Consider the following 112,480-nt stretch of genomic DNA (forward strand, 5'->3'; position numbering starts at 1 on the left):
AACGGCGCTGTCGCCGCCACCGTGGCCAGCATCCCCGTCCCGCGCCGCAACCGGGCCGTCGCCTGCCCGCCCACCCGTTCCAGCCGGGCGCGGACGCGTTCCTTCACGCCCGCCGGTCCGGCCTGCGCCAGCAGGGGCAGCGCCAGGCTGTGCTCTTCCTGCGCCGCGCGCGCCATCGCGGCGCCAGGACAGCGCCGCCCTTCAAGCATCCGCGCCGCCTCTTCCAGCGTGGTAGCCCGGCCCAGTGACGCAAGGCTCTGGCGCAACCGATGCCCGGCCAGCCACAGCTCCCCCGCCTTGTAGAAAAGCACCGTCACCACCGCAAACAGACCCAGCGCCAGCACAAGGCTGACCGCCTGCACCACCCAATGCGCCGCCCCGATCATCTCGACCACCGGCACGGGCGCATGGATCGGCGCAAGCGTGGCAGGATCAGGCGCCGGGGGGGTCAGGGGGGCGGGTTCGCCCCCCTGCTGCGCCATGCCCAGACCCGGCACCCCGGCCAAGATCACCGCAAGGATCGGCAGCCCGCGCATCAGAAGGTGATCCGCTTGGCCACCGACAGCTTCGCCGTCCGTCCCACCGCATTGTCGAGGCTCAGGTTGTTGCGATAGGCCCGGTCAAAGACATTCTCGACCGACAGGTTCACATCCAGCCCCGCCAGCGGCCCTTCCTCCGGCGACCATGTCAGGAAGATGTCATGGGTGTCATAGGATGCCCCGCTCGTCGTCGCGCTCGAGGTGCGGATCTTGTCGAAATAGCTCGCCCGCCAGCCGATGGTCAGGCCCTGTTCCGGCAGCTTCGCCCCCACTGTCAGCACCACATTCTCGGCCGGCGTGTCCGGCAGCGTCAGCCCGGTCGCCCGGTTCTTCGATTTCACATGGGCATATGCCAGCTGGGCGAACCACCGATCCGCGTCATAGGCGGCCTCCACCTCGGCCCCCCACAACTCCGCCGCCGCGATGTTGGAGAAGTACGGCACCGCAGGCCCCCCGGCCACACGCGGGGTGGTGGCGATCATGTTGGTCAGGTCATTGTGGAAGGCCGTCACCTTCATCTGGAAGCTGTCGCCCTCGGCCAGCCACCCCTCGCGCTGGAAGGTGAAGCCCAACTCCACCGTATCCGCCTCTTCCTTCTTGAGGTTCAGGCTTGGCGTCCGTGCGGGCAGCACACCCGCCGCCTCGCTGGAATAAAGCTCATCCAGCGTCGGCATCCGCTCGGTCCGCGCCAGCGATCCGAAGACGGCAAAGCTGTCATTCAACTCGTACATCGCCGCGATCTTGGGCGAGATGGCGGTGTCGTCCTGCACCAAGGCGCCCGCTGCGGCGGCCGATGCGCCCGGGGTCTGCTTGCCGAAATCCACCCGCACGCCCGGGATGATCGTCAGCCGCTCACCATAGGTGAATTCGCCTTGGGCATAGAGCCCCATCCGCCGATCCGTCCCCTCGGGATGAAAGCCCAGCGCCCCCAGCGACGATGTCGCACTGCGCTTTTGCTCCGATACCTGCACGCCTACGGTCAGGTAATTCTCCCACGCGCCCGCGCTCAGATCGGCGGTGTTCTCAAGCTTCAGCGTCGTCGTGGCATACCCGTAAGAGCTGTCGCACAGCACCTGGAACGTCCCCGGAGCGCAGGATGCGCCCAGCGTGTAGTTGTCCTTCTCCACGCTCGTATCGGTGTAGGAAAGCTGTGCCGTGACATCCAGAAGCGGGTTGTCGCGGAACTCGTTCCGCCAGGCGAGCGTCAGCGTATCATCCACCGCATGCAGGTCGTGCAGGCCAAAGGCGCCCACCGTGGCGCCCCCCGTCTGGGCCACCGGCGTGCGGTCCAGATCGCTGTCGGTGCGCGACAGCGTCAGCGTCAGGCTCTGCTCCTCGTCCTCGCCGAAATACCACCGGCCCTTCAGCAATCCCGACATGCCTTCATAGGCCGTGCCCGCGATCCGGTTGCCGGCCCCGTCAACCTTGTCGTTGCCGGTGCTGACGTTGAAACCGGCAAGGTATTCGGCATTGCCCGCCCGTGTGGCCGAGATGATGCCCAGCTTCACGCCGTCACCATTGCTGTCATAGGTCGAGGAAAACCGCAGCGCGCGGGTTTCGCCCTCTTCCAGAAAATCACTCGCGTCGCGCGTGGTGAAATTCACCGCGCCGCCGATGGCCCCCGATCCGTACAACGTAGATGAGGCAGGCCCCTTCAGCACCTCCACCCGCTTGTAGAGGTCCAGATCGCCAAAGAACGATCCCATCCGATAGCTTTCATAGAACTTCGGCGCCCCATCGACATTGACGATGATCCGCGCCTCGGATGCCGTCTGTTCGCTGTTGCCGATGCCCCGGATGTTGAACGCCTGACCCAGCGGCCGCGCTGATGCCCCCGCCCCCTGCACGCCCGGCACCGATTTGAACAGATCGCCGATATTGGATGGCTGGTCCCGTTCCAGTTCCTCTGCCTCGATCGTGCTGACGGCCTGTGGCGTGTCGATGGCCACCTTGGCCGTCCCGGTGCCAAGGATGATGCGCCCCAGCACCTGGAAGAACCCTTCGTTGTCCTGCGCGGCCGCAGGCGCGGCGCAAAGCAGAATCACAGGAACAGTGCACAGCAGTCGCGCCCGTTGGGCGCCGGTTCGGATCGGCATGGTTACCCCTTTTTGTCTTGTTCTTGAAAGGGCTGGCCGGGCGGATCGCTTGGCTGGCGGCAAGTCGGCCCCGCCTTGCGGATATTCCGACTTGATCTGTCAGGAAATGGCTTCTAGAAAGCCCGACTGTAACTGTCAAGTATCAACGATACCTGACCGCAGCGCACCAGCCCCGGCCCAGGCCGCCCGCCAGACGCGCCCCATTCCCTTGACTGGAGCACATCATGGCTGATGGCCAAACCGCCCCGCTGACCCCCGCCGCAATCCGCGCCCTGCGGCTTGAAAACCCCAAGGCCCGCGCCCGCGACTTCGCCCATATGCACGGGCTGACCGAGGCCGCGCTGGTCGCCGCCCATGTCGGTCATGGCACCACCGCCATCGACGCCACGCCCGATCGGCTGTTTCCCCTGATCCGCGACCTTGGTGATGTGATGGCGCTGACTCGCAACGAATCCTGCGTGCATGAACGGCGCGGCGTCTATTCCGACTACCGCTCCGGCCCCCATGCCGCCATGGTGCTTGACCCCGAGATTGACCTGCGCATCTTCCCCTCGCATTGGAAACACGCCTTTGCCGTGATGGAACCGGGCGAGGATGGCCCGCGCCGCAGCCTGCAGATCTTCGACGCCGCGGGGGATGCCGTCCACAAGGTGCATCTGAAGCCGCAGTCGCACGCGGATGCCTTCGACGCGCTGACCGCCGCCCTCGGCCTTTCCGACCAGTCGCAAACCCTTGCCCTGTCGCCCCGCGCGGCAACCGAAGGCCCGAAGCCCAACCCCGCCCGCACCGATGATCTGCGGCGGGAATGGGACGCGATGACCGACACGCATCAGTTCAACACCCTGACGCGGCGGCTGAAGATGAACCGCTTGGGCGCCTACCAACTCGCCGGCAGCCCGCGCGCCGAACGCATCGACACGGGCAGCGTGACACAGGCCCTGCACGCCGCCGCCGATGGCAAGATCCCCCTGATGATCTTCGTGGGCAATGCAGGCTGCATCCAGATCCATGGCGGCCCGATCGAAAAGGTCGTCCCCATGGGACCCTGGATCAACGTCATGGATCCCCGCTTCAACCTGCATCTGCGCACCGACCACATCGCCGAGGTCTGGCGCGTCTGGAAACCCACCCGCACCGGCGACGCCAACAGCATCGAAGCCTTCGACAAGGACGGCGGCCTGATCCTGCAGATCTTCGGCTATCGCAAGGAAAAACCCCCCACCGCATGGAACGCCTTCGTCAAATCCCTCGCCACGCTGGAAGGAGTCTCGGCATGATCCGCCTTCTCGCCCCGCGGACCCTTGCGCTGTCCCTTGCGCTGGCTCAGTCGCTGACCCTGTCGCTGGCAACCTCCGCCCCGGCCATGGCCGACCCGGCCCAGCGTGTGCTCACTCTGGGCGGGTCCGTCACCGAAATCGCTGTCGCCCTTGGCGCGCAGGATCGGCTGATCGGGCGCGACACCACCTCGACCTTCCCGCCCGAAGTCACCGGCCTGCCCGATGTCGGCTATTTCCGCGCCCTCTCGCCCGAAGGCGTGCTGGCCCTGAACCCCGATCTCATCCTGTCCGAGACGGGCGCAGGCCCGCAGGAGGCGCTCGATGTGCTGAACGCCGCGGGCATCCCCTTCATCGTGGCCGGCGCCGACACCACCCCCGAAGGCCTGACCGCGAAGATCGAAACGGTTGCCCAAGCGCTTGACCTGCCCGCCGAAGGCAAGGCCCTCGCCGACAAGGTGGCGCAGGGCCTGCAACAGGCCCGCGACCGCGCCGCTACGGTGCAAGAGCCCAAGCGCGTCCTCTTCATCCTGTCCCTGCAGGGCGGCCGCGTCATGGCGGGCGGCGAAGGATCATCGGCCGAAAGCATCATCACTCTCGCGGGCGGCATCAACGCAGGCAGCGGTTTCGAAGGCTACAAGCAGATCACGGATGAGGCCGTCCTGACCGCCGCCCCCGACGTGATCCTGATGATGGACCGCGAAGGCGACCTTGCCATCAACAACGATATGGTCATGGCCCATCCCGCCCTGTCCCAGACCCCTGCCGCCAAGGCGGGCCGCATCCTGCGCATGGATGGCCTTCTGCTTCTGGGTTTCGGCCCGCGCACCCCGCAGGCAGCGGTCGATCTGCACGCCCTGCTCTATCCCGGTCAGGGCTGATCCATGGTCGCCCTGCCGCTGACCCGGCGCAGCGAAAGCCGTCCCCATCCGCAACTGGTGACGGCGGCGCTGCTCACCCTTCTCTGTGTCGTGTCGCTCCTGTCCCTCGGGACCGGCGCGGCGGGCCTGTCGCCCGCCCGCCTGATTGCCGCCTTCACCTCTGCCTTCACGGGGGCCGAGGCGCTGACACCGGCCGAGGCGCTGGTCCTTTACGACATCCGCCTTCCCCGCCTTGCCATGGGCCTGCTGGTGGGCGCCGCGCTGGCCGTGGCGGGCGCGCTGATGCAGGGCCTGTTCCGCAACCCCCTTGCCGATCCCGGCATCGTCGGCGTGGGCGCAGGCGCCGGACTGGGCGCCGTGGCTGCCATCGTGCTGGGGGGGATGCTTCCCCCCGCCCTCGCCGCGCTGACCGGGGCGCATCTCATCCCGGTCGCCGCCTTCGTCGGTGGCTGGATCGCCACGCTGATCCTGACCCACGTCGCCGCATCCGGCGGGCAGACCGCCATCGCCACACTGCTTCTGGCCGGGATCGCCCTTGGCGCCATCGCGGGCGCGGCCACCGGCATCCTCACCTACATCGCCGATGACCAGCAGTTGCGCGACCTTACCTTCTGGTCCATGGGATCGCTCGCCGGGGCAAGCTGGGCCAAGATCGCAACCGCCCTGCCCCTGATCCTGCCCGCGCTCCTTCTGTCGCCCCTCCTCGCCCGCGCCCTGAACGCGCTCGCCTTGGGCGAGCCGCAGGCCGCCCATCTGGGCATCCATGTCGAACGCACCAAACGGCTGGCCATCCTCGCCACCGCCGCCGCCGCAGGCGCGGCCACCGCGATCGCGGGTGGCATCGGCTTTGTCGGCATCGTCGTGCCGCATCTCCTGCGGCTGTCCACCGGGCCGGATCACCGCACCCTTCTGCCCAATGCGGCCCTTCTGGGCGGCACGCTGCTGATCGGGGCCGACATGATCGCCCGCACCCTCACCGCCCCGGCCGAGCTTCCCATCGGCATCGTCACCGCCACACTCGGCGCGCCGGTGTTCCTGTGGATCCTTTTGCGCCGCCGTGGCCTTGCCGGGATCTGATCCATGCTCAACGCGACCGACCTCACCCTTGTCCGCGATGGCCGCACCATCCTGCAGGGGATTACCCTCAGCGCCCGCCCCGGCGAAGTCACCGCCATCATCGGCCCCAACGGATCGGGCAAGACCACACTGATGGCCGCGCTCACCGGCGACCTTGCCCCTGTCACGGGCCGTGTCACGCTGAACGGCGATGACATCGCGCACCTCTCCCCTCGCCACCTCGCCGCCCGCCGCGCCGTGCTGGCACAGGAGACACAGGTGGCCTTTCCCTTCACCGTGGCCGAAATCCTGCAACTCGGGGTCGAGGCCGGCACCGGCCCCGCCGACCCGGCCCTCATCCCGCGCCTTCTGGCCGAGGTTGACCTGCCCGACACCGCCAATCGCCCCATCCACGCCCTGTCGGGTGGCGAACGCCAGCGCATCCACCTTGCCCGAACCCTTGCGCAGGCACGCCGCCCTCACAACGATCACGGGCCGATGTGGTTGTTTCTGGATGAACCTGTCTCCAGCCTCGACATCGCGCATCAGCTTATGGTCATGCGCCGCGCCCGCCGCTTTGCGGCCGAAGGCGGCGGCGTGGTCGCGGTCATGCATGACCTCAACCTCACCGCCATGACGGCCGATCATGTGGTCCTGCTCGCGGAAGGCGGCCTTCTGGCGGCAGGCCCGCCAGAGCAGGTGATGACCGACCGTCTCCTGTCCCGGGCCTATCGCTGCGACATCCGCACCAACCGCACCCCCGCCTCGGGTCCCTACCTCCTGCCCCAGATGGCCGGGGCAGCGGAATGAACCGGGGCGCGCGCAAGGATCACCCCCCCGCGCGCACCCCGGCCCATCTTCGCCTGCAGCGTCAGATGAAATCGAACTCCGGCACGTGGTCAAAGGCGATGTGATTGCCCAGATCAAAGGGCTCCGTCACCCCCGCCAGCACCATCGACTGCGCGCCGAACCGCACCACGGCCCCCGTGGCGTCATAACGCACCGCGATATCCGACAGGTCCAGCCCCAGCGCCGCGTCAAACACGATCCGGTCGCCCTCGCCCGCCGAGAAGTCCGTCACCCTGTCCCCGTTCCCGAAGACAAAGCTGTCGCCGCCCCGGCCACCGATCAGCAGATCGACCCCGGCCCCGCCGTTCAGCAGGTCGTTGCCTTCGCCACCCTCCAGCCGGTCCCGCCCAGCCCCGCCCAGGATCAGGTCATTGCCTTCGCCACCCAGAACCGTGTCATTCCCTGCCCCGGCATCCACCCGGTCATTGCCGCGCCCGGCATCCACCCGATCCCTTCCGCCCAGCGACAGGATGGTATCATTTCCATCGCGCCCCTCGATCCGGTTCGCCGCCGCCGTGCCCGTCAGCGTGTCATTCTGGTTCGTGCCGGTCAGGTTGGGCGAGGGTGGCGCAGGCGGCACCACGACCCCTGCCGCCGGCACCCAGTTGCCGATGGCCGAAAAGACCGGCTCCGTCCCCGCCTGCAGCGCAATGTCGGACACAAGGATCTTTTCCAGTTGCAGCCCGGCATAGGCCCCGCCGATCCCCGCTGCCGGACTTTCCGAGATATACAGGAAATCCCCGCCATTCTTGGCCTGATCGGGATCGACATCCAGCGCGTTGGCAGCAGAGACGCCAAAGGTCGTCACCTGCCCCGTGGCGGTCGTCACCGTCAGCCCGATGATCGACCCCGCCCCACCGACATAGGCCCCCGTCACCGGGTCAATCGCCCCCGGTGCCGCCACCAGCGTCACCGTATCCGTGGCCGAAAACCAGACCCGGCCGATCTCGACCGAAACGGTCGTCCCGTTCTCCCTGAATTGCAGCGCCTCGCCGATCTGGTTTCCGCGCAAAGTGATCGTTGTCATCATACACCTCGTTACAAACTGGCCCGGAGTTACGCTCCTGAAGCACAAACGCCGCGACGGCCGCCTCTATTCCAACAAGGGTACGAAAATCCTGTCAGACGGCCCGTTTGGCGGTGAAGATGCCGGTGCTTTCCCGGCCACCGCAAAGGGCGGCGGGCCCCATGGCAAAGCCAGAAGGCCCGTTGCGTTCAGTGGCGCGTGGGCGCCCAACAGCGCCCCGCGACCCCATCCTAATGCAGCCCGAACTCCGCCATCAGCCGCCGCCGCAGGGCCACGAAGGCCGGGGTGCTGCGGTCGCGGGGGCGGGGCAGGTCCAGCTCGATCAGCCGCGTCGGGCTCGCGCTGTCCTTCGACATGACCAACACGCGGTCGGCAAGGAAGATCGCCTCTTCCAGATCATGGGTGACAAGGATCATCGTCACCCCTTCCTCCCGCCAGATGCGCGCCAACTCCTCCTGCATGGTCAGCTTCGTCATCGCATCCAGCGCGCCCAGGGGTTCATCCAGCAGCAGGATTTCGGGTTGCACGGTCAGCGCCCGCGCAATGCCCACCCGCTGCGCCATGCCGCCCGACAACTGGCGCGGATAGGCCTCCTCGAACCCGGCCAGCCCCACCAGCCGGATGTAATGCCGCGCGCGATCGGCGGCCCTGGCGGCGGGTGTCCCACGCACCTCCAGCCCGAAGGCCACGTTCTGCGCCACCGTCAGCCAGGGAAGCAGGCGCGGCTCCTGAAAGATCACCGCCCGCTGGTTGCCGATCCCATGGACCGGCGCGCCGTCGATCAGCACATCGCCGCGGTCCGGTTCCTCCAGCCCGGCCAGCACGCGCAGAAGCGTGGTCTTGCCACAGCCAGAGGGGCCCACGATGGCGATGGCCTCGCCGCCCCGGATGTCCAGATCAATCCCGCGCAGCACATCCAGCCTGCGCCCGTTCAGGGTGAAGGATTTGGAGAGGTCACGGATCGTGACCTCTCCACGGCGGGCGGTGTCCACCACGCGCATCGCGGCCTCAATTGCTGACCGGCGTATCGCCGGTGATGTAGAGGATGTCCTTGGCCACCAGCTTGCCCTTCTCGACGCTGCCTTCGCGTTCCAGCACGTCGATCCAAAACTGCACGTCCCGCTCCACCGCCAGCCCGCCTTCGCGCACGCCATAGCCGGCGAAGAACTGCGCCACATCCGGGTTCTCGCCCCGCTCGGCCAGAACCTTGGCGAAGATAGCCTTCGTCTCCTCCGGGTGCTCGCGCGCATAGTCCAGCGCCTTGGCCGAGGCTTCGACAAAGACCTTCGCCTCTTCCGGATGGGCCTCTATCCAGTCGCGGCGCAGAACGACGAAGCCACCCGCGATCTCGCCGATGATATCCGTGTCGTCGAACACCGCCCGCAACCCGCCCGCCTGACGCGCTGCGCCTTCAAAGGTGGTCTGCCAATAGCCAAAGGCCGACACATCCACCTGTTCGGACCGCAGCACCTGCTCCAGCTGCGGCCCCGGCACCACGACAAGGCTCGCCGCATCCTTGGGCAGGCCCTTCTGATGCAGCGCCTCGCGCACCACATAATCCAGATGGGCGCCCAGCGTGTTCACGGCGATGGTCTTGCCGGCCAGATCCTCGATCGTCTTGATCGGGCTGTCCTCCAGCACATAGAAGATCGACTGCGCCTGATCATTGATCCCGTTCGACGGATAGTCCGCCACGAAATCATTCCCCGCCGCGATGGAGTTCAGCACCGCCGCCGTGGCCGCCGACCCAAGCTCCACGCTGCCCCCGGCCAGCGCCACCAGCGACGCGGGGCCGCCTTGGGCGTATCCCACATTCTCCAGCGTGATGCCGGTGCCTTCGAAATAGCCCAGCTCAGCCGCCAGTTCATGGGCGTTCAGCCCCCCTTGGCTGGCAAGGTATCGGATCGTCACATCGGCGCTGGCCGCGGTGGCAAAGGAAAGGCCCAGCGCGGTGGTCAGGGCAAGGCTGCGGAAAGAGAAGGTCATGATGATTTCCTTTTAGATTTAGGAGGTTGGCAGGGATCAGCTCGCGTCCGCCCAGCGGCACAGACGGCGCTGCAGCGTGACGAGGGTGAAGTTCGCGGCCAGACCCAGCAGGGCCAGCAGGAAGATCGCCGCGAACATCAGGGGGATCTGAAAGTTGTACTGCGCGTTCATCACCTGGAACCCCAGGCCCCGGTTCGCCCCGATCATCTCGGCCGCGATCAGCAGCAGCAGCGCGGTGGTGGCCGACAGGCGCAAACCCACGAAGATCGACGGAACAGAGGCAGGCAACACGACCCGCAGGAACACCGTGCGGCGGGCGGCTCCATAGGTACGCGCCATCTCGATCAGCTTGCGGTCCACCTCCTTCACCCCGCCGATGGTGGCCAGCAGGATGGGAAACAGCGTCGCCCAGAAGATGACGAAGACCTTGGATGCCTCGCCCAGCCCCAAAAGCAGGATGAAGACGGGATAGAGCGCGAGCGCCGAGGTCTGGCGAAAGAACTGCAGGATCGGGTCCAGCGCCCGCTCCACCGCCCGGATCTGCCCCATGAACAGACCAAGCGGGATGCCAAGCCCCACGGCGGCGGCAAAGGCCAGCCCCGACCGTTGCAGGCTGATCGCGATGTCGTCGATCAGCGCGCCAGAGACGAGACCATCCCACAGCGCCGCAAGGATCAGGTCCAGCGGCGGAAACACGGTGGGATTGAGCCAACCCACGGTGCTGCCCACCTGCCACAGGATCAGAAAGCTTGCCAGCACCCCATACCGGGCGGCGACGCTGCGCGCGCCCTGCCCTGCCCGTGCCACAAGGGCGCGGGCGGGCGGGGAACCGACGGCGGGGGTATCGAGCGATTGCAGCGTCATGTCCTCACTCCGCCGCATGGGCCGCGCCACGGGCAAGCGCGTGGCGGTTGGCCGGGAAAGGCAGGCCGAGGTTTTCGCGCAGGGTGCGCCCTTCATATTCCGTGCGGAACAGCCCGCGCCGCTGCAGTTCCGGGATCACCAGATCCACGAAATCCGTCAGCCCCGTGGGCAGCCACGGCGGCAGGATGTTGAAGCCGTCCGCCGCCTCGTTCTCGAACCACTCCTGCAGCGTATCCACGATCGTCTCGGGCGTGCCAACGATGGTGAAATGCCCCCGCGCCGAGGCAACCCACTGGTAAAGCTGCCGGATGGTGAACCCGTTCTCATCCGCAATCGCCCGGATCAGCGCCTGCCGCGACTTCATGCCTTCCGTCGGCGGCGCGGGCGGGAGCGGACCGTCCAGATCATATCCCCGCAGGTCCAGCGTCCCCCCGGTCAGCCCGTTCAAAAGCGAGATGCCGTCTTCGGGCAGGATCAGGCTGGTCAGCCGGTCATATTTCTCCTGCGCCTCCTCCAGCGTGCGGCCCACGAAGGGCGACACGCCCGGCATCACAAGGATATGCGCCGGATCACGCCCCAGCCCCCGCGCGCGCGCCTTGATGTCGCGATAGAACTCCTGCGCCGTGTCCAGCCGCTGATGCGCGGTGAAGATCACCTCTGCCGTCGCCGCCGCCAGCCCGCGCCCATCCTCGGACTGCCCGGCCTGCACGATCACCGGATGCCCCTGCGGCGACCGGGATACGTTCAGCGGCCCCTTCACCTTGAAATGCGCGCCCCGGTGGTTGGTGGCGTGCAGCTTCCCCTCGTGGAAGAACCGCCCCGTCTCCTTGTCGCGGATGAAGGCGTCATCCTCGAAACTGTCCCACAGCTTCCGAACCACCTCCACATGCTCCGCCGCGCGGGCATAGCGCACCGCATGCGGGTGCTGCTGGTCGAGGTTGAAGTTATGCGCCGCCGCCTCTGTCGCGGTGGTCACCACGTTCCAGCCCGCACGCCCATCGCTGATCAGGTCCAGCGAGGCGAACTTGCGCGCCACGGAATAGGGTTCCTCATAGGTCGTGGACGCGGTCGCGATAAAGCCGATGTTCCGCGTCAGCGGCGCCAGGGCCGAGAACAGCGTGACAGGTTCGAACCCCGCCACCTTGGCATTGCCGCCCTCCATCCCGCCGCCAAAGGACACGGCAAGCCCGTCGGCAAGGAAGTACGCGTCAAACAACCCCCGCTCTGCCTCCTGTGCCAGTTGCACATGGAAGGCAAAGCTGGTCGCCCCATCGGCGGGGCTGTCCGGGTGCCGCCAGGCGGCGACATGCTGGCCACCACCGGGAAGGAAGGCGCCAAGGCGGATCTTGCGGGTCATGGATCGGGTCCTTTCGTCAGGCAAGGGAAGGGCGTTCGCGGTCCCAGCGGGCCGCGTCAGGAAGGTGGGATGGCAGGAAGATCAGGCGCTCAGGACGAACACCTCAGGCTGGGCGCGGCGTTCAAAGAAGGGCGAGAACTGATCCACCGCCCGCGCCAGACGGTCGTGCAGCGCAGCCGAGGCAGGCTGTCCCTCCGCGAAATCGCGATCTGCGGCATAAACCCCCGTCGGCAGCGTCTGCGCTTCGAAAAAGCCGAACAGCGGGCGCAACTGATGTTCGATCACCAGCGCATGCCTGTCCCCGCCCCCGGTCGCGGCCAGCAGGACGGGCTTGCCCAGCAGCGCCTGCGGATCAAGCAGGTCGATCAAATGCTTGAACAGCCCCGTATAGCTCCCCTTGTAAACCGGGCTCGCCACCACAAGGGCATCCGCAGCAAGCACCGCGTCCAGGGCCGCACGGGCCGGGGGTTCCAGATCCCCCACCCGCCGCGCCGTCCCCAGCGAAGGGCCAAAATCCGCCAGATCGAACACCGCCCCCACCGCCTCGAACCGGCTGGCGACGGTGGCCACGGCGGTCTGAACCAGCGTGCGCGTCTTGGAGGGGCGATCCAGATTTCCGGAAAGTCCGATGATGGTGCGGGTCATGGGAGCGGGCCTTATGTCGATTTCTTTTATCGTGATTACACCCTGCCAGCGAAACCGCCCCGCGGCCATTCCAAAGGTCAGCCAGAAACAGGAAGAATCCCCTCGCGCACGGGCCGGTGGAAAGACGAAATTTTCGCCCGACACCCCGCGCAAATGGGCAAGCGGACTGTTTTCCGCCGCTTCGCACGGCGCGAGGGAACCTGAGCATTCCGCAAGGATCGGTGGGCAGACCCGATCATCCCCCGGTCTGCCCGCTTGAACCCCACGCCCCATGCGCCGCGTCAGTCCCCCATGCGTTGGAACAAGGCCTGTGGGTCCAAAAGCAGGATCGCCCCCCGCGGCCGCAGTTCGACAATGCCGTCCATCTCCAGCCTGCGCAGGTGACGCGATACCGTTTCCAGTGCCAGCCCCAGAATCTGCCCCATTTCGTCACGGCTCAGTCCCAGCGGGATTTCCGCCGCGCAGCCCAGACGAAGCCAAGCATCTGCAAGGAAAGTCGCCACACGTTCCGAGGCGATCTTGCGCCCCAGAATCATCTGCCCTCTGACGGCCTGCTCGATCTGGTCCTGATGGGCCCTGATCATGTTCAGGCGAAGTTGGGGGATGTCACGGACAAGCCCCTGAAAGACCTCTGCATCGCACCGGATCAGGCGGGAATGATCGACAGCCCGCAGGGTCACCCCCCGTGTATTCCGGCTTGCCGGCGGCACAAGTTCGCCGGGAAAGATCAGCGCGAACACGCGCGACCCGCAGCCTTCAGCGATTTCTTCGCGCAGCCCCCCGCTGTCAACAAACAGAAACCCCGGTCCCGCCAAGGGGCACATGGTTTCGCCGGGCAAGAGATCGACCGTCGTGCAATGCCATCGCACCATCGCCCTCTGGCTCGCCGTCAGATTTCGGAAGAGGGTTGGTCGCCTTCTGGGACGTGGACGGTCACCCGGCTGTCGCGGGTTCAGTTTGAACGCAATCATTCCTGCGCTCCTCCGGTCGGAAATGGGGGAAACACCGGCCCGAAGATGCGCGCCCGTCCCATGGGAACCGGGCGACCCCGAAAGGCTGGGCCGGCAAATGACTGAGAGTCGCGGCGCGAAATGCCGAACAAAAGCGGGTACAGGATTTGATCCGCAAAGGGACCGATCAACGCAAGATCAGGGCAAGATCAGGATCGCCGCTCTAGCCGACAGACGCACCGATGATGCCAAGGGGCGGCGCCCTGGATGGATTGGCGCGCGCCAGACGGGCCTGCGGAAGGGGCCCAAGGTCCCGGATGGCCCAAGCCGTGCGCGACACCGCCGTGATCGGCACGACGGCCGATGCAACGGGCGGCGGGGCCAGAAACGGCCCAACAAGACAGGCTTCGCAATTCGACCGGCCATGATCTTGCTGCCCCGTTTCCGCGCAGATGTCTTCGACCGCCACGCCAAGGGCAGCGGCATAGGCGATCCGCGCCTGTTCGTCCGGGGTCGTGATGTGATGGGCAAAACCTGAGGTCGCAAAGGCGAACCCCAGTATCAGAACGATGGCCCGCAACGGCCAAAGAAGGTTCCGATGCCCTGTCATGGCACCACTCGTATCGGCAGCCACCGTTTTTGCAAGGACCCGGGCCACCCGACACCACGACCTGCGACATTGTGCACGCCCCATTCACCCGGGGTGCTCAAATCCATGGCAGGTCATGCCGAGATGACAGCGATGCCGAACCGTCCGCTGGCATATGTCCAAACCACGCCTTGATCGCGGCGCCGATCGCCACGCGGGTGGCAAACCTGCGACACGGACAGGTGATCACCCCCAACTTCTGGCAAACCACCGCCCGATGACATGTCTGTTCTCTTTCGTGGCCCAAGTTTGGAAACTTAATCACGATCAAACTTGTAGATTATTTCCGAACCCAAGCAGCCGACTCATCTCCCAGACGCGCCTGCTGCCCCGGACCGGGGGATCACCCCCTTCGCCACTTGGACAGTTGCTGTCTCCTCCGAAACCTTCCGCGCCGACCGCGCCTTGCTCGACCAAACCGCCACCGACCAGACTGTGAAAGGAACGCCCTTATGTTCACCTGCATCCACGACCCGGGCCTCGCCCTTTTCCTTGCCGAAACGCCGATGGCAGAGAACAGCCATCCCGGCCCGGCCGAATGGACGGCCTTCGCCGCCACCCTGGTGCTTGCCGTGGTCGCGCTCTGCGTTTCCGCATGAAGGATCACCCCGGTCCCGGCCAATCGTCCCCGGTCACGGGGCCGGATCGTCCCGGCCCCCACGCCCTGATCGTGGGGGGTGGTGCCAGCGGTGTGCTTGCCGCCGCACATCTTCTCCGCCGTGATCCGCAGGCGCGCGTCACGCTGGTCGAACCGCGCGACAGGATCGGGCTCGGCCTCGCCTATTCCACGTCCGACGAAAACCATCTCCTGAACGTCCGGGCCGGCAATATGAGCGCGCTGGCCGACGATCCGCAGCATTTTCTCGACTGGCTCGCCAAGGCGGGCCACGACGCCACCCCCGATTGCTTCGTCCGCCGCAGGATCTATGGCGAATATCTTGCCGATCTCCTCTCGGTCTGGCGTGGCGGACATCCGGCACGCTTCCGTCGCGCGCACGGTATCTGCACGGGCCTGACCGAGGGGCCGTTCGGCGCTGTCGCCACTTTCGCGGATGGCACCGCGCAACTTGCGGACCATGTCATCCTCGCCACCGGCCATACCCAACCGCGCCCCGCCGAGGATACGGCACTGCAACCGGCCTGGGATCCGCTTCCGCGCCTTCCAGCAGAGGCGTCAGTCCTGATCCTCGGAACCGGCCTGACCATGGTGGATCAGGTTCTCTCTCTTCTGGATGCCGGCTTCGAAGGGTGCATCATGGCCATCTCCCGCCGGGGTCTCCTGCCCCGCGCCCACCGCCCGACGACGCCCCTGCGTCTTGGCCCGCAGGACATCCCCTTCGGCGCCCCGACCCGCGCCCTGTGCCGCTGGCTCCGCACCCTCGCCCAGACGGCAGAAGGCAAGGGCGGCACGTGGCGCGATGCCATGGATGGTGTCCGGCCCTATGTCAGGCGCATCTGGCGCAGCCTGCCGCCGGTCGAACGCGCCCGCTTCCTGCGCCATGGACAGCGTTGGTGGGACATCCACCGCCATCGCATGCCCCCGTGCTCGGAAGCGCGGCTTCGCGCCGCCATGACAGACGGTCAACTCATCCTGCTGCGGGGCGATGTGCTGCGGGTTGATCGCAGCGGGACAGGGATCCGCGCCATCTACCGCCCTTACGGCGCGGGCAGCACCGCCGCACTCTCGGCCGCGGTCGCCATCGACGCACGGGGCCTGCGCGGGCGACCGGCGGACTCCCCCCTGCTGGCCGGCCTGCTGCACGACGGCACCGCCCGGATGGACCCCCTCGGTATCGGCCTCGACATCGCCGATGACGGGTCGCTGATCCGTGCCGACGGCACCCCGTCGCCCCACCTTTCCGCAATCGGCCCCGTCAGCCGCGCCGCCTTCTGGGAGGTCACGGCCATCCCGGACATCCGCATTCAGGCCGCTGCACTGGCGGAACGGATCGCCACGGTCCATCGCGGTTAAGGCAATCCGGGACGCGGCAGAAGCTTTGACCAGACGGCCGACGATCATCTCGTCGTGGCCATTCGTGCAGCGGCGGGCTTGTACCACAAGACGGGCCTTCCGGGACGGCCGACTGTCTTTCGGTCTGTCGGGGCGCGCAAGCGGACATCGCGCAGTCTACCGATCTAATCAGGACGGGCGCTACTCCAGCAAAGTTTTGGCCGTCTGTTCGTCGGTGATAAGCGTGGTGGGCAGGACCGTCTGCATTGCCGCCTTGATGGCGATGCCCCTGATGCCGAACCAGCGCTGGTCGCTCGACTTTGTCTCCGACCAGCTGACCGATGGCCGCCGCTTCCGGGTCCTGACCGTGGTGGATGACTGCACGCGAGAATGCCTCGCGCTGATCGCCGACACGTCCCTGTCCGGCGCACGGGTGGCGCGGGAGATGGCGACCCTGTTTGAAGCGCGTGGAAAGCCCCAAACCGTAGTCAGCGACAACGGGACCGAGTTCACCTCGAACGCGATCCTGACCTTTGCCGACGACCGCAAAGTCGACTGGCACTACATCGCACCCGGCAAGCTGACCCAGAACGCCTTCATCGAGAGCTTCAATGGTCGGTTGCGCGACGAGCTCTTGAACGAGACGCTGTTCCCCTCTCTAAGCCATGCCCGCGCCACGCTCGAAGCCTGGCGCATGGACTATAACACCGAACGCCTGCACTCCCGCCTCGGCTGGCAGACGCCTGCCCAGTTCGCCCAAACCTTCACCCCGCAACAGGGCCTGACGCTGCGCAACCCGCAAAGCTCCGCACCAGCCCCCGTCGCCCAACCCGCCAAACAGGCAAAACCCAAACCCGGAGTCTCGCTCACGCTGGAAAAAAGGCGGGGGCAACGTCAGTGGGATCAACGCAAACTACGAAACCGCTGAGATGTGGATCGACAGGCCTCTGTCGAAGTCATTGACCCTACGTGGGGCTCAACAGAGCCCCGCCAGGACTCGATGGTGATCTTTGCGAGGGATGGATCGGCCAGTGCCGCGCGGATCCACCAAAGAGGTCAAACTGAAGCGCCGCAATGGGGACCGCAGGCCGAGCCAAACTCAATCAATCTGCGCCCAGGACAGAGGCTTTGCGCCATCTGAGCACCCACCCCCAACACACCGCCAGAAGCTCCACTTCTCGGAATCGAATGTGATACGAAATGTGATACAAAAACAGGACCGCAAAGCCGAAGAATTTCAAATTCTTCTTTGTCTTCAAGTGCTAAGATATTCTTGAGAAAATAATGGTGCCCAGAGCCGGAATCGAACCAGCGACACGCGGATTTTCAATCCGCTGCTCTACCAACTGAGCTATCTGGGCACCGTCACCAAGGGATCCCCTCGGAGTGGCGGCGTGATACGTCAGGCGGCGGGGGCTGTCCAGTGGGTTTCGGCAGAAAAATCCAACACACGCCTCCTAAGGCGCCGTTGCGCGCCTTGGATCAATGCGGGCGCGCGCCGGAGGCGGGGTCGGCGTCGTCCTGCGGCCCGGCCGGCGGGTCGCCCTCATCAAGCGGTTCGGCGGGGATGGCGTAACTGCCCCTGAGCCAGCGGCCAAGGTCCACATCCGCGCAGCGCCGCGAACAGAAGGGGCGGTATTTCGCATCCGCCTCCTTGTTGCAGATCGGACAGCTCACACCACCCCCCCCAGAAGATCGGCCAGCGCCAGACGGTCGCGCTTGCGCGTCATCTCGTACAGGCCCAGCCCCGTCCAGCCCGCCAGATGGGTTTCCGCCCCTTCCGCCCGGAAGGCAGCCTTCATCACCTGGTCCAGCGTGCCGCGGTCCTTCTTGGGGACCGGCGCGAAATCCACCACCACCTGCCCGCCCAGACCCCGCAGCCGCAGCTGGCGCGGCAACTCCCGCGCCGCCGCCACATTGGCCTTCAACGCCGCCGCGGGCGAGGTGTCGGCGCCCGTGTTCACATCCACCGCCACCAGCGCGCGGGTCGGTTCCACCGTGATATGCCCGCCACCCGGCAAATCCACCCGGGCCGCGCGCAGCGCGTCGATCATCTCCCAGACGCCAAGATCGGTGAACCCGCCTTCCACCACCTCATCCGGGGGGGGATCGGCCCAGTCGCGCCATGCCGCCTCATGCGCGCCTGGCCCATCGACCAAAAGCTCCGGCCCCCCCGCCAGATCGGCCGTCACCGCCGCCGCCAGATCCTTCATCGCAAGGATATCCTCGGCCACCGCCGCCTCATCCTCACCCTCGGCGGCCGACCGCAGGATCAACCCGTGATCGGCGGGCGCCCCCGCCATCGCCTCTTCGGCCAGCGCCTGCAACTCGGCCCGTACGTCCTCATCCCGGATGCGGCGCGAGATGTTGATCCCCGGCGCCCCCGGCGTCACGATCGCCCAGCGCGACCGGAACAGAAGCCGCGTGGTCACCGGCACGGCCTTGCCGGGTTCCGTAGGCCCCGTGACCTGCACGATGATCCGCTGCCCCGGCGCCAGCCCCGACACCTGCCGCAGGAACCCGCTGCCCCCCGGCAGCTTCACGAACATGCCGCCCTGCCCCTTCACGGGCCGATCCGCCACCGCGCGATAGATCGCGCCGGGCAGCACTACATCCCCGGGCGGGTCGATCAGCAGATCCTCCAGCCGCCCGTCTACGATCAGCGCCGCCGCCTCGCGCCCGTCGATCCGGTCCAGACAGACCACACGCCCCTTCATCCCTGCCTCCAGATCGGATAGCCCGCCGCCTGCAACAGCGCCGCCGTCTCGGCCAAGGGCAGGCCCACGATGCCGGTGAAACTGCCCGAAATCCAGGGGATGAAGGCCCCCGCCGCACCCTGGATGGCATAGGCCCCGGCCTTGCCCTGCCAGTCGCCGCCCGCCAGGTAGGCATTCAACTCCACATCCGACAGCCGCTTCATCTTCACCGCGCTCACCGACTCGCGCGTCCAGACCCGGTCACCCCGGCGCACGGCCACGGCGGTGATCACCTCATGCCGCCGCCCGCCCAGCGCCATCAGAAAGGCCGCCGCCTCGCCCGCGTCGCGCGGCTTGCCAAGGATCCGGCGGCCCAGCGCCACGGTCGTATCCGCGCACAACACGATGTCATCAGGCCCCGCCGCCACCGCAGCCGCCTTCTCGCGCGCCAGCCGCGCCGCATAGGGCCGCGGCAACTCGCCCTTGCGGGGATCCTCGTCGATATCGGGGGGAAGGATGGCATCGGGCACGATGCCCAGTTGCGCCAGAAGTTCCTTCCGGCGCGGGCTGCCCGATCCGAGGATCAGCTTCACTTGAAGCGATAGTTGATGCGACCCTTCGACAGGTCGTAGGGCGTCATTTCCACCTGCACCTTGTCGCCCGCCAGAACGCGGATGCGGTTCTTGCGCATCTTGCCTGCCATCACGGCGATCAGTTCATGGCCGTTATCCAGCTCGACCCTGAATGTCGCGTTCGGCAGGAGTTCCTTCACGACACCGGGGAATTCGAGGATATCTTCCTTGGCCATGTTCACTCCGAATAGGGTTGTGGCCCGCAAGCAGTGCTCGCAGGCTCCGGGCAAGGGTAATGCGCCTCTACGCCTGATTTTTCAAGGGGCAAATGCGGCCCGCGTCACGGCATCACACCAGCAGGATGTCGCCCTGCAACGCGGCCACCCGGTTCACGCCGATCACCACCAGCACATCCGCACCGCCAAAGTCGAACACGATGCGATCCGCCTCCGCCCGTGCCAGCGCGCGCAGATCGGCCCAGTCCGCCCCGGGACCGATCAGATCGGCCTCGATCGTGATGCGGTCCACCCCATCGGCAAAATCCGTGATGACGTCCCGCCCCGCGGTGTAGACGAACACATCCGCCCCGGCCCCGCCGCCCAGACGGTCGCTCCCCGCCCCGCCGTCCAGCCGGTCCGCGCCGCCCGCGCCCGACAGGATGTCATTGCCCAGACCGCCTCGCAGATCATCCGCACCGGCAAGGCCGGACAGACGGTCCCGCCCCGCATCGCCCGTCAGGCGGTCCTGCCCGTCGCCGCCATACAGCCGGTCATTCCCCCCACCGCCCGACAGCGTGTCGTCCCCGGTATTGCCCCACAGGGCATTCCCCGCGCCGTTCCCCGTCACGCTGTCATCGCCGCGCCCGGCCTCGAAGTTCTCGATCACCGTTCCACGGGCGATGAACAGGTTGCCCGCCCCGCCCATCACGCTCGATCGGCCCTCCGACAGAAGCGTGACCACTTGATCGCTTGCATCTCCCGTCAGGCGGATCGTATCGCGCCCGCCCTCGTCAAAAAGGGTCAGGGCCAGATCCGCCATCTCCCTGCCGCCCGCAAAGATATCGGCAAAGAACTGGCCCAGAAAATTCGTCAGCGTCGTGCCCTCGCCCCAGACGGTATTGCCCGCCGTCGCCCCGCCCGCCGCCGCGCCGTAAAGGTTCTGGATCGCCACGATATCGGCGGCCATCGTCGTCAGCAGGCTGGCATATCCGCTGGGATCATTGGTGTTCACGTCCTGATTGAAATACGACATGACCGACGCAGACCAGCTGTCGTTCACGAAATCCGCATCCACCTCATAGCTGGCCGAGACGTTATAGCCGCCCTGATGCCCCAAGCCCAGCGCATGGCCGATCTCATGCACATAGGTCTGGAAGCTGTAGCCGTCATAGCCCGTGCCATAGGCGGCCAGCCAGTCCAACCCGACATTGACCCGCGCAGACAGGATGTTCCCCCGCGACAGGGTCGAATTCGCAAAGGCCCCGGGCTCCGTATCGTCAAAGACGATATCGGCGCTCAGGCGCGGGCCGACCCGAAAGTCGATGTCGGCCACCATCTCCCACGCCTCCATCGCCCACAGCGCAAGCTGCCGACCCGCCGCCGTAAGCCCGGAGAGGTCATAGGTGATGATGTTGCTGGCAGCCGTGTCGAAGGCCCGGCCGCTTGATCCGAAGCTTTGCCAATAGCCGTCCGTCAGGAATGCCGCCAGTTCATCAAGGCTCGCCGCGGCGGGCGTGGGGATCACCGCCTCGCGAATGGTCAGGCGGTAATCCCCCGTCTGACTTGCGTCAAAGCCGCTTGCAGACAGGTAATAGGTGTCCGTGGTCGGCGCGACAAAGATCAGTTGGGAATACAAACCCACCGCATCGTCGTTGAACTGAAGCAGGTTGCCCCCTTCATCCAGCACGGTAAGGAAAGTGTCGGCAAGGGGGGTCGTGCCATATCCGCTCAGGTCGATCTGATAGGCCTGCCCCGCCTCCAGCGTCACGGCAACCAGATCGAAATCATCAATGCTCAGCCGCCCCAGAAACTCGTCACCCACCTCGATCACCACGCCCGGGGCGGGCGGCACGATGTCCGGCGCATCGCCGATCTCCCGAACGGTCGCCGCCACGGGCGGCCCATCCGTCCCGCCGATCGTGACGCGCGGGTCCGAAAACCCGCAGCGCTTCTCGATCACCGCGGCAAAACACATCGTACACATCGTTCACTCACCCAAGCACTGAAACGCCAAACCGTTCTGCAAATCGAACCCGGCCCCCTCACGGCGGGGGCGTCGCCCGCACCAGATCAGAGGCAAGCCGCTCTGGCCAATCGGGCAAAAGGGGGCCGTCCATCGCCATGATCTCCACCTCCGGCCCCGGTGCAGCCGCCGCACCCCAGCGCAACCGCGCAACCACCCGCTCCGGCCGCATCAGCAGAACCTCCACGACCGCCGCCGTCTCGTCGGCCGCGCGCCCATCCCCGGCAAGGATCGCGCCGACCGCCTGACACAGAGCGTCGGCCCCGGGCATGTCCACCCCCGCCGCCGCGGCGCAGGTCACGCCTGCCATGGCCTTCCCCGCACCCGCCCATGCGACAGACGCCACCATCAACCCCACCGCACAGCGCCGCGCCACACTGCCAGAGGACCGACCCTCGCCACATCCACCCATGCCACCCGCACCCGGCCTCAGCCCTGCCCTCGCGCCGAGCCTAGCATGAACGGCATCCCGATCAATTCCCGGTTGCTACCCGCGCAGGACCGCAACCCTGCGGTCAGGCCCGCGCCACGCGGTCGGCCTGTTCGTCCCAGTGCAGGTGATTGAGAACCCCACCCTCCCGCCGCACCCTGTGCACGGCGGCAAGGTCCACCTCCGCCACCGCCCAGCCCGGCGCGTTCAGCGCCGTCTCGGTGAATATCCCCGTCGCCGGAAAGCCCCGGTCCGGCGGGCCATAGATCGCCGCCGCCCCCACATTCTCATCCACCGCCGGGCACCACGGCGCCAGCCCCACCGTGGGCGAATGAACCGTGATGCATTGGTTTTCCAGCGCGCGCGCCATGGCCCCCACCCGCACCCGCGTGAAACCGGCCAGCGAATCCGTGCAGGACGGCACCAGAAGGATCTCTGCCCCGGCCTCGGCCAGCCGCCGCGCCAACAAGGGAAACTCGCTGTCATAGCAGATCAGCACCCCGATCCGGCCGATGGCTGTGTCAAACACCGGCAGCCCCGCGCCGGGTTCCACGAACCACGTCTCGCGCTCGAACCGGGTCATGATCTGCTTGTCCTGATGCCCGACGATGCCCTGCGGCCCGTACAGCGTGGCCCGGTTCACGGGCCGCTCCCCCCCGCCGCCAAAGACCGGCCCCGACGCACCAAGGATATGCACCCCATGCGCCGCCGCCAGCCGCAGATGCAGGCCATCCACCGCCTCGCGCCAGCGCGCCACCTCAACCAGCGCCCGCTCCAGATCAGCCGCCACCGCCGCCCCACCCAACGAGGCCAGCTCCATCGCGCCGTATTCCGGAAACACCAGCAGGTCCGCCCCCTGCGCCACCGCCTGCCCGACCCACTCTGTCAGCTTCGCCTCATAGACGGCGAAATCGGGCAGGAAATCCAGCGGATAGGCAGCAGCGGCAATCTTCATCGGGCAAGGCCCCCTTCGACGAAAGGATCAGGCCCCCTCTCTGCCAGCCTTCGCCGCGCAGGGCAAATCCTTCACGCCCCCGCACGCGTCCCAGCATCCCCCGGAAACGCCCGCATCGCACATTCCGCCATCGCCAGCAGCGCCTCACGCGGCATCCCGTCGCGCGCCAGCACGGATACACCCTGCATCACACCCATCATCAGCGCCGCCAGCGCCGCCGCATCGGTCCCCGCAGGCAAGGCCCCCTCCGCCACATCCCGCGCGATCCGCGCCTCCAGCCGCCGCAGAATCTCACCTCGTACCGCCGATACCGCCGCCTGCACCTCAACCGCCGATGCCGACACGCTGGCCGTAGCGCTTGTCATCAGACAGCCGGGCGGCGTCGCCTCGCCCGTCATCTTCTGCACCGCCCCGAACAGCAGATCCCACGCTGCCGCCCGCGCTGTCGGGGCCGCATCCAGCCGCGCCTGCACCGCCTCCATCGGGCCGACATACAGCTCCATCGCCTCCAAAAAAAGGCGCCGCTTGTCGCCAAAGGCGGTGTAAAGGCTGGGGGCCGTCACCCCCATCGCCGCCGTCAGATCGCTGATCGACGTGCTTTCATAGCCATGCCGCCAGAAGGCCAGCATGGCCTTCTCCAAGGCCGCTTGCCGGTCAAAGGACAGGGGCCTTCCGCCCCGGCGCATGGGTGCAGCAGCAGATTTCATAACGATCACTATTAAACCGATTGACCCCGGCAGACAAGGAGCCTAGCCGTTTCATAACGTTCGCTATGAAACAGGATGCCCCATGCCCCTCACCGCTTATCGCACCCTCGGCCGCTCGGGCCTTGTGGTCAGCCCCCTCGCCCTTGGCACCATGACCTTCGGCCCCGGCGGCTGGAACGCCGATGACACCGCCGCCCGCGCCATCTTCGACGCCTACCGCGATGCGGGCGGCAACTTCATCGACACGGCCGACATCTATTCCGGTGGCGAAAGCGAGGCGCTGGTGGGCCGTTTCCTGCGTGACACCCGGTCACGCGATGACATGGTCCTCGCCACCAAGTTCGGCTTCAACGCCAGTGCAAGCCCGCTTGAAACCCAATCCGGGCGCGGCCATCCCCATGCGGGCGGCGCAGGGGCCAAGAACATCCACCGCGCGCTCGACGCCTCGCTCCGCCGCCTGCAAACCGATCACATCGACCTCTACTGGATGCACATCTGGGACGGCGTCACCCCGGTGGAGGAAATCGTCCAGACCCTTGGCGATCTCGTCCGCGCCGGCAAGATCCGCTACTACGCCCTGTCCGACATGCCTGCCTGGCTGGCGATGAAGGCCGCCACCATCGCCACCGAACGCCGCATCCCCGGCCCCATCGCAATTCAGGTGGAATACTCGCTCGTCGCCCGCGATGTTGAGGCCGAACATATCCCTGCCGCGCGCGAGGCAGGGATGGGCGTCATGCCATGGAGCCCGCTCGCCGGTGGCTTTCTCACCGGCAAATACCGCCGCGGCGACACGGCAAACACAGGCCGCCTCTCCGGCCCCAACCCCTTTGGCGACAGTAAGTTCACCCCCCGCAACTGGGATATCCTCGACACCCTGCGCGACGTGGCGCAGGAACAGGATCGCCCCCCGGCCCAGATCGCGCTGGCCCAGATCGCGCTGGCCTGGGTCATGGCCCGCCCCGGCGTTACCTCCACCCTGATCGGCGCCAGCAGCCCGGCGCAACTGGCCGCCAATATCGCGGCCAGCGATGTGATCCTTACCGCCGATCAGATGGCCCGCCTCGATGCAGCCAGCGCCCCGGCCCCCGGCTTTTCCGCCTCACTCACGCATCCCGCCCTGCGCCAGATGATCTTTGGCGGCAACGATGTCACGGGCTGGCAAGACAGCCCGGCCTGACAGGAAACCTGGCCGCGTGCCCCGCACCGCGCCCTCGATCCCAACAAAAAACCGGGCCGCGGTGCCTTGCACCGCGGCCCGGCCTTGCCTCATCCGGCATCTCAACCGGGCATGCAACCTTACTGGCAGCGCGCCACGTAGCGGCGGCCGTAGGCATCCTGATAGATACAGTCATTGGGCGTATTGGCCCGGCCGATCAGGTTCCCGGCCACGCCGCCCACGGCGGCGCCAATGATCGCGCCTTCCACGCGGTCATCGGAATCCGACACCGCCGCCCCAAGCACCGCGCCCGTCGCGGCCCCGCCCAGCGTGGCCTGATCCGCGGGAACACATGCCGCGGCGCCAAGGCCGAGAAGTGCAAGAAGGATCGTCTTTTTCATCGCAATGCCTCGATTGGAGTACGTCATCTTATGTAACCTCCGAATGTTTCACCTTTCGTCCCTCGCACCCTTCCGCAACAGGCGGCGGGGCGCAGGCGGCGTCCGGCATGGGTCGAATATAGCCCTCGAAATCCGCCCCGCAACAATCCGCCCCGCCGCCATCCGAAAACTGCCCATTTCTCGCCGATCGCTGCAGAAAGGCCAAGAAAACAAGGCGCTGGCGCATCTCTCTGGCGCGCAGCAGGCGGGCGGAAACCCGCTGCCCCCTGTCAGCGCGCGGTGGCGGTGGCAGATTCGTCCCCCACCTCAGCCCCCGCCAGATGCGCCAGAAGATGCCGGATGCAGGCCCGGCCATAGGCCGCGTTCATGTGGCTGTGATCGCCCCGCGCGCCCGGCGCATCGGGGTTTACCCCGCCGCCCCCCGCAGCCAGATACCCCGCCCGCGTCAACGCGCCCGCCCCGGCCACATCCGGCGGCGGGGCGATGAACGCGACCCCCGCCTCCCGCGCCCGCACCGCCAGCCGGTCGGCATAGCGCATCAGGAACGCGCGGGCGGCCTCCGGACATGCGGCCGCGTCCCGCCATGGCGCATAAAGGGGATGGGTGCTGCGCAGGCAGGTCTCGGCATAGATCGGGCGGCCGAAGACGACGGTCCGCCCCGCCATCCGGGGCGGCAGGGGCCACGCGGCACAGGTCTCGGCGCAGGCTTCCGCAAAGGCCGCCTCCACGAAGCCCGCGCTGAACAGCGCGCGCGCTCCGTCACGCACCGCAGGCCCCATGCCGGGGGCATCCCCCAGCGCGGCAAAGCCCATCGCCCGCTCCGGCGCCCAGGACAGCCCGACACAGACGGCGACATCGGCATCGGCAGGGTGGCACTCCACCTGTCCCGCATTGATCGCGCGGACCCGGTCCAACTCCTCTGCCGTGACCGACCGCCGCGCCGCAAACCGGCCCGAGGCGCGGAAACGATACCGCTGAAAGATCCGCTCCGGTAGGCTGAAGAACGCCATCTCAAGCGCCGGTCGCCCCTCCGTCCAGCCCTCCCACGCCGCCTGCCACGCGGCGACATGGGAATTGCCGTAGACAAGAACCCGCCTCATGCCGTGGCCGTGCCGGCAAAGCGGCCAAGCAGCACCTCCTCGCAGCGCAGATCCTCAGCCGCCGCATCTGCCCCGCCCGCGCCCGGCACCTGCCGCTCTTCCGCGCCCGATGCTTCCACACCCTGCCCGCCCAGCCCATAGCTGGCGCGCAGCGTGGCCATGACCGTGGCCACCCCCTCCTCCGTCACGTCACGCAGATTGGGCGCGAAGAACCGCCCGCCCGACGAAGGCGAGGTGATGATCTCGTAGGACGGAAAGTAGTCCACCCCCTCCTCGGCGCGCAGGATCTCGTCACAGGCCGCGCGCAGGATGGATTTCGACCGCACCGTCGCCACCTCTACATGATCCCCGCTCGCCGTCGCGGCGAGGGGGACAGGCGATACGGTGATCAGAAACCGCATCGCCGGATTTGCCGCCCGCGCCAGCGCCATGAAGGCCCGAAAGGCCGCCACCGTCTCGGCCACGGTAAAGTTCACAAATCCATGCACCGCAGGGTCATAGCTGCCCCCGATCACGCCCGGGGCCATGGGAAAGACCGTGCCGCTGTCGCGGTGGCAAAAGGCCTCGGTCAACCCGAAGGTAAAGACGAACACATCCGCCGCCCCCCAGGCGGCCCGCAGCTGCGCCAGATGCCGCGCGCGGTGCAGCGCCACCTCCTCTGCCGAGGCAAGGCCCGCAGGCTCCACCGACGGGCGCTGGGAATCGACGAACCGCTCCCCCAGCGTCCAGACCGGTTCCGCCGGGCGAAACCCCTTCCACGCCTCGCGGGCCAGCTGCGCCAGATGGGCCGCAGTGTAGATGTTGCCATGCCGGGCCGAGAACAGGCGATAGCCGTGATCCCGCGCCACCCGGTCAGAGACAAAGGCAGGCGCAGGCTCGCTGTCGATCACCTCGACCCCTGCCGCCCGCAGCGCGCGGCCCACATGCTGGGCAAAGCAGGATCCGGCCGTCGCCACCCGCGTGTCGGGGCCAATGGCAAAGCTGGGCCGGAACATCCCGGCTTCCGCGATGGCCCCGCGCGCCTCGACGCCGAACCGCCAGAACGCCCGCCGCTCCAGTTTCTGATAAGGCGATCGCGACAAGGGGTCACTCCGGCTACCGAGTATGGGGGCGAGTCTGCCCGCCCCCACGCCCGCCGTCAAATGCCATGCAGCATCCGCCGTCAGATCGCCCGCATCCAGAACTGCAACGGCTTCACCGTCTCGCCCGCCTCGCCGATATCCTTCCACGCGAACTCCGCCACCACGCCCGGCAGCGGCGCATAGCCCCGCCCCCGCCAGAAGGCATCATTGCTGCGATAGGCCGCAGGCCGCAGCGGATGGTCCTCCGGGCGCATCACGGAACAAAAGGCGACATGCGTCCGCCCAAGGGCCCGGGCATGATCCTCGCGCAGGTCCAGAAAGCGATGCCCGATCCCCTTGCCGCGATACTCCGGCAAAAGCACCGATTCCGCGCCATACAGGATCCGCTCCAACGCCACCCCGCGCCCGGCAAAGGGGGCCGCGAATTCGCCCGCGTGATCCTCCATCGGGGTCGAGGTGGACGCCCCCACCAGTACATCCCCGAAGAACGCCCCCACCAGCAGCGCGCCAGGACTGTCGCGATAGGTGGCCAGATACTGCCGCTCATAGTCGAGCGACCCGTCATAAAGATAGGGCCAGTCCCGGAACACCGCGATGCGCAGCCGCGCCACATCGTCCAGAGCCGCCTCCAGCGCCGCGCCCTGCAGGGCACGCACCGAAATCCCCGCAGGCAGCGCGGCCCGCGTCATGCGGAAACCTGTGCGATCCAGTCGTTCAGGTTGTAAAACGTCGTCACCCGCGCGATCTTGCCATCGCGGATGTCAAAGAACCCCCCCGCAGGCAGGATGTAGCGTTGGCCCCGCGCCTCGGGCAGGCCCGGATCGGTCTGCAGATATGCGCCATGCACCACGAACTCCGCCGCCCCCCGCGCCCCGTCATCGCTCGCGAAGATCACCATGTCCTTCAACTCTTCCCGATAGCTCACACCCATATGCGAACAGAACTCGGCGAATTTCGCCCGGCCCCGCCGGATGCCCCCCTCGTTCACCCGATGCTCCACATCCTCGGCCACGCACTCCAGCATGCCCGCCGCATCGCCCGCATTGAACGCCGCATAATAGCGCCCGATCAGGGCGATGGCTTCCGTCCGGCTCATTCCGTCTGTCCCTCTTCCTTTGGCGGCCCGAACCGCGCGATCATCCGATCCCGGATCTGGTCCCGCGCCTGCCGATAGGCCGCAAGCTTCGCCTCGCGGCTCTCGCCAAGGCCCGTGGGATCAAGGATCGGCCAGTATTCTACGTCCAGATGGTAGAACCGGGTCAACTCCAGCGCCGTTCTCTGGCTCGCGGGCGACAGGGCGACGATCAGATCGAACTGGCTCAGATCATCCCCCCATTCCTGCATCTCCTCGAAACTGCGCGACCGGTGGCGCGACAACTCGATCCCCAATTCCTTGCACACGGCGATGGAGAAGCCATCCACCTCCATGTCATTCTTCACACCCGCCGACTGCACATAGGCCTTCTGGCCATACATCTGCTTCATCAACCCTTCGGCCATGGGCGAGCGCACGGCATTGTGGTCGCAGCAGAACAGAACCGATGTCGGAAACGCTCCTGCCAAGATCAGCCCCAGTGCAGGACGCAGATCAGCGTGAACAGGCGCCGCGCCGTATCCGTATCCACCTCGGCCTTGCCCTCCAGCCGCTCCTGCAGCACGCGCGCGCCTTCGTTGTGGATGCCCCGCCGCGCCATGTCGATCGCCTCGATCTGGCTGGGCGGCAGGCGCTTCACCGCCTCGAAATAGCTCTCGCAGATCTGGAAGTAATCCTTCACCACCTGCCGGAACGGCCCGAGGCTCAGGTGGAACTCCCCCACCTTCTCGCCCGCCTCCGACCCGATGTCGAAGACAAGCCGCCCCTCGCGGATCGCAAGGCCAAGCCGATAGGGCCCGGTCACCGCCTCGCGCCCCTCGCGCACCGGCAGCGCGAAGGAGTTCTCCTCCAGAAGATCAAAGATCGCCACACGGCGTTCCTGCTCGATCTCCGGCGTCGGCCGCGCCAGCCCCCGCTCGTCGATCTCGATATGGCAGATGCGGTTCATCCGGCAGACCCCTCTTACACCCAAAGGGTGATGCCCGACCGCAACCCGCAGCGCAAGGGCGATGGGGGCTCATGCCGGTGCAAGGCACGGCCAAGGGCAAAGCAAGGGGCCACCATCACCCGCGCCACGCCGATACCCCGCAGACCCCGCGCTTGATCCGCGACAGGGTCCCACCCGCTGGATGCCGCGCCGCCAGACCCTAGCCGTTCAACCGATCCAGCCGCGCCCGCACGCTCAATCCATGCGCCTGCAAGCTCTCGCTGATCGCCAGCCGCTCTGCCGCAGGCCCGATGGCGCGCAGCGCCTCGGGCGTCATCCGCGCCATCGTCGTCCGCTTCATGAAATCGAGCACATTCAAACCGCTGGAAAACCGCGCCGACCGCGCCGTGGGCAGCACATGGTTCGGCCCGCCCACATAGTCGCCGATCGCCTCGGGCGTCCACGCCCCAAGGAAGATCGCCCCCGCATGGGGGATCTTCGCGGCCAGCGCCTCGGGGTCCGCCACCATGATCTCCAGATGCTCCGCCGCGATCCGGTTCGCCAGATCCGCGGCCTCGTCCAGATCGCGCACCACGATCACCGCCCCGTTGTCGCGCCAGCTTGCCCCCGCGATGGCCCGCCGCTCCAAAGTCTCCAGCCGCGCCTCCACCGCGCCCGCCACCGCCATGCCAAAGGCCGCATCCGTGGTGATCAGGATGGCCTGCGCGCTCTCGTCATGCTCGGCCTGTGACAGCAGGTCCAGCGCGATCCAATCGGGGTCATTGTCCGCATCCGCGATGACCAGAACCTCCGACGGCCCCGCGATCATGTCGATCCCCACCCGGCCAAACACCCGCCGCTTCGCCGCCGCCACATAGGCATTGCCCGGCCCGGTGATCTTGTCCACCGCCGCAATCGTCGCCGTGCCATAGGCCAGCGCCGCCACCGCCTGCGCGCCCCCCACGCGGTAGATCGCATCGACGCCCGCGATCCGCGCCGCCAGCAGGACGAGCGGATTGACCACCCCCCCCGGTGTCGGGCAGGTCACGACCAGCCGCCCCACCCCCGCCACCTTGGCCGGGATCGCATTCATCAGAACGGAGGACGGATAGGACGCCAGCCCCCCCGGCACATATAGCCCCGCCGCCGAAACCGGCGTCCAGCGCCAGCCCAGTGTCGCCCCCGCCGCATCGGTCCAGCTTGCATCCTCTGGGCGCTGCCTTTCGTGATAGGCCCGGATGCGCGCGGCCGCCAACTCCAGCGCCGCCCGATCCTCGGCGGAAACCCGGGCAATCTCGGCCTCGATCTCGGCCTCCGAAAAGGCAAGGCCGTCCGCCGTCAGCTCCAGCCGGTCAAACCGCGCGGTCAACTCGATCAGCGCCGCATCCCCCCGCGCCCGCACATCCGCAATGATGGCCGCCACCGCCTGATCCACGTCCTCGGCCTCTTCCCGCTTCATCGACAGAAGCCGCGCAAACTCCGCCTCGAAACCGGCATCGCGGGTGGACAGGAAAAAGGTCATGGGCCAAGCCTCCAACAGGTGCGCCCCATCTAGCGCGCGCCCGGCAGGCACTCAACCCGCAGGGCGCGCCTTTGTGGGCAGCCCCACGCCCCCGGGCGCCGCCGCTTATGCGCTGGCCGCCCCCCGGCCAAAGGCTTAGGGTGCAGCCGAACAGGCCGCCGATCCGCGCGCCAATCCGCGCGGGGATCGGCGGCCAGAACCGACAAAGTCAGAAAGACGGGACGAACCGTGCAAGGATGGGATTTCTGGCTGATCGCCGTCGCGGTCGCCTTTCTGGTGGGCCTCGCCAAGGGAGGCTGGTCCGCCGTCGGCAACCTCAGCGTCCCGCTCCTCAGCCTCGTCGTCGATCCCCTTACCGCGGCGGGCCTGCTCCTGCCGGTCTATATCGTGAGCGATGCCTTCGGGCTATGGGCCTACAGGCACAGCTATGCGCGCCGGGTGCTCACCATCCTCATCCCGGCGGGGATCGCAGGCGTGCTGATCGGCTGGGCCGTGATCCCGTGGACATCGGCCCATCTGCCCGGCGGCAACGACATCATCACCGGGCTCGTGGGCGCCATCGGCATCCTGTTCGCCCTCTACATGCTGACGGGCCCCAAGGCCGCAACGGTCCCGCGCGCGCCACGGGTCAGACCGGGCCTGTTCTGGGGAACCATCACCGGCTTCACCAGCTATATCAGCCATGCCGGCGCGCCCCCCTATCAGGTCTATGTCCAACCCCTGGGCCTCGACCGCCTGGCCTATGCGGGGACCACGACGATCCTGTTCGCGGTCCTGAACGCGGTGAAACTCGGCCCCTACGCCCTGACAGGTCAGGTCACGCTGCAAAGCCTCGAAACGCTGGCCTATCTGTCCCCGGCCGCGATCCTCGGCGTCTATATCGGCAAGCGGACCGTCGGCATGGTCAGCGAACGGACCTTCTACCGCGTCATCACATGGGCTCTGCTGATCGTCGGGGTAAACCTCCTCGGCCGCGCGCTGATCGGCACCGACCCCTTCCTCGCCCTCGCACGCGCGCTGTCCTGAAAGACGCGCACCGTCCCGCACACATCCCGCGGCGGAAGGTCGTTCCTCAAGTTTTCAAGGGAGAAGGATGGTGCTGCAAGAGAGGATTGAACTCTCGACCTCTCCCTTACCAAGGGAGTGCTCTACCACTGAGCTACTGCAGCGCCGTGGCCGGATGCGGGGCGTCCCGCGCGGCGTGGCGGGTGAATAGCCGCCTTCGGATGGCGGTGCAAGTGCAAACTCGCCCGGTCGCGCGGCGCAATCTGGACCCCTGTCCCGCCATCGTATAGGAGGGGGCGATGAACCCGAAATCCAGCGATCCAAGGGCCGAAACGACAGGAGCCGAAAAGGCGGGGCCTGGCAAAACGGGGCGCCCCACGTCAGAGACGACGCGGGAGGCGCGCCTCAAGGCGGCGCTGAAGGCGAACATGGCGCGCCGCAAGGCGCAGGCGCGGGCACGGGCGGGCAATGAGGCAAAAGCGGCGGGAACGGACACGCCCCCCGCAGAAGATATGTGAGGCAGGCGGATGGATTCTATTCTGGTCAAGGGCAACGGGCCGCTCAACGGCGCCATCCCGATCGCGGGGGCCAAGAACGCCTGCCTGACGCTGATGCCCGCCACCCTTCTGACCGACGAGCCGCTCACGCTGACCAACGCGCCGCGCCTGTCCGATATCCGCACCATGACGCAGCTTCTGCAATCGCTGGGGGCGGAAGTGGCCAGCCTGCAAGACGGGCTGGTGCTCGCCATGTCGTCGCATGACATCGACAACCACCGCGCCGATTACGACATCGTGCGCAAGATGCGGGCGAGCATCCTCGTCCTCGGGCCGATGCTGGCGCGCGACGGCCATGCCGTCGTCTCGCTGCCCGGCGGCTGTGCCATCGGGGCGCGCCCGGTGGACCTGCATCTCAAGGCGCTGGAGGCGATGGGGGCAGAGCTTGACCTGCGCGATGGCTATGTCCACGCCCGCGCCCCGGGCGGGCGGCTCAAGGGCGCGGTGATCGAATTTCCCTTCGTCTCCGTCGGCGCGACCGAAAATGCGCTCATGGCCGCCACACTGGCCCGTGGCACGACCGTGCTGAAGAACGCCGCACGCGAACCCGAGATCGTCGATCTCGCGCAATGCCTGCGCAAGATGGGCGCCCAGATCGAAGGGGAAGGCACCGCCACCCTTACCGTGCAGGGCGTCGATCGCCTGCACGGCGCCACCCATCCCGTGGTGACCGACCGCATCGAACTTGGCACCTACATGCTCGTCCCTGCGATCTGCGGCGGCGAGGTGGAATGTCTGGGCGGGCGCATCGAACTGGTCGGCGCCTTTGCCGAAAAACTCGATGCCGCCGGGATCAGCGTGACCGAAACCGAACGCGGCGTGAAGGTCGCGCGCAAGAACGGCCGGGTGCGCGCCGTCAACGTGACAACCGAACCCTTCCCCGGCTTCCCCACCGATCTGCAGGCCCAGATGATGGCGCTGCTCTGCACCGCCGAAGGCGTCTCGGTGCTGGAAGAAAAGATCTTTGAAAACCGCTTCATGCACGCCCCCGAACTGATGCGCATGGGCGCGCGGATCGACGTGCATGGCGGCACGGCCACGGTCACCGGCGTGGAAAAGCTGCGCGGCGCGCCGGTGATGGCCACCGACCTGCGGGCCTCCGTCAGCCTGATCCTCGCCGGGCTCGCGGCCGAAGGGGAAACCGTGGTCAACCGCGTCTACCACCTCGACCGCGGTTATGAACGGGTGGAAGAAAAGCTGCGCGCCTGCGGGGCTCAGATCGAACGGATCAAGGGGAACTGACACCCATGGCGGATGCGCGTTTCGAAGATGGCGAGGCGGGCCCGCTCAATCTGGTGGCGCGGGATGGCGATGACCTGCAGGTGATCTCGGCGCTGGTGCAGGATGCCGTCCTCACCGGGGCCGATCTCAAATGGGAACGCGCCAAGCGCCGCTTTGCCTGCCTGATCAACCGCTTCCGCTGGGAAGACCGCGACGCCGCCGAAGCCGCGCGCCGCCCCTATGAACGGGTGCGCGCGCTTCTGGTGATCGAGGATGCGCTGGCCGTGCGGTCACAAGGCATCGACCGGGGCGATCCCGAAACGGTGCTGTCGATCCTGTCGCTCGACTGGGCGCCGGGCGCCGATGGCACGGGCGCGGTCACGCTGGTCCTCGCTGGCGACGGCGCCGTGCGGGTGGAGGTCGAGGCGCTGGAGGTGACGCTGCACGATGTCACCAAACCCTACCTCGCCCCCAGCCGCCGCAAGCCCGAACATCGGGATTAGGTCGCCCCGCCCCCAAAGGGCGCTAGCCCCCGCCGCCTCAGCCCCGGAACGTCCCGGGGGCAAAGCGCAATTCGAACATCTCCGTCTGGTTGGGCGCGGGGCCGATGAACCGGCAGGTCGCGACCGAATTCTCCAGCTTCGTCCGCCCTTTCACCTGGGTGAAATAGTTGAAATCCACCTTGTAGACTTTCCCCGCGACTCGGACTTCGCCGTCCCGCGCGATCTTGGGGATGAACTGGCGGAAGCGGTGGTTGAGCAACTTGCCCGAACCGCAGACGGCAAACTGTCCCTGATCGGCGAAGACATTCCACACGAAAGTGTAGACCTCACCGAAGGTTCCCCGGAACTCCACACTCGCTTCCGAGAAATTCTCATCAACCGGCACGGTGAAATCGGCCGCCGGTGCTGCCGTCGCCATGAATAAAGACACAAGACCGGCACAGATATGGGACAAGGGGCGCATGGTGATCTCTTTGCAAAGGGTTTGGACCAAAGTCTGATCGGGCGCTGGACAAAACTCTGGAATCAATACGTTTTCTAGGCCCTCTCCCGATCAAGGCTCTGCCTTGTCCGCGCCTGCGTCAACAGTTATGAATGTCCCGCCCCGCGCGCCATGCGAAAAGGGCCGCCCCCGCACGGGGGGCGGCCCTGTTCTCCCATCCCCGTCCCGGGATCAGCTTGCCTTGGCCTGCGGCAGGCCCGTCGGGGCCGCCCCATGGCGCGACACCATGGTCATGATCTGCGACATCAGCTCCGGCGGCAGGCCGCGCGCGTTCAGCCCGGCCAGATCCAGCCCGGCAGGCAGCCTGCGCCGCAGATGGAACCGGCCCAGCGCGCCCCGCACGCTTTCGGTCGCGCTCTGCATCTCGGCGGACGCCGCGGCCAGCTGATCGGCCTGCGAGCTTGTCTCCACCGACGCCTTCGCCACCTCGTTGATGGCAAGGTTGATCTGCGCCACGCCACGCGCCTGTTCGTCGCTGGCATCTGCGATGGAGTTGATGCGCTGCGCGGCCTGTTCGATCCCGCCCGCGATCTGGTCAAACGACGATTGGGTGTCCGACACCACCTTCACGCCGATGGCGACCCGGTCGGTGGACGCCTCGATCAGTTCCGACGTCTCCTTCGCCGCACGCGCGGACCGGGCGGCAAGGTTGCGCACTTCCTGCGCCACCACCGCAAAGCCACGCCCGTGCTGGCCGGCGCGCGCGGCCTCCACCGCCGCGTTCAGCGCCAGCAGGTTGGTCTGGAAGGCGATCTCGTCGATCACCTTGATGATCTTGCCGATATCCTGCGAAGAGGTGCGGATCATGTCCATGGTCTGGACCATCTCATCCACCTTCACGCGGCCCTGCTGCGCCACCTCCGACGACGACTTGATCAGGCTGCGCGCCTCGATGGCCGAAGCGGCATTGCTGCGCACCGCCGCATCCGTCTGCTGCGCCGAGGACGACACCTCATCCGCCGAGGACGAGGTGACCTGCGCGCTGTTGGCCAGCGCCTGCGCCGACTGCGCGATCTGATCCACCGTCGTCGCGATCTGCGACACCTGCGCGGTGACAGTGCCGAAGGTATCGTTCAGCGAACTGTAGGCCTGTTCGAACGCGGCCACGATCACGCGGAATTCGCCCTCGAAGCGGGCGGTATCCACCTCGCGGTCAAGCCGCCCGTCCACGATGGCGGTGGACAGCGACTTGATCTCCTCCACCACGGCGATGAAGTTGTCGCGCACGGCATCCATCGCCTTGTTGATGAACACGCGCTCGCCGCCCAGCGGCTCCAGCCGATAGGCGAAATCGCCCGCCGCATAGCGTTCTGCGCAGGCGATGACCTTCTTCTTGGTGATGATGTGATCCTCGACCATCTGGTTCACGCGGCGCGCCAGATCGGCCAGCTCGGCATCGAATTTCTCGGGGTTCAGATAAGACGAAATCCGCCCCTCCGCATGATCGACCGCCATGGTGCGGATGTCGTTGATGATCATCTCGATCTGACGGCGCCCCTCCATCGCGATGGTCATGTCCTGCCATTCGACAAAGACGCAGTTCAGCGATCCGTCCGGGCTGAAGCGCGGCGTCGCCTTGAAGCCGAGGTTGCGCCCCCCGATGGTGAACTTGCCATCATGCGGCTTGGTCATCTTGTCCATGATGCCGCGCTGGTAATGGGGGTTCTTGTGGAACACGTCGATGGACTTGCCCACCACCTCGCGCGCATGGAAATGCGGCAGGTCGCGCTGGATATCGGCCTCGATCGCTTCGAACATGCGATACCCGGCTTCGTTCACATAGACGATCCGCATCTGGCGATCTGCGACCATGATGGGATTGGAGAGAATTTCGATCGTCTCGAAAGCCGTCATCGACTCCCAAGCATTGGGCTGTTCCGCACTTGTCATTCGCCACCTCCAGCAAAGAACTTCGCTATCGGAACGACGATCGGCCCATGGGCTTTAGCCCACTATCATGTGGCCATGCCCGCTACAGCCATTCGGATGGATGGGCACGGCGGGCGCCCGGCGGGCCTCATCCGGCAATCCGCACCGCCGTTTCCGCCCCGCGCAGCGCAGCGGCAAGGTCGGGCGGCGGCGGCTGATCGGTGACCAGCGCATCCACCATGGCAAAGCCGCACACCCGGATCACCCCGCGCCGCCCGAACTTCGTGGCATCCGTGGCCACCACCCGTTGCGCCCCGCAGGTCAGCACGGCGCGGGCGAACTCGGCCTCCTGCAGGTCGTAATCCATCACCCCCCCGGCATCCACCGCCCCGGCCGAGATGATGGCATGTTCCACCGAAAACCGCCCGATGAACTCCAGCGCCGATGCCCCCAGCGCCGCGCCGGAATCGCCGCGCAACTCGCCCCCCGCCATGAAGACGCGGTTGCCGTTCACCGTGGCAAGGATGCGCGCGATGTCGGATGAATTGGTCACCACCACAAGCCGCCGGTGCCGCAGCAGCGCGCGCGCGATGAAACTCGTGGTCGTGCCGGTGTCCAGCATCACCGATGCGCCATCCGCGATCCCCGCCGCCACCGCCCGCGCGATCGCACGCTTGCCCGCCGCATTCTCGCGCATCCGCCGGTCAAAGGGCGCCTCGCCCGTCTGCCCCGCCAGCCCCACCGCGCCATGGCTGCGCACCGCCGATCCGGCCTCCACCAGCGCGCGGATGTCGCGCCGCGCGGTTTCCGCCGATATCCCCAAGGCCGCCGCCACTTCGGCAATGGGCAACATCCCCCGCCCGTCCAGCAGTTTCAAAAGCTCGCCCTGACGCCGCGAAACCATGCCGCTTCCTTTCACCCACTGACCGAAGTTGACCGTATTCCGTGGATAACATGACCGAATACACAATCCTACCCCATCAAACGGTCAGCAAAATCGCAAGTCCGCCCAGAATCCATTTGACACCCTGCCGTTGCCTTCGCGTAACCTTCCCTCCAGCGATATCCCGGCGCGGCAAAAGCTGCCCCGAAAACTGCCCCAAAAACAAATCGCAGGGAGTTCACGATGCGCCGTTCCTCACCGTTCCGTTCCGGTCTTCGCCCGTTTGCCCTCGCCACCGCCTTGACCGCCAGCACGGCCCTCGCCGCCGCGGCGCAAGAATCCACCGATCCCATCAAGCTCACCCTGCATGACTGGACCGGCCAGCTCATCACCACCCAACTGATGGGCGAGGTGCTGAAAAAGGCGGGCTACAGCGTCGAATACGTGCAGGCGGACTACCTCGCCCAATTCCCCGGCCTCGAATCCGGCGATCTGCATGTCGCGATGGAACTGTGGGACACCACCGCCCGCGACGCGCTCGATGCCTCCGTCGCCACAGGAAATGTCGAGGTGTTCGGCCCCACCGGCATGAAGGCCAAGGAAGAATGGTGGTATCCCACCTACATGAAGGAACTCTGCCCCGGCCTGCCCAACTGGGAAGCGCTGAAAGACCCCGCCTGCGCCGAGGCCTTCTCCACCGCCGAGACCGCGCCCAAGGGCCGCTATCTGGGCGGCCCCGTCACCTGGGGCGGCTATGACGAGGAACGCATCGCCTCCCTCGACCTGCCGTTCGAGGTGATCCATGCCGGCACCGACGGCGCGCTCTTCGCCGAACTCGAAAGCGCCTATCAGCGCAAGGCTCCCATCATCCTGTGGATCTACGATCCGCACTGGGCCCCCGCGAAATATGAGGGCGAATTCGTCGAATTCCCCACCTATTCCGTCGAATGTTACACCGATCCCGCCGTCAGCCTGAACCCCGACGCCACGCATGACTGCGGCAAACCCTTTGGTGAGATCTGGAAGGCAGGCTGGGTGGGGCTCAAGGACAAATGGCCCGGCGCGCACAAGGCCATTCAGGCCTTCACCTTGGACAACAAGGAAATGGGCAACATGATCGCCGAGGTGGACCTCAACGGCAAAACGGTCGAAGCCGTGGTCGCCGACTGGATGGCCGCGAACGAAGCACGGTGGAGCGGCTGGATCGCCCAGTAAGGCCCGCGCCTTCGCCCCCGGGGGCGCGGTACACCAGCGCCGCCCCCCACCCCGCTTCCGCTGTCTCGCCCGAAGGACCAGCCGCCGTGCTGACGCCCGCCCCCGCCACATCCCCCGCCGCAAGCCCTGCCGAAAAACTCGTCTGCCGCAACGTATGGAAGGTCTTCGGCGCCCGCGCGGATGAGGCCTTCGCCCATCTCGGCCGCGATCCCGCGCCCGATGCGCTGCTGCAAGCGGGCCTTGTCCCCGCCGTCCGCGCGGTAGACCTGTCGGTGCAGACGGGCGAGATCTTCGTCATCATGGGCCTGTCGGGTTCCGGCAAATCCACCCTCGTGCGCTGCCTGTCGCGCCTGATCGAACCCACGGCAGGCGAAATCCTCTTCAACGGCCAGAACCTCCTTGCCGCCTCGGAAGCCGAGATGATCGACCTGCGCCGCCACAAGATGGGCATGGTGTTCCAGCACTTCGCCCTGCTGCCCCATCTGACCGTGCTCGAAAACGTGGCCTTCCCGCTCGAGGTGCAGGGAATCGACCGCAGCCGCCGCGAAGCCCGGGCGCGCGAGATCATCACCCTCGTCGGCCTTGCGGGCCGCGAAGCCAGCTACCCGCGCCAGTTGTCGGGCGGCCAGCAACAGCGCGTGGGCATCGCCCGCTCGCTGGCGGTGGAACCCGAACTCTGGTTCCTCGATGAACCCTTCTCCGCCCTCGATCCACTGATCCGGCGCGAATTGCAGGATGAATTCCTCCGCCTGCAATCGGCCCTTCGCAAGACCATCGTCTTCATCACCCATGATTTTGACGAGGCGATCCGTCTGGCCGACCGCATCGCCATCATGAAGGACGGGCGCGTGGAACAGATCGGCACGCCCGAAGACCTCGTCCTCACCCCCGCCACCGATTACGTCCGCGACTTCACCCGCGCCGTCCCAAAGGCCAAGGCCGTGCGCGTGGCCTCCCTCGCCCGCCCCGATACCCCGCCCGACGGCGCCCCCCGCATCCCCGCCCGCGCCACGGTGGCCGAGGCCGGCACCGCCCTTCTCGGCGGCGCCGACACCCTCGCCGTGGTGGATCAGGCAGGCCGGATCATCGGATCCCTGCGGCGCGAAGATGTGGTGACCCTCATCCTCGGCGGGGCCGGATGACCGCCCTGCCCGCCCCCGCCCCCACCATCGCCAGCCCGCGCCTGATCTGGGGCATCGCCCTGTCCTTGGCCGCGATCCTCTGGCTATGGGGCCAGACGCTGGCCCCCTTCGCCTTTGAATACCCAAAGGCCCTGCAAATCCCCGCCGCGCGCTGGATCGGCGGGGCGATCACCTGGCTGGTGAAAGAGGCAAGCCTCGGCCCCCTCGCCTTTTCCGACATCACCCGCGCCATCGCCGCGCTGATCGACCTGCCCTATCGCGCCGTCCTGTCGCTCCTCGCCACCGGCCTTCTGTCGGGCGAAGGCTCCAGCGCCGTGCAGCTTTGGCCGCCCCTGCCTTGGGTCGCGGTGGTGGGCCTCATGGCGCTGATCGGGCTTTATGCCGGGGGTCTGCCGCTGGCCCTGACCGCCGCCGCCTGCATGACCTTCATCGCCGTCTTCGGCCAATGGCAAAGCGCCATGGTCACGCTTGCCTCCATCGTCGTGGCCGTCCCCCTAGGCGTGGTAGGTGGCCTGCTCATCGGCATCGCCGCATGGCGCACCCCGTGGCTCGACCGCGCGCTGAAACCCTTTCTCGACCTGATGCAGACCATGCCGGTCTTTGCCTATCTGGTGCCGATCCTGATCCTTTTCGGCTTCGGCCCCACGGCGGCCATCGTCGCCACGCTGATCTATGCCATGCCGCCGATGATCCGCATCACCACGCTGGCCCTGCAGCGCGTGCCGGCGGAAATCCACGACCTCGGCCGCATGGTGGGCTGCACCCCCCGCCAGATGACGTGGCGGGTGCTGGTGCCATCCGCGCGCGAACCCCTGCTGGTGGGCGTCAATCAGGTGATCATGCAATCGCTCAACATGGTCATCATCGCCTCGATGATCGGCGCGGGCGGGCTTGGCTTCGATGTCCTGAACGCACTGCGCCGCCTCGATTTCGGCGCGGGGCTCGAGGCGGGGCTGGCCATCGTGGCGCTGGCCGTCACGCTCGACCGGCTGTCACAGGCGCTTGCCCGCCGCAGCCGCGGCCCGCGTCCCGCGGGCAACGCCCTGCACCGCCACCCCTATCTCGCCGCCGCGCTGGCCCTGATCGTGGCGACCACCCTGATGGGCCAGCTGATCCCCGCCATCCAGACCTATCCCGAAGCCGCCCGCCTGACGACCAGCCCCTTCTGGGCGGCGGCGGTGGAATGGATCAACGTCAACTTCTTCGACACGCTCGAGGCGATCAAGAACGCCATCCTCCTCGGCCTCCTGATCCCGGTGAAGCGCTTCCTCCTGTCGCTGCCATGGCTGGCCGTCGTGGCCCTGCTTGCGCTTGCCGGCTGGCGTTTGGGCGGCTGGCGGCTCGCCCTGCTGACGGGGGGCCTCTCCTTTCTCATCGCCGCCACCGGGCAATGGGAAAAGGCGATGATCACCGTCTATCTCTGCGGCATCGCCAGCCTGATCGCCATGGCGCTGGGCCTGCCCATCGCCATCGCTGTGGCCGACCGCGACCGCGCATGGACGATCACCCGCGCCCTCATCGACACGCTGCAAACCCTGCCCTCCTTCGTCTACCTCATGCCCGTGGTCATGCTGTTTCGCGTGGGCGATTTCACCGCCCTCATCGCGGTGGTGGCCTATGCCATCGTCGCCTCCATCCGCTACACCGTGCTGGGCCTGCAAGGTGTGGACCCAAGGCTGATCGAGGCAGGCCGCGCCATGGGCTGCACCGACTGGCAGATCCTCACCCGTATCCGCCTGCGCCTTGCGCTGCCCGAAATCCTTCTGGGCCTAAATCAAACGATCATGTTTGCGCTGGCCATGCTGGTGATCACCGCCCTCGTCGGCACCCGCGATCTTGGGCAAGACGTGTACATCGCGCTGACCAAGGCCAATCCCGGCAACGGCCTTGTCGCGGGCCTCGCCATCGCCTTCATCGCCATCATCGCCGACCGCCTGATCCACGCCGCCGCCGAGGCGCAGCGCCGCAAGCTCGGCCTCGGGGGGCCCGCATGACAGCCGACATGATCCCCGCCAAACTCCGCGCCCTTCCCTTCACCGGCCCCATCACCGCCGAACCCCTGCTGGGGGGCCTGTCGAACGAAAGCTGGAAGGTCACCGATGCGCGCGGCCCCCATGTCGTCCGCTTTGGCCACGACTTCCCCTTCCACCACGTCGATCGCACGCGCGAGGTGATGGTGGCCCGCGCCGCCCATGCCGCAGGCTTCGGCCCTGCCGTCGAACACGCCGCCCCCGGCGTGTCGGTCGTGGAATACCTGCCCGCCCGCACCTGGGGCCCCGAAGACCTCCGCGCCAACCCCGAACGCGTGGGCGACCTTCTGCGCCGCTTCCACCACCAGATGCCCGCCCATATCGCGGGCGCGGCCTTCCTGTTCTGGCCCTTCCACGTCATCCGCGACTATGCCCGCACGCTCCACGCGGGCGACAGCCCCTTCACCCCCGACCTGCCCGCCCTTCTGAACCTCGCCACCGAACTGGAAGCCGCCCAAATCCCCCTGCCCCTCATCTTCGGCCATCACGACCTGCTGCCTGCCAACTTCCTCGACGATGGCACCCGCCTCTGGCTGATCGACTACGAATATGCAGGCTTCGGCACCGCGCTGTTCGACCTTGCCGGTGCGGCCTCCAACGCGGACATGACCCCGTTCGAGACCGACCGCCTGCTCCTCGCCTATTTCGGCGAAAGACCCGCCCCCCCCCTCCGCCGCGCCTTTGATGCCATGCAATGCGCGAGCCTCTTGCGCGAGGCGATGTGGGCCATGGTCTCCGACCTCCACCTCGCCGCACCGGGGGCCGATTACGCGACTTACGCGCGCGAAAACCTCACCAAGCTCGACGCCGCCCTCACCCAATACCACTCCGCATACGGAAGCGCCAAATGACCCTCCCCTCCCATGCCCAGATCGTCGTCATCGGCGGCGGCATCATCGGCTGTTCCACCGCCTACCACCTCGCCCGCGACCACAAGGCCGATGTGGTGCTTCTGGAACAGGGGCAGATCACCTCGGGCAGCACATGGCACGCCGCGGGCCTTGTGGGCCAACTGCGCGCCTCGGCCTCTATCACCAAGGTGCTCAAATACTCGGTGGAACTCTACAAGGGCCTCGCCGCCGAGACGGGCCTTGATACCGGCTGGAAGATGACGGGCTGCCTGCGCCTTGCCACCAATCCCGACCGCTGGACCGAATACCGCCGCCTCGCCACCACCGCCCGCTCCTTCGGGATGGAGATGCACCTGATCTCACCCGATGAGGTGAAACGCATGTGGCCGCTCATGGACACCTCCGATCTGGTGGGGGCAAGCTGGCTGCCCACCGACGGGCAGGCCAGCCCGTCGGACATCACCCAGTCGCTCGCCAAGGGCGCGCGGATGCATGGCGCACGCCTGCATGAAGGCGTCACCGTCACGGGCTTTGCCATGGATGGCCGCCGCATCACCGCCGTCCACACGACCCAAGGCACGATCACCTGCGAAAAGGTCGTCAACTGCGGCGGCATGTGGGCGCGCGAGATCGGCGCCATGGCCGGCATCACCGTCCCCCTGCAACCCGTCAAACACCAATACATCATCACCGAGAAAATCGACGGCCTCTCCCCCGACGCCCCCACCCTGCGCGACCCCGACCGCAGGACATACTTCAAGGAGGAAGTCGGCGGCCTCGTCATGGGCGGCTATGAACCCAACCCCCAAGGCTGGGTCACGGGCGATATCCCGAAAAACTGGGAATTCCGCCTGTTCGACGATGATTATGACCATTTCGCCCAGCACCTCGAACAGGCCATCGCCCGCGTCCCCGCCTTGGAACAGACGGGCGTCAAGCAGATGATCAACGGCGCGGAAAGCTTCACCCCCGACGGCAACTTCATCCTCGGCCCCGCACCGGAATGTGCCAACATGTTCGTGGGCGCGGGCTTCAACGCCTTCGGCATCGCAAGCGGGGGCGGCGCTGGCTGGGTCCTTGCCGAATGGGTCATGCGGGATGAGGCGCCGCTCGACCTCTGGGTCGTGGACATCCGCCGCTTCTCCGGCCTGCACAAAGACCGCCAATGGGTCTTTGACCGCACGATGGAGGCGTATGGCAAACACTACACCATCGGCTTCCCGCATGAGGAATACACCAGCGGCCGCCCCCGCATCACCTCGCCCCTCTACCAGCGCCTCAAGGATCACCGCGCGGTGTTCGGCTCCAAACTCGGCTGGGAACGCCCCAACTGGTTCGCGCCGCAAGGGATGGACGCCCACGACATCTACAGTATGGGCCGCCAGAACTGGTTCACCCCCGTAGGGCAGGAACACGCCCATGTCCGCGAAAAGGTGGGCATCTTCGACCAATCCTCCTTCGCCAAATACGAACTCTCCGGCCCCCGGGCGGCCGAGGCGCTGGAATGGATCTGCGCGGGTCGCGTCGCCCGCGATGTGGGCCGCCTGACCTATACCCAGCTTCTCAACACCCGCGGCGGGATCGAGGCCGATCTGACCGTCGCCCGCCTGTCGGAAGACCGCTTCTACATCGTCACCGGCACGGGCTTCCGCACCCATGACATGGCCTGGATCGCCGATCACCTGCCCGCTTCGGGCTGCACCCTGACGGATGTGACCGAAGACTGGGGCACCCTGTCCCTCATGGGTCCCATGGCCCGCGACGTGCTGGCGAAAGTCACCGATGCAGACGTCTCCAACACCGCCTTCCCCTTCGGCCATGCCCGCGACATCACCATCGCCGGGGCCTCCGTCCGCGCCCTGCGCGTCACCTATGTGGGCGAACTGGGGTGCGAGTTGCACACCCCCCTCGCCCAGACCGGCGCCGTATTCGACGCGCTGATGCAGGCAGGCGGCGCGCATATCCGCCCCGTGGGCTATCGCGCGCTCGAATCCCTGCGTCTGGAAAAGGGCTACCGCGCCTGGTCCTCCGACATCACCCCCAATGACACGCCGTTCGAGGCGGGCTTGGGCTGGGCCGTCAAACTGCGCTCCAACACCCCCTTCATGGGCCGCGCGGCGCTGGAGGCAGCACAGACCAAACCGCTCACCAAACGCTTCGCAGGCTTCACCACCGACCGCGATGCCGTGCTGGTGGGGCGCGAAACGATCCTGCGCGATGGCGAACCCGTGGGCTATCTCACCTCGGGCGGCTATGGCTACACGGTCGGTCAGGGCATCGGCTACGGCTATGTGCGCAACCCGGATGGCGTGGCCGATGACTGGCTCACCTCCGGCCGCTATGCGCTGGTGGTGGCGGGCGACACCCTGCCCGCGACGCTGGCGCTCCGCCCCCTGCACGATCCCGAAGGCCTGCGCATCCGCGCCTGACCCCCTGCTGGAAGGCACGGGCGAATCACGCCCGCGCCCCTTCCCTGTCGTCATGGTTAACGCTTTGCGCGCCACCCGTGCGTATGCACGCCCGTCTGCACCCGTTCCTGCACCCGTTCCTGCACGTTCAGAAACCGGCCAGACGCGGAATAAACACAGCGCCCGCAGGCACTTGCACTACGCCTACCCCCGCCGCAGCACCACCGCCAGCGACGGCACCGTCCCCGCCTCCCCGGGCATCGAGACATAGGGTGCCGTCCGCTCCACCACCGCCACGCCCGCCATCCCCTCCAGCGCCGCGCCAAAGCCTGCGTCCCACAGCGTCGTCTTGACGGTCAGCACGATCGGCCCCCCCGCCGCCGTGATCCGCACCAGCTCTGGCACGCCCTCGATCCCCACATGCCCCGTGGTGAACACCCCGGTCGAGATGACGCCCGCGAACTGCCCGGAAACAAACGGCAATTCCCGCCCCAGCGCCAGATGATGCAGCCGCGCATAGGCCCCCTTGGCCCGCGCCACCGCCAGCATCCCCTCTGACAGATCCAGCCCCTCGACCGGCGCAAAGCCCAGGATCCCCAGCCAATCGCCCAGCAATCCCGTCCCGCAGCCCGCATCCAGCACCGGCCCCGCCCCGCGCGGCAGATGACGGGCCAGCAGCGCCAGCCCCACCGCCGGGTGCCGATACCCGGCCTTGGCCATCTCGGCATCGTAAGTGCCGGCCCAGCCGTCATAAATCGCGGCCACATCCTCGGGCGCGCGGGCGTCATAGACCGCGCCCAGATGCCCGTCATGCTTGCCCTGCGCCATTGGCCCAACTCCCCGCTTTGCCTCTGCGCCAGCTTGCGTCAGACTGGCCCCAGACGCAACGACGGGGCCAGACATGACCGATGACATCGCCGCCATCGCCGCAACAATCCCGGCAATTCAAGGCTTTACCGGCACGCCGCGCCGCCTGGGCGGGTTGACGAACCGGGTCTGGCAGCTGGGCGATCACATCCTGCGCATCCCCGGCGAAGGCACGGCCGAATATATCGACCGCGAAAACGAAGCCGCCGCCGCCCGCGCCGCCGCCCGCGCGGGCATCGCCCCCCCGGTTATCCACGCCGATCCCGCCACCGGCCTCATGGTCACCCGCTTCATCCCCGACACCGTCACCATGACGCCCGACCTTTTCCGCAGCCGGACAGGCAGCCCGGACCGCGCGGCACGCGCCTTCCGGCGGCTTCATGACAGCGGCGAGGTGTTCCCCGCGCGCTTCGACCTTTTCGCCATGATCGACGAATACTCTGCCCTTCTCGGCACGAAATCCGTATCCCTGCCAACAGGTTACGCCGATGCCCTGGCGGATGCGCAAGCCGCCCGAAAGGCCCTCGCCGCCCATCCCGTGGCCCTTGTTCCCTGCCACTGCGATCCTTTGTGTGAAAACTTCCTCGATACCGGCAGCCGCATGTGGATCGTGGATTGGGAATATTCCGGCATGAACGATCCCATGTGGGATCTGGGCGATCTGTCGGTCGAGGCAGGCTTTGACGCGGCGCAGGATGCAAGCCTGCTGCACACCTATTTCGGCGGCCCTCCCCATCCCGCCGACCATGGCCGCATGGTGATCTACAAGGCGATGTGCGATCTGCTGTGGACGTTATGGGGGCTTATCCAGCACGCCAATGGCAACCCGGCCGACGATTTCCTCGCCTATGCCGATGACCGCTTCACCCGCTGCCGCGCGCTGATGCAAACCCCCGGCTTCGGCGCCCATCTGGACGCTGTCCGCCGCGGGCGGTGACGCCTGCACCAAAGGCGCGCTGCGGCAACGAATCATTCAGAACCGCGCATGTACACTTTCCCACCGGCTCTGCCCATTCGCGCGACAGGCCCCCTCCACAGCACACGCAAAGGTGGTGCCATTTCCACAATCGCTGTGTTGAAAATCCGCACTGGCAGAGATTTCTTGCCAACCGATCGGAAAAGGGTTTCTTCCTGCAATGAATATGTCATTAACAAGTCTTAACGCTGGTTGCATTGTGGCGGTGGGTTCGATGCCCTCTGCACGGGGAGATTAAGAATGTTTAAATACGCCAAGACCTGCCTTCAGGCCCTTGCCGCCGCCGTCGTGATCGGCAGCGCCGCACAGGCCGCGCCCGTGAACTTTGCCGTGAACACCGCGGCATCGTCGGTGACGATTTCGAACTGCCGCGTCGCTGACGGCACGTCCAGCGGCTGCATCGCGACCGGTGCGCTGGCCCCGTCGCTGATCGCATCGCCCAACATCGTGGTGACGCCCAATACCGGGCCGGTCTTCTTCAATCTGTTCCGCATCACCTCGGCCCAGATCGACCCCTTCGTTCCCGACCTGTTCGACATCACCGGCACGCTCAGCTTCCTCTCCCCGGCCGTCACCTTCATCGGCGGTGGCGAAGGCTCGGGCTTCACCACCGATTTCTCGGGCCGCTTCAACAACGGCAACCTCGTCTGGGATGCGATCGCCCCGATCAACGTGCCGGGCGTGGGTCTTGTGACCGTGACCTTCGCCAACGCCGGGCCGGTGGTCTTCGGCGCGGGCGTGAACAACCCCAACGTGCGTAACGTGATCATCCAAGGCTCCATCAGCGTTGTTCCGCTGCCTGCGGGTGTCCTGCTTCTGGGCACTGCGCTGATCGGGCTTGCCGGTCTCTCGCGTCGCCGCAAGTTCGCGGCGGCCTGAGGGCGGAACCCATCGCAATCTGGGGCGCCTCTGGCGCCCCTTTTCTTTTGCGCGGCCCGTCCGGGGGCCGTCTGGATCAGTAGCCCGTCACCGCGCCGACCGCCCGGTACTTGTTCAGCGCAATGCCCACCAGCGCCGTCCGGGCCGAGATATCGCGCACACAGGCATCAATCTGCGCAGATGTGGTATGTTCGGCCGTGGTCACCAGCAGCGCGCAATCGACATTGCCCAGAAAGGCCAGCGTGTCATCGGCCTCCATCAGGGGCGGCAGATCAAAGATCACCACATCCGGCCTGTAGGCGCGTTCGATCTCCTTCAGAACGCCCGGCACGCCTTCGCTGTGCAAAAGCTCTGCCGAATTCAGGCTGCGGTTCCGCGTCGAAAGCACAGCAAGATTATCCCGCACCCGGATCAGCGATTGCGGCAGCGGCACATCGCGGGTCAGCACCTGCGCAAAGCCCGATTTCGGCGACAGCCGCATCGCCCGGGCCAGCGACGGGCGGCGCAGATCGGCGTCGATCAGGATCGTGCGCAACTCCTGCTGGCGCGACAGGCTGAAGCCCAGGTTCATAGCCACCGTCGTCTTGCCGCAATTCTTGTCGGCCGATGTGATGGCGATGCGCTTCCAGCCTTCGGCCTTCATCCGCTGCAACACCTTGGTGCGCAGCATGTCAAAGGCCGTCGCGTTCTGCGAAAGGCCAGCCGTCACGATCCGGGCGCGGTCAAGGATGCGTTCCGTCATGCTCGATTTCGGCAGCGCGTTCCAATCCAAGGGCTCGAAGGCTTCGATGATGTCATCATCGTCTTCGACCATAGAAAGATCGCTCGGATCGAAGGCCTCGCTCCGGCTTTCCCGCTGGGCCCGCGCACGGGCAATGGCGGATTGCACGCGTTCGACAGCCATATCAGAACCCCCCACCCAGACGCGCGGGAAGCATCTCGCGCGCCCTGTCCACCACAGCGGCCTTAAGCCGCGCCACCTCATCCGGGAACATCAGCGCGAAGGCCACCAGCGCGAACACCGCGATGCCGATCGCGCCCCACGCCACCCAAAGCGCCACCACCTCGCGCTGCGTGCGCACATGCGGCAGCGTCATCACCATGCGATCCCCGGCCACCGCCACGATGTCCTCGGGCCGCCGCACGACGTTGCGCAGCATCTCCAGCGCCATGATCAGCCCCGTCGCGGCGGCAAGCGCCCCGACGATCGCGATCAGCGCGATGCGCGGCCGGTTCGGGCTATAGGGCCGGTCGGGACGCACGGCCTGTTCGATCACGCTGATGCGACGGCCCTTTGCCATGCTTTCGATCAGTTCCCCGATCTCGGCCTTGGCGAGGTTGCCGATGGCAAGGTCATACTGGCTGCGCACATTCTGATAATCGCGTTCCATCGCCTCCAGCCGGATACCCACGCGGGGCGTCTCGGCGATGGTGGCGCGCAGTTCCTCGGCCCGGGCCACCAGCTGTTCCCGCTCCTCGTCAAGATAGCCAAGCTCCGTCACCAGATCGCCGCGCCGCACGTCCCGTGTGGTCAAGCCGGTGCGCGGACTGGTCGCTTCGGCATCGGCGGGTGCGTCCTCTGCGGCAGGTTGCCCGCCGGTCAGCCGGTCAATACGGTCGATCTGATCCAAAAGCACACGGCGACTGCGGTCCAGCTGAACCATGCGTTCCTCGATCACGGCCAGATCCTGACGGCGGAACATCAGGCTGTCAGGCAGCGCCGTGATGTTCTGCTCCTTGTAGGACTGAATCTCGATCGACCGGGCGGCAAGGTCCTTTTCCAGACGGTCCACTTCCTGTTCGAAGAACAGCTGTGTCTGCCGCGCAAGCTGGACGCGGGTGGCCACATCCTCCTGCAGGATCAAGGTCACCAGTTCATTCGTGACGGCTGCCGCCACGTCGGGATTGGGGGAATCAAACCCGATACGGACCAAGAGCGCATCCGTAGGGGTGGCGTTGCGGCCATCCGTGGACGGGCCGATCAGGATGCGGCTGCGCAGATCGCTCACGATATCGCCCGCAGACAGGGCATCGGCCCCGGGGCGCCCTTCCGACGCATAGATGCGCAAACGATCCGCAAGGCTGATCAGCACATCGCGCGACAGAACCCGCTGTTCAATGATCTGAAGCTGTTCGGACGCATTGGTTTGCACCGTCGATGCCGCCAGCTCGTCCGGGATCTGTTCCGATTCCACGACCAAAAGCGCCTCGGCCCGATAGACCGTGGGCAGGGCCGCCGCAATCAGCAGGCCCAGCCCCGAGATCACGCCGAAAACCAGCAAAAACAACAGCATCCAGCGCCGCGCGCGCGACAGGAAAAAGGGCAGATCCACCTGCACCGGGGCAACATCCGTCATCGCCGCCCCCCGCAGAGACCATCCGCCGCCCGCGCAGCCAAACCGTGCTGATGTTCAGAGCCGCCCATCCCACGCCCATCCTCAACCGGCCGGACCGGCCGATCCCTGTCACTCGTCCGCATGACCCAAAGCTCTTCCTTCGTCCAGTGCTGACATTAATACTAGTTGACTAGCCTTGGTCCACCCGGCATCCCACTGTTTTTGAATGCGCCGTGCAAAGTGATGAAGATTTGACCGCAGGTCTGCCCCAGTACGCCTGCGCAAAGGCGGGGTGCCGGCCCCGTGTTGCGAAGTGATGGAGCTTGGATGTCCCTGTCCGCGTGGTTTCCCCGTCTTCCGGCAGCGCTGCTTGTCGTGGCCCTGGTTTCAGCCTGCCAAAGCACCGAGGAACAGGCCGAAGAGCATTTCGCCTCGGCCCAGCAACTGATCGCCGAAGGGGATACCCCGCGCGCGCTGGTCGAATTGCGCAACGCCGTGGCGCTGGTGCCCGAATTCCATCAGGCGCGCAGCGCGCTGGCGGGCCTGATGCTTGCGTCGGGCGATCTGGCGGGGGCCTATGCGCAATACACCGAACTGGCCGAATTGCAGCCCAACGATTTGGAAAGCCGGATCGCGCTGGCAGATCTGACCCTGACACAAAGCATGTGGACAGAGTTCACCTCTGCCGTGACCGGGGCCGAGCGGATCAACGCCGCCGATCCGCGCGTTCAGGCACTGGTGCTGGCGCGCGATTATCAGGCCGCCGTCGTGGCGGGCGACGAAACCCGGCGCAGCGACATCGCCGCCCGGGCCGAGGCGCTGCGCGCAGACCGCCCCGATGATGCCGCCCTGCGCCGCATCGCCATCGACCAGGCGGTAGCCGCAAATCAGGCAGATGCGGCCCTGTCCCTGATCGAGGCCGCCATCGCCGCGCAGCCGCGCGACTACACCATGCAAGACGCCAAGCTGCGCGTCCTTCTGGCCCGTCAGGACCCCACAGCGATCGAGGCGCAGTATCGCGCCATGATCGCGATCTTTGTCGGAAACGAACAGCTCTCCACCGATTTCCTGCAATGGTATCTGTCGCGGCAGGATCTCGCCGGGGCCGAGGCTTTCCTGCGCGACCGGGCAGGCGCCCCAACAGACGCCACCGAAGGGCATATTGCCGTGGTCGATTTCCTGCGCCTGTCCAAGGGCGTGGCGGCCGCGCTGGCCGAGCTTGACCCACTTATCGCCGCGAATGACGGCACCCCGAAAGCCGATCTCTATCGCGCCAAGCGCGCGTCATTCCAGTTCGAACAGGGCGAGGCAGAGGCCGCCATGGCCGAGGTTGCCGCCATCATCGCGGCGGCAGAGCCGTCTGATCAGACGCGCCGCATCCAGACGCTCTACGCCACGATGCTGGACAGCCAGGGTGACCGCGCGACGGCCGAGGCCACGGTGTCCGCGATCCTTGCGCAGGACCCGTCGCATGTCGAGGCGCTCCTGCTGCGGGCAGGCTGGCGGATTGCCGGCGATCGCCCGTCGGATGCGATCATCGACCTGCGCAGCGCTCTCAATCAGGCGCCAAACGACCCGCGCCTGCTGCAAAGCTTGGCGCAGGCCTATCTGCGCGACGGCACGGTGGATCTGGCCGCCGAAACGCTGGGCCGCGTGGTGGAACTGGCACCCGAAAACCCGGCCTACGCGCGCGATTACGGGCGCCTTCTGCAGGAACAGGGCCGGGGCGATGCCGCGCGATCCGTTCTCTACCGCGCCTGGCAGCGCCACCCGGCCGATGCAGGGCTGGTGCAAGCCCTGTCAACCATCGCGCTCGAGCAAGAGGACTGGGTCCTCGCATCCGAGATCATCACGCTTCTGCGCAGTTCCACCGCGCCCGAAACGCTGGCGCTGGCCGCTCAGATGGAAAGCGCGGTGCTGCTGGCGCGGGACCGTTTCGATGACGCCATGGCCATCATCGACCGGGAACTGGCCACCACCGCCGACAAGACGGCATGGACCATCGTGAAGGTGGATGCGCTGGCTGATGCAGGCCGCAGCGATGAGGCCGCCGCCGTGCTTCAGGCCGCGCTGGCCGAGGCCCCGAACGATGGCATCTTGCTGCAGCGTCAGGCCTTTCTCGATCAGGATGCCGGGCGCAGCGATCAGGCCATCGCGATCTACCGCACCATCCTCGCCGCTACGCCCGCAGACGAGGCGGCCACGCGCGAGCTTTATGGTCTGCTCGTCGCAAAGGGCGATATCGCGGGGGCGGATGCGGTGCTGGATGCAGGCCTTGCCGCCGCACCCGGATCGCTGGACCTGCAATGGATCGACGCCGCGCGCAAACAGACGGCGGGGGATCTGGCCGGTGCCATCGCCATCTACGAGTCGCTTTATGCCGCGAATGGCGGCAATCCGGTGATTGCCAACAATCTGGCCAGCCTGCTTTCGGTGACCGCGACGGATGCCGAAACGCTGGAGCGTGCCCTGCGCATCGCGCGGCGGTTCCGCGCCTCGCCCACCCCCGCCTTCCAAGACACCTACGGCTGGCTTCTGCACCTGAACGGAGAAACCGAGGCAGCGCTGCCGATCCTGCAATCCGCCGCTGCCGGGCTGCCGGACCTTGCCTCTGTGCACTACCATCTCGGCGCCGTGCTGGCCGAACTTGGCCGCACCGACGAGGCGCGGGAAGCCCTCGAACGCGCCATCGCGATGGCAGGTGATGCGCCCGATCCCGAAATCGCGCAAGCGCGCAGCCTGCTGGACAACCTTTCCGCACCGGCCACCCCCCCAAGCCCGGCGCCAAGCAGCACACCCTGACGCGCCATCGGCGCATGGTCACACTCACCCCTGGCGGAAGACTGGCCGACCGCCTCTACGCGGGCGGGATATCCATGCAAAAACGGATGAACCCGATTCCCTGCTTTGGGCGCGGATCGCGCAACGGACCGTCAACCGTTTGTCACAAATCGAGAATTTTCGGCATTAATCGGCGCAGGACGCGCGATTTTCCGCCATTTCGAACCAGTGCCGCCCCATTTTTTCCGTATTCGCGCGGCGCCTGACCACTTTCACAATCCCCTTCGTTAACCTTTGTGTATATTCCGAGATGGGGCTGATACGGCCCTTCTGCCGCCATAGTTGCCAGGGGCACGACGTGAAATTGGACGATAGCTTTGATGTGATGCGGGCGGATGTTGTCGCCCCTACCGGCCTCTACGAGGCGACCCTTTCGACGATGGGGCATCCGCATCGTGGATGGATCACCCGTGCCTTCGACCTGACAGTGGTGTTCCTCGCCATACCGTTCGTCCTGCTTGTGGCGGCGGTGCTGCTGGTGCTGAACCCCATCTACAATCCCGGCCCGTTGTTCTTTCGGCAAAAGCGGATGGGCAAGGGCTGCACGTCCTTCAGTATGTGGAAGTTCCGCACCATGCTGCCTGCGCAGGTCGAACTGCGCTCGCATGATGCGCCGCTTGATCGCCACCGCATCACGCGGCTTGGCGCCATCCTGCGCAAGTCGCGGCTGGATGAATTGCCGAATCTGATCAATGTTCTGCGCGGCGAAATGGCGATCGTGGGTCCGCGCCCGGATGCGTGGGACCATGCGGTGGTCCATATCCGCACCATCCCGCGCTATGCCCAGCGCTTTGCCGTGCTGCCCGGGATCACCGGCCTGGCGCAGGTGCGGGCCGGCTATGCCGATGATTACAAGAGCGTGTGTCGCAAGGCGCGGCTGGATGCGATATACGTGCGCAACCGTTCGCTGCGCATGGATGGCGGCATCGTCCTGCTGACATTCCTTGTGATGCTGACGGGGTTCGGCGGGCGCTGATCCGCCGCAGGCCCGCAGCGCCGGTCATCCGGCCTCGGCCGGGAAGATCAAGGCAGGAACAGGGTCAGGCGTGGAAATTCTCAGACGCACGATCGCCGCGCTGATCGTCACCGGCCTTCTCTTGCTGGGCGTGATCGCGGGCGAATTCCGCATCCGCCAGCAGCCCACGCCGACCACATCCGTGCCGGTCGCCGTGGTGTTCACAGGGCAATATGACCGTATCGAACTGGCGCTGCGGCTGTTTGACCTGGGCGGGATCGAGCGGATGCTGATCAGCGGCGTGAACCCCAAGGCGGGCCTGTTCCCCGATACCATCGCCGATCAGTTCCGCTTCTCCGATGCGGCGCGTGCGGCCTTGGCGGCGGGCCGCATCCGCCTGTCGCCGGATGCGGCCGACACCTTCCAGAACGCGGCCGAGACGGCCTGCTGGCTGCGGGGTCAGGGCGATGTGACGGATGTGCTGCTGGTGACATCCCCCTCGCACATGCCGCGCGCCTCCATCACCCTGCAGCGCGCGCTGCCCCCGGGGGTGCGCCTGCACCGCGCAACGCCGCCCGAAACGCCGGACGATCGCCTAAAGCAGCAGGAGGAATTCGTGAAATTCGCCGCCGCATGGGTGGCCACGCTGTTCCCCGCAGGCCGCCGGGCGGCCCCGCATCTGCAGCTTTGCAACGGGGGGGCCGGGCCCTAATACACCTCGGGCAGGCCGAAGATCCAGCTGCGATAGGGCAGATAGCATTGCTGGAAATGGCTGGACAACAGCGCCCATGTCGCCAGCACCAGCAAGAGCCCCAGATAGGGCGCGGCCACCGCCAGCGCCCTCCCCGACCGCAGCGGCAAGAAGGGCAGCCTCGCCAGTATGACGGCCTGCAAGGGAATGAGGTAATATCCCAACCGGTCCGCGATCACGCTGGACACCGGCAGAAGCACGGCCAGGAACAGCATCATCAGCGCCCCGATGGTGACCAGCTTGTAATCGCCCGGAAAACTTGCCGCCCATCCCCGCCGCAGGAACAGCAGGAACCACAGCGCCGTCAGCACCAACAGCGCCACGCGATAGGCCGCGCCTGCCGCGTCGATCCCGGTATCGACATAGCGCGTCGTCGCCATCACCCCCGCATCCGAGGACAAAAGCGCAAGCCCGCCCGGAATGGCCAGCATCGCCGACAGGGCCATGCGCCCGCGCGTCAGCCCGCCCGACACCATCGGCGCCAGCAGCAGAAACGCTGCCGCGCTGGAATGGATGCCCGCCGCCAGCACGACCAGCAGGACAAAGCGGATCAGGCGGCGGTCAACAAAGGCAAGAAAGGCCAGACACATCAACCCGATGGCCGCCCCCTGCCGGATGCCCGACATCGGCATGTTGATGATCAGCACCGGGAAAAGCAGCACCAGAAAGCCCAGACGGTCCGGCTGCCGCTGCGCCATGCGATGCACCCCGTAGAAGAACAGGGCCGAGGTGATCACATTCAGCCAGGGGTAGGGCAGGCCCAGGCCAGCCTGTAGTGCGATGATTGTCGTCCAGATAGGTTCTCGGGTGGTCATGACCTCGGACAAAGGCACGGCGCCGTAGAGATCGAACTGGTTAAGGTAGCCAAACCAGTCACACCCCACTGCAAAGCGGAAAGCCGAGAACAGGAACAGCCCCCAGAGAAGCAGGCTGTATCCCGGGCGCAGTCGGGTCATCCGCAGGAGCATCATTCCCACATATCCGGCGACGTAGATCACGGCGCCCCGTCCCCGCCGCGCGCAAGCCGCCGCAGAAGTGCCGCCACGCTCGGACCCCAGACCTGAAGACTGTAGCGCTCTTCCACCCGCTGCCGCCCGGCTTGCCCCATCCGTGCGCGCAAGGCGGGGTCGCGCAGCAAACGGACCAGCGCCTCCTGCCACTCGGCATCCGTGCCCGCGAGAAAGCCGTTCACGCCATGCTCCACGATGTCAGTGTTCACGCCCACGGGCGAGGCGATGACCGGCACACCGCTGGCCATGTACTGGATCAACTTGTAGCCGCATTTGCCGCGCGACCAGGGTGTATCGGTAAGCGGCATCAGGCCCACATCCATGGCGCGGATGCGGGCGGCCTCGGTCGCCTCGGACCAGGCTTCGGCGTCGAGAAGCGGGTGGTCCGGCGCGCACCGCCCGGCCCCGATCACCAGAAGCCGCGCGCCTTCGGCAGCGGCCACCCCGGTGAGCAGCGGCAGCTTGGGCTGCATGTATTCTGCCCATGTGCTTGGCGATCCGATCCAGCCGATCCGGGCAGGGCCAATCCGCGCAGGACCATGCTCTGTCGGCCAGTCGCGCGGGGCATAGGCCGTGACATCCACCACGGTCGGCACGATCTCCACCCAGCGCGCGCCCGCCGCACGGGCGCGGTCGGCCAGATAGGCATTGCCCGCCGTCACCAACGCCGCACTAGCCATAAGGCGATCCAATTTGCGCCCCAGCACCCCGCGCACGAGGGCCGAGCGGTGCCGGTCATAGCGATGAAAGACCGCATCATCGTAATCGACGGCAAAAGGAATCTGATGCGGCAGGACCGCCCGCTCCACAATCCACGGCAGCCATGGCAGCGCTTCTTTCTCGATCCAGAGAAGATCGGCACCGGCACCCGCGCGTATCTGGCCCAGACGGCGCAGCAGGGCTGTCACGCCAGAAAGCCCACGCCCGCGGCCCGCATAGGCTCGGGCCAGATCCTCATCGCTGAAGAAAGAGGCAAAGTCCGCCTGCAGGCCTGCCGCCGCCAGCCATGGGCGATACTGCATGGTGCGCAGGCGGCTGGACGCGCCAAGTCGACCGTAGCGCGACAGAACCATCAGTCGCAGCGGATCAGCCATCGCCCGCCTTCCCGACATTGGCGGATGGCAGGCCCATCAGCGCCGTCTGATAGCGTGCCACTGCCGCCTCCAGACCAAAATGGCGCAGGCCTGCTGCATGGGCCGCGCAGCGCATCTCTTCGCGGCGGTCGTGCACCGCACGGCTAATCCAGCGCAGGATGCCACTCAGATCCCCTTCGGCCGAGCGGAAAACACCCTCTGCCTCCAGTGCCGCAGTCAGGCCGATACCAGGCGTCCCCAGCACTGGCACACCCGCCATCAGATACTCCCCGATCTTGATCGGCGCGACCGCCCGCATCGAAAAGGACGGTGCCCGAAGGGCCAACCCCAGATCGCAGCGCACTAACTCGCCTGGCACATCAGGCGGGGCAACGGTGCGCGTCTCTATCCAGCCCGCACCCGACAGTCCCCGCCCGTCCAGCGCCTGTCGGATCGCCTCTTGCGCCGGGGACAGCAGACGGAAGCGCAGATCGGACATCTCGGACTTCAGGCGCAGGGCGAGGTCGATCATCTCGGGCAGACGGTACTGCGCCCCGATCGACCCGCTATAACCAAGGACGAAACCATCCTCGCCCCGCCCTGCCCGCTCTCGCTGCGCGGCGGCAAAGGGGGCGGGGTCCACGCCGTTCGGAACCACATGACAGCGGTCAGCGGTCAGCGCCGCCCCGGCGCGAGCCAGCGCCACATCGCGCGCCTCGGCGGTGCGGACCAGCACCGCGTCGGCGCGGCGCAACATCTGCGCCTCGATATCGCGGAGGATGCGATAGGTCGCGCTATAGGGGGCCAGACCGCCAAACTCCACCCGTTCATCGGCGGGCAGACCATCGGCATCGAAGACGATCCGCAGCCCCGCCCGTTCCGCCGGGCGCAGGCGCAGCACGGCCAGCGCAGGCATCAGGCTGCGCGGCATCAGCGTGTCGATGCCCCAATCGGCCACCGCGCGGCGGATCGCCCGCGCCCCCAGCGCGGCCGAGAGGAACGGTCCCAGCCCGCTTGGGCGGCGCCAGATCGCCTGCTGGCGGTAGGGAATGCCAGCCGCCGCGCAGAGCGCCACGCGCTCGGCCCCCACCGCCGCCTCTGCCGCCGTCGCGGCCCAGCTGAATTGCAGGACATGCACCCTATGGCCGTGCAGGGCCAGCCCAGCCAGGATCGGCAGGAACAGCCGCTCCAGATACCGGGTTTGCGGGCCATCCCAGGTGATAAACAGGATCCGGCGCGGGTTGAGATCGGGGTAAGTCACCGCCCCACCCCCGCCGCCAGCGCCAGCCGGTCATACAGCGCATCGCACCGCGCGAGGTAGGCAGGGATGGAAAAGCGCCCCACAACATGATCCGCCGCCCGTTTGGCGATGGCCTGCACATCCGCCGCATCCATCGCTTGCACCGCAGTGATCGCGTCGGCCAGAGCGGCGGCGTCGGGCTTGAGCAGAAGCCAGCCGGTCTGGCCATGGTTGATGATTTCGGGCACACCGCCCACGGCCGAGGCGATCACAGGAAGACCTGCCGACATCGCCTCGCAGACGGCAAGGCCGAAGCCTTCCGTCAGCGAAGGCTGAAGGTAGACATGGCATCCCACCAGACGGGCGAAGGGATCCGGATCGAAGCCGCAGAGCGTGACTGCGTCCTCCAGCCCCAGTTCAGCAATCCGCTGTACGAGCGCCGGGCGCAGGCTGCCGTCACCCACAAGGCGCAGCCGCGCCGCCATTCCTTGGGCGCGCAGGATCGCCACTGCCTCAATCGCAGCCATGGGGTTCTTCACCGGCTCCAGCCGCCCGACAAAGCCCAGTTCCAGCGCGGCCCCGCGCGGCGGCAGCCAATAGAAGGGCTGTGGTTGAAAGGGATTGTGGATCACCTCCACCTGCGCCTCGGTCGCCTCGCCCAGCAAAATCAGGCTGTCCTTCACCGCCTGCGAGATGGCGACCACACGGTCACAGCGGCGGTAGAGCTGCGCGAAGGTGCGGCGCGCACGCGCAGAGTGACGTGGGATGCCGATCTCTTCTGCAATCACGACGGGTACCCCTGCCAGCCGGGCGGCGAGAGTTCCGTGGAAATTTGCCTCGGCCCCGTGCAGGTGCACGATGGCGGGCCGCGTCCGGCGCAAGTGCCGCCAGAGCGCCCATGCAGCAGCAGGCGAAGGGATACGCGCCGCACAGCCCAGCGCGCCCGCCTCGGCCCCCAGACGATGCAGAGCATCAAGCACCGCGCCGCCCCCACCTATGGCAAGAAAAGCGCGGGGCCAGCGCGAGGCAGCCCCACGGTCGGCGATCAGGCGCATCTGCGATTCCACCCCGCCGAAATCCAGCGCGGTCAACACATGCAGAACCTGCCGCCTGTGGCCCTGCCCGCTCACGGCCGGATCATGTCCTTGACGGCGCTTTTCCAGCCGGAAAAGCGGCGGTAGCCGCCGCGCATCCAGAACCCGATAACAGACATCCAGCGTCGGTAGCGGGGAAGCGAAAGGAGGTGGATGCGGCCACCATAGCGCCCCGCTTCAGCAGCTATCCATGAAAGGGCAGGCTCGACCTCGTCGAAAAGACCGATACGTTCAAACGAAGCTCGATTGTCCAGAATGCGGCACCGCATGATCTCAAGGCGCTGCATATACGGTTGCCAGCCCTTCAAAGGTGACGCAAGCCCAGCGCTCACGACTGCTTCGAACTTCGACACCTCGCGCGGTTCGCTCAGCAGCCATTGGGATTCATTTGACCCGTGACGCCGATAGAGTTGCATGGGCGAGTCGATGAGACGGCGCACCCCGAATGCCACACACATGTCACCGATCCAACTGTCATGGGCGAAGTGATCCGCCGGGAAAGGCAAAAGCGCCTGCAGCATGTCACGACGAATTGCCGTACAGCACCCTGCAATGAAGCGGTTCTCACCAAACCCGGTCCTGCGGATGTTTCCAAGCAGCGTGACGTTCTGATGCCGGAGGTCCTGGTCCGTTATGATCATATCATTGATCGTGGACATGGCGCGCGGATCGGCAAGGAAAGTGCGTTCCACCGTCGCCAGCTTCTCTGGCAGCCAAACATCATCCTGATCGCTCAAAAGGATGATATCACCCGTGCAGAGCGAAAGTGCTTTCTCGAAGTTCCGCACGAAGCCGAGGTTCGTCTCGTTCTGGATGACCCGAACCTCGAACGGTGCCGAACCGGCAAAATCGCGAAGGATGTCCACGGTCGCATCGCGCGATCCATCATCGCAAATAACCACTTCATCCGGCAGACGACTTTGCGCGGCAAAGCTATCCAACTGCGCGCGTAGATACTTTGCCCCGTTGTATGTGGCCATGGCGATGGAAAGCTTCATTTCCCGTTCCACTCCATCATTGTCTGTAGAGGGCTGCCGATCACCCATCACAACCTCAGATCACTCTCACCGCGCGCGAAGATGCTCTTCAGGTCACAGAACACGTGCACGCCCCGCCCATAGGCGCGCAGGCGGGCGGCGCCTTCGTGGCGGAAAGCGTCATGCGCGACGGCGAGGATGATGCCGTCATAGGCGCCGTTTTCGGGCGTGGTCACCGGGTTCAGCCCGTATTCCGCCCGCGCCTCGGCCGGGTCCACCCACGGGTCGTATACATCAACGCGGACGCCGAAATCCTGCAACTCGCGGATCACATCCACCACCCGCGTGTTGCGCAGGTCGGGGCAGTTTTCCTTGAACGTCAGGCCCAGCACCAGAACCCGCGCGCCATCCACCTGGATGCGCTTCTTCAGCATGGCCTTCACCATCTGGCCCGCCACATAGCTGCCCATCCCGTCATTGATCCGCCGTCCGGCAAGGATGACCTGCGGGTGATAGCCCAGCGCCTCGGCCTTGTGCGTCAGATAGTAGGGGTCCACCCCGATGCAGTGGCCGCCCACCAGACCGGGGCGGAAGGGCAGGAAATTCCACTTCGTCCCCGCCGCGCGCAGGACGGCATCGGTATCCAGCCCCATGCGGTAGAAGATGATGGCCAGTTCGTTGACCAGCGCGATGTTCAGATCGCGCTGCGTGTTCTCGATCACCTTGGCGGCTTCGGCCACGCGGATCGAGTCTGCCTTGTAGGTGCCTGCCGTGATGATGCTGGCATAAAGCGCATCCACCCGTTCTGCCGCTTCGGGCGTCGAACCGGCCGTGACCTTGAGGATGGTGGTCAGCCGATGCGCCTTGTCGCCGGGGTTGATGCGTTCGGGGCTATAGCCGCAATGGAAATCCACGTTGAAGCGCAGGCCCGACATGCGCTCCAGCACGGGGACGCAATCCTCTTCCGTCGCGCCGGGATAGACGGTGGATTCGTAGATCACCAGATCGCCGGGTTTCAGGGCACGCCCCACGGTTTCCGACGCGCGCAGAAGCGGTGTCAGATCGGGGCGCTTGTGGCTGTCGATCGGGGTGGGAACGGTGACGATGAAGGTGGTGGCCGCCCGCAGCGCCTCTGGATCCGCGCTGAAGGTCAGGTGCAGGGCGGCGGCGAGCTCCTCTGCCTCCACCTCGCGCGTGTGATCCTGCCCGGCCCGCAGCGCCGCGATCCGGGCCGCGTTGATGTCAAACCCGATGACGGGGCGGTGCTTGCCGAACTCCACCGCAAGCGGCAGGCCCACATAACCCAGCCCGATGATGGCGATAGGGGCGGTCATTTCCCGTAATACTCCCGGAACCAGCCGACGAAGCGGGCGATGCCGTCGCGGAAATCGGTCTGCGGGCGGTATCCCGTCAGACGCTGCAGAAGCGTGGCGTCGGCCCATGTGGCGGGAACATCGCCCATCTGCATGGGCATGTAATTGCGGATCGCCTTCTGCCCGAGGCACTCCTCGATCGCATCGACGAAATCCAGCAGGCGGACCTTGTCGGAATTGCCGATATTGACCACCCGATAGGGCGCGACCGGCGACAGGCTGTCGCCCGCAGCCACCGCATCGGGCGTCTCGGGCCGCACCGGCACTGCGTCGATCAGCAGGCGGATCGCGCGCACCAGATCATCGACATAGGTGAAATCGCGATACATGTCGCCGTGGTTGTAGATGTCGATCGGCCGCCCCTCGAGGATCGCATCCACGAACTTGAACAGCGCCAGATCAGGCCGCCCCCACGGGCCATAGACGGTGAAGAAGCGGAACATCGTCGTGGGCAGGTGCCACAGATGGGCATAGGCATGGCCCATGCTTTCCGTCGCCTTCTTCGTCGCGGCATAGATCGTCAGCTGGGTGTCGGCCTTGTCCGTCTCGGCAAAGGGCATGTCCTCGTTCGCGCCATAGACCGACGAGGTGGAAGCCATCAGCAGATGCGTGACCTGCAGCCGCCGCGCCGCCTCCATCACGTTGAAGGTGCCGATGACATTGGCATCCAGATAGGCACGCGGGTTTTCAAGGCTGTAGCGCACGCCCGCCTGCGCGGCGAGGTGGACGATCACATCCGGCCGAAATGCATCGGCCACCGCGTCAAAGCGCGCCTGATCCTCCAGCAAGGCCTCATCGGCGGAAAAACCAGGATGTTGCAGCAGCATGGCATGACGGCGCTGCTTCAGGCGCACGTCATAGTAATCGGTCATCCCGTCATAGCCATGCACGCGGAACCCTTCGTCCAGCAGCAGGCGCGCCAGATGGAACCCGATGAAACCGGCCGTCCCGGTGATCAACACCCGCCGTCCGTCTGCCTTCACCTGTTCTGCCACCCGCATACCTCTGTCGTCACCCGTGCCGGCCCGGTCCGGGCCGTTTTCCGGCAGACCTTAGTGTTCATTAACGACAGTTAAAAGACCTTTCCGGGACATCCCGACGGCGTGGCCCGAACGCGCCCTCACAGGGGCAACATCCTGATTGGTGTCGCATTTCCGGGCAGCCATGGCTGGCGCAGGGGCCCCGCGCCGCGGGTCAGCGGCCTGTCAGGCGATAGGCGGCGCCGCCCACCCATTCCCGCAGGGCGATGTTCAGCGCGTCCATGTTTTCGGGCAGGTTCCAACCAAGGCCCGCGCCGAAGGGCAGGCTGCGGAAATCCACCGGATAGGCCACCACGTCGGGCCACCCGGCCGCGGCGAAGCTACGCATCGCCCGTGGCATGTGATAGGCGCTGGTAACCAGCACCCAGACCTCGCCCTCGCGGGCTGCGACCTCTGCCAGACCGCGCGCCGCGTTCTCGGCGGTGTTGCGCGACCGTTCCTCCAGCGTCAGGCGCGCCTCGGCCACGCCCTGCCTGCGCAGGAATTCGGCCCCCACCGAGGCCTCGCTGACCATTGGCCCCCCCAGATCGCGCAGCGCGCCCCCGCCACCCAGCAAAAGCACACGCGCCCGGGGAAAGCGCCGCGCCAGTTCCGCCCCCGCCGCCAGACGTTCGCCCGACGCCCGCAGTTGCACCCCGCCCCACGCGCGGCTGGCCTGCACATCCTCCGACCCGCCCAGAACGATGATCCCCGCCACATCGGTCAGCGGCGGTTCGGCGGGATAAGCGGCCTCCAGCGGGCGCAGCAACAGCGCGCCGACGGGCAGCACCGTCAGGCCGACGAGCAAAGCCAGAAGGGCGCAACCCGCCCAAAGGCCAAGGCGCGCCCGCCCCCGCGCCTGCGCCACAACCACCAGCAGCGCCAGCAGGACAAGCCATGTCTCGGCCCGCAAGATCAGCCCGACCAGCTTTCCCAACAGGAACAGCGCCGTATCCATGACTGGCCTATCCCTGCCCTATCCCTGCCCGGTCACGAGCCGGATCGCCGCCATATAGGCGCGCAGGACATGCGCCTCGTCATAGTCCCGTTCCATCTTGCGCCGCGCCGCTGCCCCCATCCCGGCGCGCGCGGCATCGGACAGGTCGAGGTAGCGCCGCATCGCATCCGTCAGGCTTTCGGCGCTGCGCACCGCGCAGAGAAAGCCCGTCACGCCCTCCTCCACCACGGCCCGGCACCCCGGCACATCCGTGGCAATCACCGGGCGCCCGAGGGCCGACGCTTCAATCAGGGTGCGCGGCGCACCCTCGCGGTACGAGGGCAGGACCACGCAATCGGCGGCGCGCAGGTAAGGGCGGACATCCTCCTTGGTGCCCAGATATTCGACACAGCCTTCGGCAACCCAAGCCTGCACATCATCCACGGGAATGGCGCTGCGGTTCTCGGCGCCCGCCGGACCCAGAAGCTGAAACCGCACCATTGGCCGCTCGGCCCGGATGCGACGGGCGGCCTCGACGAATTCCAGAACACCCTTGTCCCGCAAGAGCCGCGCCACCATCAGAAAGACGGGCGACCCGATCCCGTTCTGCGGCATCGGCGCGAACTGGAACCGGTCAAGGTCGATCCCTGATCCCGGCAACACCTGCGCCTGCCCCGACCGCACCAGACCGCGCCCGACGAACAGGTCACGATCCTCGTCATTCTGGAAGAACACCACCGGCACCCCGCCGAACGCCCGGCGGTACAGCGCCTCGGCCACCCGCTGCAACAGGCCGCCGGACAGGAAGGCGGTGCCAAGCCCGGTCACGTTGGGGATGAAAGGCACGCCCACGGAGCGCGCCGCCATGGCGCCGAAGATGTTGTTCTTAATTGTGAAGCCCAACACGACATCCGGCTTTTCCTGCCGAAAGATCGCGCGGAACCGCCGCATCAGCGCAAGATCGGACAGGGGGTTCAACCCGCGCACGTCCATCTCAAGGGGAAGGAACCGGCATCCGGAGCGTTCCAGTTCGGCCACCGTCCCATCCGGTGGGGCTAGAACGGTGACGCGATGCCCTGCCGCGATCAGCGTGGCCACCAGCGAACGGCGAAAGTTCCAGATGTTCCAAGCCGCATTCACGGTGATCAGGACATGCATCCTGCCCCCAGTCCTGCCCTCAGATATGCCCTCAGCTATCCCCTCAGTCATGCTGACAGCCATGCCAAAGGCCCGCACGGCGGCCCTGCCCGAACCGCGCGCCGCATCGGTCAGTCCTGCGGTGTCGCGCGCGAACGGAACACGGGGATATGCATCACCTCTTCCCGCGCCGCCGGGGGCAGCAGGGCCTGACCGGCGAAGAACACGCCATCATTGATGACCTGCATCACGGTCAGGTCGTCCACCTGCGGGTTGCCCTTGCTGAAGGCATAGACCATCGAAAAATCGCACAACTGGTTCACCAGCCGTGCCAGCCCGCCGGAATGTTCATGCACCAGATCCACGGCATCATCGGTAAAGATGTCGTCGTTTCCGCCCACCGAGCGCAGCCTGTGGCGCACATACTCGCCCGTCGTTTCGGCATCCATCGCAGGCAGGTGGCAGGCCGCCCCGATCCTCTGCGCCAGAGGTTGCAGGATGGTGCCGACGATTCGTTCCTTCAGGCTGGAATGGCCGACAAGGAACACCTGCAGCAGTTCGTCCGTGCCGGTGTTCATATTGGTCAGGGTGCGAATCTGTTCCAGCGCCGTATCCGACAGGTTCTGCGCCTCGTCAAAGACCAGCACCACCCTGCGGCCTGCGGCATATTCCCGGATCAACCGCTCTTCGAAGCGCGAGAAGAGATCCACCATCGTATCTTCCGGCTCGGCCGGCTCGCCCAGCGCCAAAAGCACCCACGGCAGCACATCCTCGGCCTTGCCGCGCACCTGGCTGACCAGCCCGAAGACCACGTCATCGCCCACATTGCGCAACAAATGCTGCACCAGCAGCGTCTTGCCGGATCCCACCTCGCCCGTCACCAGCGTGATCGGCGCACGCGTGACGATGGCATATTCCATAAGCGAATAGGCCCGACGATGCGCATTCGACCAGTACAGCATGTCAGGATCGGGCGCGATGGCAAAGGGCCGGGCGCTGAGACCGAAGTATCCCGTGTAGATATCAAGGATGCTACCCATCCGCCCACTCGCCCCTTTCAAAGGTCTTCCATGGCCGGGGCATGACCCCAACCTGTTTGCTTCCCCCCCCTTGTGGCCTGTAGTATCGTCAAATTAAATCAAATTAATCAAGCGCGACAGAATAATGCACAGCTCGGACGGCACCCCTCCGCTTTTCGCACGTCTCCGGGTTCCAGCTATGGGGCTGGTCTGGCTGGCAGTGGCCTTGCTCGGTGCGGTGATGTTGTTCTGGCCAGGCATACTGCTTCTGATCACGGTCTGGCAGACGCCAGAGTATAGCCATGGGCCGCTGATCCCGGTCTTGTCGGGCCTTTTGTTCTTGCGCCAGTTGAAGACCGAACCGGTCATGAGCGGCCCATTGAACCGCCAGCCGGGCGTGGCGCTGATGGGGTTGTCGATCGCGCTTGGGCTGGCGGGGCAGATGGTTGAAACGCCGATGGTGACGGCGGCGGCGATGATCCTATGGTTTGGCGCGATCCTGCTCATCTGTTTCGGCTGGCAGCAGGGGCGGCGCTTCTGGCCGCCGATCCTTCACCTGTTCTTCATGATGCCGCTACCAACGACGATCTACTATCAGGTGTCGATCACGTTGCAGCTGATCTCGGCGGAACTGGGGGTCTGGCTGCTACGACTGATGAACGTGCCGGTCTTCTTGGACGGCTACATCATCGACCTGGGCGTCATCAAACTGCATGTGGCCGAGGCCTGCTCCGGCCTTCGCTATCTGTTCCCGATCCTGAGCTTCTCCTACATCTTCGCGATTCTTTTCCATGGGTCGCTGGTGACGAAAGGTATCTTGCTGCTCTCTGCCGCCCCGATTGCGGTGGTGATGAATTCGGCGCGGATCGCGATTGCCGGAATGATCGTGCAGTATCAGGGACCCGCGCATCTGGAGGGCTTTTCGCATTTCTTCGAAGGCTGGGTGATCTTTGTTCTGTCCGTGCTGATGTTGTTCGGACTGGCCCGACTACTTTTGATGTTCCGCCCAGACAAGATGGGGTTGGTCGATGCGCTGGATCTGGATTTCTCGGGCCTGGCTGCGCAGGCCCGGCGCATCCAGTTGATCGAGCCGTCGCGCGCGCTGGCAGGGATGGCCATCCTGACGATGGGCGCAGCGATCCTGTGGCAAACCTTCCCAACGATCCGCACGGTGGAGCCGCCACGGGCGGAACTGGCGTCTTTCCCGACCCATATCGGCAACTGGTCAGGCGAGGCGCCGATCTACCTGGATCCGGCGGTGGCTAGGGCGCTCAACGCGCAGGATTACAGCCTTCGCAACTATCGCAACGCGGCCGGAGAAGAGGTGGAGGTGTTTGCCGCGTGGTTCCGCGACCAGACGGTCAGCGGCGCCCATTCGCCAGAGATTTGCCTACCGAACTCCGGCTGGGAATTCGCCTCCTTCATCCGGCGCGACATCGGGCCGGACCTCGGTATTCAGAAACCCTTCCCCATCAACCGCGCCGTCATTCAGCGGGGTGAGGATCGCCTGCTTGTCTACTACTATTTCGTGCAGAACGGGCGGCAGGTGGCGTGGGATTTCGGATCGAAGCTCTGGCTGTTCTGGGACAGTTTCGTTCACGGCCGCAAGGATGGCGGGTTGGTGCGCCTTGTCACCCCCATCGCGCGGGGCGAGACAGAGGCCGCCGCCGACCTGCGCCTGCAGGACATGGCGCGCGCGCTTGACAGCCGCCTGCCCCGCTTCTTCCCCGGCCCGGTCTGATCCCCCACCCCTGCCCTGCCTGCACCGCAGGCGGGCCATCCCCCGGAACAAGCCCCACCAGCACAGACCCTGTGCGGCGGCGCGCTTTGTATTGCAGGCCGGTCGCGGCCATACTCCCCGCTATCCGCCGCGATCATCAGGAGACCCGCGATGAGCACCGCCACCGCCCCCATGGAAATCGGGCGCGTCAGCCTGACCGTGCATGATCTGCCCGGGCTGACCGATTTCTACACCCGTGCGCTGGGCCTGTCGGTGCTGGCCTCCGACGGCACCGAGGTGACGCTCGGCACGGATCACGCGGCGCTGGTCACGCTGATCGCCGATCCGGCGGCGCGTCCCCGCGGGCCGCGCGAAGCGGGGCTGTTCCACACCGCCTTCCTGCTGCCCGACCGGGCGGCGCTCGGCCGCTGGCTGCACCATGCGGCGGCGACGCGCCTGCCCGTGCAGGGCATGTCGGATCACAAGGTGTCCGAGGCGATCTATCTCGCCGATCCCGAAGGCAACGGGATCGAGGTCTATGCCGACCGCCCGCGCGCGTCCTGGACCGGGGCAGATGGGGCGATCCGCATGACGACCGATCCGCTGGACCTGAACGATCTGGCCGCCGCCGCAGATGCGCCTTGGACCGGGGCCCCCGCCGGCACGGTCGTAGGGCATGTCCACCTGCAGGTGGGCGATGTCCCGCAGGCCGAATCCTTCTATGCCGGAACGCTGGGCTTTGCGATCACCGCGCATTACCCCGGCGCGGCCTTCTTCGGCGCGGGTGGGTATCACCACCATTTCGCCGCCAATGTCTGGAACAGCCGGGGCGCGGGGCGCCGCGACCACCCCTCGACCGGGCTGGCGGCGGTGGAATTGCGCGCCGATCCTGCCGCCCGCGCCGCCATCACCGCCCGGACTGGCGGCGCCACCGCGCTTTCTGATCCATGGGGCACCCGGATCGACGTGACGGAGAAACGCTGATGCTTGTGAACGGCACATGGGTTGCCAAATGGGACCCGGTTCAGGCCAAGGATGAAAAGGGCGGCTTCGTGCGGCAGGTGTCCAGCTTCCGCAACTGGGTGACGCCCGATGGCGCGCCGGGGCCGACGGGCCGGGGCGGCTTTGCCGCCGAGGCGGGGCGCTATCACCTCTATGTCGCGCTGATCTGCCCTTGGGCAAGCCGCACCCTGATGGCGCGCAAGCTGAAGGGGTTGGAGGACGCGATCAGCCTGTCGATCGTGGAGCCGGAGCTGACAGATCAAGGCTGGCGCTTTGCCGCCGGGGCCGATCCCGTTAACGGCGCCACCTACATGCACGAAATCTATACGCGCGCCGATCCAGGCGTGAACGGGCGCGCGACCGTGCCGGTCCTGTGGGACAAGGCGACAGGCACCATCGTGAACAACGAAAGCGCTGATATTCTGCGCATGTTCAACACAGGCTTCGGCGCGCTGGCCCGGGGGCCGGACCTTTATCCCGCCGATCTCGCGCCCCAGATCGACGCCCTGAACGACGCGATCTATCCCGCGCTGAACAACGGCGTCTACCGCGCGGGCTTTGCCACCACCCAGATCGCCTATGACGAGGCCTTCCACGACGTCTTTGCCACGCTTGACGCGCTGGAGGCCCGCATGTCGGACGGGCGGCCGTGGCTTCACGGGGATCGGTTCACCGAAACCGACATCCGCGCCTTCGTCACGCTGGTGCGCTTCGATGCCGCCTATCACGGGCTCTTCAAGTGCAACCTGCGCCGTCTGGCCGATTATCCCCATCTGTCGGCCTATGCGCAGCGTATCTACCAACTGCCCGGCATGGCCAGCACGGTGGATATCGGCCACATCAAGCGGGGGTACTATTCGATCAAGGCGCTCAACCCGTCCGGGATCGTCCCGCTCGGCCCCGAACTGGGCTGGTTGGACGGGGCGCAGGGCTAATCCCGCGCCCCCGGATCAGGGCCGGGGCGGTGCCGTCTCTGCCACCACCACCCGCGTCCCCCATTCGGCGCATTTGCGGGCGAGTTCCGGCGGCAGGGGCCGGTCAGTGAACAGCATGGTGATCTCGGACAGCGAGGCAAGACGCGCCGGCGCCGACCGGTCCAGCTTGGAATGGTCGCAGACCAGAAACACCTTGCGCGCCTGCCGGATGATCGCTTTGGACACCCGCACCTCGGCAAGATCGAAATCCAGCATGTCGCCATCCTGATCCAGCGCCGAGGCGCCGATCACGGCATAATCCACCTTAAACTGTTCGAAGAACTGCGTCGTCAACTCGCCCACCAGCCCGCCATCAGACCGCCGCAGCGCGCCGCCCGCCACCATGATCTCACACCCGGGATTGGCGGCCAGCGTATTGGCCACATTCATGTTGTTGGTCACCACCGTGATGTTGCGATGGTGCAAAAGTTCGCGCGCCACCGCCTCGGTCGTGGTGCCAAGGTTCATGATCAGCGAACAGTTCTCGGGGATCGCCGCCGCGCAGGCCCGCGCGATGGCGGCCTTAGCGCCTTCGTTCATCTGGCGGCGCTGCTCATAGCCAAGGTTCGTCACCCCCGTGCGCGGCACCGCCCCGCCATGCACCCGGTCCAGATGCCCCATATCGGCAAGCTCGGTCAGGTCGCGCCGGATCGTCTGCAGCGTGACGTCGAAACGCTGGGCCAGATCCTCGACCACCACCCGGCCTTCGGCGCGGGCAATCTCCAGAATCTCGCTCTGCCGAAAGCTCAGCGCCATCGCGCGTTCCTTTTCCTTCGCCGGATGACCGTGCAGTTTCGAGAAGGTCGCGAAAGCGATCAAGCCGGAAAAGTTTCTGCGCGCGCACGCGGAAACCGTGCCGCAGCGCAGCGCGAAATTGCGCGATTCAATCACAAACCCTTGAGAAATCAGGACATACAGCAATCATGCCGTGCGCCAATGTTCGCTTTTTATTAAATCGCGCAAAAGCGAAAAAAGTGGATTGACCAATGCGTAGGATTCGTACCAACCTCTCAACCGCTAGGGAGGAGACTGGCGTGAACACGAAGACAGGGCCCGCTGCGGCCGACCTCTTCATTATTGGCGGCGGCATCAACGGCTGCGGGATCGCGCGCGATGCCACAGGCCGCGGGCTTTCTGTGGTGCTGGCCGAACAGGGCGACCTGGCGCAGGCCACCTCGTCGGCCTCGACCAAACTGTTTCACGGCGGCCTGCGCTATCTGGAATACTTCGAGTTCCGGCTGGTGCGCGAAGCGCTGGAGGAACGCGAAACGCTGCTGGTCGCCATGCCGCACATCTCTTGGCCGATGCGTTTCGTGCTGCCCTATCACCCCGACATGCGGTTCGAAGGCGACACCCCCACCGGCAGGCTGCTTGCCCGCCTGATGCCGTGGATGAAGGGCCGCCGCCCGGCCTGGCTGATCCGGCTGGGGCTGTTCCTGTATGACACGCTGGGGGGGCGCAAGATCCTGCCTGCCACCCGCACGCTGGACCTGACCCGCGATGCGGCGGGCAAGCCGCTGCAACCCCGCTTCCGCCACGCCTACGAATATTCCGACTGCTGGGTGGAGGATTCCAAGCTCGTCTCGCTGAACGCCCGCGACGCGGCGCAGCGCGGGGCCACGGTGATGACCCGAACCCGCGTAGTTTCGGCCAGCCGGGTGGATGGCCTGTGGCAGATCGTGACCGATGGCCCCGACGGCAGCCAGACCTTCCAGGCCCGCGCGCTTGTGAATGCGGGCGGGCCATGGGTCGAGGATGTGATCCGCAACGTGGCGCGCATCAATTCGTCCGAAGGCGTCCGTCTCGTGCGCGGCAGCCATATCGTGACGAAAAAGCTCTACGATCACGACCGCTGCTATTTCTTCCAGGGCACGGATGGACGCATCATATTTGCCATCCCCTACGAACAGGATTTCACCCTGATCGGCACGACCGACAAGGATCACAAGGGCGCCCCCAAGGATGCCGCCTGCACCGATGAGGAACGCGATTACCTGCTGAACTTCGCCAGCCAGTACTTCGCCAAGCCGGTGACGGTGGCAGATGTCGTCTGGGCCTATTCCGGCGTGCGGCCCCTTTACAATGACGGGGCCAAGTCGGCCACGGCGGCCACGCGGGATTATGTGCTGTCGCTGGACGAAAACGGTGCGCCGCTCTTGAACGTGTTCGGGGGCAAGATCACCACCTACCGCCGCCTTGCCGAATCCGCGCTTGAAAAGCTGACCCCCTTCTTCCCGCAGGCCACCGGGCCATGGACGGCCCGCGTCGCCCTGCCCGGCGGGGATTTCCCGCATGACGGGGTGGCCGCGCTGACCGCCGCGCTGCGGGCGCGTTTCCCGTTCCTCACCGATTACTGGGCCGCGCGCCTGATCCGCGCCTATGGCTCCGAAGCCGAGACCATGCTGGGTGCGGCCCGCAGCGCCGCCGATCTGGGCCGCGATTTCGGCGCCACCCTGACCGAGGCCGAGGTGCGCTGGCTCATGACCCATGAATTTGCCCGCGCCGCCGCCGATATCGTCTGGCGGCGCACCAAGCTTGGCCTGCGGATGACCGCGGAACAGATCGCTGCGTTGGATGCCTTCATGGCAAGCGTGGCCAACCACGGGGCGATCAGCCCCGCGGCGGAATGAGGGGGATAGATGGCTCTGGAACTGCAAGCCGTCAGCCGTGTCGTGAAGGGGCAGATGCACATCCACCCCACGACGCTGACGCTGGAAAAGGGGACGATGAACGTCCTTCTGGGCCCCACGCTTTCGGGCAAGACCTCGCTCATGCGTCTGATGGCGGGGCTCGACGCGCCCAGCACCGGCCGCCTGATGTGGCACGGGCAGGATGTGACGGGCGTCCGCGTGCAGGATCGCAAGGTCGCCATGGTCTATCAGCAGTTCATCAACTACCCCGGCCTGACGGTCTATGAAAACATCGCCTCGCCCCTGCGCCTGATGGGCAAGGACCGCGCCGCGATCGACCGCGCCGTGCGCGAAACGGCGGAGATGCTGAAACTCACCCCCATGCTCGACCGCAAACCGCTGGAGCTTTCGGGTGGCCAGCAGCAGCGCTGCGCGCTGGCCCGCGCACTGGTGAAAGGGGCGGGCCTCGTCCTGCTCGATGAACCGCTGGCCAACCTCGACTACAAACTGCGCGAGGAACTGCGCGCCGAAATCCCCCGCATCTTCGAAGAATCCGGCGCGATCTTCGTCTATGCCACCACCGAACCCGAAGAGGCGCTGCTTCTGGGCGGCAACACCGCCACGCTGTGGGAGGGCCGCGTCACCCAATTCGGCCCCACACCGCAGGTCTATCGCCAGCCGGCCGACGCCACCACGGCGCGGGTCTTCAGCGATCCGCCGATGAACTTCGTCGCCTGCACCAAACAGGGCCAGCGCATCAATTTCGGGGGCGAGGCGACCGTCCCGGCGGATGGCGCCCTTGCCGCCCTGCCGGATGGTGTCTACACCGCCGGGTTCCGCGCAAACCACCTGCACCTGCACAGCCATGCCGGGGGCGCCGTTGCCTTCCGCTGCACGCTCGGCGTGTCCGAGATCACGGGATCGGAAACCTTCCTGCACCTCGCCCATGGCGGCGACCGCTGGGTGGGCCTTGTCCATGGCGTGCATGACCTGCAGCCGGGGACCGAGGTCAGCGTCTGGCTCGACCCCGCCCATGTCTACATCTTTGATGCCGACGGGCGCCTTGCTGCGCCCGCGGCCTATGCGGCGGCGGCCTGAACCATGTCCCAGATCACGCTCAAGAACCTTGCCCACAGCTACCACGCCAACCCGCGCGGCGACCATGACTTCGCCCTGAAACAGATGGATCATGTCTGGCAGGACGGGGGCGCCTATGCGCTTCTGGGATCGTCCGGCTGCGGCAAGACCACGCTTCTCAACATCATCTCCGGTCTGCTCAAGCCCAGCCAGGGCCGCGTGCTGTTCGGGGATCGTGATGTGACCGATGCCGAAACCGCCGAACGCAACATCGCGCAGGTTTTCCAGTTCCCGGTCGTCTACGACACGATGACGGTGCGCGACAACCTCGCCTTCCCCTTGCGCAACCGGGGCATGGACGCGGCCTATATCAAGGCGCGCGTGTCCCAGATCGCCACCATGATCGGGATGGACCACATCCTTGACCGCAAGGCGCGCGGCCTGACGGCCGATGCCAAGCAGAAGATCTCCCTTGGCCGCGGCATGGTGCGCGAGGATGTGAATGCCATCCTCTTCGACGAACCGCTCACCGTGATCGACCCGCATATGAAGTGGGAATTGCGGACCCAGCTGAAACAGCTGCACCGCGAGTTTGGCCATACGATGATCTACGTCACCCATGACCAGACCGAGGCGCTGACCTTCGCCGACAAGGTCGTGGTCATGTATGACGGCCGTGTGGTCCAGATGGGCACGCCCGAAGACCTGTTCGAAACCCCCGCCCATACCTTCGTGGGCTATTTCATCGGATCCCCGGGGATGAACATCCTTCCGGCAGAAATCCGGGGCAGCACCGCGCATCTGCAAGGCGCCGCCGTCCCGCTGGGTGCGGCCTACGGGCCAATCACGGGCCGCACCCAGATCGGCATCCGCCCGGAATATGCCGTCCTGACCGAAGGCGACGGCCTGCCCATCACCATCCGCCGGGTGGAAGACGTGGGCCGCCACCGCATCATCCGGGGCGAGGTCGCGGGCACGCCCGTCAATGTCATCGCGCCCGAAGGCATGGCTGTAGGCGCCAGCCTGACCCATGTCCGCTTCACGCCCGAACGCATCAATGTCTATGCCGACGACTGGCGCGTCGCGCCCGCCGGGGGGGCCGTCTGATGGAAAAGACCCAGAACAACAAGGCCTGGTTCCTCGTCCTGCCCGTCCTCGTGATCGTGGCCTTCTCGGCGGTGATCCCGCTGATGACGGTGGTCAACTATTCGCTGAACGACACCTTCGGGAACAACGAATTCTTCTGGGCCGGGATGGAATGGTTCGAAGAGATGGTCACCTCCGACCGCCTGCACGAGGCGCTCGGTCGTCAGATCCTCTTCTCTGCCATCATCCTCGCGATCGAGGTGCCCTTGGGCATCTACATCGCGCTCAACATGCCGAAAAAGGGCTTCTGGGCATCGGTCTCCCTTGTGCTGATGGCGCTGCCGCTCCTGATCCCCTTCAACGTCGTGGGCACCATCTGGCAGATCTTCGGGCGCGTGGATATCGGCCTTCTTGGCCATTACCTCGCCGAGTTTGGGATCGACTACAACTACACCAACGATCCGCTTGATGCCTGGATCACGGTCATCGTCATGGATGTCTGGCACTGGACATCGCTGGTGGCGCTTCTGTGCTATGCTGGCCTGCAATCCATCCCGCAGGCCTATTATCAAGCCGCCCGCGTCGATCAGGCCTCGCGCTGGGCTGTGTTTCGCTACATCGAACTGCCCAAGATGGCGGGCGTCCTGCTGATCGCGGTCCTTCTACGCTTCATGGACAGCTTCATGATCTACACCGAACCCTTCGTCGTCACCGGCGGCGGACCGGGCAACTCCACCACCTTCCTGTCCATCGACCTTGTGAAGATGGCCATCGGTCAGTTCGACCTCGGCCCCGCCGCCGCCTTCTCGATCATGTATTTCCTTGTGATCCTGCTGGTGTCGTGGGTCTTCTACACGGTGATGACCAATCTCGACAAAGAGGAGGGCAAGTAACATGCGCCTGCGCGGCTCCGCCCTTGTGATGACGCTTTACCTCTTGTTCCTGCTGATCCCGATCTATTGGCTCGTGAACATGAGCTTCAAGACCAATACCGAGATCACATCGACCTTCACCCTTTTCCCGCACGAATTCACCCTGCGGAACTATGCGGTGATCCTGACCGATCCGTCGTGGTATATGGGCTATGTGAATTCGATCATCTATGTGGTGATGAACACGGTCATCTCCATCACCGTGGCCCTGCCCGCCGCCTATGCCTTCTCGCGCTACAGCTTCATGGGCGACAAACACCTGTTCTTCTGGCTGCTCACGAACCGCATGGCCCCGCCTGCCGTCTTCGCGCTGCCCTTCTTCCAACTCTATTCGTCAGTCGGGCTTTTCGACACCCACATCGCCGTGGCCTTGGCGCATTGCCTCTTCAACGTCCCCCTCGCGGTCTGGATTCTTGAGGGCTTCATGCGCGGCGTGCCCAAGGAAATTGACGAGACCGCCTATATCGACGGCTACAGCTTTGGGCATTTCTTCATCAAGATCTTCATGCCCCTGATCGCCAGCGGAATCGGCGTCGCGGCCTTCTTCTGCTTCATGTTCTCATGGGTGGAACTGCTGCTCTCGCGCACGCTCACATCGGTGAACGCCAAGCCCATCGCTGCCACAATGACCCGAACCGTCTCTGCCTCGGGCATGGATTGGGGCGTGCTCGCCGCCGCGGGCGTCCTCACCATCATCCCCGGCGCGCTGGTGATCTATTTCGTCCGCAACTACATCGCCAAGGGCTTCGCCCTGGGAAGGGTGTGATGACCGCCTCCCGCTGGAACACCATCTACCTCATCACCGCAGGCATCCTCGCCGCCATCCTCGCGGCGCTGATCGCCGCCACACCGCGCACGGAAGAGGGGATCGACTGGTTCGCCCCCATGGTCCCCGGCGGCTGGATGGCATGGACCTTCCCGGTGGCGCTGTTCTTCTTCGTGATCGGCAGCCTGCTCATCCTCTTCACGCTGCTGGCGATCCGCTATCCCGAAACGCCCCGTCGCGGCATCCTGCGCATCGAAACGACGCGCGGCGACCGGCTTTTCATATCGCTCTTGGGTTCGGCCTTCATTTGCCTGGGCTGGCTCTTCTTCTTCGGTGCTCCCCTCTGGGGCGCGCTGATCCTTTGCCTGATCTATGCGGCAGCGGTGTTCCGCTGGGTGTGATCCAAGGCATGACAGCGCCGGGGGGGCCGGATGCGACCCTTCCCCCCCGGCAGAACGAAAGACGGCACGTCTCACATTCTGGGAGGAAAGTAATGAGACTCAGACACACGGCAACCGCGATGGCGCTTGCGCTGATCGCCATGGGCTCGGCCCCCGCCTGGGCCGACATGGAGGCCGCAAAGGCCTTCCTCGACGCTGAAATCGGCGATCTCTCCACCCTGTCCCGCGCGGATCAGGAAGCCGAGATGCAGTGGTTCATCGACGCCGCCGCCCCCTTCGCCGGGATGGAAATCAAGGTGGTGTCGGAAACCATCACCACCCATGAATACGAATCCAAAGTCCTCGCCCCGGCCTTCACCGCCATCACCGGCATCAAGGTGACGCACGACCTGATCGGCGAAGGCGACGTGGTGGAAAAGCTGCAAACGCAGATGCAGTCGGGCGAGAACATCTATGACGCCTACATCAACGACTCGGACCTGATCGGCACCCACTGGCGCTATCAGCAGGCCCGCAACCTGACCGACTGGATGGCCGGCGAAGGCGCGGCCGTCACCAACCCGAACCTCGACATGGCCGATTTCATCGGCCTGAAGTTCACCACCGGCCCGGATGGCAAGGTCTACCAGCTGCCCGACCAGCAGTTCGCGAACCTCTACTGGTTCCGCTACGACTGGTTCAACGACCAAAAGACCAAGGACGACTTCAAGGCCAAGTATGGCTACGATCTCGGCGTTCCGCTGAACTGGTCGGCGTACGAAGACATCGCCGAATTCTTCACCGGCCGCGACATGTCCTATGCGGGTGGCCCGGCGACCGGCGTCTATGGCAACATGGATTACGGCAAGAAGGACCCCTCGCTCGGCTGGCGCTACACCGACGCCTGGATGTCCATGGCCGGCATGGGCGACGTGGGCGAACCCAACGGCCTGCCGGTCGATGAATGGGGCATCCGCGTGAACGAAAACTCGCAGCCCGTCGGCTCCTGCGTTGCCCGTGGCGGTGCCACGAACGACGCCGCCGCCGTCTACGCTGTGACCAAGGCCATCGAATGGCTGCAAAAGTTCACGCCCCCGGAAGCACAGGGCATGACCTTTGGCGAAGCGGGCCCCGTTCCTGCCCAAGGCAACATCGCCCAGCAGATGTTCTGGTACACCGCCTTCACCGCCGACATGGTCAAGGAAGGCCTGCCCGTGATGAACGAGGACGGCACGCCCAAGTGGCGCATGGCCCCCTCGCCGCACGGCGCCTACTGGCAAGAGGGCATGAAGGTCGGCTATCAGGACGCCGGGTCCTGGACGCTGATGGAATCCACCCCGGTGGACCGCGCACAGGCCGCATGGCTCTATGCGCAGTTCGTCACCTCCAAGACCGTGGATGTTAAGAAGTCGCATGTCGGCCTGACCTTCATCCGCGAATCGACGATCCAGCACGAAAGCTTCACCGAACGTGCGCCCAAGTTGGGCGGTCTGGTCGAGTTCTACCGCTCGCCCGCCCGCGTCCAGTGGTCGCCCACCGGCACCAACGTGCCGGACTATCCGAAGCTGGCGCAGCTGTGGTGGCAGAACATCGGCGACGCCATGTCGGGGGCCAAAACCCCGCAAGAGGCGCTCGATGCCCTGTGTGAAGAGCAGGAAAAGGTGCTGGAACGTCTGGAGCGCGCAGGCGTTCAGGGCGATATCGGCCCGAAACTGAACGAGCCGCAGGATCCGCAGGTCTGGATCGACGAACCCGGTGCGCCCGTCGGCAAGCTGGAGAACGAAAAGCCCGCGGGCGAGACGATCTCCTATGACGAGCTGATCAAGTCCTGGCAGCAAGGCTAAGGCCAAAAGGGCGGGCGTCCCAAGGGCGCCCGCCCGCTTCTTCCTTGTCGAGACACCCCCGCGGGACAGCCTTCCCGCCCGCGCCATGGCTTGCGCTTGGATGAGTGTCTTCACCAGCAAGAAGAAACGAACAGGGGCAGACATGACCCATATCCTCGCCATCGACCAGGGCACCACGTCCTCTCGCGCCATCATCTTCGACGCCGCCCTCAAGGTGCGGGCCGTCGCGCAAGAGGAATTTCCCCAGCACTACCCCGCCTCCGGCTGGGTAGAGCATGATCCCTCCGATCTCTGGTCCACCGTCGCCGGCACCGCCCGCGCCGCCATCGAAAGGGCCGGGATCGGTGCCGACAGCATCGCGGCCATCGGCATCACCAACCAGCGCGAAACCACCCTGATCTGGGACCGCGCCACGGGCGAACCCATCCACCGCGCCATCGTCTGGCAGGACCGCCGCACCGCCGACATCTGCGCCGGGCTCAAGGGCGAAGGCCACGAGCCGATGATCACCTCCCGGACGGGCCTGCTGCTTGATCCCTATTTCTCGGGCACCAAGATCAAATGGCTGCTCGACCATGTCCCCGGCGCCCGCGCCCGCGCCGCGCGCGGCGAACTGGCCTTCGGCACGGTTGACACCTTCCTCATCTGGAAACTCACGGGCGGCCGCGTCCACGCCACCGACGCCACCAACGCCGCCCGCACCCTCATCTACAACATCGCCAAGGGCGAATGGGACGCCGACATCTGCGCCCTTCTCGATATCCCGATGTCGCTCCTGCCCGAGGTCAGGGACTGCGCCGCCGATTACGGCACCACCCGCCCCGATCTTTTCGGCCGCCCCATCCCCATCCTCGGCGTGGCGGGCGACCAGCAGGCCGCAACCGTAGGTCAGGCCTGCTTTGCGCCCGGCATGATGAAATCCACCTATGGCACGGGCTGCTTTGCGCTGCTCAACACAGGGGCGGACATGGTGCCCTCGAAGAACCGCCTGCTGACCACCATCGCCTACCGCCTCGACGGGCGCACGACCTATGCCCTCGAAGGTTCCATCTTCATCGCGGGCGCCGTGGTCCAATGGTTGCGCGACGGGCTCAAGATCATCCGCGAGGCAAAGGAAACCCAGCCGCTGGCCGATGCCGCCGATCCCTCGCAGGACGTGGTCCTCGTTCCCGCCTTCACCGGCCTTGGTGCGCCCTATTGGCGGCCCGATTGCCGCGGCGCGGTCTATGGCCTCACCCGCAATTCCGGCCCCGCCGAACTGGCCAAGGCCGCGCTGGAAAGCGTTGGCTACCAGACCCGCGACCTCTTGGAGGCGATGCGCTCCGACTGGGGCGCCGCCGCCGATGGCATCCTGCGCGTGGATGGCGGGATGACGGCCAGCAACTGGGCCATGCAATTCCTCGCCGATATCCTCGGCGCCCCCGTGGATCGCCCTGTGGTGACCGAAACCACCGCCCTCGGCGCGGCCTATCTTGCGGGCCTGAAGGCGGGGCTCTTCCCCGATCCGGAGAGCTTCCAGAAATCCTGGGCACTGGACCGCCGCTTCACCCCCATGATGGACGACCGCACCCGCAGCGCGAAATACGCCCGCTGGGGTCGCGCCGTCGCCGCCACCATGACCGTGTGACCCCCTCCCCAACCCTCCCCCGCCCACGGGGGAGGGAGAAGCCCCGCTCGCGCGACCAAAGTCACTATCCCCGCCGCCCCCATCCCCTTCCTCCAATATCTGGGGCAGGATCAGGGATGGGGTGGATATCCCAAAAGAAACCGGAGGAACCGCATGCCCCCCTTCGCCATCGCCATGCCCCAGCGCATCCTCTTCGGTCGGGGCGAGGCGCAGAAGGCCCCCGCCCTCCTCACCCCCTTCGGCCCCCGCGGTCTGGTCATCCACGGCGCCTCCGCCGCGCGGGCGGCATGGCTCCTCGACGCCCTTCGCGCGGCCGGTGCCGAAACCCTCGCCCTCCCCTGCCCGGCCGAGCCTACCCTGCCGATGCTGGAAGCGGCCCTCGCCCGATCCCGCCCCTTTGCACCCTCATGGGTCGCGGCCCTCGGCGGCGGCGCGGCGCTCGACCTCGGCAAGGCGCTCGCCGCCCTCATCCCCGCCCCCACCCACCCGCTCGACCATCTGGAAGTCGTTGGCAAAGGCCTCCCCCTCGCCGCCCCGCCGCTGCCCTTCATCGCTCTGCCCACCACCGCAGGCACCGGGGCCGAGGCGACAAAGAACGCCGTCATCGGCCTTCCAGACCACGGCAGGAAGGTCAGCCTGCGCGATGACCGCATGCTCGCCCGCATCGCCATCGTCGATCCCGCACTCACCGACAACACCCCCCGCGCCACCACGCTGGCCTCCGGCCTCGACGCGATCACGCAGGTGATCGAACCCTTCGTCTCCTGCAAGGCCACCCCCTTCACCGATGCAATCACCGCCCCCGCCATCCCGCACGGACTGACCGCCCTCAAGCGCCTGATGGAGGCCGAAGATGCGCAGGCCCGTGACGCGCTGGCCTATGTCTCGCTCACCGGCGGCCTCGCGCTTGCCAATGCAGGTCTCGGCGCGGTGCATGGCCTGGCCGGCGTCATCGGCGGCCTCACCCCCGCCCCGCATGGCGCGATCTGCGGCGCGCTTCTGGCCCCCATCCTGCGCCTGAACCGGGCAAAGGCTACCGGCGATGCCGCCCGACGCCTCGATCAGGTCTTCGGCCACATCGCGTCCGCCCTCGGCGGCGCCCCGGCGGATGCCCCCGCGACCCTCGCGCTTTGGGCGAAACGCGCAGGCCTGCCGGGCCTGACCACCCAAGGGCTGCCCGCCGAACTGCACGCCGCTGTTGCCGAGGCGGCCCTCAGCTCCTCGTCGATGAAGGGAAATCCGATGCCCCTCACCACCGATGACCTGACCGAGGCGCTGCAAGCCGCCGCCTGAAGCCTGCCCTTCATCTTGGCCAAAATACCCGCCGGGGGTCCGGGGGTGGCAAACCCCCGGGGTCCGCCACCCCGTGCCGCACCCGCAGGAGACACGCTTCCCTCCCCCTTCTTCAGGGGGAGGGTCGGGGAGGGGGTCACCCCCCCGGCACCAGCCTCAGAACCCGGCCCCTTGCGACCAGCGCCAGGCATCGCGGATCATCGCATCAAGGCCCCGCTCCGGCGCCCAGCCCAGCTCGTCCCGCGCGCGATCCGACCCACAGACCAGCGCCGCCGCGTCGCCCGCGCGCCGCGCGCCCTCTACGATGGGCACCGCGCGGTTCGTCACCACCCGGGCATGGTCGATCACCGCCCGCACCGAATAGCCCGTCCCGGTCCCCAGACAGAAGACCCGGCTCCCCTTGCCGCCCTCCAGCCAGCGCAGGCCCCGCACATGGGCATCGGCCAGATCGGTGACATGGACATAATCGCGCACGCAGGTGCCATCCGCCGTCGGATAATCCGATCCGAACACCGTCAGCGCCCCACGCCTGCCCTCCACCGCATCCAGCATCAAGGGGATAAGATGCGTCTCCGGCTCATGACGCTCGCCCACCTCCCCCTCGGGATCGGCCCCCGCCACGTTGAAATAGCGGAAGATCACCGATTGCAGCCCATGGCTCGCCCCGAAATTCCCCAGCATCTGCTCGATGGCCAGTTTCGACGCGCCATAGGCATTGATCGGGCGCTGCGGCGTATCCTCGTCCAGCACGACCCCGTCCTGATCGCCATAAGTCGCGCATGTGGAGGAAAAGACGAACTTCTCAACCCCCGCCGCCACACAGGCCTCGATCAGGTTCAGCGCGCCCCCCACATTCACCCGCCAATAGCGCCCCGGATCGGCCATCGATTCACCCACCAGCGACAGCGCCGCGAAATGCATCACCGCCACCGGCCGCCACTCCCGCAGCGCGGCGTCGATGCTGGCGCGGTCCATCAGATCGCCCTTCACCAAGGGGCCGAACTTCACCGCCGCCTCCCAACCCGTGGACAGATTGTCGAAACAGACCGGCACATAGCCCGCGCGCGCCAGCGCCTTGCAGGCATGGGCCCCGATATACCCTGCCCCACCTGTCACCAGAACATGCCGCACCACTGAAACCATCCCCTTCTGCTGTATCGCGTGCGGCCATGCTAACCCTCCGCTCCGGCAATGACAAACCGCCATCCCAAAGCGCCACATCCCGGCCCGCCGCACGCCGCCTTACCGATCCGTTCACCATCGCGCCCAATCCTCCGCGGCCAGTCCTCTGGCCAGAAGGTTCCCGATGTCCGACGATACCCCACTCCTGTCCCTGCCCCTGATCCTGCCGGCACAGGCGCAAAAACACGTCACCCATAACGAGGCGCTGCGCCTGCTCGACCTGCTGGTTCAGCTCGCCGTGATCGACCGCACGCGCACCACCCCCCCCGCCCTGCCCGCCGAAGGCGACCGCCACATCGTGGCTGCGCCCGCCAGCGGCCTCTGGGCCGGGCAAGAGGGCAAGGTCGCCGCCTTCTGGGGCGGCGCCTGGGCCTTTCTCGCGCCGCGCGCGGGCTGGCTCGCCCGCGTCCTGGCCGAAGACCTGACACTGGCGCATGACGGCGCGGGCTGGGGCCCTGCGCAGACCCCGCCCGAAACCCTGCCGCGCCTCGGCATCGCGGCCACGGCGGATGCGACCAACCGCCTTGCCGTCTCCGCCCCAGCGGCGCTCTTCGACCATGCCGGTCAGGGCCACCAGATCAAGGTGAACAAGGCCAGCCCGGCAGATACCGCCAGCCTCCTGTTCCAGACCGCATATTCCGGCCGCGCCGAAATGGGCCTTGCCGGGACCGACGGCTTCGCCCTGCGTGTCAGCGGCACAGGCGCGGCCTTCACCACGGCGCTGGCCACCGATGCGGCCACCGCCACGGTGGCCCTGCCCGAAGGCCTGATCGCAGCCCCCCTCGTGCTGCGCGATCCGGCCGATCCGGCCAAACGGGCGACGCTGGACATCACCCCCCTCACAGCCGGTTCCCAGCGCGCCTATACCCTGCCCAATGCCAGCACCGAACTCGCAGGCCTCGCCGGAACCCAGACTTTCACCGGCGCCAAATCCTTTTCGGGCACCTTCAACGTATCCGCCGGAACCGCCACCTTCGGCTCCGGCACCGGCAACGCGACCTATGGTCTGGGCTCCGGGGCCACCGGATCGGGCGGCAGCAAATCCATCAACATCGGCACCAGCGGTGCCGCAGGGTCCACCACCACCCTCACCCTCGGCCCCGCCAATGCCGCGGCGAGCGGCAGCACCACGATCCACGGCACCACCCTCACACTCGGCCCGACGCTCGCGCAGTTCGACATGGGCGCCGCCTCGGCACGCGCGGCGCAACTGGGCATCGGCGGGGCCACGGGCGATGCGACGAACCGCCTATCCGTCTCTGGCCCCGGCGTCCTGTTCACCCACGCCGGCGCGGGCGTCGAGGCGACGGTGAACAAATCCGGCTCCGCCGATACCGCCCAGATCAGCTTCAAGACCGGCTTTTCCACCCGCGCCCAATTCGGCCTTCTGGGCAGCGATGACCTCGGCCTCAGCGTCAGCGCGAATGGCGCGGCCTTCCAAACCGTCTTCACCGCCGACGCGGCCACCGGGCGCCTGACGCTGGCGCAGCCCCTGTTCCTGCAGGGGGCCGCCGATCCGGCCAGCCCGCCCGACGGCCTGATCTGGCATCACGCAGCGGCAGGCCAGATCCGCGCCCGTTTGGGCGGCCAGACCCTGCGGCTGGACGGCCAGCAAGAGATCGCATGGCTCACCCCGCCCGCGGGCGAACTCGTCCTCACCACCACAGGCGTGGGCGGCGGGGCCACCACCACGCTGGCAGGGGCCGCCGGACGGATCGACCTGTTCCCCTTTCTGCCGCGCGCCGATCTGGGGATCGACCGGCTGGTGCTCAACGCCACCACCGCCGTTGCAGGCGCGCTGGCGCGCGTCCTCGTCTATGCCAGCGATGCCAACGGGCGGCCCGATGGCCTGATCCTCGAAACCGGCGACCTCGACCTCGGGACGACGGGGACGAAATCCGCCACCGTCGGGCTGACTCTGCGACAGGGGCGCTGCTACTGGCTCGGCACCCGCCATTCCTCTACGGCCACCACATCGGCCTGGGCGCTGACGGCGACGCCTGATCTGAACGGCGGCACAGCCCCCGCCACCACCGCGCGCAAGGTGCTGCGCCGCACGGTGGCCTGGGCCAATCCGGCCCCCGCGACCTGGGGCTATGCCGCGGCCGAGATCAGCGCCACCACCGCCCCCGCAATCTGGCTGCGCATGGCATGACGCGGCCCCCTTCCCGCAACACTGCACAAGGGAAATCGACCGGGGCGTTTGACAGCGCGAATCCCCCTACCCTACACAGGCAGGCGTGAAGGTCTGTCTCAAACGGGTGATGAGTCATGAAGATTGCGATGATCGGGACGGGCTATGTCGGCTTGGTCTCGGGTGTGTGTTTTTCGGATTTCGGGCATGATGTCGTCTGCATCGACAAGGACCCGGCCAAGATCGACCGGCTCCGCGCGGGCGAGATTCCGATCTTCGAACCGGGCCTGCAGGACCTGATGGCCAAGAACGTGGCCGCAGGCCGGCTGTCCTTCTCGCTCGATCTGGCTTCGGCGGTGGATGGGGCCGATGCCGTCTTCATCGCCGTCGGCACCCCCACCCGCCGCGGCGACGGCCATGCCGACCTGCGCTACGTCATGGCCGCGGCCGAAGAGATCGGCCGCGCGCTGACCGGCTATGCCGTCGTCGTCACCAAATCCACCGTCCCCGTCGGCACCAACCGCAAGGTGGCCGAGGTGATCCGCGCCACCTCGCCCGCCGCCGATTTCGACATTGCCTCCAACCCCGAATTCCTGCGCGAAGGCGCCGCGATCGACGATTTCATGCGCCCCGACCGCGTGGTGGTGGGCGTCGAAGGCGACCGGGCGCAAAAGGTGATGTCCGACATCTACCGCCCGCTCTTCTTGCGCGATTTCCCCATCGTCTTCACCGATCTGGAATCGGCCGAGATGATCAAATACGCCGCCAACGCCTTCCTCGCGACCAAGATCACCTTCATCAACGAAATCGCCGCCCTTTGCGAACGGGTGGGGGCCGACATCAAGTCGGTGTCAAAGGGCATCGGGCTCGACGGCCGCATCGGCAACAAATTCCTCCACGCCGGCCCCGGCTATGGCGGATCGTGCTTCCCCAAGGACACCAAGGCCTTGGCCCGCATCGGGCAGGAACATGCGGTGCCGATGCAGATCGTGGAAACCGTCATCAAGGTGAACGATCAGGTCAAGCAACGCATGCTCGACAAGATCGTCGATCTACTCGACGGCACGATCAACGGCAAGACGGTGGGCATCCTCGGCGTCACCTTCAAGCCCAACACCGATGACATGCGCGACGCGCCCTCGCTCACCATCGTGCCCGCCTTGGTCGGCGGCGGCGCCAAGGTCCGCGTGATGGACCCGCAGGGCCAGCACGAGGGCGAGGCGCTGCTGCCCCATGTCCGCTGGGTGGAAAACGCCTATCACGCGGCCCAAGGCGCGGATGTGCTGGTGATCCTCACGGAATGGAACGAGTTCCGCGCGCTCGACCTGCAAAAGCTCGCCCGCAAGATGAACACCCCCCGCATGGCCGATCTGCGCAACATCTACAACCGCGACGACGTGCTGGCGGCAGGGTTCGAAACCTATGTCGGCGTCGGCAGGTAAGCAAAAGGCCGGGGAATATCCCCGGCCTTTCCGCTTCTTTTGATGGCGGGCCTCAGACGACCCGCTCCACCATCATCTTCTTGATCTCGGCAATCGCCTTGGCCGGGTTCAGCCCCTTGGGGCAGGTCTTGGCGCAGTTCATGATCGTGTGGCAACGATACAGCTTGAACGGATCTTCCAACTGATCCAGCCGCTCCGGCGTCGCCTCATCGCGGCTGTCGATGATCCAGCGATAGGCATGCAGCAGCGCCGCAGGCCCCAGATACTTGTCGCCATTCCACCAGTAAGACGGGCAGGACGTGCTGCACGACGCGCACATCACGCATTCATACAGCCCGTCCAGCTTTTTCCGATCCTCGATCGACTGCCGCCATTCCTTCGCGGGGCGGTTCGTCTTGGTCTCAAGCCAGGGCATGATGCTGGCATGCTGGGCATAGAAATGCGTCAGGTCCGGGATCAGGTCCTTGATCACCGGCATATGCGGCAGCGGATAGATCTTCACATCCCCCCGCACCTCGTCCAGCCCATAGATGCAGGCCAGCGTGTTGATCCCGTCGATGTTCATAGCGCAAGACCCGCAGATGCCTTCCCGGCAGGACCGGCGGAAGGTCAGCGTCGGGTCGATCTCGTTCTTGATCTTGATCAGCGCGTCCAGAACCATGGGCCCGCAGGTATCCATATCCACGAAATAGGTATCGACCCGCGGGTTCTCGCCATCATCGGGGTTCCAGCGATAGATCTGGAACTTGCGCACATTCTTGCCCTCGGGCTTCGGCCATGTCTTGCCGGTGCGCACCTTGCTGTTCTTGGGAAGCGTGAACTGGACCATTTCCTATCCCCTCCATTCCGGGAATGAATAGAGCGGCCGCGTCGGCGGCTGCCCGGATTTCTGATAGACGCAAGAATCGAACACCGCCGAAGGATCACGCCCCAACAGGAAGTCCGAGGTGATCGTCACCTCACCCCCGATCGAGCTGCGCCCCCCGCTGCCGACCCCCACATTCACCTCGCCCCGCGGTTGCTGCGCCAGACGCGCGCGTTCGAAGCACTGCCGTTCGGCCCGGTCCACGGGGATCGGCCCGCAGGCCACCAGCACGACAGGAAGGAACCACAGCGCCCGCATCTTCATGCCCCCAACGCCACGCCCGACGCGGCAAGACAGGCCTGCGTCTCGCTCCGCGCCACGATCGCCCAGACGGTGGCCTCGGTCGAGGTGCCGGCATAGACGCCCACATCGCGCACCAGCGCCTGCACCTCTGCCGCCGTGGCACTCTGCACCACGCAATTCGTCGCCGCATCGGCCTGCGCGCCCGACAGCCGGTCATCCACGATGGGGCGCACCACGCTTTCGGCCGTGCGGCGACCGATCTTGTCGGCCACATCCTTCGGCGAACAGGCGGCAAGGACCACGGGCACCAACACAACAAGAAGGGGACGGATCACGGCTGCACCTCCGATCTGGGAACGTGCCGCCAGACTGCCACGCCCGCGCCGCGCATCGCAGCCCGGCCGCGCCACAGGCGCGACGGACAGGCGCATCACCGCCGATGTGGCCCCTGCCCGCATCAGAACTTCCGCTCCGCCGGGGCGATCTTCTTCAGGCTGATCCCGCCCTCGGCTTCCGTCGTCAGCGGATCGACATGCACCCCGCGATAGCCAAGCGTCACCTTGGCCCCGTCGATCCAGGCCAGCGAATGCTTGCGCCAGTTCACATCATCGCGGTGCGGATGATCCTCATGCGCATGCGCGCCCCGGCTTTCGGTCCGCGCATGCGCCCCGTAGATCGTGGCCAGCGCATTGGGCATCAGGTTCGTCAGTTCCAGCGTCTCCATCAGGTCGCTGTTCCAGACAAGGCTGCGATCCGTGACCTTCAGATCATCCATCTTGCCCGCAATCGCGGTCATCTTCCGCTCGCCCTCGGCCAGCGTCGCCTCGGCCCGGAATACGGCGGCATCCGACTGCATGGTCTTCTGCATCTCCAGCCGCAATTCCGCTGTGCCGGTCGTACCCTTGGCATGGCGCAGGTCGTCGAACCGGCCCAGCGCGCGCTCGACCTCGGCCTTGTTCACCGATGGCACGGGCGTCTTCGGATCCACGATCTGCCCGGCCCGGATCGCCGCCGCGCGGCCGAACACCACAAGGTCGATCAGGCTGTTCGACCCCAGCCGGTTCGCGCCGTGCACGCTCGCACAGCCCGCCTCGCCCACGGCCATCAGGCCGGGGAAGATGCGGTCGGGATCATCCGCCGTGGGGGCCAGCACCTCGCCCCAGTAATTCGTGGGGATGCCGCCCATGTTGTAATGCACGGTGGGCAGAACCGGGATCGGCTCTTTCGTCAGGTCCACGCCTGCAAAGATGCGCGCCGACTCGGATATCCCCGGCAGGCGCAGTTCCAGCGTTTCCTTGGGCAGGTGGTTCAGGTGCAGGTGGATATGGTCGCCATTCGCGCCCACGCCCCGCCCTTCGCGGATCTCCAGCGTCATGCAGCGGGACACATAGTCGCGCGGCGCCAGATCCTTGTAATGCGGCGCGTACCGCTCCATGAACCGCTCGCCATTGGCGTTGGTCAGATAACCCCCCTCGCCCCGCGCGCCCTCGGTGATCAGACAGCCCGATCCGTAGATCCCCGTCGGGTGGAACTGCACGAATTCCATATCCTGCAAGGGCAGGCCTGCCCGCGCCACCATCCCGCCGCCATCCCCGGTGCAGGTATGCGCGCTCGTTGCGCTGAAATAGGCCCGGCCATAGCCGCCCGTCGCCAGCACCACCATCTTGGCGTTGAAGACATGGATCGTCCCGTCATCCAGCTTCCACGCCACGACACCCGTGCAGGCCCCATCCGTGATGATCAGGTCCAGCGCGAAATATTCGATGAAGAATTCCGCATTGTTCTTCAGGCTCTGCCCATACAGCGTGTGCAGGATCGCATGTCCCGTCCGGTCGGCGGCGGCACAGGTGCGCTGCACCGGCGGGCCTTCCCCGAACTCGGTCGTATGGCCGCCAAAGGGGCGCTGGTAGATCTTGCCCTCTTCCGTGCGGGAAAACGGCACCCCGTAATGCTCCAGCTCATACACCGCCTTGGGCGCCTCGCGGGCCAGATACTCCATGGCGTCCGTATCACCCAGCCAGTCCGACCCCTTCACGGTGTCATACATGTGCCACTGCCACGAATCCGGCCCCATGTTGCCAAGGCTGGCCGCAATCCCCCCCTGCGCCGCAACGGTATGCGACCGCGTCGGAAAGACCTTCGTCACGCAGGCCGTGCGTAGCCCCTGCTCCGCCATGCCCAGCGTCGCGCGCAGGCCGGCCCCACCGGCCCCCACCACGACCACGTCATAGTCATGCACTTCATACGGATAAGCCGTCATCTCAGCCCCAAATCTCAAAGCGCGATGCGGACAAGGGCATAGAACCCCGTCGCCATCACCACGTAGGAAAGCGAAATCGCCGCGATCACGAGGGCCTTCTTGGTATGCCCCCGCGCATAATCCTCGATCATCATCTGCGCGCCCTTGGCGAAGTGGCGCATCGATACGAACAGCACCAGCCCCGTGACGATGGCCGGGAAGGGCCGCGCAAAGGTGGCCAGCACCGCCTCATGCCCCTGCCCCAGGGCGCTGCCGAAGATGTAGACCCAGACCGGCAGCAGGAAGGCCAGCGCCACCGCGCTCACCTGCATGTACCAGTGATGTTCGGTCCCCGTATGCCCCGCGCCCTTGCCCATGGCGCGCTTGCGGTCCGTCAGATAGCGCATCCTCCGTCCCTCCTTACACGATCACGATGGTCAGCACGGTCAGCACGACCGACCCGATCACACAGGCCCAGCCCAGCTTCTCCGCCGTGGGAATGTCGAGGCCCTTGCCTGCGTCATAGATCAGGTGGCGGATCCCGGCGAGGTAGTGGTACCACAGCGCCCAGGCCGACAGGGTAAAGACCAGATCGCCGAACCAGCTTGTCGCCACCGCATCCGCGATCGCGAAATACTCGGGCGACACCGCCGCCGCCAGCAGCCACCACACCGCCAGCAGGGTGCCGACGATCAGCCCGTTCCCCGTGATCCGCGTCAGGATGGATGTGATCGAGGTAAGCTGCGGACGATAAATCTGCAGGTGCGGGGAAAGGGGTCGCTCGACCCGCTTCGCTTCAGCCATCTCGGTTCCCTTCGTCGCTGGCTTGCCCGTCCAGTCGGACCGGCGGGCGCGCATTCTTGGCCTTATGACGGATGTGAATAGCGTTTTTTGCGGGCGAGTCACGCATCACAACGCCGCAGATGCAGGCTGTTGGCGCTAAACCGCAGAAAATTTTCGATTTGTGATCACACCCGGAAAAAGCGTGATCACAGTTTTCCTCACTCCTGCGGCGCGGTGGACAGGATGTATTCCGCCATCTCGCTGCACATCGTGATCATCTTTTCCGACGGGTCATAGAAGGCGTTGGCCTCTTCGCAAGGCGCCACCTGCACCCCCACGGGCTCGGGCAGAGTCCAGACGGAATTGAGGTAATCCACCTCCTCCAGAATCGCCGCCTCGATGTAATCCGCAGGCTCACCCTCGCCCTGCCAGACAAGGCTATCGCCCGGCCCCGCGGCCTCCAGCTCATCCAGATAGACACCCCATGACCCGGCGGCGAGGTCGAACTCGTCGGGGCATGTCGCCGCGCGATCCTCGGGCAGGCCATAGTCCACAGCCAGCGCCTCGCGCTCCTCCGGCGCGCCCCCGTAGTAAAGGCAAAGATAGGTGAAATACCGCCGCTCATCTGGCGAATGAACGCCCCAGAAGGCCGGCTCATACCCCGCTTCCGCCGTTTCGACCGCGCTCGCCCACCAGAAATTCGCCGCCGCCGCAACCTTGGCCTCGGACGATTCGGCATCCCACAGCCGGTCGATCATCACGACCGACAGCACATCCGCCGCATCCTCCTCCAGCCCCAGCACGGGCAACTGCATCACGTCGATCAGCGCGTGGCCGAGTTCGTGATAGAAGATCGTCAGCATCACGTCGCGGGCATACCACTCCGCATCGGTCAGGTTCAGCTCTTCGCCGGCGAGACTGTCGTCTTCCCCACCCTGTCCGTCCCCGGACGGCCCCTTGTAGCCAAGGCTCTGCGCCGCCGCCCCGCAGGACAGCGACAGACAGATAACAAGGGAACCGATCAAACGCAGCATGATTGAACTCTTGCCGAACGCGCCGCACCGATCAAGCGCGATTTTGTGATCACAAGCCCCCTCACACGGGCACCAGCGCCCAGTAATCCAGATCCAGCAGAACCTCGGGCAGGTATTTCCCATCCGCCCCCTTCAGGCCAAAGGGCGCCGCGCCGTCCTTCACCGCCACCAGCCGCAGGCGCAGCGCACCCACGCCCGGCGTCGCGGTTTCCGCGCGGTCCAGCACCTCGGACCAGGCCCGCACCGTATCCCCCGCAAAACAGGGGTTGGCATGGGCGCCCCCGTTCAGCGCCACGATCATCTGCGCATTGGCCAACCCGTTGAACGACAGGGCGCGGGCCAGCGAAATCACGTGGCCCCCATAGATCAGCCGCCGCCCATCCTCGCGCTGGGTCACGTCGAAATGCACCTTCGACGTGTTCTGCCACAGCCGCGTCGCCATCAGGTGATCGGCCTCTTCCACCGTCACCCCATCCACGTGGTCGATCCGCTCACCCACCGCGTAATCCGCAAAGCGGTGCCGCTCCCCCGCCAGCGCGAAATCGTAGCGCGAAAAGTCCAGCTCTTCAGGCAACACCAGCGCCTCGGGCTGCACCACAGGCGCAAGCGACGGCACCACCGCCGCTGGGGCAGGCGCTTCGAGACGCGCTTTCTTCACCATCACCCAACGCACATATTCCAGCACCGCCTCGTCGCGCTGGTTGATCCCGCGGGTGCGGACATAGACCACGCCCGACTTGCCGTTCGAGTTCTCCTTCAACCCGATCACGGTCGATTCCGACCGCAGCGTATCGCCCGCATAGACCGGGGCCAGCCAGCGCCCCTCGGCATAGCCGAGGTTCGCCACCGCATTCAGGCTGATATCCGGCACGGTCTTGCCGAAGACCACATGAAAGGCGATCAGGTCATCCATGGGCGCCGCAGGCAGCCCGCAGCCCCGCGCGAACGCGTCGGACGAATACAACGCCCCCCGCGCAGGATAGAGCGCATGGTAAAGCGCGCGCTCCCCGCCCGACACCGTGCGCGGCACGGCATGGACGATCGTCTCGCCCAGAGTGTAATCCTCGAAAAACCGCCCCGGATTGGTCTTCATCGCCTGCCTTCTCCCGTAGGATGGGCAAGACTGCCCATCCTACCCACCCGTCTCTGTCCCCGTAGGATGGGCCAGTCGGCCCATCCTACATCTCACCCAGTTTCACATCCGGCGCATAGGTCCCCGGCACATCCTTCACCACCGCCTGCCCACAGCGCATGACGCCGCGCGCGGCGTCGAAGGCATAGGTCGGCCCGCCATGCAGTTCCCACCCCTTGTTCAGGGCTGCCGTCACCTTGTGGCAAAAGGCGGATGTGTCATCCTCCGACAGGAAGCGGTACAGTTTCATCCTCTCACCCCCCGATCAGCCCCACGGCTGATAGCCCAGCCAGTTGTGGATCAACATGATCCCCACCGTGACGACCACCGTCCCCACGATCGCCTTCCACTCCGCCCCGGGCTTGGCCACCGGCGGGGTCCAGTCCCGCTGCGCCCGGTTGATCAGGATGACCGACACCACCGCCCAAGCCAGCAGCCCACCGAACAGGATCAGCGACGGCAGATCACCATTCACCAGAAGATGCGCCACCGCCCAGGTCTTCACCGCCGTCAGTTGCGGATGCCGGATGCGCCGCGCCAGCGCGGCCTTGGTGCCCGACGCCGCATAAAGATAGACGGCAAACACCATCAGCAGGTTGTTGATCCCCACCAGCGCCGCATTGCGGCCCCACCAGACCGCCGCCTCCGCCTTCGCCGCGCCATAGCCGAAATACATCATCACGACCGAGGCGAGGATGGCCACGGCCACGATCCCCCGGCCCGCATTGCCCAGACGCGCCCGCGCCTCAGGCACCACGCGCTTGAACAGATGCGCCCCCCACCACAGGGCCATGCCAAGGATCAACAGGGTCATCGCTCACACCTCCTGGCTACCGACGCCGCCGCACCCTGCCCCTATTCCGCGCCCACCGCAATTCTCTGCACCCCGAACGCCTGCACCCCGGCTTCCAGCAGCCGGATCGCCTCGGCCCGCGCCAGCACCGCCTGCGCGCTCACCACATGCAGGTTCTCCACGATCCGCCCGTCCAGCACCGCCACGCCCTGCCCCTGCGCCTGCGCCGCGTTGAAGGCGGCGATCTGCCGCCGCGCCAGATCGACCTCTGCCTCGCTGGGGGCAAAGGCGGCATTGGCGATCTCCACCTGCGCGGGATGGATCAGCGTCTTGCCGTCAAACCCCATGTCACGCCCCTGCGCACATTCCGCCGCCAGCCCCGCCTCATCCCTGAACGCGTTGAAGACCCCGTCCACGATCACCCGGCCATGCGCCCGCGCCGCCAGCAGGCACATCCCCAGCCCCGCCATCAGGGGCATCCGGTCCGCCCGGCTCCGGCAGCCCAGTTCCTTGGCCAGATCGTTCGTCCCCATCACCATCCCTGCCAGCCGGGTATGCGCTGCGATGGCGGCGGCGTTCAGCATCCCCGCCGCCGTCTCCATCATCGCCCAGAGGGGCTTTTCCCCCGCCACCGCCGCCACGGCATCAAGATCCGCCGGACCATTCACCTTTGGCACAAGGATCGCCTCCACACCCGGATGGGCGGCAAAGGCCGCCGCATCCGCGCGCCCCCAATCCGTGTCAAAGCCATTGATCCGCACGATCCGCGCCCGTGGGGCATAATCAACTTCGGCAAGAAACCGCGCCAGCGTCGCCCGGGCGGCAACCTTCTCTTCCGGGGCGACCGCATCCTCCAGATCGAAGATGATCGCATCCGCAGCCAGACCGCGCGCCTTCTCCAGCGCGCGCTCCTTCGAGCCGGGAATATACAGCACAGACCGGTAAGGGCGTGTCATCCGAGTCGCCTCCGCGCAAGATTCTTTCGCCTAAAGGCACGATTTCGGAAGTATCGGCAAGCCCCATAATGCCGCGTCGCAGCATTTCCGGGGTGGAAAGGGGGAAAGGACGCAGCGTTAACCATTCTTCAGTGGGTTGCGGGCGAGACTTCCCCTCGCGGGGATCGTCCCCGCCTGATGGGAGTTCGCCATGATCCGCCGTCCCGCCTTCCTTGTTGCCCTCCTCCTCGCCGCCAGCCCCGCCGCCGCCCTGCAATGCGGCAGCCGCGACACCGTCACCATCACACTCGCCGAACGCTATGGCGAGGTGCGGCAGGCGCTCGGCCTTGCCCAGAACGGCGTGGTGATGGAGCTTTACGCCGCCCAGTCGGGCAGTTGGACCATCATCATCACCCGCCCCGACGGCATGACCTGCCTGCTCGCGGCGGGAGAGGATTTCCAGCCGACCCCGCAAACGCCGCCCCCGCCCGGCGATCCGGCCTGACACTGAGGCAGGGGGGGGGAGTGCGCCACAGGCAGGCGGGGGTGGGCCACACCCTCCCGCACCCCCCCACACCCCTCATTTCCCCGGACAAAGGCCCCCGCCCCGGATGTGAGCGCAAACATCCCCGCCCGGCCCTTTCTTCCGCATTTGCCGCATCCCATCGCATACCGGAAAGCTTGCCAGACGCGCCCCGGCGGCGTAGCAACGCGCCCGACAACAACCCAAGACGGGAGACCCGGACCATGGCACGACCCAAGATCGCCCTCATCGGCGCCGGCCAGATCGGCGGCACGCTCGCCCATCTCGCCGCCATCAAGGAACTTGGCGATGTGGTGCTCTTCGACATCGCGGAAGGCACGCCGCAGGGCAAGTCGCTCGACATCGCCCAGTCCGGGCCGTCGGAAGGCTTCGACGCCGTGATGAAAGGCACCAACGACTATGCCGATATCGCGGGCGCCGATGTCTGCATCGTCACCGCCGGTGTTCCCCGCAAACCGGGGATGAGCCGGGATGACCTGCTCGGCATCAACCTCAAGGTCATGAAATCCGTGGGCGAGGGCATCAAGAAGCACGCCCCGAACGCCTTTGTCATCTGCATCACCAACCCGCTCGATGCGATGGTCTGGGCGCTGCGCGAATTCTCGGGCCTGCCGCACAACATGGTGGTGGGCATGGCCGGCGTGCTCGATTCCGCGCGGTTCCGCCACTTCCTGTCGGTGGAATTCAACGTCTCGATGCGCGACGTGACCGCCTTCGTCCTCGGCGGGCACGGCGACACGATGGTTCCGCTGGTCCGTTACTCCACCGTGGCGGGCATCCCGCTCCCCGATCTGGTGCAGATGGGCTGGACCACGCAGGAAAAGCTCGATGCCATCGTTCAGCGCACCCGCGACGGCGGGGCGGAAATCGTGGGCCTACTGAAAACCGGCTCCGCCTTCTATGCGCCCGCCACCAGCGCGATCGAGATGGCCGAATCCTTCCTCAAGGATCAAAAGCGCCTGCTGCCCTGCGCGGCCTACGTCAAGGGTGCCTACGGCCTTGACGGGCTTTATGTCGGCGTTCCCACGATCATCGGCAAGAACGGTATCGAACGCATCGTCGACATCAAGCTCAACGCCGCCGAACAGGCGATGTTGGACAAGTCGGTGGATGCGGTGAAAGGCCTTGTCGCCGCCTGCAAGGGGATCGACCCGTCGCTGGCCTGATCGCCCGACCCGTGCTAATCCAGACGGGGCGCCCTGCCACGGGGCGCCCCTCTTCGTTTCCCTGAAAGGCCCACCCGATGGACTATGGCAAGAACGGCAATCCGAAGGCCGCCAAGGACAGCCACCACCCACTCGACCAGCCCCGCCGTGGCGCGCCCAAGGGCGATGCGGCGGCGGCGCAGAAAAAGGCCGAACTGCTCGCCCGCATGAAGGCGGCCGCCGCGGCGCGCAAGACCAAGGACTGACCCCAGACCGGAGGCCACGATCATGCCCAGACGTCCCGCCTCCCACGCTCTCCTCCTGTCGGCGCTGCTGTTCGCGCCGCTGCCCGTCGCGGCACAGGACCTCTCGGCCAGCATCGCCGCAGACGGCCTTGCCGCGACCGAAGCAGAACTCGCCGCCCTCCCCACCCCGACAGAGGCCGACCGCTTCGCCCTGGGGGGCCTCCGCTTCCTGCGGGCCGTCGAGACCACCTATCAGACCCGCTGGCGCACGGGCCTTGACGATCCCTCCGGTATGGTCCCTCTCCTGCGCCTCGAACAGGGCGTCTCGCCCGCGGCCAGCTCCTCCCCCGGCGACGTTTCCGCCCTCTTCGCGCAGGTCGCCACCGACATGGCCTCCGCCCGCGCCCCCCTCGCAGGTCTGTCCGAAGGCCCCGAATTCAGCGTGGAAATCCGCCTCGCCGACCTCTGGTTCGACGTGAATGCCGACGGGACGCGCACGCCTGACGAAGACCTGATGCAACTCCTCGGCCCCACCCTCATGGGCTGGCGCTGGTTCGACCGCGACCCCGCCGCCCCCGCGCCCGTGATCCGCTTCGACCGCGCCGATGCCGCCTGGCTTTCGGCCTATACTCACCTTCTCGAAGGCACGGCAAAGATCATCCTCGCCTATGATCCGACCGATGCCATTACCCGCGCCGCCTCTGCCCGCACGGCGATGCAGGCCATCTCCCCGCCCTATGCCGAAGAGATTTTCGTCATCCGCCCCTGGGTCGATGCGCTCTGGGTCATGCTCGACGCGCTGGATCAGCAGCCCGACGCCGCCCGCCTTGCGCAGGCCCGCGACCATTTCCTCGCCATGATCGCCGACAACCGCGCCTTCTGGACGGCCGTCGAAAAGGAGACGGACAATGACGCCGAATGGCTTCCCAACGCGCGCCAGACCTCTGCGCTCGGCCTGACGCTCCCACCGGAAACCGGCCTCACATGGCTTGCCGTTCTGGCCGATGGCGAGGCGCTCCTGAAGGGCGAGAAGCTCATCCCCTACTGGCGCTTGGGTGATGGCGGCGGCGTGAACCTCGCCCGCATGTTCACCGATCCCGCGCCCATCGACGTGAAGGACTGGATACAGGGCACGGGCGCCCTGCCCTATCTCGAACAGGGCGCCACAGTCAGCGCCGACAGCTGGCAGCGGTTCGAGGCGATGATGGGCGGGGACGCGATGCTCATGTCGGTCTGGCTGAACTGAGGGCGGCGCATGGGCCGAATGGCCCATCCTACCCCGCGCCGCCGCCTGTAGGATGGGCCATCCGGCCCATGCCGCCCTTTGTGCATGATCGCACGCCGTGGAAATTCCAGCTCACCCCCTCTCTCCAAATTTGTATGCACACTCTGCTGCACAAAGGGCGGCACAGCCGATTTCACCCAACGTCCCGCCACCATTGACTTCCCCCCGCCCCCACGGCCACATCCCCCTGACAGGGGACCCACCATGACAACACGCACCGAAGACCTCGCCGCCCGCCTGATGCGCTACTGCGCCATCGACACCCAATCTGACGCCGACAGCCCCAGCCAGCCCTCCACCGCGATCCAGCTCACCCTCGCCCGTCTTCTGGTCGAGGAACTCACACAGATCGGCGCCTCCGATGTCACCCTCACCGATTACGGCACCGTGCTTGCCACCATCCCCGCCACGGCAGAGGGCCCCACAATCGGCTTCCTCGCCCATATGGACACCGCGCCCCAGTTCAACGCCACCGGCGTGAAACCCCGCCTGATCCGCGGCTACAATGGCGGCGCGATTACCTTTCCTGACAACCCGACCCTGACCCTCACCCCCGACGCCTCACCCAACCTGTTGAAAAAGCTGGGCCATGACATCGTCACCGCCTCCGGCACCACCCTTCTCGGCGCCGATGACAAGGCCGGGATCGCCATCATCCTCCATACCGCGCAAACCCTTCTGAACGACCCGGCAATCCCCCACGGCCCCATCCGCCTCGCCTTCACGCCAGACGAGGAAATCGGCCGCGGTGTGGACAAGCGCCTGCCGAAGGACCTCGCCGTGGACTGGGCCTATACCTTCGATGGCGGCGAGGCGGGCGAAATCGAATATGAAACCTTCTCCGCCGACGGGGCCGAGGTGCGCATCGAAGGCGTCTCCATCCATCCCGGCTGGGCCAAGGGCAAGATGGTCAACGCCATCCACCTCGCCGCAAAGATCATCGCCGCCCTGCCGCAGCACACCATGCTGCCCGAACTCACCGATGGCCGCGACGGTTTCATCCACGCAACCGAAATGACGGGCGGCTCCTCTGCCATGACACTCCGCTTCATCCTGCGCGATTTCGAACGCGAAGGGCTTGAAGAGAAGGGCAAAATCCTCCGTGCCGTCTGCGATGCCGTGCAGGCGTCTGAGCCCCGCGCCAGCATCACCTGCACGATCACGCCGCAGTACCGCAACATGCGCTACTGGCTGGAAAAGGACATGCGCCCTGTCACGCTGGCACAGGATGCCTGCCGCGACATCGGCCTCGATCCCGTCTCTGTCCCGATCCGCGGCGGCACCGACGGCTCGCGCCTGACGGAAATGGGCGTTCCCTGCCCCAACCTCTTCACAGGGATGCAGGAAATTCACGGGCCTCTGGAATGGGTCTCGGTGCAGGACATGGAACGCGCCTCGGACCTGATGCTCGCCCTCCTGCGCCGCGCGGCGGCGCAGACGTAGGATGGGCAATCCTGCCCATCCTACCCGGCAGCTCCCCTCGCCCTACGCTGCCCCCGGCTTCTACGAAGACGCCCTCGCAAAGGGGCGCCACCGCGACATCGTCGGTGGCCGTTGGGACGAAACGCCCCGCATCGTCCTCCCCCTCCTCCGCGAACACGGCCTCACCGCCACCGACCACCTGCTCGACATCGGCGCGGGCGCGCTCCGCCTCGGCCGCCATCTCGCGCCCATGGTCGCCGCCTATTGGGCGACCGACGCCTCCCGCGCCCTGATGCTCAAGGGTTGGGAAACCGAACTGGAGGACGCCGCCCAGCAGGCCCTCCCGCAAGACCGGCTGATCGAAGACGCCGCCTTCGCCTATCCCGAAATTCCCGAAACCATCACCTTCGCCCTCGCCTTCGCCGTCTTCACCCATCTCCCGGCCTCCGATCTTCACAAGGCGTTGACCAATCTCCGCCCGCGCTTCCCGCACCTGCGCCATGTGATCTTCACGGTTTTCCTCGCCCCCGAAGGCCATCACGGCCCCCGCCGCCAGAATGACGGCGTCGTGACACATCCCGACCGCTTCCCCTGGCATATGACCGAAGCAGAGGTCCGCCAGATCGCTGAAACCGCAGGCTTCACCGCCACCGCCCAGCCGCACCGCCTGCCCCGGGGGCAGGTTATGTTCACGGCGCATCCCCGCTGAAACCCCGCCCCGTGTCAGGCCCGGGGCGGGCTTCCGGCTCGAATCACTCTTTATCGCTAACGGAATCCTGCTTGTGATCACACTTTTTCAGGGTGTGATCACAAAATGTCGATTTTTCCCGGCAAACCCCGGTATCCCGTAGAATACCGTTTCAACCCTGCCCATTTCCGTGGCAAGACCCCGCAAAACCACTAGGACGGGACGGTTGCGATGAACATCCACGAATATCAGGCCAAGGCGCTGCTGCGCTCCTACGGCATTCCGGTGTCCGATGGCCGCGTGGTGCTGAAGGCCGAAGAGGCCAAGACGGCGGCGGGTGAACTTGACGGCCCGCTCTGGGTGGTCAAGGCCCAGATCCACGCCGGCGGCCGCGGCAAGGGCCACTTCAAGGAACCCGAAGCCGGTGAAAAGGGCGGTGTCCGCCTCGCCCGCTCGGTGGAAGAGGCCAGCCAGTTCGCCCGCCAGATGCTGGGCCGCACGCTCGTCACTGTCCAGACCGGCGAGGCAGGCAAGCAGGTCAACCGCATCTACATCGAAGACGGCTCCGACATCGACCGCGAATTCTACCTCGCCCTGCTGATCGACCGGCAGACCAGCCGCATCTCCATCGTCGCCTCCACCGAAGGCGGGATGAGCATCGAGGATGTCGCCCACGACACGCCCGAAAAGATCCACACCTTCACCATCGACCCGGCCACCGGCCTGCAGGATTTCCACGGCCGCCGCGTGGCCTTCGCGCTCGGCCTCTCTGGCAACCAGGTCAAGCAATGCGTCAAGATCGTCCGCGATCTCTACCGCCTGTTCACCGACAAGGACATGGACATGCTGGAGATCAACCCCTTCTGCGTGCTGAAAGACGGCAGCCTGAAACTCCTTGACGCCAAGATGGGCTTTGACGGCAACGCGCTCTATCGCCACCCCGACATCGCCGCCTTGCGCGACGAGACGGAGGAAGACCCGAAAGAACTCGCCGCCTCCAAGTTCGACCTGAACTACATCGCATTGGATGGCGAGATCGGCTGCATGGTCAACGGCGCGGGCCTTGCCATGGCGACCATGGACATCATCAAACTCTACGGCGCCGAACCCGCCAACTTCCTCGACGTGGGCGGCGGCGCGACCAAGGAGAAGGTGACCGAGGCCTTCAAGATCATCACCTCCGATCCCAACGTCAAAGGCATCCTCGTCAACATCTTCGGCGGCATCATGCGCTGCGACATCATCGCCGAAGGCGTGATCGCGGCGGTGAAAGAGGTGGGGCTCAAGGTGCCGCTGGTCGTCCGTCTGGAAGGGACGAATGTGGAACTTGGCAAAGACATCATCCGCAAATCCGGCCTGAACGTCATCGCCGCCGATGACCTGAAGGATGGCGCGCAGAAGATCGTGAAGGCGGTGCGGGGGTGAGCAAAGCTTTGCTCAATACGTTTGCTGAGAAGACGCTACGCGCTCAGAGCCTTGTCGCTTTGGGGCTTCTGGCAGTTATGGGGATCAGCACTGCAACTCTAGCAGAAGATAGTGTCGACGTCGTTCCCGGCACCAACGAGGCGACATCGGAAGTCGCGGCAAAGATTTTCTATCAGGTCTGCGTTCAGACAGCCCCGACGTTCGAGAACGCCGAAGCCGTCCTGCGTGGCTTGGAGTTCAACCTCAAGACTGATTCAGGAACGTTCTTCCACCCCGACTACGATCTCTCCGCTCAAATCAAAACCGGCGTGGCCGAGCCACAATGCTCGTTGGTCACTATTGGCAACGGAACACCATCCGAAATGGCAATGGACTATGCCGGCGTGACCTTTGCACGGGTCCCAGAAGACGAAAGGGCCAATACGATGATTGACGGGATGGGGACAGGCCAATTGCGGGTCTACCACCCAGGGCTCGGCTATCTCTACGTTGACGTCAAAAACGTTAGCGGACGTTTGGTCACCCACGCGGTCCTACAACCAGAGAAATGATCGAGGGGCGGGTTTGGCTGCCCTTTACGGTAACGGCGCAGGAAGAGGCGCCACGGAGAAAGAAAAGATGTCCGTTCTCGTCAACAAGAACACCCGCCTCATCTGCCAAGGCTTCACCGGCAGCCAGGGCACCTTCCATTCCGAACAGGCCATCGCCTACGGCACCAAGATGGTGGGCGGCGTGACCCCCGGCAAAGGCGGCACCGAACATCTGGGCCTGCCCGTCTTCGACTCTGTCCATGACGCGGTGGAAAAGACCGATGCCAATGCCACCGTCATCTACGTCCCCCCGCCCTTCGCCGCCGACTCGATCCTCGAGGCGATTGATGCCGAAATCCCGCTGATCGTGGCCATCACCGAAGGCATCCCCGTGCTTGACATGATGCGGGTGAAGCGCGCGCTGCTGAATTCGAAATCCCGCCTGATCGGGCCGAACTGCCCCGGCGTGATGACCCCCGGCGAATGCAAGATCGGCATCATGCCGGGCAGCATCTTCTCCAAGGGTTCCGTCGGCGTCGTCTCCCGCTCCGGCACGCTGACCTATGAGGCGGTCAAGCAGACCACCGATGTGGGCCTCGGCCAGACCTCGGCCGTGGGCATCGGCGGCGACCCGATCAAGGGATCCGAACATATCGACATCCTCGAGATGTTCCTCGCCGACCCCGACACCCAGTCGATCATCATGATCGGCGAAATCGGCGGCTCGGCGGAAGAAGAGGCCGCCCAATTCCTGGCTGACGAAAAGAAACGCGGCCGCTGGAAACCCACCGCGGGCTTCATCGCAGGCCGCACCGCACCGTCCGGCCGCCGCATGGGCCATGCTGGCGCGATCGTTGCAGGGGGCAAGGGCGACGCGGAAAGCAAGATCGAGGCGATGAAGTCCGCAGGCATCATCGTCGCCGAAAGCCCCGCCCATCTGGGCGAGGCCGTGCTCAAGGCGATCGGCAAGTAGGGACCGGGCAAAGGGAGGAAGGCACTGATGGATGTTCGCGCGAAAACGGTCGTTGCCTCTTTCCTTGCCCTGATGGGCTTTCTTGCCCTCGCCGCCTGGGCGTCCATGAACCACGCACAACCGAACCGCGCGCTGCAAGGCGCGCTGTTCGACCGATCCGAATAAAGGCCATCCCCTCATGGGACCGTCGCAAGCCTTGCGAACATCACTGCGGAACGCATTCCGCTATTCGGGCCGCGCCACACGGTCTGAATTCTGGTGGCTTGTGCTTGCTGCCGTTTTGGTGACCGGCGCTGCGTCGGCCCTTGACCGCATCCTGTGGCCTGATCTTTCTGCCCACTTCTGGCTGAACTTCGGAGATGAGGCCGCGCGGGTTACCGCAGGGTTCGTGGCGTCACCTTTGAACACCATCGCAGCTATCTGCTGCCTCGTCCTCATTGCGGCGGCTATGGTGCGCCGCCTGCATGATGCTGGGCTTTCCGGCAAGCTGGCATTGGTCCCGCTGCTTGCGGTCTGTCTGGTCGTCGCCATCATTGCACTGTCGATCTTCGTGTTTCCCGACGCCGGGGCATCCCAGCCAGTCATGATTTGTCTGCTGATCCTCATCACAAGCCTGTTGCTTATGGTCGCGTGGCTTTGCCGCCGATCTGACCCCCATCAAAATCGCTACGGCCCCCCTCCCTTCGAGGTTACCAAATGACCGATCAATCCCCCACCGCCGCCTTCACCGCCTCGTCCTTCCTTGACGGAGGGAACGCCGATTACATCGACCAGCTTCAGGCCCGCTATGCTGCCGATCCCAACGCGGTCGATGCGCAATGGGCCGAATTCTTCCGTGCGCTGGGCGACAGCGAGGTGGACGCCAAACGTCAGGCCACCGGTCCCTCCTGGGCGCGCGCCGACTGGCCGCCCAGCCCGACCGATGACCTGACCGCCGCGCTCACCGGCGAATGGCCCGCCGCCCCGGCCAAGGAAGCGAAGGCCGCCGCCACCAAGATCGTGGAAAAAGCCACTGAGAAGGGCGTCTCGTTGACCGACGCACAGGTCCAACGCGCCGTGCTCGATTCCATCCGCGCGCTGATGATCATCCGCGCCTACCGCATCCGGGGCCATCTGGTGGCCGATCTCGATCCGCTGGGGATGCGCGAGACCACCCCCCACCCGGAACTGGACCCCGCCTCCTACGGCTTCACCGACGCCGACATGGACCGCCCGATCTTCATCGACAATGTCCTCGGCCTTGAAATGGCGTCGATGCGCCAGATCATCGACATCGTCAAACGCACCTACTGCGGCACCTTCGCGCTGCAATACATGCACATCTCCGATCCCGAACAGGCAAGCTGGCTCAAGGAACGGATCGAAGGCTACGGCAAGGAAATCGCCTTCACGCGCGAAGGCCGCCGCGCCATTCTGAACAAGCTGGTCGAGGCGGAGGGGTTCGAGAAATTCCTCCATGTCAAATACATGGGCACCAAACGCTTCGGCCTTGACGGGGGCGAGGCGCTGATCCCCGCCATGGAACAGATCATCAAGCGCGGCGGCGCGCTGGGGGTGAAGGAAATAGTCATCGGTATGCCCCACCGGGGCCGCCTGTCGGTGCTGGCCAACGTCATGGCCAAACCCTATCGCGCCATCTTCCACGAATTCCAGGGCGGCTCCTACAAGCCCGAAGATGTGGATGGTTCCGGCGACGTGAAATACCACCTCGGCGCGTCTTCGGACCGCACCTTCGATGGCAACACCGTCCACCTGTCCCTGACCGCGAACCCCAGCCACCTAGAGGCGGTGAATCCCGTGGTCCTCGGCAAGGTCCGCGCGAAACAGGATCAGCTGGGCGATCAGACCGACCGTCACTCCGTCCTGCCGATCCTTCTGCACGGCGATGCGGCCTTCGCAGGGCAAGGCATTGTGGCGGAATGTTTCGGCCTGTCGGGCCTGCGCGGCCACCGCACGGGCGGCACCATCCATATCGTGGTGAACAACCAGATCGGCTTCACCACCGCGCCGCACTTCTCGCGCTCCTCGCCCTATCCCACCGACATCGCCCTGATGGTCGAGGCGCCCATCTTCCACGTCAACGGCGACGATCCCGAGGCCGTGGTCCACGCCGCCCGCGTCGCCACCGAATTCCGCCAGAAGTTCCACAAGGACGTGGTGCTCGACATCTTCTGCTATCGCCGCTTCGGCCATAACGAAGGCGACGAGCCGATGTTCACCAACCCGGCGATGTATACCCGCATCAAAAAGCAGAAGACCACGCTTCAGCTTTACACCGAACGTCTGGTGAAAGACGGCCTGATCCCGGAAGGCGAGATCGAGGATATGAAGGCCGCCTTCCAGGCCCGCCTGAACGAAGAATTCGAGATCGGCAAGAACTTCAAGCCGAACAAGGCCGACTGGCTCGATGGCCGCTGGTCGGGGCTCGATCGCGAAAAGGATGAATACCAGCCCGGCCAGACCGCGATCAAACCCGAAACCATGGCCGAGGTCGGCGCCGCGCTGACCCGCATCCCCGAAGGCTTTGACATCCACAAGACCGTCGCCCGCCAGCTCGAGGCGAAAAAGCAGATGTTCGAAACCGGGCGCGGCTTCGATTGGGCCACGGCCGAGGCGCTCGCCTTCGGCTCCCTCGTCACCGAAGGCTATCCCGTGCGCCTGTCCGGGCAGGACTGCACCCGCGGCACCTTCTCACAGCGCCATTCCGCCTTCATCGACCAGACGACCGAGGAAAGGCACTACCCCCTCAACCACATCCGCGCGGGCCAGGCGCGGTATGAGGTGATCGATTCCATGCTGTCGGAATACGCGGTCCTCGGGTTTGAATACGGCTACAGCCTCGCCGAACCCAACGCGCTGACCATGTGGGAGGCGCAGTTCGGCGATTTCGCCAACGGCGCGCAGATCATGTTCGACCAGTTCATCAACTCGGGCGAACGCAAATGGCTGCGCATGTCGGGCCTTGTCTGCCTGCTGCCGCATGGCTTCGAAGGGCAGGGTCCTGAACATTCCTCCGCCCGACTGGAACGCTTCCTCCAGAACTCGGCCGAGGATAACTGGATCGTCGCCAACTGCTCGACGCCGGCGAACTACTTCCACATCCTGCGCCGCCAGATCCACCGCAGCTTCCGCAAGCCGCTCATCCTGATGACGCCGAAATCCCTGCTGCGCCACCCGATGTGCATCAGCGATGCGGAAGATTTCACCACCGGCTCCACCTTCCACCGCGTGCTCTGGGACGATGCGCAAAAGGGCCATTCCGACCTGAAGCTGAAGCCGGATGCCAAGATCAAGCGCGTCGTCATCTGCTCGGGCAAGGTCTATTATGACCTCCTCGCCGAACGCGACAAGCGCGGTCAGGACGACACCTATCTCCTGCGGCTGGAACAGTTCTATCCCTTCCCGGCCATGTCCATGGTCAAGGAACTGGAACGCTTCAAGAATGCCGAAGTGATCTGGTGCCAGGAAGAGCCGAAAAATCAGGGCGGCTGGTCCTTCGTCGAACCCAACCTCGAATGGGTGCTGTCCCGCATCGGGGCAAAGTCGAAGCGCGCCACCTATGCCGGACGCACGGCCTCTGCCTCGCCCGCCACGGGCCTCGCCTCGCGCCACAAGGCGGAACAAGAGGCGCTGGTGAACGAAGCGCTGGGCACCACCGCCTGATCCCATCCCGCCCGCGCCCCCCGGGCGCGGGCCCCACGACATAAAAAAAGCGCCCCGAAGCGGCGCGGAGGAACCGAAGATGACCGATGTTATGGTGCCCGCCCTTGGCGAAAGCGTGTCCGAGGCGACCGTCTCGACCTGGTTCAAGAAGCCGGGCGATTTCGTCAAGCAGGACGAAATGCTGTGCGAATTGGAAACCGACAAGGTGTCGGTCGAAGTGCCCGCCCCCGTCTCCGGCACGCTGACCGAAATCCTCGCCCCCGAAGGCGCGACCGTGGCCGCCAATGCGCGCCTTGCGATCATGACCGAAGGCGGCGCCGCCGCCGCACCCGCCGCGCCGAAGGCCGAAGCCGCACCCGCACCCGCCCCCGCCCCGGCGGCTAAGGATGTTGAAGACGCCCCCGCCGCCAAAAAGGCGATGGCCGAGGCCGGGCTGTCCCGGGATCAGGTGCAGGCCACCGGCCGCGACGGCCGCGTGATGAAGGAAGACGTGGCCCGCGCCGTGGCCGGTGCCGCAGGTGCCGCCGCCGCCGCCGTAGCCCCCGCGCCCGCCCCCGCCGCCCTGCCCCGAGCGCCCGTTCCCGCCGACGATGCCGCGCGGGAAGAACGGGTCAAGATGACCCGCCTTCGCCAGACCATCGCCCGCCGCCTGAAGGACGCGCAAAACACCGCCGCCATGCTGACCACCTATAACGAGGTGGACATGTCCGGCATCATGGAGTTGCGCAACACCTACAAGGACGCGTTTGAAAAGAAGCACGGCGTCAAGATGGGCTTCATGTCCTTCTTCGTTAAGGCCTGCTGCCACGCCCTGAAAGAGGTGCCGGAAGTCAACGCCGAAATCGATGGCACCGATATCGTCTACAAGAACTACGTCCATATGGGCGTGGCCGTGGGCACCCCCTCGGGCCTCGTCGTCCCAGTGGTGCGTGACGCCGACCAGATGGGTTTCGCCCAGATCGAAAAGAAGATCGCCGAACTCGGCCTCCGCGCCCGCGACGGGAAACTGTCCATGGCCGAAATGCAGGGCGGTTCCTTCACCATCTCGAACGGCGGCGTCTACGGCTCGCTCATGTCCTCGCCCATCCTGAACCCGCCGCAATCGGGCATCCTCGGCATGCACAAGATCCAGGATCGTCCCGTTGTGGTGAACGGCCAGATCGTCATCCGCCCGATGATGTATCTCGCGCTCTCCTACGATCACCGCATCGTGGACGGCAAGGGCGCCGTGACCTTCCTGGTCCGCGTGAAAGAGGCACTGGAAGACCCGCGCCGGCTGTTGATGGATTTGTGATATGGATCGGGCGGCCGCCCATCACCAAGCCGTCGCAAACCGGCGTGCCTTCCGATTGCCCGGCTACGTCACCTATGCCGAAGCTGGGTTCGAAGGCGATTGGACTTGCCCAATCCAGATCACATCGGGCAATCGCAGCGGGCCAGTCATCGTGACAAAGGACTGGCTCGATGCGCCCTCTGCCATCGCCCACCGCGAGACACTGCTCAGACTGGGCTACCTTCCCGAAATGCCCTTCAACGCAGTGCTCGACCGGGCGCTTGCCCGCGCAGGGCTCGCCCGTTCAGACATCTACATCACGCCCGTATTCAAGTTGATGCCGTCCACACGCTCTTACCCGATCCCCATGCGCGACATCCGCGCCAGTTTTGAGGCGATCACCCGCTTCGAACTGATCGGTTCCCGCCCTATCGCAGCCGGCAAAGATGCGATCCGGGCGCTAACGGCCGCCGGGATCGACCATATCCCAGTCGCCCATCCCTCTGCCCGTGGCTTCGACTTCGAAACCCGCGCCGAAGCCTTGGCCTCTGCCTTCAGTCGTGCCTGCTCAGAGATGACGGCATGACCCCCGAACGCACCGCCCCACCCATCGCAGGCTTCTTGCAAGCGGCGCGGTTCAACCTCTTTGCCGTCCCCGCCGACATGAAGCTGCGCACCAGCCGCATCAAAGGGAACCCGCCCGCATGATGCGACCCGGCGCATCCCTTTTCCTCGGCCCCGAAACCCCGCCTCACTATCGAAAGGCGGTGCTCGACCGGCTGTCCAAGGAAAACCCCGCGCTCTTTCCCCGGCCTGACGATGCCCAATCCTTCCTGCGCGCCATCCATCTGCCGGCCAGCCTGCGGTGGAGCTTTCTGAACAACGGCAAGGCCGCCACCTCTGCCGCCCGGCGCTTTCTGTTCCAGATAGAATTCGGCACCCCCCTTACCACCGCATGGGACGTGCCGCAGGACATCAACCCCGACAGCGTGGTCCATAACCTGCAAGGGCCGTCGGGCGTCCTGCGCGCCCTGATCGCCCTGCCCGATCCGATCGAGACGCTGGGCCGCAGCCTGCGGCTCGTCACCGTCCGCCACCCCGTCGCGCGGGCGGTATCGGCCTTCGAATACCTCTGCCGCTCGCATGACCTCGCCCATAGCTGGTTCGCGCAAGACAGGCTGCGCCTGAATGCGGTCACGGGTTTTGACTGGACCACAGACCCGCGCACCGCCACCGGCTTTCTGAAATTCCTTGACTACATCCAGTGGATGCAGGCCGAAGGCGGCCGTACAAGCGTCAATTCCCACTGGCGGCCCCAGATCGACACCATCCTTCCCGCCCTCTACCGCCCCGATATCGTGGGCCGCGTCGAAGATATGGCCACCTTCTGCCGTCAGGTCGCCCGCCACCTCGACCAACCGCTCCCCGACGGCTTCGCCCTGCCCCGCACCAACAGCCAGACCTATGCCGACAGGCAGGACTGGCTTTCCACCGCCGCCCGTGCAAGGCTCCGCACGATTTACGCGGCCGATTTCGACTGGCTCAACTACGCGCCCGAGGACAGCCCCGCATGACCCCCGAACTCACCGCCCTCACCCTCGCCGGTCTCCTCCAGATGGTGCAATTCGTCCTCTTCGCCGTGCCCGCCAATCGCGAGCTGGGCGTGGGCTACACCTCCTCCGCCCGCGACCGCCCGCCGTCCAAACCGATGTCCACCCTGACGGGCCGGCTGCAACGCGCGATGAACAACCATTTCGAAGGGCTCATTCTCTTCACCCTCGCGGTGGTGGTGGTGACGCTGGGCAACCAGTCCACCCCCCTCACCCAAGCCTGCGCCTGGGCCTATCTGGCCGCGCGCATCCTCTACGTTCCCGCCTATGCCTTTGGCTGGCGTCCGTGGCGGTCGGCCATCTGGTTCGTGGGCTTCACGGCCACGCTTGTCATGATGCTGGCAGCCCTGATCTGAGACATTGTATGCACCCGGTATGCACGCCCGTCTGCACTGGCCGTATGCACGCGTTACGGCATGGCCAAGACGGCCACGAATGGAAGGAAACGACCCATGGTAGAATTTGACGTCATCATCATCGGCGGTGGCCCCGGCGGCTATGTCTGCGCCATCCGCTGCGCGCAGCTGGGCCTAAAGACCGCTGTCGTCGAAGGGCGCGACACGCTCGGCGGCACCTGCCTGAACGTGGGCTGCATCCCGTCCAAGGCGCTCCTGAACGCCACCCACAACCTGCACGAAGCCCATGAAAACTTTGAAAAAATGGGCATCATGGGCGCGGCACCCACGGTCGATTGGGCGCGTATGCTGGGCTACAAGGATGACGTGATCGGCCAGAACACCAAGGGCATCGAATTCCTGTTCAAGAAGAACAAGGTGACATGGCTCAAAGGCTGGGGCAGCATCCCCGCCGCCGGTCAGGTGAAGGTGGGCGAAGAAACACACACCGCGAAAAACATCGTGATCGCAACGGGTTCCGAGTCGTCTTCCCTCCCCGGCGTCACCATCGACGAAGAGGTGATCGTCACCTCCACCGGCGCGCTCACCCTCAAGTCCATCCCGAAAAAGCTCGTCGTCATCGGCGCCGGTGTGATCGGGCTTGAGATGGGCTCCGTCTATGCCCGCCTCGGGGCCGAGGTGACGGTGATCGAATATCTCGACGCCATCACCCCCGGCATGGATGCCGAAGTGGCCAAGACCTTCCAGCGCATCCTCACCAAGCAGGGCCTGAAATTCATCCTCGGCGCCGCCGTTCAGGGCGTGGACAAGGGCAAGACCGGCGCCACCGTCCGCTACAAGCTGCGCAAGGATGACAGCGCAGCCACACTTGACGCCGACACCGTCCTCGTCGCCACGGGCCGCCGCCCCTATACCACCGGTCTCGGGCTCGAGGCGCTGGGGGTCGAGATGCTGCCGCGCGGCCAGGTCAAGACCGACAGCCACTTCGCCACCAATATCGCGGGCCTCTACGCCATCGGCGACGCCATCACGGGCCCCATGCTCGCCCACAAGGCCGAGGATGAGGGGATGGCCCTGGCCGAAATACTTGCCGGCAAGGCGGGCCATGTGAATTACGACGTCATCCCCGGCGTGATCTACACCACGCCCGAAGTGGCAAACGTGGGCAAGACCGAAGAACAGCTCAAGGAAGAGGGCCGCGCCTACAAGGTGGGCAAGTTCTCCTTCATGGGCAACGGCCGCGCCAAGGCCGTGTTCCAGGGCGAAGGCTTCGTCAAGATCCTCGCCGACAAGGCGACTGACCGCATCCTCGGCGCGCATATCATCGGCCCGATGGCGGGCGACCTGATCCACGAGATCTGCGTCGCGATGGAATTCGGCGCCTCGGCGCAGGACCTCGCGCTCACCTGCCACGCGCATCCGACCTACTCCGAAGCGGTGCGCGAGGCGGCGCTGGCCTGCGGTGACGGCGCGATCCACGCCTAACCTGAAGCACAGGCCAAGCCCCTTCATCTTGGCCCAAATACCCAAAAGCCCCGGCAGCCACCCGCGCGCGGCCGGGGCTTTTTGCGGCATGGGGTGTGCGGGGGGTGTGCGGGGCGGGGGGGGACGACTGTCCCCCCGCAACGTCACGCCCGCCACCTTACCGCCGCCGCAGCGCATCCCCCAGCGCGGGCAGCACGCAAACCGCCGACAGCATCGCGCAGGCCACGAAGCCCAGCGCCACCTCGACCCAGCCGAAACCCGCCGTGGCCACGAACATCGCCAGATAGGTCACCCCGGAATTCAGCCCCAGCACCGCCCCGCGCCGCGCCGGGTCCAGCGCCGCCAGCCGCCCCACGATCAGGTTCAGCCCCAGATGGTTGATGATGCCCCAGGAAAAGCACAGCGCCACCAGCGCCCACGCCCACCCGGCCGCCGCAGCCAGCGCCAAATACTGCACCACCAGCCCGCCAAAGACCCACGGCGCCACGGCCCGCGCCCCGAAGCGGTCGATCCACGGATCGCCCAGCGAGGCCAGCCCGAAGCCGATCCCATAGACCAAAGGCACTGCCCCCACCATCCAGACCGGCCAGCCCAACTGCACCTGCAGATGCGGCGCGAAATAGGCGTAAAGCCCGTAGAACGCCGCCATATAGCCCCCCGCCACGGCCAGCGCCGCCCCGATCCCCGGCACCCGCAGCGCGGCCCAGGGGCTTGCCCCTTGCGCGGCCCGCACCTCGCCCATCCGCGGCGACAGCGCCATCGCCAGCAGGACCAGCAACCCAAGCGCGGCCAAAACCCCATGCACCGCGCGCCACCCGGCCAGGTCCGCGATCAACGCGGCGGCCGAGGCGCCAAAGACCAGGGACAGCGTCCACCCCATCAGCACCCGGCCAAAGAAGGTGCTCTCGCGCCCTTTCGGGGCGATCTCGGCCGCCAGTCCATAGGTCGCGGGCAAGGCCACGCCGGACCCCAGCCCCGCCACCGCCTGTGCCAGCCAGACCACCCACAGCGCAGGCGCCAGCGCCGTCCCCGCCATACCAAGGACCAGGACGCAGATCGCCAGAAACAGCGCCCGCGACAGCCCGATCCGATCCGCGAAAGGCGCGATGCCCACCGCCGCCAGCGCTGTCCCCGCACCAAAAAGCGATGCCGCCACAAGCACCTCTTGCGCCGAAGCCCCGCCGAAGGCCCGTCCGATCTCCAGCGCGACAGGCGATAGGGCCAGCGAATTGGACCCGACAATCGTCACTGCCGCCATCAGCAGCATCAAGGGGGGCAGTCGCATCCTCCGCTCACCCTGCCAGATGCCGCAGCCCCTGCGTCACATCCGTCCGCACCGCCAGCCGCAGCCCCGGCTCATCGCCTGCCTTCAGCGCGGCAAGGATCATGCGGTGATGCTGCGGCGGCTCCTTCCGGCGCAGCTTGGAGTAAAGCGCCCGCATGGTGGGCCCCAGTTGCAGCCAGACCGTCTCGCAGATCAGCAGCATCGCGGGCGCCTGCGCCCGCAGATAGAGGGTGCGGTGAAACTCCAGATTGGTGCGCACATAGGCCACCGCATCCTGCTTCACCACGGCTTCCGCGTTCAGCGCATTAATCGCGGCCAGCCGTTCGATCAGCGCGAAATGCGCCCGCGGCAGGGCGCGCGCCGCCATCTCGGGCTCGATCAGCGCCCGGATCGCCGCCAGTTCCTCGATCCGCTCCGGCGTCAGTTCCGGCGTCGAGATGCGGCCCGAGGATGACAGCGTCAGCGCCCCCTCCGCCACCAGCCGCCGCACCGCCTCGCGCGCGGGCGTCATGGACACGCCGAACTGCTTGCCCAAACCGCGCAGCGTCATCGCCTGACCGGGCGGCAATTCGCCATGCATCACCTGCTGGCGCAGCGTGCGGTACAGGCGCTCATGCGCGGCGGCGTTCGGGTCGGTCTGGCGCGGGGTGATCGGCATGATGCGCAGCCAAGCATCCGGAACCGGGGAAAATCAATCCCCGAAACGGTATTGGTGCAGCGCCTGCCCCTCGACATGCAGCCATTTCCGCTGCACCTGC

General features: G+C 66.2%; 110 protein-coding genes, 2 tRNA genes and 2 pseudogenes (2 of these 114 cut by a window edge). 54 read left to right on the top strand and 60 right to left on the bottom strand.

Translation table 11 applies throughout. The features are described from left to right. Positions 1-536: the 5' portion of a tonB-system energizer ExbB gene (gene exbB / locus GU920_RS02740; RefSeq protein WP_161765437.1), read on the bottom strand. 283 nt of this gene lie to the left of the window's left edge; only the first 536 of its 819 coding nucleotides appear in the window; the start codon lies at positions 534-536; the stop codon falls past the left edge of the window. Then, positions 536-2,635, bottom strand: a complete 2,100-nt coding sequence (locus GU920_RS02745) for a TonB-dependent receptor domain-containing protein (protein WP_161765438.1) — start codon at positions 2,633-2,635, stop codon at positions 536-538. Before GU920_RS02745 ends, exbB begins: the two co-directional genes overlap by 1 nt. 224 nt (positions 2,636-2,859) lie before the next feature. Here GU920_RS02745 and GU920_RS02750 point away from each other — a divergent pair, with 224 nt between their 5' ends. The 4 genes from GU920_RS02750 to GU920_RS02765 are packed head-to-tail and all read left to right on the top strand — an operon-like array spanning position 2,860 to position 6,656. Next, complete coding sequence (locus GU920_RS02750; RefSeq protein ID WP_161765439.1) at positions 2,860-3,912, top strand: hemin-degrading factor; 1,053 nt, start codon at positions 2,860-2,862, stop codon at positions 3,910-3,912. Next, positions 3,909-4,790 (top strand): heme/hemin ABC transporter substrate-binding protein, encoded by an 882-nt coding sequence (locus GU920_RS02755; protein WP_161765440.1) that lies wholly within the window; start codon positions 3,909-3,911, stop codon positions 4,788-4,790. The genes GU920_RS02750 and GU920_RS02755 overlap by 4 nt, the downstream gene beginning before the upstream one ends. 3 nt (positions 4,791-4,793) lie before the next feature. After that, complete coding sequence (locus GU920_RS02760) at positions 4,794-5,867, top strand: FecCD family ABC transporter permease (RefSeq protein WP_161765441.1); 1,074 nt, start codon at positions 4,794-4,796, stop codon at positions 5,865-5,867. A gap of 3 nt (positions 5,868-5,870) precedes the next feature. Further along, positions 5,871-6,656, top strand: a complete 786-nt coding sequence (locus GU920_RS02765) for a heme ABC transporter ATP-binding protein (protein ID WP_161765442.1) — start codon at positions 5,871-5,873, stop codon at positions 6,654-6,656. 61 nt (positions 6,657-6,717) lie between these two features. Here the strand turns inward: GU920_RS02765 and GU920_RS02770 are convergent, their stop codons facing one another. The 8 genes from GU920_RS02770 to GU920_RS02805 all read right to left on the bottom strand — a co-directional run bounded on the left by GU920_RS02770 (position 6,718) and on the right by GU920_RS02805 (position 14,134). Then, complete coding sequence (locus GU920_RS02770; protein ID WP_201743955.1) at positions 6,718-7,722, bottom strand: calcium-binding protein; 1,005 nt, start codon at positions 7,720-7,722, stop codon at positions 6,718-6,720. 230 nt (positions 7,723-7,952) lie between these two features. Further along, entirely contained in the window at positions 7,953-8,723 is a 771-nt protein-coding gene (locus tag GU920_RS02775) for an ABC transporter ATP-binding protein (protein ID WP_161765444.1), read from the bottom strand. Between the two features lie 7 nt (positions 8,724-8,730). Beyond that, positions 8,731-9,708, bottom strand: a complete 978-nt coding sequence (locus GU920_RS02780) for an ABC transporter substrate-binding protein (protein ID WP_161765445.1) — start codon at positions 9,706-9,708, stop codon at positions 8,731-8,733. Between the two features lie 36 nt (positions 9,709-9,744). After that, entirely contained in the window at positions 9,745-10,590 is an 846-nt protein-coding gene (locus GU920_RS02785) for an ABC transporter permease (RefSeq protein WP_235933015.1), read from the bottom strand. Further along, entirely contained in the window at positions 10,577-11,929 is a 1,353-nt protein-coding gene (locus tag GU920_RS02790) for an LLM class flavin-dependent oxidoreductase (RefSeq protein ID WP_161765446.1), read from the bottom strand. The genes GU920_RS02785 and GU920_RS02790 overlap by 14 nt, the downstream gene beginning before the upstream one ends. Positions 11,930-12,010: 81 nt before the next feature. Beyond that, positions 12,011-12,574, bottom strand: a complete 564-nt coding sequence (gene msuE / locus GU920_RS02795) for an FMN reductase (RefSeq protein WP_161765447.1) — start codon at positions 12,572-12,574, stop codon at positions 12,011-12,013. Positions 12,575-12,855: 281 nt separating this feature from the next. Further along, positions 12,856-13,446 (bottom strand): Crp/Fnr family transcriptional regulator, encoded by a 591-nt coding sequence (locus tag GU920_RS02800; RefSeq protein ID WP_161765448.1) that lies wholly within the window; start codon positions 13,444-13,446, stop codon positions 12,856-12,858. Positions 13,447-13,747: 301 nt separating this feature from the next. Then, positions 13,748-14,134: a polyketide synthase gene (locus GU920_RS02805; RefSeq protein WP_161765449.1), complete on the bottom strand. Its 387-nt coding sequence runs from the start codon at positions 14,132-14,134 to the stop codon at positions 13,748-13,750. Between the two features lie 491 nt (positions 14,135-14,625). Between GU920_RS02805 and GU920_RS02810 the strand changes: the two genes are divergently transcribed. From GU920_RS02810 to GU920_RS02820, 3 genes and pseudogenes are all read left to right on the top strand, one after another. Continuing rightward, a complete protein-coding gene (locus GU920_RS02810) occupies positions 14,626-14,772 on the top strand; it encodes a hypothetical protein (protein WP_161765450.1) in 147 nt (48 codons plus the stop codon). After that, positions 14,769-16,145: an FAD/NAD(P)-binding protein gene (locus GU920_RS02815; RefSeq protein WP_161765451.1), complete on the top strand. Its 1,377-nt coding sequence runs from the start codon at positions 14,769-14,771 to the stop codon at positions 16,143-16,145. Before GU920_RS02810 ends, GU920_RS02815 begins: the two co-directional genes overlap by 4 nt. Before the next feature lie 265 nt (positions 16,146-16,410). Continuing rightward, positions 16,411-17,052: pseudogene (locus tag GU920_RS02820) on the top strand (integrase core domain-containing protein); the annotation flags it as partial. A gap of 357 nt (positions 17,053-17,409) precedes the next feature. Here the strand turns inward: GU920_RS02820 and GU920_RS02825 are convergent. The 9 genes from GU920_RS02825 to GU920_RS02865 form a co-directional block, all read right to left on the bottom strand. Next, positions 17,410-17,485, bottom strand: a tRNA-Phe gene (locus GU920_RS02825). Positions 17,486-17,606: 121 nt separating this feature from the next. After that, a complete protein-coding gene (locus GU920_RS02830; RefSeq protein WP_161765452.1) occupies positions 17,607-17,801 on the bottom strand; it encodes a DNA gyrase inhibitor YacG in 195 nt (64 codons plus the stop codon). Next, complete coding sequence (locus GU920_RS02835; RefSeq protein ID WP_161765453.1) at positions 17,798-18,841, bottom strand: ribonuclease E/G; 1,044 nt, start codon at positions 18,839-18,841, stop codon at positions 17,798-17,800. Before GU920_RS02835 ends, GU920_RS02830 begins: the two co-directional genes overlap by 4 nt. After that, a complete protein-coding gene (locus tag GU920_RS02840) occupies positions 18,838-19,413 on the bottom strand; it encodes a Maf family protein (RefSeq protein WP_161765454.1) in 576 nt (191 codons plus the stop codon). The genes GU920_RS02835 and GU920_RS02840 overlap by 4 nt, the downstream gene beginning before the upstream one ends. Next, complete coding sequence (gene infA / locus GU920_RS02845; protein ID WP_108434436.1) at positions 19,410-19,628, bottom strand: translation initiation factor IF-1; 219 nt, start codon at positions 19,626-19,628, stop codon at positions 19,410-19,412. Before infA ends, GU920_RS02840 begins: the two co-directional genes overlap by 4 nt. Positions 19,629-19,740: 112 nt before the next feature. Continuing rightward, entirely contained in the window at positions 19,741-21,585 is a 1,845-nt protein-coding gene (locus GU920_RS02850) for a M10 family metallopeptidase (protein WP_235933019.1), read from the bottom strand. 67 nt (positions 21,586-21,652) lie between these two features. Then, complete coding sequence (locus GU920_RS02855; protein WP_161765456.1) at positions 21,653-21,943, bottom strand: hypothetical protein; 291 nt, start codon at positions 21,941-21,943, stop codon at positions 21,653-21,655. 205 nt (positions 21,944-22,148) lie between these two features. Beyond that, on the bottom strand, positions 22,149-23,018 hold the full coding sequence (locus GU920_RS02860) for a carbon-nitrogen hydrolase family protein (RefSeq protein ID WP_161765457.1): 870 nt from the start codon (positions 23,016-23,018) through the stop codon (positions 22,149-22,151). Between the two features lie 71 nt (positions 23,019-23,089). Beyond that, positions 23,090-23,704: a TetR/AcrR family transcriptional regulator gene (locus GU920_RS02865; protein ID WP_235933021.1), complete on the bottom strand. Its 615-nt coding sequence runs from the start codon at positions 23,702-23,704 to the stop codon at positions 23,090-23,092. 103 nt (positions 23,705-23,807) lie between these two features. Here GU920_RS02865 and GU920_RS02870 point away from each other — a divergent pair, with 103 nt between their 5' ends. Continuing rightward, the gene (locus GU920_RS02870) at positions 23,808-24,905 is read left to right on the top strand and encodes an aldo/keto reductase (RefSeq protein ID WP_161765459.1); all 1,098 of its coding nucleotides are present in this window, start codon (positions 23,808-23,810) and stop codon (positions 24,903-24,905) included. A gap of 119 nt (positions 24,906-25,024) precedes the next feature. Here the strand turns inward: GU920_RS02870 and GU920_RS02875 are convergent, their stop codons facing one another. The 8 genes from GU920_RS02875 to hisD form a co-directional block, all read right to left on the bottom strand. Beyond that, the gene (locus GU920_RS02875; RefSeq protein WP_161765460.1) at positions 25,025-25,285 is read right to left on the bottom strand and encodes a glycine zipper domain-containing protein; all 261 of its coding nucleotides are present in this window, start codon (positions 25,283-25,285) and stop codon (positions 25,025-25,027) included. 269 nt (positions 25,286-25,554) lie between these two features. Next, positions 25,555-26,385: a hypothetical protein gene (locus GU920_RS02880; protein WP_161765461.1), complete on the bottom strand. Its 831-nt coding sequence runs from the start codon at positions 26,383-26,385 to the stop codon at positions 25,555-25,557. Further along, complete coding sequence (locus tag GU920_RS02885; protein WP_235933024.1) at positions 26,382-27,467, bottom strand: GSCFA domain-containing protein; 1,086 nt, start codon at positions 27,465-27,467, stop codon at positions 26,382-26,384. Before GU920_RS02885 ends, GU920_RS02880 begins: the two co-directional genes overlap by 4 nt. Positions 27,468-27,547: 80 nt before the next feature. Further along, a complete protein-coding gene (locus tag GU920_RS02890; protein WP_161765462.1) occupies positions 27,548-28,156 on the bottom strand; it encodes a GNAT family N-acetyltransferase in 609 nt (202 codons plus the stop codon). Further along, the gene (locus tag GU920_RS02895) at positions 28,153-28,563 is read right to left on the bottom strand and encodes a ketosteroid isomerase-related protein (protein ID WP_161765463.1); all 411 of its coding nucleotides are present in this window, start codon (positions 28,561-28,563) and stop codon (positions 28,153-28,155) included. The genes GU920_RS02890 and GU920_RS02895 overlap by 4 nt, the downstream gene beginning before the upstream one ends. Further along, entirely contained in the window at positions 28,560-28,967 is a 408-nt protein-coding gene (locus GU920_RS02900; protein ID WP_235933130.1) for an arsenate-mycothiol transferase ArsC, read from the bottom strand. Before GU920_RS02900 ends, GU920_RS02895 begins: the two co-directional genes overlap by 4 nt. A 65-nt stretch (positions 28,968-29,032) precedes the next feature. Further along, positions 29,033-29,509, bottom strand: coding sequence for a UPF0262 family protein (locus GU920_RS02905; RefSeq protein WP_161765465.1), 477 nt, complete (start codon positions 29,507-29,509; stop codon positions 29,033-29,035). Between the two features lie 199 nt (positions 29,510-29,708). After that, complete coding sequence (hisD, locus tag GU920_RS02910) at positions 29,709-31,010, bottom strand: histidinol dehydrogenase (protein WP_161765466.1); 1,302 nt, start codon at positions 31,008-31,010, stop codon at positions 29,709-29,711. A gap of 228 nt (positions 31,011-31,238) precedes the next feature. On the opposite strand from hisD, the gene GU920_RS02915 reads away from it, so the two are divergent. Beyond that, on the top strand, positions 31,239-32,036 hold the full coding sequence (locus GU920_RS02915; protein WP_161765467.1) for a sulfite exporter TauE/SafE family protein: 798 nt from the start codon (positions 31,239-31,241) through the stop codon (positions 32,034-32,036). 68 nt (positions 32,037-32,104) lie between these two features. Here GU920_RS02915 and GU920_RS02920 read toward each other — a convergent pair. Further along, positions 32,105-32,179 (bottom strand) — tRNA-Thr (locus tag GU920_RS02920). A 135-nt stretch (positions 32,180-32,314) separates the two neighbouring features. Here GU920_RS02920 and GU920_RS02925 point away from each other — a divergent pair. The 3 genes from GU920_RS02925 to GU920_RS02935 are packed head-to-tail and all read left to right on the top strand — an operon-like array spanning position 32,315 to position 34,296. Beyond that, positions 32,315-32,533: a hypothetical protein gene (locus GU920_RS02925; protein ID WP_161765468.1), complete on the top strand. Its 219-nt coding sequence runs from the start codon at positions 32,315-32,317 to the stop codon at positions 32,531-32,533. Between the two features lie 9 nt (positions 32,534-32,542). Beyond that, positions 32,543-33,814: a UDP-N-acetylglucosamine 1-carboxyvinyltransferase gene (gene murA, locus GU920_RS02930; RefSeq protein WP_161765469.1), complete on the top strand. Its 1,272-nt coding sequence runs from the start codon at positions 32,543-32,545 to the stop codon at positions 33,812-33,814. Positions 33,815-33,819: 5 nt separating this feature from the next. Continuing rightward, positions 33,820-34,296 (top strand): DUF2948 family protein, encoded by a 477-nt coding sequence (locus tag GU920_RS02935; RefSeq protein ID WP_161765470.1) that lies wholly within the window; start codon positions 33,820-33,822, stop codon positions 34,294-34,296. 37 nt (positions 34,297-34,333) lie between these two features. Here GU920_RS02935 and GU920_RS02940 read toward each other — a convergent pair whose 3' ends face one another. The 3 genes from GU920_RS02940 to GU920_RS02950 all read right to left on the bottom strand — a co-directional run bounded on the left by GU920_RS02940 (position 34,334) and on the right by GU920_RS02950 (position 37,571). Continuing rightward, entirely contained in the window at positions 34,334-34,714 is a 381-nt protein-coding gene (locus GU920_RS02940) for a hypothetical protein (protein ID WP_161765471.1), read from the bottom strand. Between the two features lie 255 nt (positions 34,715-34,969). Continuing rightward, positions 34,970-36,688 carry a methyl-accepting chemotaxis protein gene (locus GU920_RS02945; protein ID WP_161765472.1) on the bottom strand — a complete coding sequence of 573 codons (1,719 nt, stop codon included), beginning with the start codon at positions 36,686-36,688 and terminating at the stop codon, positions 34,970-34,972. Between the two features lie 127 nt (positions 36,689-36,815). After that, positions 36,816-37,571: a DeoR/GlpR family DNA-binding transcription regulator gene (locus tag GU920_RS02950; protein WP_161765473.1), complete on the bottom strand. Its 756-nt coding sequence runs from the start codon at positions 37,569-37,571 to the stop codon at positions 36,816-36,818. Positions 37,572-37,793: 222 nt separating this feature from the next. Here GU920_RS02950 and GU920_RS02955 point away from each other — a divergent pair, with 222 nt between their 5' ends. From GU920_RS02955 to GU920_RS02975, 5 genes are all read left to right on the top strand, one after another. Continuing rightward, positions 37,794-38,765 (top strand): ABC transporter substrate-binding protein, encoded by a 972-nt coding sequence (locus GU920_RS02955; RefSeq protein ID WP_161765474.1) that lies wholly within the window; start codon positions 37,794-37,796, stop codon positions 38,763-38,765. Between the two features lie 86 nt (positions 38,766-38,851). Continuing rightward, positions 38,852-39,907 (top strand): quaternary amine ABC transporter ATP-binding protein, encoded by a 1,056-nt coding sequence (locus GU920_RS02960; RefSeq protein WP_328799227.1) that lies wholly within the window; start codon positions 38,852-38,854, stop codon positions 39,905-39,907. Next, on the top strand, positions 39,904-41,901 hold the full coding sequence (locus GU920_RS02965; RefSeq protein WP_161765475.1) for an ABC transporter permease: 1,998 nt from the start codon (positions 39,904-39,906) through the stop codon (positions 41,899-41,901). Before GU920_RS02960 ends, GU920_RS02965 begins: the two co-directional genes overlap by 4 nt. Further along, a complete protein-coding gene (locus GU920_RS02970; protein ID WP_161765476.1) occupies positions 41,898-42,788 on the top strand; it encodes a choline/ethanolamine kinase family protein in 891 nt (296 codons plus the stop codon). The genes GU920_RS02965 and GU920_RS02970 overlap by 4 nt, the downstream gene beginning before the upstream one ends. Continuing rightward, a complete protein-coding gene (locus tag GU920_RS02975; protein WP_161765477.1) occupies positions 42,785-45,217 on the top strand; it encodes a GcvT family protein in 2,433 nt (810 codons plus the stop codon). The genes GU920_RS02970 and GU920_RS02975 overlap by 4 nt, the downstream gene beginning before the upstream one ends. Before the next feature lie 183 nt (positions 45,218-45,400). On the opposite strand, the gene GU920_RS02980 is transcribed toward GU920_RS02975, so the two are convergent. Next, a complete protein-coding gene (locus GU920_RS02980) occupies positions 45,401-46,024 on the bottom strand; it encodes a class I SAM-dependent DNA methyltransferase (protein WP_161765478.1) in 624 nt (207 codons plus the stop codon). Positions 46,025-46,097: 73 nt separating this feature from the next. On the opposite strand from GU920_RS02980, the gene GU920_RS02985 reads away from it, so the two are divergent. Together GU920_RS02985 and GU920_RS02990 are read left to right on the top strand one after the other, a co-directional pair. Further along, positions 46,098-47,000 (top strand): choline/ethanolamine kinase family protein, encoded by a 903-nt coding sequence (locus tag GU920_RS02985; protein WP_161765479.1) that lies wholly within the window; start codon positions 46,098-46,100, stop codon positions 46,998-47,000. A gap of 279 nt (positions 47,001-47,279) precedes the next feature. Further along, positions 47,280-47,918 carry a VPLPA-CTERM sorting domain-containing protein gene (locus GU920_RS02990; RefSeq protein WP_161765480.1) on the top strand — a complete coding sequence of 213 codons (639 nt, stop codon included), beginning with the start codon at positions 47,280-47,282 and terminating at the stop codon, positions 47,916-47,918. 76 nt (positions 47,919-47,994) lie between these two features. Here the strand turns inward: GU920_RS02990 and GU920_RS02995 are convergent, their stop codons facing one another. Both GU920_RS02995 and GU920_RS03000 read right to left on the bottom strand, forming a co-directional pair. Beyond that, entirely contained in the window at positions 47,995-48,822 is an 828-nt protein-coding gene (locus GU920_RS02995) for a CpsD/CapB family tyrosine-protein kinase (protein ID WP_161765481.1), read from the bottom strand. A 1-nt stretch (position 48,823) separates the two neighbouring features. Continuing rightward, the gene (locus GU920_RS03000) at positions 48,824-50,275 is read right to left on the bottom strand and encodes a GumC family protein (protein ID WP_161765482.1); all 1,452 of its coding nucleotides are present in this window, start codon (positions 50,273-50,275) and stop codon (positions 48,824-48,826) included. A 306-nt stretch (positions 50,276-50,581) separates the two neighbouring features. On the opposite strand from GU920_RS03000, the gene GU920_RS03005 reads away from it, so the two are divergent. The 3 genes from GU920_RS03005 (at position 50,582) to GU920_RS03015 (ending at position 54,762) form a co-directional block, all read left to right on the top strand. Further along, entirely contained in the window at positions 50,582-53,056 is a 2,475-nt protein-coding gene (locus GU920_RS03005; protein ID WP_161765483.1) for a tetratricopeptide repeat protein, read from the top strand. A gap of 337 nt (positions 53,057-53,393) precedes the next feature. Beyond that, entirely contained in the window at positions 53,394-54,071 is a 678-nt protein-coding gene (locus GU920_RS03010) for a sugar transferase (RefSeq protein WP_328799228.1), read from the top strand. A 70-nt stretch (positions 54,072-54,141) separates the two neighbouring features. Beyond that, a complete protein-coding gene (locus GU920_RS03015) occupies positions 54,142-54,762 on the top strand; it encodes a YdcF family protein (RefSeq protein WP_161765484.1) in 621 nt (206 codons plus the stop codon). Here GU920_RS03015 and GU920_RS03020 read toward each other — a convergent pair. The 10 genes from GU920_RS03020 to GU920_RS03065 form a co-directional block, all read right to left on the bottom strand. Next, the gene (locus tag GU920_RS03020) at positions 54,759-55,757 is read right to left on the bottom strand and encodes an EpsG family protein (protein WP_161765485.1); all 999 of its coding nucleotides are present in this window, start codon (positions 55,755-55,757) and stop codon (positions 54,759-54,761) included. The two genes, GU920_RS03015 and GU920_RS03020, sit on opposite strands and share 4 nt — an antisense overlap. Before the next feature lie 38 nt (positions 55,758-55,795). Next, a complete protein-coding gene (locus GU920_RS03025; protein ID WP_201743957.1) occupies positions 55,796-56,905 on the bottom strand; it encodes a glycosyltransferase family 4 protein in 1,110 nt (369 codons plus the stop codon). Beyond that, a complete protein-coding gene (locus GU920_RS03030; RefSeq protein WP_161765486.1) occupies positions 56,898-58,145 on the bottom strand; it encodes a glycosyltransferase in 1,248 nt (415 codons plus the stop codon). Before GU920_RS03030 ends, GU920_RS03025 begins: the two co-directional genes overlap by 8 nt. Continuing rightward, the gene (locus tag GU920_RS03035; protein ID WP_161765487.1) at positions 58,142-59,254 is read right to left on the bottom strand and encodes a glycosyltransferase; all 1,113 of its coding nucleotides are present in this window, start codon (positions 59,252-59,254) and stop codon (positions 58,142-58,144) included. Before GU920_RS03035 ends, GU920_RS03030 begins: the two co-directional genes overlap by 4 nt. Further along, positions 59,251-60,216 (bottom strand): glycosyltransferase family 2 protein, encoded by a 966-nt coding sequence (locus GU920_RS03040; protein WP_161765488.1) that lies wholly within the window; start codon positions 60,214-60,216, stop codon positions 59,251-59,253. The genes GU920_RS03035 and GU920_RS03040 overlap by 4 nt, the downstream gene beginning before the upstream one ends. A 47-nt stretch (positions 60,217-60,263) precedes the next feature. Further along, positions 60,264-61,529 carry a Vi polysaccharide biosynthesis UDP-N-acetylglucosamine C-6 dehydrogenase TviB gene (tviB, locus tag GU920_RS03045; RefSeq protein ID WP_161765489.1) on the bottom strand — a complete coding sequence of 422 codons (1,266 nt, stop codon included), beginning with the start codon at positions 61,527-61,529 and terminating at the stop codon, positions 60,264-60,266. Next, positions 61,526-62,569, bottom strand: a complete 1,044-nt coding sequence (locus tag GU920_RS03050; protein ID WP_161765490.1) for an NAD-dependent epimerase/dehydratase family protein — start codon at positions 62,567-62,569, stop codon at positions 61,526-61,528. Before GU920_RS03050 ends, tviB begins: the two co-directional genes overlap by 4 nt. Before the next feature lie 193 nt (positions 62,570-62,762). Further along, entirely contained in the window at positions 62,763-63,545 is a 783-nt protein-coding gene (locus GU920_RS03055) for a YdcF family protein (RefSeq protein WP_161765491.1), read from the bottom strand. A gap of 18 nt (positions 63,546-63,563) precedes the next feature. After that, positions 63,564-64,682, bottom strand: a complete 1,119-nt coding sequence (locus GU920_RS03060) for a glycosyltransferase family 4 protein (protein WP_161765492.1) — start codon at positions 64,680-64,682, stop codon at positions 63,564-63,566. 110 nt (positions 64,683-64,792) lie between these two features. Further along, the gene (locus GU920_RS03065; protein ID WP_161765493.1) at positions 64,793-65,701 is read right to left on the bottom strand and encodes an ExeA family protein; all 909 of its coding nucleotides are present in this window, start codon (positions 65,699-65,701) and stop codon (positions 64,793-64,795) included. A 220-nt stretch (positions 65,702-65,921) separates the two neighbouring features. Between GU920_RS03065 and xrtD the strand changes: the two genes are divergently transcribed. The 3 genes from xrtD to GU920_RS03080 all read left to right on the top strand — a co-directional run bounded on the left by xrtD (position 65,922) and on the right by GU920_RS03080 (position 69,337). Further along, on the top strand, positions 65,922-67,421 hold the full coding sequence (xrtD, locus tag GU920_RS03070; RefSeq protein ID WP_235933026.1) for a VPLPA-CTERM-specific exosortase XrtD: 1,500 nt from the start codon (positions 65,922-65,924) through the stop codon (positions 67,419-67,421). Between the two features lie 150 nt (positions 67,422-67,571). Continuing rightward, the gene (locus GU920_RS03075) at positions 67,572-68,384 is read left to right on the top strand and encodes a VOC family protein (protein WP_161765495.1); all 813 of its coding nucleotides are present in this window, start codon (positions 67,572-67,574) and stop codon (positions 68,382-68,384) included. Then, positions 68,384-69,337, top strand: coding sequence for a glutathione S-transferase family protein (locus GU920_RS03080; RefSeq protein ID WP_161765496.1), 954 nt, complete (start codon positions 68,384-68,386; stop codon positions 69,335-69,337). Before GU920_RS03075 ends, GU920_RS03080 begins: the two co-directional genes overlap by 1 nt. Before the next feature lie 15 nt (positions 69,338-69,352). On the opposite strand, the gene GU920_RS03085 is transcribed toward GU920_RS03080, so the two are convergent. Further along, positions 69,353-70,132: a DeoR/GlpR family DNA-binding transcription regulator gene (locus tag GU920_RS03085; protein WP_161765497.1), complete on the bottom strand. Its 780-nt coding sequence runs from the start codon at positions 70,130-70,132 to the stop codon at positions 69,353-69,355. 230 nt (positions 70,133-70,362) lie between these two features. Between GU920_RS03085 and glpD the strand changes: the two genes are divergently transcribed. From glpD to GU920_RS03130, 9 genes are all read left to right on the top strand, one after another. Continuing rightward, positions 70,363-72,006 (top strand): glycerol-3-phosphate dehydrogenase, encoded by a 1,644-nt coding sequence (gene glpD / locus GU920_RS03090; protein ID WP_161765498.1) that lies wholly within the window; start codon positions 70,363-70,365, stop codon positions 72,004-72,006. A gap of 9 nt (positions 72,007-72,015) precedes the next feature. Continuing rightward, positions 72,016-73,104, top strand: coding sequence for an ABC transporter ATP-binding protein (locus GU920_RS03095; protein WP_161765499.1), 1,089 nt, complete (start codon positions 72,016-72,018; stop codon positions 73,102-73,104). Between the two features lie 3 nt (positions 73,105-73,107). Further along, positions 73,108-74,190, top strand: a complete 1,083-nt coding sequence (locus GU920_RS03100; RefSeq protein ID WP_161765500.1) for an ABC transporter ATP-binding protein — start codon at positions 73,108-73,110, stop codon at positions 74,188-74,190. Further along, a complete protein-coding gene (locus GU920_RS03105; protein ID WP_161765501.1) occupies positions 74,190-75,062 on the top strand; it encodes a carbohydrate ABC transporter permease in 873 nt (290 codons plus the stop codon). The genes GU920_RS03100 and GU920_RS03105 overlap by 1 nt, the downstream gene beginning before the upstream one ends. A gap of 1 nt (position 75,063) precedes the next feature. After that, positions 75,064-75,867: a carbohydrate ABC transporter permease gene (locus GU920_RS03110; protein ID WP_161765502.1), complete on the top strand. Its 804-nt coding sequence runs from the start codon at positions 75,064-75,066 to the stop codon at positions 75,865-75,867. Between the two features lie 119 nt (positions 75,868-75,986). Then, complete coding sequence (locus tag GU920_RS03115; protein WP_161766500.1) at positions 75,987-76,268, top strand: DUF2160 domain-containing protein; 282 nt, start codon at positions 75,987-75,989, stop codon at positions 76,266-76,268. Positions 76,269-76,360: 92 nt separating this feature from the next. Next, complete coding sequence (locus tag GU920_RS03120) at positions 76,361-78,091, top strand: ABC transporter substrate-binding protein (protein ID WP_161765503.1); 1,731 nt, start codon at positions 76,361-76,363, stop codon at positions 78,089-78,091. 142 nt (positions 78,092-78,233) lie between these two features. Further along, positions 78,234-79,718 carry a glycerol kinase GlpK gene (glpK, locus tag GU920_RS03125; RefSeq protein WP_161765504.1) on the top strand — a complete coding sequence of 495 codons (1,485 nt, stop codon included), beginning with the start codon at positions 78,234-78,236 and terminating at the stop codon, positions 79,716-79,718. Positions 79,719-79,871: 153 nt separating this feature from the next. After that, the gene (locus GU920_RS03130; protein ID WP_161765505.1) at positions 79,872-81,011 is read left to right on the top strand and encodes an iron-containing alcohol dehydrogenase; all 1,140 of its coding nucleotides are present in this window, start codon (positions 79,872-79,874) and stop codon (positions 81,009-81,011) included. A 156-nt stretch (positions 81,012-81,167) separates the two neighbouring features. Here GU920_RS03130 and galE read toward each other — a convergent pair whose 3' ends face one another. Continuing rightward, positions 81,168-82,145, bottom strand: coding sequence for a UDP-glucose 4-epimerase GalE (gene galE, locus GU920_RS03135; RefSeq protein WP_161766501.1), 978 nt, complete (start codon positions 82,143-82,145; stop codon positions 81,168-81,170). A gap of 172 nt (positions 82,146-82,317) precedes the next feature. On the opposite strand from galE, the gene GU920_RS19285 reads away from it, so the two are divergent. Then, on the top strand, positions 82,318-84,348 hold the full coding sequence (locus GU920_RS19285; RefSeq protein ID WP_201743960.1) for a DUF2793 domain-containing protein: 2,031 nt from the start codon (positions 82,318-82,320) through the stop codon (positions 84,346-84,348). Positions 84,349-84,464: 116 nt separating this feature from the next. Beyond that, on the top strand, positions 84,465-85,769 hold the full coding sequence (locus tag GU920_RS03145; protein ID WP_161765506.1) for a UDP-glucose dehydrogenase family protein: 1,305 nt from the start codon (positions 84,465-84,467) through the stop codon (positions 85,767-85,769). A gap of 52 nt (positions 85,770-85,821) precedes the next feature. Here GU920_RS03145 and GU920_RS03150 read toward each other — a convergent pair whose 3' ends face one another. The 11 genes from GU920_RS03150 to GU920_RS03200 form a co-directional block, all read right to left on the bottom strand. Continuing rightward, positions 85,822-86,598, bottom strand: coding sequence for a succinate dehydrogenase iron-sulfur subunit (locus GU920_RS03150; protein ID WP_161765507.1), 777 nt, complete (start codon positions 86,596-86,598; stop codon positions 85,822-85,824). A gap of 3 nt (positions 86,599-86,601) precedes the next feature. Continuing rightward, a complete protein-coding gene (locus tag GU920_RS03155; protein ID WP_161766502.1) occupies positions 86,602-86,892 on the bottom strand; it encodes a hypothetical protein in 291 nt (96 codons plus the stop codon). Positions 86,893-86,894: 2 nt separating this feature from the next. After that, positions 86,895-87,335 (bottom strand): hypothetical protein, encoded by a 441-nt coding sequence (locus tag GU920_RS03160; RefSeq protein WP_235933029.1) that lies wholly within the window; start codon positions 87,333-87,335, stop codon positions 86,895-86,897. After that, a complete protein-coding gene (sdhA, locus tag GU920_RS03165; protein ID WP_161765508.1) occupies positions 87,335-89,137 on the bottom strand; it encodes a succinate dehydrogenase flavoprotein subunit in 1,803 nt (600 codons plus the stop codon). Before sdhA ends, GU920_RS03160 begins: the two co-directional genes overlap by 1 nt. A 14-nt stretch (positions 89,138-89,151) precedes the next feature. Continuing rightward, positions 89,152-89,523 carry a succinate dehydrogenase, hydrophobic membrane anchor protein gene (sdhD, locus tag GU920_RS03170; protein ID WP_161765509.1) on the bottom strand — a complete coding sequence of 124 codons (372 nt, stop codon included), beginning with the start codon at positions 89,521-89,523 and terminating at the stop codon, positions 89,152-89,154. Between the two features lie 13 nt (positions 89,524-89,536). After that, a complete protein-coding gene (gene sdhC, locus GU920_RS03175; protein WP_161765510.1) occupies positions 89,537-89,920 on the bottom strand; it encodes a succinate dehydrogenase, cytochrome b556 subunit in 384 nt (127 codons plus the stop codon). 197 nt (positions 89,921-90,117) lie between these two features. Beyond that, complete coding sequence (locus tag GU920_RS03180; protein ID WP_161765511.1) at positions 90,118-90,933, bottom strand: DUF4344 domain-containing metallopeptidase; 816 nt, start codon at positions 90,931-90,933, stop codon at positions 90,118-90,120. A gap of 61 nt (positions 90,934-90,994) precedes the next feature. After that, entirely contained in the window at positions 90,995-92,026 is a 1,032-nt protein-coding gene (locus tag GU920_RS03185) for a MaoC family dehydratase (protein WP_161765512.1), read from the bottom strand. An 85-nt stretch (positions 92,027-92,111) separates the two neighbouring features. Further along, the gene (locus GU920_RS03190; RefSeq protein WP_161765513.1) at positions 92,112-92,315 is read right to left on the bottom strand and encodes a DUF1737 domain-containing protein; all 204 of its coding nucleotides are present in this window, start codon (positions 92,313-92,315) and stop codon (positions 92,112-92,114) included. A 15-nt stretch (positions 92,316-92,330) separates the two neighbouring features. Next, positions 92,331-92,879, bottom strand: coding sequence for an NnrU family protein (locus tag GU920_RS03195; protein ID WP_161765514.1), 549 nt, complete (start codon positions 92,877-92,879; stop codon positions 92,331-92,333). Positions 92,880-92,920: 41 nt separating this feature from the next. Next, positions 92,921-93,814 carry an HpcH/HpaI aldolase/citrate lyase family protein gene (locus GU920_RS03200; protein ID WP_161765515.1) on the bottom strand — a complete coding sequence of 298 codons (894 nt, stop codon included), beginning with the start codon at positions 93,812-93,814 and terminating at the stop codon, positions 92,921-92,923. A 190-nt stretch (positions 93,815-94,004) separates the two neighbouring features. Here GU920_RS03200 and GU920_RS03205 point away from each other — a divergent pair, with 190 nt between their 5' ends. From GU920_RS03205 to lpdA, 18 genes and pseudogenes are all read left to right on the top strand, one after another. Then, entirely contained in the window at positions 94,005-94,298 is a 294-nt protein-coding gene (locus GU920_RS03205; protein ID WP_161765516.1) for a hypothetical protein, read from the top strand. Positions 94,299-94,540: 242 nt separating this feature from the next. Beyond that, positions 94,541-95,503, top strand: a complete 963-nt coding sequence (mdh, locus tag GU920_RS03210) for a malate dehydrogenase (RefSeq protein ID WP_161765517.1) — start codon at positions 94,541-94,543, stop codon at positions 95,501-95,503. Positions 95,504-95,580: 77 nt separating this feature from the next. Next, positions 95,581-95,748, top strand: a complete 168-nt coding sequence (locus tag GU920_RS03215; protein ID WP_161765518.1) for a hypothetical protein — start codon at positions 95,581-95,583, stop codon at positions 95,746-95,748. Between the two features lie 22 nt (positions 95,749-95,770). After that, positions 95,771-96,973, top strand: a complete 1,203-nt coding sequence (locus tag GU920_RS03220; protein WP_161765519.1) for a hypothetical protein — start codon at positions 95,771-95,773, stop codon at positions 96,971-96,973. A 243-nt stretch (positions 96,974-97,216) separates the two neighbouring features. Beyond that, complete coding sequence (gene pepT, locus GU920_RS03225) at positions 97,217-98,455, top strand: peptidase T (RefSeq protein WP_161765520.1); 1,239 nt, start codon at positions 97,217-97,219, stop codon at positions 98,453-98,455. Between the two features lies 1 nt (position 98,456). Next, positions 98,457-99,143: a methyltransferase domain-containing protein gene (locus tag GU920_RS03230; RefSeq protein WP_161765521.1), complete on the top strand. Its 687-nt coding sequence runs from the start codon at positions 98,457-98,459 to the stop codon at positions 99,141-99,143. A gap of 210 nt (positions 99,144-99,353) precedes the next feature. After that, positions 99,354-100,547 (top strand): ADP-forming succinate--CoA ligase subunit beta, encoded by a 1,194-nt coding sequence (gene sucC, locus GU920_RS03235; RefSeq protein ID WP_161765522.1) that lies wholly within the window; start codon positions 99,354-99,356, stop codon positions 100,545-100,547. Then, a complete protein-coding gene (locus GU920_RS03240) occupies positions 100,544-101,098 on the top strand; it encodes a hypothetical protein (protein WP_161765523.1) in 555 nt (184 codons plus the stop codon). Before sucC ends, GU920_RS03240 begins: the two co-directional genes overlap by 4 nt. A 67-nt stretch (positions 101,099-101,165) precedes the next feature. Further along, a complete protein-coding gene (gene sucD, locus GU920_RS03245) occupies positions 101,166-102,050 on the top strand; it encodes a succinate--CoA ligase subunit alpha (RefSeq protein WP_161765524.1) in 885 nt (294 codons plus the stop codon). Between the two features lie 27 nt (positions 102,051-102,077). Beyond that, positions 102,078-102,215: a hypothetical protein gene (locus GU920_RS03250; RefSeq protein ID WP_161765525.1), complete on the top strand. Its 138-nt coding sequence runs from the start codon at positions 102,078-102,080 to the stop codon at positions 102,213-102,215. Between the two features lie 13 nt (positions 102,216-102,228). Continuing rightward, complete coding sequence (locus GU920_RS03255; RefSeq protein WP_161765526.1) at positions 102,229-102,750, top strand: DUF805 domain-containing protein; 522 nt, start codon at positions 102,229-102,231, stop codon at positions 102,748-102,750. Continuing rightward, positions 102,747-105,713 carry a 2-oxoglutarate dehydrogenase E1 component gene (locus GU920_RS03260; RefSeq protein WP_161765527.1) on the top strand — a complete coding sequence of 989 codons (2,967 nt, stop codon included), beginning with the start codon at positions 102,747-102,749 and terminating at the stop codon, positions 105,711-105,713. The genes GU920_RS03255 and GU920_RS03260 overlap by 4 nt, the downstream gene beginning before the upstream one ends. Before the next feature lie 55 nt (positions 105,714-105,768). Beyond that, a pseudogene (gene odhB / locus GU920_RS03265) lies at positions 105,769-107,007 on the top strand (2-oxoglutarate dehydrogenase complex dihydrolipoyllysine-residue succinyltransferase); the annotation flags it as partial. Position 107,008: 1 nt separating this feature from the next. Then, entirely contained in the window at positions 107,009-107,572 is a 564-nt protein-coding gene (locus GU920_RS03270; RefSeq protein WP_161765528.1) for a hypothetical protein, read from the top strand. Then, positions 107,569-107,694, top strand: coding sequence for a hypothetical protein (locus GU920_RS19680; RefSeq protein ID WP_268894568.1), 126 nt, complete (start codon positions 107,569-107,571; stop codon positions 107,692-107,694). Before GU920_RS03270 ends, GU920_RS19680 begins: the two co-directional genes overlap by 4 nt. Further along, positions 107,691-108,560 (top strand): sulfotransferase family 2 domain-containing protein, encoded by an 870-nt coding sequence (locus GU920_RS03275; RefSeq protein WP_161765529.1) that lies wholly within the window; start codon positions 107,691-107,693, stop codon positions 108,558-108,560. The genes GU920_RS19680 and GU920_RS03275 overlap by 4 nt, the downstream gene beginning before the upstream one ends. Next, positions 108,557-108,952, top strand: a complete 396-nt coding sequence (locus tag GU920_RS03280; protein WP_161765530.1) for an MAPEG family protein — start codon at positions 108,557-108,559, stop codon at positions 108,950-108,952. Before GU920_RS03275 ends, GU920_RS03280 begins: the two co-directional genes overlap by 4 nt. Positions 108,953-109,048: 96 nt before the next feature. Further along, complete coding sequence (gene lpdA / locus GU920_RS03285; protein WP_161765531.1) at positions 109,049-110,437, top strand: dihydrolipoyl dehydrogenase; 1,389 nt, start codon at positions 109,049-109,051, stop codon at positions 110,435-110,437. A gap of 157 nt (positions 110,438-110,594) precedes the next feature. Here the strand turns inward: lpdA and GU920_RS03290 are convergent, their stop codons facing one another. The 3 genes in view from GU920_RS03290 to GU920_RS03300 are tightly spaced (at most 33 nt apart) and all read right to left on the bottom strand, a layout consistent with a single transcriptional unit that may run on beyond the window. Then, complete coding sequence (locus GU920_RS03290; protein ID WP_161765532.1) at positions 110,595-111,722, bottom strand: MFS transporter; 1,128 nt, start codon at positions 111,720-111,722, stop codon at positions 110,595-110,597. A gap of 7 nt (positions 111,723-111,729) precedes the next feature. Next, entirely contained in the window at positions 111,730-112,380 is a 651-nt protein-coding gene (locus GU920_RS03295) for a GntR family transcriptional regulator (protein ID WP_161765533.1), read from the bottom strand. Positions 112,381-112,413: 33 nt separating this feature from the next. Next, positions 112,414-112,480 carry the final stretch of a M48 family metallopeptidase gene (locus GU920_RS03300; RefSeq protein WP_161765534.1) on the bottom strand. The gene runs 620 nt beyond the window's last position, so the window shows 67 of its 687 coding nt (coding positions 621-687); the start codon falls outside the window, past its right edge — the gene reads right to left on this strand; the stop codon is at positions 112,414-112,416.

The organism is Paragemmobacter ruber (genome assembly GCF_009908315.1).
GTDB lineage: Bacteria > Pseudomonadota > Alphaproteobacteria > Rhodobacterales > Rhodobacteraceae > Paragemmobacter > Paragemmobacter ruber.

Excerpts from the sequence above, each read along its gene's own strand:
- GU920_RS02745 (WP_161765438.1), bottom strand. The coding sequence starts at position 2,635 with ATGCCGATCCGAACCGGCGCCCAACGGGCGCGACTGCTGTGCACTGTT.
- GU920_RS02750 (WP_161765439.1), top strand. The coding sequence starts at position 2,860 with ATGGCTGATGGCCAAACCGCCCCGCTGACCCCCGCCGCAATCCGCGCC.
- GU920_RS02755 (WP_161765440.1), top strand. The coding sequence starts at position 3,909 with ATGATCCGCCTTCTCGCCCCGCGGACCCTTGCGCTGTCCCTTGCGCTG.
- GU920_RS02760 (WP_161765441.1), top strand. The coding sequence starts at position 4,794 with ATGGTCGCCCTGCCGCTGACCCGGCGCAGCGAAAGCCGTCCCCATCCG.
- GU920_RS02765 (WP_161765442.1), top strand. The coding sequence starts at position 5,871 with ATGCTCAACGCGACCGACCTCACCCTTGTCCGCGATGGCCGCACCATC.
- GU920_RS02770 (WP_201743955.1), bottom strand. The coding sequence starts at position 7,722 with ATGACAACGATCACTTTGCGCGGAAACCAGATCGGCGAGGCGCTGCAA.
- GU920_RS02775 (WP_161765444.1), bottom strand. The coding sequence starts at position 8,723 with ATGCGCGTGGTGGACACCGCCCGCCGTGGAGAGGTCACGATCCGTGAC.
- GU920_RS02780 (WP_161765445.1), bottom strand. The coding sequence starts at position 9,708 with ATGACCTTCTCTTTCCGCAGCCTTGCCCTGACCACCGCGCTGGGCCTT.
- GU920_RS02785 (WP_235933015.1), bottom strand. The coding sequence starts at position 10,590 with ATGCGGCGGAGTGAGGACATGACGCTGCAATCGCTCGATACCCCCGCC.
- GU920_RS02790 (WP_161765446.1), bottom strand. The coding sequence starts at position 11,929 with ATGACCCGCAAGATCCGCCTTGGCGCCTTCCTTCCCGGTGGTGGCCAG.
- msuE (WP_161765447.1), bottom strand. The coding sequence starts at position 12,574 with ATGACCCGCACCATCATCGGACTTTCCGGAAATCTGGATCGCCCCTCC.
- GU920_RS02800 (WP_161765448.1), bottom strand. The coding sequence starts at position 13,446 with ATGGTGCGATGGCATTGCACGACGGTCGATCTCTTGCCCGGCGAAACC.
- GU920_RS02805 (WP_161765449.1), bottom strand. The coding sequence starts at position 14,134 with ATGACAGGGCATCGGAACCTTCTTTGGCCGTTGCGGGCCATCGTTCTG.
- GU920_RS02810 (WP_161765450.1), top strand. The coding sequence starts at position 14,626 with ATGTTCACCTGCATCCACGACCCGGGCCTCGCCCTTTTCCTTGCCGAA.
- GU920_RS02815 (WP_161765451.1), top strand. The coding sequence starts at position 14,769 with ATGAAGGATCACCCCGGTCCCGGCCAATCGTCCCCGGTCACGGGGCCG.
- GU920_RS02835 (WP_161765453.1), bottom strand. The coding sequence starts at position 18,841 with ATGAAGGGGCGTGTGGTCTGTCTGGACCGGATCGACGGGCGCGAGGCG.
- infA (WP_108434436.1), bottom strand. The coding sequence starts at position 19,628 with ATGGCCAAGGAAGATATCCTCGAATTCCCCGGTGTCGTGAAGGAACTC.
- GU920_RS02850 (WP_235933019.1), bottom strand. The coding sequence starts at position 21,585 with ATGTGTTTTGCCGCGGTGATCGAGAAGCGCTGCGGGTTTTCGGACCCG.
- GU920_RS02855 (WP_161765456.1), bottom strand. The coding sequence starts at position 21,943 with ATGGCAGGCGTGACCTGCGCCGCGGCGGCGGGGGTGGACATGCCCGGG.
- GU920_RS02860 (WP_161765457.1), bottom strand. The coding sequence starts at position 23,018 with ATGAAGATTGCCGCTGCTGCCTATCCGCTGGATTTCCTGCCCGATTTC.
- GU920_RS02865 (WP_235933021.1), bottom strand. The coding sequence starts at position 23,704 with ATGCGCCGGGGCGGAAGGCCCCTGTCCTTTGACCGGCAAGCGGCCTTG.
- GU920_RS02870 (WP_161765459.1), top strand. The coding sequence starts at position 23,808 with ATGCCCCTCACCGCTTATCGCACCCTCGGCCGCTCGGGCCTTGTGGTC.
- GU920_RS02875 (WP_161765460.1), bottom strand. The coding sequence starts at position 25,285 with ATGAAAAAGACGATCCTTCTTGCACTTCTCGGCCTTGGCGCCGCGGCA.
- GU920_RS02880 (WP_161765461.1), bottom strand. The coding sequence starts at position 26,385 with ATGAGGCGGGTTCTTGTCTACGGCAATTCCCATGTCGCCGCGTGGCAG.
- GU920_RS02890 (WP_161765462.1), bottom strand. The coding sequence starts at position 28,156 with ATGACGCGGGCCGCGCTGCCTGCGGGGATTTCGGTGCGTGCCCTGCAG.
- GU920_RS02895 (WP_161765463.1), bottom strand. The coding sequence starts at position 28,563 with ATGAGCCGGACGGAAGCCATCGCCCTGATCGGGCGCTATTATGCGGCG.
- GU920_RS02900 (WP_235933130.1), bottom strand. The coding sequence starts at position 28,967 with ATGGCCGAAGGGTTGATGAAGCAGATGTATGGCCAGAAGGCCTATGTG.
- GU920_RS02905 (WP_161765465.1), bottom strand. The coding sequence starts at position 29,509 with ATGAACCGCATCTGCCATATCGAGATCGACGAGCGGGGGCTGGCGCGG.
- hisD (WP_161765466.1), bottom strand. The coding sequence starts at position 31,010 with ATGACCTTTTTCCTGTCCACCCGCGATGCCGGTTTCGAGGCGGAGTTT.
- GU920_RS02925 (WP_161765468.1), top strand. The coding sequence starts at position 32,315 with ATGAACCCGAAATCCAGCGATCCAAGGGCCGAAACGACAGGAGCCGAA.
- murA (WP_161765469.1), top strand. The coding sequence starts at position 32,543 with ATGGATTCTATTCTGGTCAAGGGCAACGGGCCGCTCAACGGCGCCATC.
- GU920_RS02935 (WP_161765470.1), top strand. The coding sequence starts at position 33,820 with ATGGCGGATGCGCGTTTCGAAGATGGCGAGGCGGGCCCGCTCAATCTG.
- GU920_RS02940 (WP_161765471.1), bottom strand. The coding sequence starts at position 34,714 with ATGGCGACGGCAGCACCGGCGGCCGATTTCACCGTGCCGGTTGATGAG.
- GU920_RS02945 (WP_161765472.1), bottom strand. The coding sequence starts at position 36,688 with ATGACAAGTGCGGAACAGCCCAATGCTTGGGAGTCGATGACGGCTTTC.
- GU920_RS02950 (WP_161765473.1), bottom strand. The coding sequence starts at position 37,571 with ATGGTTTCGCGGCGTCAGGGCGAGCTTTTGAAACTGCTGGACGGGCGG.
- GU920_RS02955 (WP_161765474.1), top strand. The coding sequence starts at position 37,794 with ATGCGCCGTTCCTCACCGTTCCGTTCCGGTCTTCGCCCGTTTGCCCTC.
- GU920_RS02965 (WP_161765475.1), top strand. The coding sequence starts at position 39,904 with ATGACCGCCCTGCCCGCCCCCGCCCCCACCATCGCCAGCCCGCGCCTG.
- GU920_RS02970 (WP_161765476.1), top strand. The coding sequence starts at position 41,898 with ATGACAGCCGACATGATCCCCGCCAAACTCCGCGCCCTTCCCTTCACC.
- GU920_RS02975 (WP_161765477.1), top strand. The coding sequence starts at position 42,785 with ATGACCCTCCCCTCCCATGCCCAGATCGTCGTCATCGGCGGCGGCATC.
- GU920_RS02980 (WP_161765478.1), bottom strand. The coding sequence starts at position 46,024 with ATGGCGCAGGGCAAGCATGACGGGCATCTGGGCGCGGTCTATGACGCC.
- GU920_RS02985 (WP_161765479.1), top strand. The coding sequence starts at position 46,098 with ATGACCGATGACATCGCCGCCATCGCCGCAACAATCCCGGCAATTCAA.
- GU920_RS02990 (WP_161765480.1), top strand. The coding sequence starts at position 47,280 with ATGTTTAAATACGCCAAGACCTGCCTTCAGGCCCTTGCCGCCGCCGTC.
- GU920_RS02995 (WP_161765481.1), bottom strand. The coding sequence starts at position 48,822 with ATGGCTGTCGAACGCGTGCAATCCGCCATTGCCCGTGCGCGGGCCCAG.
- GU920_RS03000 (WP_161765482.1), bottom strand. The coding sequence starts at position 50,275 with ATGACGGATGTTGCCCCGGTGCAGGTGGATCTGCCCTTTTTCCTGTCG.
- GU920_RS03005 (WP_161765483.1), top strand. The coding sequence starts at position 50,582 with ATGTCCCTGTCCGCGTGGTTTCCCCGTCTTCCGGCAGCGCTGCTTGTC.
- GU920_RS03020 (WP_161765485.1), bottom strand. The coding sequence starts at position 55,757 with ATGACCCGACTGCGCCCGGGATACAGCCTGCTTCTCTGGGGGCTGTTC.
- GU920_RS03025 (WP_201743957.1), bottom strand. The coding sequence starts at position 56,905 with ATGGCTGATCCGCTGCGACTGATGGTTCTGTCGCGCTACGGTCGACTT.
- GU920_RS03040 (WP_161765488.1), bottom strand. The coding sequence starts at position 60,216 with ATGAAGCTTTCCATCGCCATGGCCACATACAACGGGGCAAAGTATCTA.
- tviB (WP_161765489.1), bottom strand. The coding sequence starts at position 61,529 with ATGACCGCCCCTATCGCCATCATCGGGCTGGGTTATGTGGGCCTGCCG.
- GU920_RS03050 (WP_161765490.1), bottom strand. The coding sequence starts at position 62,569 with ATGCGGGTGGCAGAACAGGTGAAGGCAGACGGACGGCGGGTGTTGATC.
- GU920_RS03055 (WP_161765491.1), bottom strand. The coding sequence starts at position 63,545 with ATGGATACGGCGCTGTTCCTGTTGGGAAAGCTGGTCGGGCTGATCTTG.
- GU920_RS03060 (WP_161765492.1), bottom strand. The coding sequence starts at position 64,682 with ATGCATGTCCTGATCACCGTGAATGCGGCTTGGAACATCTGGAACTTT.
- GU920_RS03065 (WP_161765493.1), bottom strand. The coding sequence starts at position 65,701 with ATGGGTAGCATCCTTGATATCTACACGGGATACTTCGGTCTCAGCGCC.
- xrtD (WP_235933026.1), top strand. The coding sequence starts at position 65,922 with ATGTTGTTCTGGCCAGGCATACTGCTTCTGATCACGGTCTGGCAGACG.
- GU920_RS03075 (WP_161765495.1), top strand. The coding sequence starts at position 67,572 with ATGAGCACCGCCACCGCCCCCATGGAAATCGGGCGCGTCAGCCTGACC.
- GU920_RS03080 (WP_161765496.1), top strand. The coding sequence starts at position 68,384 with ATGCTTGTGAACGGCACATGGGTTGCCAAATGGGACCCGGTTCAGGCC.
- GU920_RS03085 (WP_161765497.1), bottom strand. The coding sequence starts at position 70,132 with ATGGCGCTGAGCTTTCGGCAGAGCGAGATTCTGGAGATTGCCCGCGCC.
- glpD (WP_161765498.1), top strand. The coding sequence starts at position 70,363 with ATGCGTAGGATTCGTACCAACCTCTCAACCGCTAGGGAGGAGACTGGC.
- GU920_RS03095 (WP_161765499.1), top strand. The coding sequence starts at position 72,016 with ATGGCTCTGGAACTGCAAGCCGTCAGCCGTGTCGTGAAGGGGCAGATG.
- GU920_RS03100 (WP_161765500.1), top strand. The coding sequence starts at position 73,108 with ATGTCCCAGATCACGCTCAAGAACCTTGCCCACAGCTACCACGCCAAC.
- GU920_RS03105 (WP_161765501.1), top strand. The coding sequence starts at position 74,190 with ATGGAAAAGACCCAGAACAACAAGGCCTGGTTCCTCGTCCTGCCCGTC.
- GU920_RS03110 (WP_161765502.1), top strand. The coding sequence starts at position 75,064 with ATGCGCCTGCGCGGCTCCGCCCTTGTGATGACGCTTTACCTCTTGTTC.
- GU920_RS03115 (WP_161766500.1), top strand. The coding sequence starts at position 75,987 with ATGGTCCCCGGCGGCTGGATGGCATGGACCTTCCCGGTGGCGCTGTTC.
- GU920_RS03120 (WP_161765503.1), top strand. The coding sequence starts at position 76,361 with ATGAGACTCAGACACACGGCAACCGCGATGGCGCTTGCGCTGATCGCC.
- glpK (WP_161765504.1), top strand. The coding sequence starts at position 78,234 with ATGACCCATATCCTCGCCATCGACCAGGGCACCACGTCCTCTCGCGCC.
- GU920_RS03130 (WP_161765505.1), top strand. The coding sequence starts at position 79,872 with ATGCCCCCCTTCGCCATCGCCATGCCCCAGCGCATCCTCTTCGGTCGG.
- GU920_RS19285 (WP_201743960.1), top strand. The coding sequence starts at position 82,318 with ATGTCCGACGATACCCCACTCCTGTCCCTGCCCCTGATCCTGCCGGCA.
- GU920_RS03145 (WP_161765506.1), top strand. The coding sequence starts at position 84,465 with ATGAAGATTGCGATGATCGGGACGGGCTATGTCGGCTTGGTCTCGGGT.
- GU920_RS03150 (WP_161765507.1), bottom strand. The coding sequence starts at position 86,598 with ATGGTCCAGTTCACGCTTCCCAAGAACAGCAAGGTGCGCACCGGCAAG.
- GU920_RS03155 (WP_161766502.1), bottom strand. The coding sequence starts at position 86,892 with ATGCGGGCGCTGTGGTTCCTTCCTGTCGTGCTGGTGGCCTGCGGGCCG.
- GU920_RS03160 (WP_235933029.1), bottom strand. The coding sequence starts at position 87,335 with ATGCGGGCAGGGGCCACATCGGCGGTGATGCGCCTGTCCGTCGCGCCT.
- sdhA (WP_161765508.1), bottom strand. The coding sequence starts at position 89,137 with ATGACGGCTTATCCGTATGAAGTGCATGACTATGACGTGGTCGTGGTG.
- sdhD (WP_161765509.1), bottom strand. The coding sequence starts at position 89,523 with ATGCGCTATCTGACGGACCGCAAGCGCGCCATGGGCAAGGGCGCGGGG.
- sdhC (WP_161765510.1), bottom strand. The coding sequence starts at position 89,920 with ATGGCTGAAGCGAAGCGGGTCGAGCGACCCCTTTCCCCGCACCTGCAG.
- GU920_RS03180 (WP_161765511.1), bottom strand. The coding sequence starts at position 90,933 with ATGCTGCGTTTGATCGGTTCCCTTGTTATCTGTCTGTCGCTGTCCTGC.
- GU920_RS03185 (WP_161765512.1), bottom strand. The coding sequence starts at position 92,026 with ATGAAGACCAATCCGGGGCGGTTTTTCGAGGATTACACTCTGGGCGAG.
- GU920_RS03190 (WP_161765513.1), bottom strand. The coding sequence starts at position 92,315 with ATGAAACTGTACCGCTTCCTGTCGGAGGATGACACATCCGCCTTTTGC.
- GU920_RS03195 (WP_161765514.1), bottom strand. The coding sequence starts at position 92,879 with ATGACCCTGTTGATCCTTGGCATGGCCCTGTGGTGGGGGGCGCATCTG.
- GU920_RS03200 (WP_161765515.1), bottom strand. The coding sequence starts at position 93,814 with ATGACACGCCCTTACCGGTCTGTGCTGTATATTCCCGGCTCGAAGGAG.
- GU920_RS03205 (WP_161765516.1), top strand. The coding sequence starts at position 94,005 with ATGATCCGCCGTCCCGCCTTCCTTGTTGCCCTCCTCCTCGCCGCCAGC.
- mdh (WP_161765517.1), top strand. The coding sequence starts at position 94,541 with ATGGCACGACCCAAGATCGCCCTCATCGGCGCCGGCCAGATCGGCGGC.
- GU920_RS03215 (WP_161765518.1), top strand. The coding sequence starts at position 95,581 with ATGGACTATGGCAAGAACGGCAATCCGAAGGCCGCCAAGGACAGCCAC.
- GU920_RS03220 (WP_161765519.1), top strand. The coding sequence starts at position 95,771 with ATGCCCAGACGTCCCGCCTCCCACGCTCTCCTCCTGTCGGCGCTGCTG.
- pepT (WP_161765520.1), top strand. The coding sequence starts at position 97,217 with ATGACAACACGCACCGAAGACCTCGCCGCCCGCCTGATGCGCTACTGC.
- GU920_RS03230 (WP_161765521.1), top strand. The coding sequence starts at position 98,457 with ATGGGCAATCCTGCCCATCCTACCCGGCAGCTCCCCTCGCCCTACGCT.
- sucC (WP_161765522.1), top strand. The coding sequence starts at position 99,354 with ATGAACATCCACGAATATCAGGCCAAGGCGCTGCTGCGCTCCTACGGC.
- sucD (WP_161765524.1), top strand. The coding sequence starts at position 101,166 with ATGTCCGTTCTCGTCAACAAGAACACCCGCCTCATCTGCCAAGGCTTC.
- GU920_RS03250 (WP_161765525.1), top strand. The coding sequence starts at position 102,078 with ATGGATGTTCGCGCGAAAACGGTCGTTGCCTCTTTCCTTGCCCTGATG.
- GU920_RS03255 (WP_161765526.1), top strand. The coding sequence starts at position 102,229 with ATGGGACCGTCGCAAGCCTTGCGAACATCACTGCGGAACGCATTCCGC.
- GU920_RS03260 (WP_161765527.1), top strand. The coding sequence starts at position 102,747 with ATGACCGATCAATCCCCCACCGCCGCCTTCACCGCCTCGTCCTTCCTT.
- GU920_RS03270 (WP_161765528.1), top strand. The coding sequence starts at position 107,009 with ATGGATCGGGCGGCCGCCCATCACCAAGCCGTCGCAAACCGGCGTGCC.
- GU920_RS19680 (WP_268894568.1), top strand. The coding sequence starts at position 107,569 with ATGACCCCCGAACGCACCGCCCCACCCATCGCAGGCTTCTTGCAAGCG.
- GU920_RS03275 (WP_161765529.1), top strand. The coding sequence starts at position 107,691 with ATGATGCGACCCGGCGCATCCCTTTTCCTCGGCCCCGAAACCCCGCCT.
- GU920_RS03280 (WP_161765530.1), top strand. The coding sequence starts at position 108,557 with ATGACCCCCGAACTCACCGCCCTCACCCTCGCCGGTCTCCTCCAGATG.
- lpdA (WP_161765531.1), top strand. The coding sequence starts at position 109,049 with ATGGTAGAATTTGACGTCATCATCATCGGCGGTGGCCCCGGCGGCTAT.
- GU920_RS03290 (WP_161765532.1), bottom strand. The coding sequence starts at position 111,722 with ATGCGACTGCCCCCCTTGATGCTGCTGATGGCGGCAGTGACGATTGTC.
- GU920_RS03295 (WP_161765533.1), bottom strand. The coding sequence starts at position 112,380 with ATGCCGATCACCCCGCGCCAGACCGACCCGAACGCCGCCGCGCATGAG.